Raw genomic sequence first — 115,343 nt, forward strand, 5'->3', positions numbered from 1 at the left:
TGAAAGGATATGGGAACACCTTGTTATACACGGTGGCCGGCACATTGCTCAACCTGGTGATGACCATTGCGGCAGCATATCCGTTATCCAGAGCCGATTTTAGCGGAAGAACTGTTTTTACGGTTTTGATTGTATTCACCATGTTTTTCAGTGGAGGCATGATTCCAACCTACTTGCTCATCAAGGACCTGGGTATGCTGGACACCTTTTGGGTCATGATTATTCCGTCGGCGTTATCCGTATGGAATATGCTGATCATGAAGACGTTTTTTCAGAACTCCATACCGAAGGAAATTCAGGAAGCGGCTTTTATGGATGGTTGTTCAAACATAAAGGTACTGATGCGGATTGTTCTGCCTCTTTCCGGGCCGGTATTGGCCGTCATGGTTCTATTTTACGCAGTGGGGCACTGGAACAGTTATTTTAACGCCCTAATCTATTTGTCAGACCGGGACAAGTATCCGCTGCAGTTGTTTTTACGTGAAATATTAGTTCAGGGTCAGATGCAGGAAATGGTCGATATCAGTGACGATTCCCTGGGTCGAAGCATGATGGATGCTGAAGCCATCAAATATGCTGCTGTAATTATTACTAACCTTCCTATGTTGATCCTGTATCCGTTTTTGCAGAAATACTTCATTAAAGGCGTCATGATTGGCGCAGTAAAAGGGTAAACCATAATCCATTTGATTATAAGGGAGTGCATGGAGATGTTGTTTAAAAAGTGGGGCAACTTGACCTTATCCATCGTGATTACAGCGGGTTTAATGGCTGGATGCAGTTCAGGGGAGGCGCCTGCAGGGCAGAGTCAGGATAGTCAATCTAATCTGAATGCTACAGGCATGCCAGTAGTGAAGGAACCGATTGAACTGGACTTTTTCACAGGGAAGTCTACCACCAACGGGAGTAAATTCGAAGAAACACTAATCTGGAAAGCGTACAGTGAGATGTCGAACGTAAAGGTGAACTTCAATCTCGTTCCTTTTGAGACATTGACCGAGAAGCGGAACCTGGCTCTGGCAGGCGATGACTACCCGGATGTGTTTTACTCTGCTCGTGTGACTTCGGATGAATTGACACGTTATGGTGCCCAGGGTGTGTTTCTTCCGCTCAATGATCTGATTGATGACTATGCCCCGAATTTTAAAAGATTGATGGAGCAGTACCCGGATATTCGTAAAGGGTTGACGATGCCGGATGGCAACATCTATTCGATGCCGTCCTTCTATGATCCCGCTCTGTTATCCATGCTGATTGGTGCACCGCTGTGGATTAATGAAGATTGGTTGAAACAGCTGAACATGGAAGAACCGGATTCAACCGAAAGCTTCTATGAATATCTGAAAGCGGTCAAAACGACAGATCTTAACGGCAACGGCAAAAACGATGAAATTCCTTTTAGCGCTACAGGCATTACGGGCATTATTGATCATGTAAAAGGGGCATGGGGGCTTGGTAACCGTGGACTCGGACACAAGTTGGTTGATGTGGACCCCGGCACAGATGAGCTTCGCTTCACCAAAACATTGCCTCAGTACAAGGAAGTGCTCCAGTATGTGAACAAGCTACATCAGGAAGGATTGCTGGACCCCGAAATATTTACACTGGATGGCGGAGCACTGAATGCGAAAGGTCAGGCGGGAACGCTTGGTGCGACAACGGTGCCCAACCCGGAAACGGTCATGGGACAGAAAAATTTCATCGGTCTTGGTGCCCTGAAAGGTCCTGATGGGGAACAGCTGTATTCTCATGTAAAGGTACCTATGGTCCATGTAGGAGCGTTCGCGATTACGGACAAGAATGAGAACCCTGAAGCAACGATCCGCTGGATGGATCATTTCTATAGTGATGAAGGAGCCCTCCTCTACTTCATGGGGAAAGAAGGGGAGACTTATGAAAAGGATGCAGACGGAAATCTGCAGTACACGCAGGATATTACAGCGAATCCGGATGGTCTCACTCAAGATCAGGCATTGGCGAAATATTTCACCTGGCTCGGTGGAAGTTATCCGGGCTTAGTGAAGGAAGATTATTTCAAAGGCTCAGAGACACTCCCAAGCTCCCTTCAGGCAGCAGACAAAGCGAAGGACCAAGCCGTAGAGGACATCTGGTACAACTTTAACTTCACGCAGGAAGAATCCGAATTTATGTCCTCAGTTGGAAAAGACATTCAGGATTACGTGACCGAGATGGAAGCAAAGTTTGTGAATGGCAGTGCAGGATTTGATCAGTGGGAAACGTATGTGAACACTCTGAATAAAATGGGGCTGGACGAGTATATGAAGGTATATCAGGCAGCCTATGACAGGTATAAGACAGAATAGCGTATGAATTGATGACTGGAACAAAGACTTGATGAAGGAGGGATAAGCTGTGAGAGCTGCTGTACTCGGATGCGGAACGATGGGAGCCGTACATGCCAAAAGTTATGCCAAGTTGAAAAATGTTGAACTGGTTGGGGTTTGTGATGTGGAGAAGGATGAGGCTGACAGGCTGGCTGATGGTTACGGAACGACAGCGTACAGCCGTTTTGAGGATTTGTTGAGCGGGGGGCGCCCGGATGTGGTGAGCATCTGCCTCCCTACATCTTTGCACTGCACGTATACAGTCATGGCCGCTGAAGCGGGCGTGCATGTAATCTGTGAGAAACCGGTCAGTTCGACGGCCAAAGAAGCCGAAATGATGGATGTCGTCTGTCGTTCGAACAAAGTTCATTTGTTTATTGCACATGTGGGTCGCTTCTTCCCTGCCTATATCGATGTCGCCCGTCAGATCGCTGCCGGAGTTATAGGGAAGCCTGGGGTTGCCCATGCCAGTCGTATCGGACCCCATCCGGGGCTGATGAAGAACTGGTACAACGATGAGAGGCATAGCGGTGGTGTCATTATGGATCTGATGATCCATGACATCGATTATATGCGCAGTGTGCTTGGAGAGGTACGTTCCGTGTATGCCCAGCGACGAACCCTTCCTCATTTGGACTATGCCTGGGTAACCTTGAGATTCGAACAAGGAACTATCGCCAATCTGGAAGGGATGTGGGGATACCCGGGGCCGTTCCAGACAGCGATGGAATTCGCGGGAGATCGGGGAATCCTGCATGCAAATTCCGAGAAGGCCAAATCAGTGGTTATCCGTCAGGATGGAGGAATAGGCCGTATATCAACGAAGGGAACGGACGACAGGACACATACACCTATCGTTTTAAGGAAAAGTCCTGAGTTTGAAACGGCCTATGAACGTGAACTGTCTCATTTTATTCAATGTATCCAATTCGGGGATCAGCCTAAGATCACGTTTCAGGATGCCTGTAATGCGTCCCGAATTGCCCGTGCTGCACTCCATTCTGCCTACAGCGGAGACTCTGTCAATATGAAAGGTTTTGAGGAGAAGGGGGGAGCATTCAGATGAAACGATTGCGTATTGGCATGATCAGCTTCGCTCATCCCCATGCGTTCAGTTATTTTCGGGAGCTCGCCGCGATAGAGAATGTAGAGGTCGTCGCCATCGCCGATGATAACATGGAGCGGGTTATGACTCTTCTTGATCAAGGCCATATCTCGTATTACGAAGATTACCGCATTATGCTGCAGCTTCCTGAGATTGATGCCGTAATTATATGTTCAGAGAATGTGAAGCATGCGAGCATGGTGATGGAAAGTGCCCGTGCGGGTAAGCATATTCTATGTGAAAAACCGCTTGGAGTTAGCATGGATGAAATGAAAATCATGATCGAAATCTGCTCCAAATACAGGGTACAATTGATGACCGCATTTCCCTGCCGATATTTGCCTGCTGTATTGGAGACGAAAAGGGCGCTTGAGCGAGGAGACATTGGTCAAGTGGTTGCGGTTAAGGGGTACAATCGTGGTACAGCACCAGAGGGCTGGTTTCTGGATCCTTCCCAATCCGGGGGAGGAGCGATTCTGGATCATACAGTCCATGTAGCTGATCTGCTTCGATGGTTGTTTAACCTTGATCCGACCGCTGTATATGCAGAGCAAGGACATTTGTTTCATGATCTGGCGGTGGAAGATTCGGGCATGGTGCATATTGAATTGGATCAGGAAGTGATTGCGTTCATTGATACAAGCTGGTCGAGAAATCGGACATATCCCTTCTGGGGAGACGTAAAGCTAGATATCATCGGTACGGAAGGCGTCATACATATGGATGCTTTCGCACAGACAAATGAGGTATACAGCGATCTCGAGGAAAGAGCAAGGTGGAGCTATTGGGGTGAACGTATGAATTATTATATGCTGCAAGATTTCGTGGACTCACTCCTGGCTGGAAGAAGTGTTTTAGTCTCCGGGGAAGATGGTTTACAGGCCACAGCAGTCGCTCTGGCAGCATATGAGTCGATTCAGAAAAAAGGCAGGGTGATACTCAGGAAAGTGGAGGAACATGAAACACGTTACGAACAATAATGTGTGTGGTAAACCCATAATTTAGACCCGAAGTGATGGGATTAGTCTGTAATAGATGATCTATCAGGGTCTTTTTTTGTTGTACTGAGGGGAATTCTATAATTTTTCAGAGAGGAATAGTTGACAAAACATGTTGTAACTACTATAGTTACAACATGAGTTTTTACTACAAAACAAATCAGAGGAGAGATCATGATGAACATTGCAATCATTGGTGCAACAGGCAAAGCAGGAAGCGTGATTTTGAAAGAAGCGGCAGACAGAGGGCATGAAGTGACGGCGATTGTTCGTAATGCATCCAAATTGGAAGATAAAACCCTGAATACGCTGGAGAAAGATGTATTCGATCTTACAGCTGAAGATCTTAAAGCGTTCGATGTAGTTGTAAATGCATTTGGTGCACCAGCGGGTAAAGAAAACCTGCATGTGGAAGTAGGACAAGCGTTGATCAACATCCTGAAGGATGCACCAAACACTCGTCTGATCGTCGTGGGTGGAGCAGGAAGCCTGTTCACGGACGAGTCCAAGACATTGCGTGTCTTTGAATCCCCAGGATTCCCTGATGCTTACAAAGCAACTGCAACGAACCAAGGCCAAAACTTGCAGGATCTGCAAGCATCTTCAGGTATTCAATGGACATTCCTGAGCCCGGCTGGATTCTTCAATCCGGAAGGCGTACGCACAGGTAAATATCAAGCAGGCAATGATGTTCTCCTGGTCAACAGTGAAGGCAAAAGCTACATCAGTTATGCTGACTATGCCATTGCTTTGGTTGACGAGATTGAAAATCCGCAACACAAAAACGAACGCTTTACTGTGGTTGGCGAAGCGAAGTAATTCATCTCGTATAACGTATAATGAACCTTACAAAACGGACGCTGATCACGACAGATCAGCGTCCGTTCTTTTTGTGTTAGGATAACGCAATGAACATAAGTTACCTGCGTCTAATAGCTTGTTGGGAAAATATGAGAGGGGTTGAATGATAAAGATGACAGTATCATTTTCACATAAGCCCGAAGAATACGAATGTCCATTTTGTTGTATTTGGGGTATCGAGCGACCTGATCAGGGAACAAAACAAAGGGATATCATTTATCAGAATGAAAAGGTGACGGCATTTATAGCGAGAAAATGGTGGCCTAACAATAAAGGACATGTTCTTGGTTTAGGGGGGCGAACAAGAAACGATAAATCTTGAGTGCATTGATCAATGGCTAACGGACAGAAAAGAGGTACCAATATGCTAGAAATGCAAACAAAGGATAACCGAAAGTTCACAAATCAACTCCCAAAATGGGCAATTGGTTTTCATACAGGTCTGATTTCAATTTTTTCTATCATTGGACTCGGGTTAATCGCCGTAGCGGTGTTAAGGATGATGAACAATGAGACTGGTGTTGCGATCACGATTTTTGGAATAGGCGTTTTGATTAGTTGGCTAGGTTGGTTTTGTTTTAAAAACCTTCAAAAATATCTTGATTATGTTTTCAAAATAGAATTAAGACAGACTGGATATTATACGTATTTTAAAGATAAAAATAAAAATGAAGAAAGAGAAATTTTTTTAACTTATGAACGAATGGAGTATGTATTAATTGGGATGGATTATCAACTCATCCCTAGACAAAAGGTTCGAGCAGGCACGATAACTACTAAACTCGTTCCTTATAGGGCGGCAAAATTTATGTTCTATGGTAAGAATGCGGACGGACAACTCGAAGTCCTTTCTTTTACCCACTCGGACCTTGCGATAATTGATGCTTGGATTGACGTACTTCAGTCTAATAATGTGACGATACTCCATACTGACATGGCTTTAAAAGCAACACCTAACAATCCTGAAGGAATAAAAGCAGTGCCCAAGAATTCGTATGAGGGTTCACTTTTATTCACACCAGGATCTGAAGCCGAGGATATCGACAATATTTTTTATACCGATGAGCAGAAAAAGACTTTGGCACAAAAAACAAAAGCAAGACGAAAAAAGGGATTCTATTTGACTATAACCTTAGCTTTGCTGCAAGTGATTATGATTTACTTCTATTTTCCTTCATGGGACATTGAAGAAGGTTTATTTAGTGAAGATTCGGATGAGATCTTTGCAGTACTGTTCACTGTTATGGCTGTATTCGCTATCTACATCTATAAGCACCAAGTTAGGTGGTATGATCCAATCAAAGATATGTTAATTCTCGGAATAGGAATCTGGGTAGGTACCATGATCTCACCTGCAACTCATCCTGACTTTCAATCAGCTGTAGGAGTGTACTCAACTATTATTTTCATGATCGTACTTGTTGTAGTTTATCTATTCAAATTATTTGGTTGGATCGGTAAGATAAAGAAAGAATGGAAGAATAATAGAGAGGAATCAGGCTATAAAAATATTGGAGATTAAATTAAATCCTTGTGACTAAAGATTATGGCAATGCTACGGACCTGATCATATGTCGGAGAGATTTAATGTCATTTATGTCCCGGGAGCCGCGTAAGCGGCTTTTTAGTTTATCAAAATCTCATTGATTGAAGATTACAGTTGAGAATAGCCAAGTTTATAACCTCTTATTAGAAGCAAACTAGAATTAATTGCTCTAATAGGAGGTTTTCCTATGATTTTAAGTGAACTTCGGCATCATTATGAGGCAGAAACGATGATAGATTGGGGGCAAAGCTACCTTTTTCATTGAGGGAAGTTCCATGGCAACCCAAATTACAGCAAGATCTGAAAAGTAGGAGCAGGCCAAATTTGTTAAGTTATACTCGATAAGCCAAACCATAATAAGGAAGGGGCTGTAACAAAAAGGTTTAGAACATATGGAGGTTTGGAGTCAAAAACGTGTGATGTTGAGAAAAGACTGGATCATTTTATATACCCTAGAAGTGGAGGAATCATTGTGAATATAGTGCACGATAAAAAGGTTAGTCAATCAATAATAACAGTACATGATCTCAACCGGTGGTCAGGATTTATGGCAATAATAGCAGGGATTCTATATATCGTTATTCAGTTTATCCACCCGACAGATCATATCTCTTCTGTAAATACAAACTCTTGGGTAGTGGTTGCATCCCTGACTATGGCTATGTCGTTCTTTAATCTGATCGGAATTACTGGATTCTATGTAAGCCAAGCGAAAGAAGCGGGGTGGCTTGGCTTGGTCGGTTTCCTTTTGTTCAATCTGTTCTGGTTAATCTCATTCATTTTTAGTTTCATCGAAGCATTCGTTTTGCCGTTGTTGACAAGTGATGCTGAAAAGTTTGTGGAAGGAATGGTTGGGCTCGTTGGAGGAACAGTTAGTGAGGTTAATCTCGGGATATTCCCAATATTAGCACCGCTCGCGGGAGTAATGTATATGCTAGGAGGTCTACTGCTAGGCATCGCTACAATACGTGCCAGAGTAATGCCTCGCCTAGCAGGAATTCTATTGGCCTTCGCTGCGGTAGTCACCATTACTGCTGCAATCATCCCCCATCCACTTGATCGGGGGTTGGCGATACCTATGGGAATTGCACTTATATGGATGGGGTATGTTATTTGGTCGAAACGTAAGTTAGCATCGAACTAGAGATGCCTTCGGTCTGACCTATATGGATGTAATGAATAGTCCTCTGACGGTTTGGTTCCTCGGTACCATCAGATTTCCAGATCGTCAGGGAGTTTCTTGATTGGTGCGTAGATATGGTAAGTGGAGTCCAGGTTGTGGACGTCATTAAAAACTTGGATAAGTTCAATATCCGATTGATCAGCCTCTTGCTTGGAAATCTTTAAGAATCTGGCATAGTCTGATTTAAGCACTTCTCCAATATCAAGCAGGTCACCAAAATAGTTGAACCTCGCGCAAAAAATAGACGGTACATCAACCGTGAAATAAAAGGGTTTATCAATTTGAATGTCATGTGGGATTCCGAACAGAACTTTGAATCGGGTTGAATTTGGTTGACAGTTTGAATAAATGACAAAACAAGAACCATGTATGCTTTCATCAATATGGTTCAACATCATTTTTGAATGGGAGTGAATCTTCTTCTTGTAATCATCAGTGGCTAGGTCTACTTCAAAGGCAATCCCGCTTATTCGGGTTTCTTTGAACTCTGTCAGTGTGAAATCCGTGACGATATCACCATTGATATTTTTAAATGGTCTTTTAATCACAGTAGGTATTTGAGTCGGAGAGATTTTTTTTAAGCCTGCTCTTAGTGAACTTGGAGCTACACCGTAATGTTGTTTGAATGCCCGGGTGAATGAGGCTTGCGTACCAAAGGCTAACTGATAAGCAATATTGGTTAGAGACAAGTTGTTGTCATAAATGAGTGATAGGGTGGCATTCAATCTTCTAGATAGGATGTACTGATTTAACGAACAGCCCATCATGGCTGAAAAGAGCCTATGAAAATAGTATTTAGACATATTGAAAGTAAGAGCAACGGATGACACAGTTAAAGGCTGTTCTAAATTCTCCTCGATATGAATTAATACTTGTTCTATTATCCTATGATGGTTCATACTAACTCCCTTCATCTCACTTTCTAATTTTAGTGCTGAAGCTCTTATTTGTCTAGAATTGGGTAAACTTTAGTCCAAAGAAAATGTCAGTTGAACGGGAGCATAGCAACTGGCCTGACCTATTAATCTCTTTACTTAAGCGTAGATAGAGGCGTATAATCCCTTGAGTATCAGAGCATTGAAGAGGGGAAATGGTTATGAACAATGGATTAATCAACGCGATCATTGCGTATATCATGTGGGGGGTTCTCCCGCTGTATTGGAAGTTGTTTGAAAATGTACCAGCAGGCGAGATTCTGTCCCATCGGGTTGTCTGGTCGTTCGTCTTCATGGGTATTCTCGTTGCCGTCCAGCGCCGTTGGGGTGACATGAAACGAATTGTGGCTGACCGTTCGCTCTTGTTATCGCTCACAGCTAGCGGACTTCTGATCGCTATTAATTGGCTGATCTTCATCTGGGCAGTTAACAACGGTCATGTCGTTGAGACAAGCTTGGGTTATTATTTGAACCCTTTGCTGAACGTGTTACTGGCAGTTGTCTTCCTTCATGAAAAGCCAAACCGTGGCCAATGGCTCGCGATTGCTATTGCTGGTGTCGCGGTGCTTATCATCGCTATCGACTACGGACGTTTCCCATGGGTAGCGATCTCGCTGGCCGTGTCATTTGGCTTGTACGGTCTAGCGAAGAAGAAGATTAAGCAAGACGCTTCTGTGGGCTTATTTTCGGAGACAGCTGTAGTTCTGCCCATCGCACTCGGCTACTGGATCTACTTGGCCATCGTGGGAAAAGCAACAGCATGGACGCTGCCTGCGCCTATGTTCTTCGAATTGCTTCTATCTGGCGTGGTGACGGCGCTGCCGCTGCTTTTCTTTGCACGGGCGGCTGCCCGGATGTCGTTGTCCACGCTTGGCTTCGTGCAATACATTGGGCCGACGATCATGCTGATCCTGAGCGTGTTCGTGTTCAAGGAAACAGTCTCGCCAGTTCTGCTCGTTGGTTTCGCGCTGATCTGGACAGCGCTTATCGTATACGCAACCGCATCGATGCGTGCCACGAGACTGGCTAAAGTAAGCTGAACAGAGGTATCTTGGTATCGTTATAAATGCCCTGTCCGCCGATGAGGTGGACAGGGCCATTTTTACGTTTATGGGGAAAAGATAACTCAGCAAAATGAAGAAGGCATAAGATCAATAGAGTGGTAAAATACAGGAGTAGTCATCAAAAATAGGAATAAGAAAACGAGGAGGCAACAGATATATGATCGTTAGTAACCGTTACCGTAAACGTAAACGTGATCCATTATTTGTAAAGAATGCTGTAGTTCAGGTACTATTTCAGTTTGCTGTTTCAGCGATAATTGGGATCATATATGGATGTATGATGGTCAACCAGACGATAGGTAGATATATTAATGAACGATTAGCGAGCACGGATGGTCCGGATCTTCATTTATATCTGCCCATTGTGGTGACAGTGTTCGTCTACTCGTGCTTTATTCAGAAGAAACAATGGATTTTACTTGAAAAAATCTCATTTAGTTGTCTCCATATTTTTGTTGCTCTGCTAAGCTGTTTTTCTTCGGTTATCGTGTTATTGATGATCTAATCCGGATTCTGCCGTTTCCGCACCTTCAGCCCCATCAACTGCATCAACCACACCGACAGCGAGTGTTGTTACGGCAGCAGCAGTCAGAAGGTGTTTGGCGCCAAGTTTGGCACGCTCCATATCATCTTCTTTCATACCCACGACAACATCTTTACCGCTGTTATACACATACTTGGCTGATATCGCTATACCTTTTGCAGTATTAGTCACGGCATCTCCAATATCGGCAAGGCCCGCGTCCAAGGCAGCATCATCTTTTCGGATCGCACCACTTGCCAGATCATATGTCCCGCTAGCCAGTTGTCCAACCGTTTTGCCAGTGTTAATCGTAGCTTTTTCTACGCCGTTCCCGATTTCTTTGATAAAGGGACTTCCCGCAATCTCACCGACAACCCTCACACTGCCGCCTAGTACTTTCCCGGTAACTTCTCCAGCCAATTGGCCCATCCCTTTTAAAAACCTCATCCATATTCCCCCGCTCTTGTAATAAGCTAACCCACGTTCTGCATGATTTTCTCTTTATTATATTCATATGTAAGTGAAAAAACCATTCTGCATTCAGCCTGCTCATAAGACGATCCGCCTTGGAACGGTCCCTTGCAGCGCCCCATGCTACCAAAATGGTACCCTTAGCAGTACTACTCGCTCCAACGTAAAAAAAAGACGCTACTCCCACCTGGAACAGCGCCATTAGCCCTTGTTGTTTTACCTTACTACTTAATCCATTTGACTACACACGGTTTTAGAAGTGTCTCATTGAGCAGCAACATAGTGGAGGGGGCGGAATCGATTCTGAAGAAGCGAAGCGGTCGCCTTTGTATCCTAATTTCAACTTATGAAAGTTGTTCAAAAAATTAGGATACAACAGCGATCATAAGAACGATCCGCCACCGGAACGCCCACCACGCTGCCCACCAATACACTTCTACCCACCGTACCTAGTCAATAAATCCTTCCATGACTACCGTCGGCATCATATTCGATTGCCATGCACCTTTGCCATAGCCGCTGTTGTATCCTGGTGTAGCCTGAGGCTCCCAGTAGAATACGCCTTTGCCTTTACCATTCGGCAGATTGCGGATTTGGTTTTTCATCGCCGCAACAAAACTTTTACCAGCCGCAGCCTGGTTATTGTCCATGCCGATTTCAGAAATGATGATCTCTTTGCCATAACGGTTGATCATATCCTTGGCATTGTTTACTGTATTCGTCACAGCTGTGTTCCAGCCGGAAGCCGAAGGGTAGAGGGACATGGCAATCATGTCAAAGTTGGCTCCGTTATTGATCAGGCCTCCAATATTCCATACATAGAGGGCGTTATCATCTCCACCTGCCAGATGCACAATGGTTTTGGTGCCGCTGCTCAGGGATTTCACTGCATTATGGCCTGTGTTTACCAGCCACGCATAGTTTTTCATGTTGGTAGATGCTTTGCCATCTTCCCATAACATGCCGTTGCTTGTTTCATTCCCGATCTGTACCCAGTCCGGGGTAACGCCTTTGCTTTGCATTGTAGTCATGACATCACGTGTGTGATTCCACACCGCATCCATGAGCTGCTGGAACGTGTAGTTTTTCCAGGCAGCTGGTTTGGTCTGTTGACCAGGGTCTGCCCAGGAATCGCTGTAGTGCAGGGTGAGCATTACGCTCATGCCGGCATTCTTGGCACGTTGTGCAAGTGCAGCCGCACGATCCTTGTTCATGTAACCGTTCCCATAATCGTTCGTAGGATTAACAAAGACCCGAATACGAACGGAATTGATTTGATAGTCATTTTTCAAAATATCAATGATGTCACGCTGTACCCCATTTTTATCTTTCCATTTGTAGCCTTGAGCTTCCATTCCGGGAACCCAACTGATGTCGGCTCCTTTGGCGAAACTTGGTGCTGCGCTGGCATGCTGACCTGCGGGCAGCATGATGGAGGTGAATAACAAAACAAAAGCCAACATGATGGATATCTTGAAATCCCTTACATTTTTGAACATTACAAGATGCCTCCTCGGATTTAGGTTGAGTTGCATCCTAATTATAGCCATCCTGGTTTACTCTACTAAAGGGTCCATTTCCAATATTTTGGGTGTTTTCTCAACCTCTCTACGAAAAAAGACAAAACAAAAAGCCGTCCGAAGACGGCCTTCTACCCGTGGCGCTTTTTGAAACATTGATCCGTATCCCGCGCCTCCACCAGACTCATTTTATTTTGAGCTAGTGGATCGGGTAAGGGACACGTTCAACATGTGATTAGAAATGTTGACGCACCTCCTTTCCTTGTGGCAAGAGTATACAACACCTGGTTTGAGAAATCTAGTCTTTTTTTACGTATTTACGCAAAATTATTTTTCGGTCTGGAACATCGTTATATCTCGTGCATAGTGACTCTTCGTTCCGTCATTGTTTCGAATGCGTACGCTGTCTTCACTGATCCGTTCAACGATGCCACTACCCACCTCACAGTAGACGCCAGCCGGGTCTTCCTGCCAAGCGCTTACGATACATTGAGAGAGTGCAGCCGTGAAAAACTCTATATTTTTTTGTAACGTTCTAGGTTTGTTCGATTTCATTATATACTCCTTTAGACACTGTTATTTGGAAATGATAACAAGCAACCGGACCAAATCACACTGTACATCACTTTACTCTGTCTATTGCTCTTTGTAAAGGGATGGAAAAAGTTGCGTCCATGAGGTATCATTTACATAAATTTTACATAGCGTTTACACTGCGCTGACGCTTGATGTTGATTACGAATAGTACAATTATATGAGAACTTCTAACCAAGAATAGATATGCAACACATTCGGAGGCCATACATGCATAGAGACGTCAAAACAGGTAACTACGTTAATCGCGATTTGAGTTGGGTTGAATTTAATCGGCGCGTACTTCAAGAGGCCCAGGATCCAACGACGCCCCTGCTGGAACGCATGAGATTTCTCGGTATTGTCGCCAGTAATCTGGACGAGTTCGTCAGTGTAAGAGTGGCCGAGACGAAAGAGAAGATCAAGGCCGGATTTACACAAAAGGATTTTACAGGGTATACGCCTTCGGGATTGTACCGCAGATTGATCAAACGAATCGGGACCATGGTCGCCGAACAGTATAAAACGTATCGTGAACTTATTCGTATACTCGCCAAGAAAGGCATAAACATTCAGGAATATACCGATCTTAATGTGACACAGCAGCGCGCAATGGATCAGTACTTTCATGAGATTATTTTCCCGGTACTCACACCGATGGCGATAGACCAGAGTCGTCCGTTCCCACTGGTACACAACAAGTCTGTCTATCTGTCCGTGATGCTGCAGAAGGAAGGGGAGCAAGAGGGCGAACCGTTTATGGCTATTGTTCAGGTACCTTCCAATCTGCCGCGTGTGGTTCAGGCTCCCATTCGGGCGAATAGCAAAAAGAAAACGTTCATACTGATTGAAGACTTGATCAAACATCATATTCACACGCTCTTCAGCGGATATATCTCGCTTGCTGCACAGGAATTCCGAGTGACCCGCAATGCGGATCTGTTCATTAATGAAGAAGAAGCGGAAGATCTGCTTGAGGCGATTGAGAAAGAATTGCGACGCAGACGCCGAGGGGCTCCTGTACGACTGGAAGTCTGCAAGGACTTTCGTCCGGATGCCTTGCTCGAATTGCAGGATGAATTCGATATTCAAGACCCGGTGTACGAGATAGATGGACCACTTGATCTGAGTTTTCTGGCTGGATTCGTGGATAGTCTGGAGGGCTTCTCGCATCTGAAATACAGTCCGGTGAAACCCGTCTATCCACTGGAGTTCCTGCCCAGAGAAAGTCATTTCGAGCTGCTGCGCAGACGGGATGTATTGGTGCATCATCCGTATGAATCGTTTGAACCGGTCACCGATTTCATATTGGAGGCTTCGGAAGATCCAAGAGTGCTGGCCATCAAGATGACATTATATCGCGTCAATGGCGATTCACGCCTTATTCCGGCACTTGCACTGGCTGCTGAAAGTGGTAAGCAGGTCACGGTTGTGGTGGAACTGAAAGCCCGGTTCGATGAAGAGCGCAATATTGCGTGGGCCCGGAAGTTGGAGAAGGCCGGTTGTCACGTGGTATATGGACTGGTTGGACTGAAGACCCATGCCAAAATCATTCTTGTCGTCCGCAGGGAACAGCAGGGATTGAGACGTTATGTTCATGTAGGAACAGGTAACTACAATGAGAGTACAGCCAAAGTGTATACGGACGTGGGACTGTTCACCTCCAATCCGATTATTGGAGAAGATGCATCCGAATTATTCAATGAGATTACCGGATATTCCGGTCCGAAGGCATTGCAGGCGTTCCACGTAGCTCCGGATGGTATGAAGGATGAACTGTTCGCATTGATTCGTCGTGAGACGGAGCATGCCCTTAAAGGCAAACCTTCCAGAATCATTGCCAAGATTAACTCTTTGTCCCATCAGGATATAATTGATGAATTGTACGAGGCTTCTCAGGCTGGAGTGCAGATCGATCTGATCGTGCGAGGCGTATGCTGTCTGCGTCCAGGGGTGGAAGGACTCAGTGAGAACATTCGGGTCATTAGCATTGTGGATCGCTTCCTGGAGCATTCCCGGTTGTTTTATTTTGAAAATAGCGGCAACCCCGATGTATTCATCTCCAGTGCAGATTGGATGACACGTAACCTGAATCGAAGAATTGAACTGATGTGTCCCGTGTTCGATCCAGAGCTGAAGAAGATGCTGGTGGATATTCTTAATCTGTCCCTTATGGACAATGTCAAAGCCAGAGAACTTATGCCTGGTGGCAATTATGTATTTGTAGAAAATGAAAAGCCCCCGCTGAGAAGTCAGACGGAGGCCATGGGTATTATCCCTTGGAAGCCTGTTGAATGGAGTGCGTTAACGTAACGCCCCAGGCTTCCTGTAAATCCTTGACGGCCTCTTCCAGGCCTTCAAGTTCCAGTAACGGCTCGGCTGTACAGGTGAATTGCACCTGCAGCGAGTCGTTTTCTTTTGTTGCTTCGATCGAAGCGATGCTCTCGGATCGATTGATGGCTTCGGCTACGCGCAGTAGAGAGCCTATACGATGAGCATGCCGCTCATCCGAGTTTTTCAGAATGTCCCGGTGCTTATTCAGCAGCTGGGGCGTTCTTTTTTTGGGATGATAATCGGCTGCACTGGCACTGAGAATGGTCTCCCGGTGAGAGAGCCCATAGATGCTGGCATTCATGATCCAGTAGGCCGAGTGTTGAGTATATCGGAAATAGTTAATCTGCTTACCAGCCATATGCAGCATGGAGGACGCATACAGGATTCTGGCATCTGCTTGATCAGGCGCAGACCCTTGTAGTGCAGTATACAGGGTAATCGTATCCTGATGAATCCGTTGCAGACGTTTCTCTGGAATAGGCGGACCAAAATGGATAAAGTTACGGATACTGTCCTTCAGCGCGTCTGGAACGACCGGCTGACCTCCAGCCCTGTAATCTCGCAACAACCCGTCCCGTAGACCCGTACCACTAACCACATAACGATCTCCCTGTATTAACCGGAAGACTGTTCGCAGGATCAATACGCCCGGCACAATGATATCTGCGCGGTCTTTGGCGAGCCCGGGTACCTTTTTGCGCTGTGCCGAGGTGAGATGTGGCAAGGAGCGCGCGATGTTCTCCATCGCTTCCTCACCGATCTCATAATGATGGGTGACAGGCAGAGAATACTGGATTCGCTTCTGTTCCACTTTGGCGAGTGTACGCATCGTACCGCCAAGTCCGATGAGTGGCAGGCCAGGATGCTCACGAATCCAATCCTGTCCACGGAGAGCTTGAATGACTTCGTTGCACAGTGCATTCGCATTCTCTTCGGTCCACTGATCTTCGCCCCCATAACGGGCATGTGAATTCACGGCACCAATGGGAAGGGATATGCTATGTAACCTTTTCCGATCCCGAAAGACCGTAATCTCCGTGCTACCGCCTCCAATATCGACGACGTAACCGTCTGCCAGATCAATGGATTGAGTAACTCCCAGGAAACCATAGTAGGCCTCACGATCTCCGGATACACATTCGATGATAAGCCCCGTCTCTGTCTCCAGCCACTCGATAATCTGCAGGACATTGCTTGCATTACGAATAGCTGCCGTAGCTGCTGCACGGATCAGTGTGGTCTGATACGCCTCACAGGTCGCTTTGAATTGACGCAAGATGGTGATGGCTTTATCCAGAGAATGGCGCAGGATGGTTCCATCCGGCTCAACAACGCTGCTCAGACGAGCGGCGAATTTGTCTTCATGAATGATGCGATAGGCTTCATCCTGATCCAGTTCATATATAACTAGACGAATGGAGTTCGAACCGATATCAATAATTCCTAAAGTTTCATTATGTGTCATAAGCATCTCCTTCTACAGAGGTTCAACTACCCGAAGTGAAGCAGGGAAGCAATGGCTTCCGGTGAACCCGGCGGTGTGGCAGAGAAGGGCGTAGTGAGCATAACAACAATGATAAAGACGATGAAACAGGCAAATATAAGACAACTCACGGCAAAGCCGCGATTTCGCTTTTGAATAAACAGTCGGATACCTGTAACAAAGAGAAGTACCGTGACGGCTACCAGAACGATAGACATTGCAAAATAGGCTACGCCATACAGTGATTTAAAAAATGCTTCCATTTCTTCTGAACGCTCCTTAGATCCTCATATTTAAGCCCTTCCAAGCCATTCCTTAGTAGCATACGACAGATTGACTTGTTTGAAAAGCAAACCGGGCGCTTGTTCCCGTTTCCGCCATGATCATGGGACAAGTTTCATGGAAAAGGGGCCCCTGCCGTGGACAGACATCCAAGAAAGCAAGGCTTCTGTTGAGTATGTATAAGGAAGGACTATTGTTTCAAGGAAGGAGATCAACCCATGTCGAGACAGCTTGCAAGCAAATGGCGGAAGACAGCGGCTCTGATGAAATACCCGGTAGCTGCTGTCCATATCCCACAGACCAAGGCATTTAACTCGGGGAATCTGCTGCATATGCTCAGTCGTTATGGAATGGTGTATATCAAACCGATTGTAGGTGGCGGAGGTTACGGTGTCATGCGGGTATCGGTGAGCGGTGGGGCTTATCGATACACGCATATGAAAACGACCCGTTCTTTCGCAAGTTTTAGCCAAATGTATCGCTCTCTGGTACGTGTGAAGGCAAGACGCAGGTACTTGATCCAGCAAGGCATTCATTTGGCAACGATTCAAGGGAGACCTGTCGATTACAGAGTCAAAGTCGTCAAGACCGAAAGAGGCTGGGTATTCCGTTCCCTGGTAGGACGACTCGCTCGCCCAGGACTTTGTGTGACGAATCTGAGCAAGGGAGGCACCATGCTATCGGGAAGGAGAGCACTTGGTTTGTCCCTGCCACATATATCCGGTCGGCACAAACGCCGGGAGATGCGCTCACTTACACTGACATGCACGTACATTATGGAGAGCCAGTTCCCGGGTGTAGGACAGCTTGGATTTGATTATGGACTGGATTATTCAGGCAAGATTTGGATTCTGGAAGTGAATACCAGACCTCAATAGAAAATCGATGAAAAACCTCAAGAAAATTCAAGAAAAACCGATAATATATAGAAGAAAACAGTTTGAAAAACGTTTGAAATTTTACATTGCCGGGTAATTTACTCGCAACAAGTCTTGAAACTATGAATTTATTCCAAAAAAAATACGCTGATAAACGTTCTGATGGTAGTACATCTTACCTGTGCATAAATATTGTCCACACTATACACGTTGATTACTCAACATTTTTACCATTTATCAACAAACTATGCACAGGATTTCCACATGTTGTTGTGGATAACAAGAACGCTTGTTCTCTATATGAATCTCTGATATGATAGTTTTGAGGAAAAAAAAGGAAAGGTTGTGGCGGGAAATGGCTATGTTATCCGATGAGATGTTGTTGGATTCCTACCATAAAGCGATTGAGTTGAATCTCGAACGAGATTTCATCGCACTGCTGTTGGCAGAGATCCATAAGCGCAAACTGGGTACCGACGTATCTGCCATTCTTCACTAGAGATCCTCATTGCAGGCAATGTTACAGGTTTCCGGACAAGTCCCATAGTGAGACAGGCCATGGCGTGCTCGTCTGACAATGGTGACAGTACATCACATGATTGCAAACGTTTTCGGCTTCGTCTGCCGTGTCAGAGGAAGTTTGGAATACGTAGGGGCTGTATGGTCCGGTGTAATCGTCCAATTTGCCGCATTCTAACAGTCCCTGAAGGCAGTGGGGGCAAGCCTGCTCCGGTACAACCAGACCGTTACACAGCGGGCATATATAAGACAAGGGTATCCCTCCTGATATGGATTCACTCAGGAGTAAGATACCCTTTTTTGTATCAATTATGTTATTTCATAAAAAAATTAGCGTTTCATGTTGCTGCTGTGTCCTGGGGACAACTTGGCATCCGGATCGAAGTATACTTTCGCATTGTTGACTGCTGTTGGAGCTTCACCGAATCCGACAGCGATCAGCTTCAGTTTACCTGGGTATGTTGTGATATCCCCGGCAGCGAAGATCCCTGGAATAGACGTTTCCATGCGGGAATCAACGACGATGGAGTTGCTGTCAATTTCGATTCCCCATTCGGCAATAGGTCCGAGAGAAGAGACGAATCCGAAGTTAACAATCACGTCATCTACTTCGATTTCCTGTGTTTCTTTGGTTTTCACATGGGAGAGGGTTACTTTGGTAATCGTGTCATCTCCGTGAAGTTCCGTGATTTCGGTCGGTGTAACGACATTAACCTTGGAATTCATCAGGTTTTCGACACTGTGCTCATGTGCACGGAACTTGTCCCGGCGATGGATCAGCGTTACTTGCTCAGCGATGGGCTCCAGCATGAGTGCCCAGTCTACAGCGGAGTCACCACCGCCACTGATCAGTACCTTTTTGCCAGCGAAGGCATTCAGATCACTGATGAAGTAGTGGAGGTTGCTCTTCTCGAACTTGGCAGCACCTTCAAGCTCCAGGCGACGTGGTTCGAATGCACCTACACCCGCTGTAATAATAACAGCTTTGGCATGATATTCATTCTCATCGGTCTTCACGACGAAGTGTTGTTCATCCTTTTTCTCAACCGATACAACCTTTTCTTCAAGGCGGATGTTCGGGTTAAAATGACTCATTTGCTCAACCAGGTTATTCACCAGTTCCTGAGCCGTTACTTTTGGGAATCCAGCTACATCATAGATGTATTTCTCCGGATACAGAGCGGCAAGCTGTCCGCCAAGCTGTGGCATACTTTCAACCAGGGTAACGGATGCCTGACGCATCCCACCGTAAAATGCGGCGAACAGACCCGCAGGGCCTCCACCGATAATAAGCAAATCAGTCATATCGTGACTGGAATTCTGTGCAGTCAAGAATCAACAACACCTTTCATATTTTAATAGGTAGTTAACAGGAAGAATGTGCAGGCTACATATCGTAACCGACGTTGGGGCTGAACTGTCTTTCCTATTATAAACGGTGTATTCAGGGTTGCAAAGTTAGCGGCGTCACTAAACTGAGAACAATTGATGAAGATCAGATGATAATAGGATGAAATTGGAAATGAAAGGTTATGAAAAATAACAAAAAAAACCTTGATATTTACCAGAAATACAGATATCCTTGACCTGTACTATGTGTTTTTTTGTCTAATTTAGAGTCAATATGTAATGTGAAGACAACTCCCGTATTTTGTGGAAACTTGTGGTTAATTTCACAACTTGAAACGATAACTTGCGTGCAAACGAATCAATTTCATAAACCCTTTAGCTACTTCAATCAAGTCTAGATATAGTTTCACAGAATCCATTTTTAGTGAGTTATGAAATTGATGCAAACGTTTAAATAAATTCGCGAAGTTAACATTTGTCGTCATAATGGGCAAGACCTCATCAATATTTGTAAGTATGTGCATTTTGCATCTCACCCAAGATCGGGATGATGCAAGTGAAACCGGAAGGGGTATAGACATGAGCAGTATTCCCAAAATCGTCATCCTCGGCGCGGGCTATGGCGGGATTCTGACAGCCCAGCGGCTGCAGAAGGAATTGAACTATAACGAGGCCGACGTCACATTGGTGAACCGGCATGATTATCATTATATTACTACACATCTACATATGCCGGCAGCTGGCACGGATACCATTGAGCATGCAAGAGTTCCCATTTCCAAGCTGATTGATGAGTTCAAGATTGACCTGGTTAAATCTTCCGTGAAGGAGATTCGTCTGCAGGATCGGAAGATTATTCTGGAGGACGGCACGTTATCGTATGATTATCTGATTATTGGACTAGGCGGGGAACCCGAGACTTTCGGTATTCCGGGTATGCTCGACCACGCCATGACAATCCGCAGCATTAACTCGGTTAGACTGATTCGGGAACACATCGAATATCAATTTGCGATGTACAAAAACGACAACAAACGAAATCGTATTCGGTTTGTCGTAGGTGGAGCCGGTTTTAGTGGTGTTGAATTCGTAGCTGAGCTTGCAGATCGCATTCCACAGCTGTGCAAGGAGTTCGACGTGAATCCGAAACATGTGCACATCTACAATGTAGAGGCAGCGCCTTCAGCTTTGCCTGGATTTGATCCGGAACTGGTAGAGCATGCGATGAACGTGCTGAAGAAGAAGGGCGTTACTTTCAAAATTGGTGTTCCAATCAAGCAATGTCTCCCGGACGGGGTTATTGTGGGTGAGGGAGAAAAACTCGATGCTGCTACAGTCGTATGGACCGGCGGTATTCGCGGCAACTCACTGCTTGAACAGGCAGGCCTTGAAGTGATGCGGGGGCGTGTGAAGGTTGATGAGTATCTACGTGCGCCTGGACATGAGCATGTTTATGTCATCGGTGACAATTCACTGGTCTTCAACCAGGAAGGGCGTCCATATCCGCCAACAGCACAGATTGCGATGCAGCAGGGCGTGAACTGTGCCAAGAACGTCGTGGCATCCATTCGCAAGAAACAGCCACAACCTTTTGTATTTACGAGCAAGGGTACGGTTGCTTCATTGGGTAAAGGTGAAGCCATTGCTGTTGTAGGTGGCAAGAAATACAAGGGCTGGAAAGCGGCTCAGTTGAAGAAGCTGGTTGATCTGCGTTATCTGTTCATCATTGGTGGTATTCCGTTAGTCTTGAAGAAAGGGCGGTTTTTTGGATGAGACATTGCAGTGTTCAGGTCCGGGGACTATTAACGCGTGAGGAACTGGATCGATACAATGCCCTGATGCAGGTCGGTGGTTATCTGGAGGAACAAGATCAGTATGATCTGGCCTACATCGTGCAGAAAGAAGTGGATATTCTCATTTTGCCCGCGATTGAGCGACTTAAAGAGAAGGGTCGTGACCGTGATCGGGCCACAGCAGAGTTTCTCGAATCGCTGAAAGCGGTTGATGAGGAGGACGAGGATTAAGAATTAACAGAGACTTATAAATAGAGTGAACAACTGCAAATGGATCACCATCCGAATTGGTTGTCCACGCGTACATGAATGAGAAAAAGCACCGCGGACAGTATCCTTTACAGGAGATGTCGCGGTGCTTTATTGTGCTTTGCGCTATTTTTACAGCTTAAGCATGTCTTCCAGTGTTCCTTCGTTCAACAAACTTCCGACATAGAACGAACCGAATTCGCCATAACGGGCGCTAACTTCATCGAAACGCATCTCATAGACGAGTTTCTTGAACTGAAGTGCATCGTCCGCAAACAGTGTAACGCCCCATTCCCAATCGTCGAAACCGACAGAGCCAGTAATGATCTGTTTCACTTTACCTGCATAGCTGCGGCCAATCATGCCGTGACTGCGCATCATGGTGCGACGCTCGTCCATGGACAGCATGTACCAGTTGTCATTCAGCTCACGCTTTTTGTTCATCGGATAGAAGCAGATGTATTGTCGTTGCGGCAGAACAGGCTTCAGACGGGCGATAATCTCCGGATTTTGCATCGGGTCTTCGCCTTCTTTGCTAAGGTAGTTGCTCAGTTCCACTACACTGACGTAGGAATACGATTTGGTTGTGTATTGAGCAAACATCGTTTTGTTAAACGCGTTCTCAACAGCCTTCAGATCTTCCAGCGTTTCACGCAGGTGCATCATGACGAGGTCTGCTTTTTGACCTACAACCGTATACACGACTGTACTTCCTTTGGAAGAATCCTCGACTTCTTTCCATTCTTTCCAGAATTCCTGAAGCTCGTCCAGTGCTACAGCACGTTCTTCATCATCTGCTGCTTTCCAGGCGGCCCAGTTAATCGAGCGAAAATCATGCAGGGCGTACCAGCCCTCCAGTGTTGATGCGGCTTCGTTCATTGGTTGTGTTCCTCCTGCAAGATATATTTCCAAATCCCTATAAGGGACGGGTGAGTACTTTATCGTTTACATTGTATCCCAACATGAAGCAGAAGGGCAAATGAACAGAGCGTGAATACAGACAAATTTGTCCAGAAAGTTCGTTGCTTCGCCACATTTTTTGCGGTACACTAACTACTATCCAGAAGTGAAACCCGAATGTGTGAAAGAAGAGGTGAATGTCGCCCGATGCAATTTATACCTGTGTTGGTATTAATGGTATTATTTTTCGTTATGATGTTTGGTATCGGTTTCATTCTGAACATGCTGATGAAGACCACCTGGTTTCCTTCCTATCTGTTCATCATTGTAATTTTGCCTATCGTCGTGTACTCTCTATGGGATCATTCGTCGTCTCTGATGTCACACCTGGGTTCTTTCCAGATTGTAGACTATATGACGGGGATCGCTGGGCTGGCTGGCGCGGTAATCAGTGGCTGGACGATCCAGAAGTTGCGTCTGGGTGGGTACAGAATGTTTTAGTTTGCTGGAAGAGGTAACACGTGCATGTCTGTAATCGCGTGAAAGTCTTGTCTTTGTCGTAAACGCTTACGAGTACAAAGGGAAGGCTTTTTTGCTGTTCACTGATATAAGATGAATGATTGTACAGTTGTACTTCATATACATCTGGAGAACATTCTCTTCAGATCTTCACTTGTATTCTGCTGCTACAGCTTTTATAGTAATCTAGCGACTCTAGACATGTTTTTTTCGGAAGTTGCTTAATTCGGCGAAAACGTGAATGATGTCGACCTAGGACGAAACGGAGCGAGGACAGGCCATCTTTTTACCTGTTTTTGAGCATTTGAGGATCAGACATTTATGATAGAATAGATAAACATACTTTTGGGGAGAAGGAGATCAGGCTATGCGCATGAAGAATCTGCACCATTATACTGAACATCATCGCTACTGCGTATACAGGGAGTTTGGACTTAGCGCCCTGGATGACCGTATGCTTACAGGAGCATATCAGCCCATGGTAGGTGCTTTTGCGGTTGGCTTGTATCGGCTGTTGTTTCAGCATCTTCCCGGTGAACAGGTCGGTTATTCGCCACTTGAACAGCAACGGAGGCTGTTCATGACACTTGGGCTTGAGCCAAGTGAGAAAGGGCGTAAATATCTGGTAGAGCAGGCGTCCAAGCTTGAAGCGGTGGGGCTACTTCAGACTTCACGGTTATATATTCCGGAAAATGATGATTATATCTACGAATATGAGCTGCAACCGCCGCTCTCTCCGGCAGAATTTTTCCGGACACAGCATTTGACACTGTTGCTTCGTGACAAGATAGGCAAATTCGCCGTCCTTTCCCTGCGTTCCGGTTTCTCGGCAGTGGAAAATGGGGACGCGCCTTATCCGGCAGCCAATAAAGAGAATATTTCCGTTCCCTTTTACGATATATTTGAATTGAATACCCATGTGATTGATTACGAATTGGAGCAAGCATTGTCGGAAGTATCGACTACGGCCCAGCGGACAGGCACGAATGATGCAGCAGAAGAAAACAGTTTGAACTACGCCGACATTATTTTGCGTTTTCCGCGGGAGTCCGTCAATCGCCGTCATGTGGAGCAACTACGGTTCGATCACGAACAACTGGGCATTGTAAATTATGTAGTGAACAAGTTTAATCTCAGTGTGCAGGATGTATGCCGACTGCTGGACGAAGATGATATTTTCAGTCCGCAGGGCCAGCTGATTCTGGATGATCTCCAGCATAAGGCGAGCATGCAGTTCAGGCAGACGAAGAAGCGTCATGAGCAACAGACTGTACAGGCAGCCAAGGTCGTGGCTCTAAGACAGCATATGGAGGAGCCTGAACGGAAAGAGGACTCTGGTGAACCACCTGTTGAGCATGGGGTACAGATGGAATACTACGTCGAAGTGCCTCCGCAATTTATGACCAAGTGTGATATTCATCAATACAACATGATGCTGCGTAATGAGCCTTATACGCGTCTGTTGCAGACGTTCTTCCCAGGTGCAGTGCCGGACAATCTGATCGATATATTTGAGAAAATTGATCTGAGTTACAAGTTGCCTGGTGAAGTCATCAATGTATTGATTCATTATTTGATGGCGTTGCTTGTATCCGGTGGAGAGCAGCGGATTAACCGAAACTTCGTTGAGGCGATCGCCTCTAACATGCTGCTCAAGCAGGTGAACTCCTACGAGAAAGCTGTTCAATATATTCGCGACCAGGCCAAGGTCAAAGGCAAGCAGGCTGCTGGTGCAGCTGGAACCCGTACCCGTACATACGGCAAAGGAACCAAAGCCAAGCCCGAAATTCCGATTGTACAAGACATAAGCACCGATGGGGATGCCGTATCCGAGGAAGAGTTCGAAGAGATGATGCGATTCGCCCAGCAGATGCAGGCGAGTAAGCAAAAAGGAACTTCTTAATTTTTTGAATAAAATCAAAAAGGCGAGTCCCCGTTTGAACGGAGACTCGTCCTTTTGCTATATAAGTTGAACTACAGAAACGTAAGTTACGTTCAATCAACTCTTTTCATTATTTTGCAGGATATTTATCTAATTTAAACCACTGCTAAAAATCTTTCTGAGTAATCTTTTTTACAGGCTTAACTTTTTTGTTTTCTGTATCGTATCTGAAAAGAATCCATTGATCTGAAGGATACTCACTAATGTAATCAATACTTTTTCCGTTCTTATGCCATAAAATTAAACCTGTGCTGATATAGTTGGTTGCCCGAGGGAGATCAACAAAACTATCTTTCTTAGTATCGTATATTGCCAAAGTGTCTTTCTCCGTATTTCCGTAAGAAAATGCAATGATATCTTCTTTTGGTGACCAATTATATGAGGCTATTGTTTCTACACCTTGCTTACCTGCTTTTTCAAGACGATCGTTTAAAATCGGGTGCTTTCCTGTTTTAAGGTTTACGAGAATGAGGTTGCTGCCGGCACTTTTTTCTGCTTGGATAGCAATCCATTCATTCGATGGAGATCCAACAACACTAGTGGAGGCGGTTACGTGATGTTATTCCCTCCAGATCGTTGTGATAATCCAGAAAAAACTACCTAACTTAAGAGCATTGCTTCTCTCTGCATGCGGAAAATCAGACGACACTGATACTCTTTCCCACCAATCAACAATACACCAACAAACATAGAAAGACTTATTGAACCAGCAAAGAAAGAAAAAATTATCTTCAAGAGTTCCCAAATAAAGCTATACTCTCCTGCAAACGTTCCACAACCTCTATCGGTATTTCCCTGACCTTAATATCTCGACCTAGGAAAAGCAGCCAATTTGTTATTTCGGCCAACTCATCCGGATGATGAACATTGATGAAAGTTTTTAAAATAGCCGTAGTCTGAAAAGGGTTTGTGTATGAAATTGAGATTTTTAAGGGATGGTATTTTTTGAACTGGGCAATCGATTTTGGGCCAAGTTCTAGGACAAGGTTGATGGCTTCTTCCTGCTTGCGTAGTTGTTCTACAATCTTCTTCTTATTTATTCTTTTTTTCTTAGGGTATGGTTTGACATCTGTGAGATTGTCGACAGGAAAAATCCGTCTCTTTTCCTCCTCGAGATCAAAGCCTTCAATTTGCCAAGAGCTTTTTTCGCGGTAAAGGTGCAACAAATAGATGGGATAAGACTTTATTTGCCTCGATTCCTCGACGGAAACCATTAAATAGCTGTCCATAAGAATGGTTTGGATCAATTGTTCTAACATAGGATGGGGCAGATCTGACAGATCAAGCAGGTCGGGATTGTGGGGGTTGGTTCCTTCAAACAAAAGGGTTTGATTTAACAGAACGAGATCATCTTGCTGGCTTTCCGAGATAAGACCGAGTAATTTTTCCGCTAAAGAATGGCGACTCTTGAGATATGGGAGCTGTTGATTTTTTGTGGCCATGAAGGCAATAAATAGAGCTTTAATCTCATTATCGGTAAAGCGGACAGTCGGCAGGACAGAGTTGTTCATAACAAAATAACCCCCATCCCTCCCGACCTCGGCGACAAGAGGCATCCCCATTGCTTCAATTTCTCTGATATCTCTAATGGCTGTTGAACGAGAGATGTTAAATTCTCGCATGATTTCAGAAATGGTAAATTGAGCGCGGTTATTGATGTACCGCATGATGATGTTAATCCGTTCAATTTTTTTCATTTGGCCCTCTAAACAGTATCATATTTTGACATGATTTATAGCTATTATAAACGTATCAAGTGAAATAACAAATCATTTGATCCATTTCAGAAAAAGGAGTGTTAATCATGGCAGTGTATACCCTTGAAAAAAAAGACAGCTTTATCGTTCTAGGTATTGGCACGGAGCTGAAGAGCGATTACACGGATTATGCAGGTATGAACAAGGAGAAGCAAGACTTTTGGCAATCCGTGGCGCAGGATGGAAGGCTTGACGCTTTAAAAGCCGTCGCTGCGAACGACTACATTTTTGCCGTGAACGAAGCGATAAATCACAAGATGATGTATTATGCCGGCGTCATGACCGAAGCATCGGTACCAGAAGAACACCGAGTGATCCAATTCCCTGAAGGACAATACCTCGTCGTCAAAGGGGAAGGGAAGACGGCTGATGAGTTGAGTAATAGGCTGACAGGTATTGCCTTTGGTCAAGTCTTGCCAGCAGCCGACGATTTTGCTTATGTTGGCGGGCCCAATGCAACGGTTGAGATGGGGCAACGAGACGGCCTAGTATATGGGGAAATGTGGATTCCGGTTGTGGAGAAGTAAATGAAATCAGAGGAGGAACGAGGATGTCCCCTATCGTTGATTTTAAAAATGTGTCCACAGTTGCTCTAGAATCTTCACCAGTAGCAGAAGCGCTTGCTGGTATGCGAGCGAATGAAGCCCGTTACTTTATGAACAAATACAAGCATGAATTTACGGTCGTACCAGCCGGCGAGAGCCAGGAGACGCTTGCGTATGTGAGCCGAATTTTGAAAGAAGAACGTGGTATTGAGTTTGCGGCCAGACCATTGGAAACCTCTCACTTTCAAGTGGATAATATTAGATGGGCCTACGTCTTTTATGAAGATGGTCTGGCGGTCAACGTCATGTATACATTGGATAACCCCAAAAAGCGGGCTGTTGGTTTTAAGCTTTCAGAGGGGATGGAAGTACCTCAAGAGCTGGAAGAAAAGAAGTTTAAATTTGCTAGACAGAAGTCCAAACTGGCTGGGACAATTCGAGGTACGTTCTTTGTGATAAAAGGAGAATATTGAAGCAAACAGCACCCATAAGTTCAATTCCATTCCGCTATATTTGAGCGATTTCTTGTACATTTTGCATTACGTATCGACGCCTTCTCTTCATTGTGTTGGCTCCGGCCCATCGCTGTTCGGTTAATCCCCATGCCCGGAACGTTGCCAGCCCCGTCGGGAGGACATGATGAACTAATCCACCAAGAGTACCTGCCTGCTATTAAGGTACCCTTTTCACTGATAGACCCGTTAGCACAATTACAAACAGGTTGCCAGCACCTGCGAGATCGCGAAATAAATCCATTACTCGATGATTAATGAAGAACCTAGATATAATGAAGAGACCATAGCTCGTCGCTATGGTCTCTTTATGCGTTCAGTAACATTGCTAATTACGAAATTCGCCTCACTGACTTCAACTGTCCGTCAACGCCTACCGCTGAACCGTTGGATTGCTTCCTCGGTCACCGGCGTGAAGAGGTTAACAAGGTTACCGTCGGGATCGCGAAACAGAACGGCACGGTTCCCCCACGGCATCGTAGTAGGTTCCTTTACCCACTCGTCGATAAACGGCTTCAAACGCTCGTATTCGGCATCGACATCATGGACGTGGAACTCGATAATGACAGTGTGATTGTCGGCCGCCACTGCGGAACCATCACCGAACAGTTGCGCCGTCTGGGAGTGGCCGATCGCCAAGGTGCACGATGGCATAACGAATTCGGCAAAGACGGGCGCGGGGCGTTCCGCCGAAACACCCGTGATTTTCTCATAGAACTCGATGAGACGATCTACGTCGTCGGTAATAATGCGTACAGAAGCAAAATTCATGAGATACCATCCTTCCCATAATAAGTGATACAACGTATCGTATCATTTTGAACCAAAATACTTCGCATTTATCTCCTACTCCTTTACGATTACGTACTCCGACTATACAAAAACACTACTGACAACTGTATGTCAGTAGTGTTTTATGAAGAAACCCGGCTTTTATTTATGAATGGGGGAGGATAGCAGAAGAGAATCCTGACTAGGAACGCTTCCAACCCCGAAGTGGATATTTTGTTATATTCGGAGGGTTACCTGAATCAGAATGTAGAAGAGGCATATCGGTTGGCATCAAAGTGTGAGACTATGATTATATCCGGGGCACCGGATATTGAGAGGACAAGAACATGTACTGAATGTCGAATAGACATATACTTTGATCGCTTTAAGCTAACGGGCAGGTTAGTTTAAGGACATTGCCGTATATGTTCTAATTATTAAAGGCAATATGTAACTGAAGGATATCCATTCGCCGTTTAATTTCTCCGACAAACAGATGGGGCCTTATCTGACCAAATTACTGCACAAACAAAAAGCAGGCCTTCCCGGGTGAACTGTACGCTATATAACGGACATTTCTAAAAAAAGACCTATATGGCTTCAAGAGGGTGATCTCTGTATTCTAAAGGGGTCACCCTTTTTAAATTCCCGAGTGCTTGATTGGTAAACAAGAGTTACAAACCGGCCATATGATTTGTATAGTTTTTGTAGAGATACGATTGTTAAAATAAGATTTATAGAAAATGTGGGATTTGCCGACAACCACATGCAGCGATACTTAGATTTCTAAGGAGGTTGCTTAAAAAAGGGCAAACATTTGCCCTTATGTAAAAGTGACAAGAAAAGAGTTTGTCTAAAAATTGATTGGGGGAAAAGAACGTGTTTAAACAAAGCAACAAGTTTCTTAAGAAAAAGCATGGAGCGTTATTCCTCGCAGCAGCTCTGACCGTAGGTGGTTTACCGGTGGTTCCGACGGCTGTCAGCGCAGCTGATGCAGATCAGGCATTAATTACCACGTCAGGTGGCACATCCAGTTACGATTTTGTGGATGGACAGCAATCGTCTGGAGCAGTTATTGATCCTGGAATTGTAATTCAAGATTCCGCTTATACAACCAATTTGGACGCTGCCACCGTGTTGCTTGAAAATTTTCAAGCAGGGGATCAACTTTCATTTACCGCAGCGCCAGGAATTACAGGAAAATATAATACTGCAAATGGTGTATTAACGTTCAAAGGAACTGCGTCAGCTGAAGATTATATGCAGACATTGTCAACTGTTGCATTTTCAACAACCTCCAGCAATACGTCAGCCAGAACCGTTAGATTTACCTTGGGTGATGCCCTTCCTTATGATGCCAACGGTCATTTTTATAAATATATCAATAAGGGGAGCAATATTTCCTGGACTGATGCAAAAAATGAGGCTGCAGCAGCCGACTATTTCGGGCGCGAAGGCTATCTGGTCACGATCACAGATGCTCAAGAGAATGCGTTTGTCAAAGAAAAGACAGAGGGTGTTGGCTGGATTGGTGCACAAGATATCGAGCGCAAAAACGGCGGTGCTAAAGTCAATGGTGACTGGCGCTGGGTAACCGGGCCGGAGGGTCTGGAGGACAACGGGAATGGTCTGAGATTCTACCAAGGCTATCTAGGCGGTACGAAAATTGGGTATGCCAACTGGGCTACCAGCGAGCCTAATGATTATAGTGGTCTGGAATACGTAGCGCATATTTTTGGGCCTGGCGCCAATGCAGGACAATGGAACGATTACCCTTTGAGCAACAATGTTGTAGGGTATGTCATTGAATACGGCGGCATGGAGGGTGACGAGGATTTTGGAATCATCGCCGAGAAAACCGTTTCTATTGTCAATATTACCGATCTTAAAGAAGCTGTTGAGGAAGGGAATCAACTGAACGAAGAAGATTATAAGGCTTCGGAATGGACAGCATATAAAAAAGCGCTGGAAGACGCCAAAGCAGTGCTTGATAACAAAAACAAAACACAAGAAGAAGTAAATAAAGCACTTGAGCAATTAAAAATAGCGCAAGAGCAGCTTAAACCCATGCTGGTCACCGAGCCAAGTGGTGGTCTGGTCAATGAATCCAAGCCTGAACTCAAAGGTGTCGCAGACCAAAATTCGAAAATCACCGTTGAATTGAAGGATGAGAACGGAAATGTGCTTGAAAGAAGAGAAGTAGAAGCAGATAAAGATGGAAATTGGAGCTTTACCTCGTCGGCAGAATTGCCGGATGGAACATATACTGTTGATGTAACGGCAGTTAGAAATGGTAAAGTGGCCAAAGAATCCAAGACGCTCGTAGTAGAGTCTGCTCAAAAATCGCATCTCACCGGTCTAGAGCTGAGCGCTCACGATGGAACTTCGATTCCATTGTCTCCTGCTTTTGCCGAAAATACGCATAATTACACTGCTACTACTGCAACGTACAGCGTATATTTCAAACCAACACTGGACTCCGTTGCAGGTCTGGATCCGAATGCCAAGATTGAGTTTTCGCTCAATAATGGTGCCTGGACAGACGCGACTAGCGGTACAGCAAGTGATCATTTGCCTTTGAATGAAGGCCCCAACACAATTGTTGTTAAGGTTACGGTTAACGGAAGAGAGACCCTGTATACGCTGAACATTTTCCGTACATTCAATAGTGGAAATAATGGCAGCAGCGGAGGCGGGGGTGGCGGAAGCACAACTCCAACAACAACGCCAAGTACTCCTGAAGCTCCAAAGGGCAATTTTGACATAACTGTCGATGGCAAAGACAATCCGTTTGCAACAGGCACAACCTCAACTTCAGACGGCCGTACGACAACTTCAGTTAAGGTAGATCCGGACAAGCTGGGTGAAGCTGTATCAGAAGGTTCAGGCCAGGATCTGACGGTTCACTCGCCAAATGAAGGAGATCTGACGGTTGACGGATTGACAGCGGACACCTTGAGGAAGTTGGGCGATAAGGGAGCAAGCCTGAAAATCAGCAACCCGCTGGCCATTTATCCGGTACCTGCCGGAAAAATGAACCTGAATTCTGTCGCTGGTCAATTGGGCAATGCAGCGCTTAGCGATATCGGGGTTCGCATCGACATCAAGCCTTCTGCGGAAGGATTGATCGCATCTGCGAAGAACAAAGCAGCTGCGGGAGGTTATGAACTGCTGGTTAATCCGGTTGATCTGAACCTGACGTTTAGCCATGGCGGGAAGACCGTAGAATCCGGTCAATTGAATGGCTATGCAGCCAAATACATCGCTCTGCCGGAAGGCATCGATCCAAACCGGATTACGACAGGCGTTGTAGTGAATCAAGACGGCAGCGTGTATCACCTGCCTACCGTTGTAACGAAGATCAATAATCGTTATTATGCACAAATTAATGACCTGCGTAGCAGTGGTACTTACTCAGTGATCTGGAATCCAGAGGATTTCACCGACGTGAGAACCCATTGGGGTCAAGCGGATGTGAATAACATCGCAGCACGACTGGATCTGAAGGGGAATGGGGATAACACGTTCTCGCCGGAACGCAGTGTAACACGTTCCGAGTTTGCGGAGATCGTGGTCCTCGGTCTGGGTCTGATGCGTCAGGAAGCATCGCTGGTTAACTTCCCGGATGTCTCGGCTTCCGTCTGGAATAAAAATGCTATCGCCATTGCAGATGAATTTGATATCGTTCGTGGTTATGACGATGGCTACTTCTACGGCGACAAACAAATTACGAGAGAGCAAGGCTTCGCTATGGTAGCCCGTGCGTATCGCCTGATTCAACCCGATGCGGCTGCTGGTAATACTTCTGCCTTGGCTCAATATCCAGATGGGGCAAAAGTAGCCAACTGGGCGAAAGCGGATGTAGCGCAACTAATCGAAGCAGGTATCATTCAGGGCGAGGGTACTCAACTCAACCCGAAAGCGCCGATGAAGCGTGCGGAAGTGACGGCATTAATTGCAAGAATGCTGAAGATGACCAATTTAATTGACAAGTAAGTAAGTTTATTTAAACAACCACTGACAGCCTAAAACTGTCAGTGGTTTGTTTTTTTAGAGGAGGATGTCAGGGGACCCGAACATGCACGCATAAGAAGTCGCCATATTAGTCATAACTCCGTCAAATAGACACAAAAAAGACGCCTTAAGCTGTGGCCGTTTCCAAGCGGTCGTTTAATTTCTTTTGAAAACTTTCGTGGTTATAGAACGAGACGTATTCTTGGTTAGCTTGCTCCAAATCTGCAAGGCTTACAGACGGAAGTGAGACAGTTACGGGCGAGGCTGGAGAAATCGTTGTTCGAGGTGAACAGACCATGCTGGGGTATTGGCGCCAATTGGAGGCTACTGCCGAGACCATGCCTGATGGTTGGATCCGAACTGGGGATGTCGGTTGCCTGGATGTCGAAGGCTACCTTTATGTGTTTGATCGCTTGAAGGATATGGTTATTGTGGGCGGTTCCAATGTGTTCTGTGCCGAAGTGGAGCATGTTATTGTGACCCATGAGGCGGTAATCGACGCGGCCGTAATCGGACATCCTCTTCCCGACGAAGGCGGGAACTCGTCGCCTTCGTCGTGTTACGGGACGGTGACAGTTTGGATCTGACACGAGTGCGGGCGTATTGTGAGCCACACCTTGCTCGGTACAAATGGCCGACTCAACTGTTCATTGTGGATACATTGCCGAGAACAGCCGTGGATAAAATAGACAAAAAGCGGTTGCGCAAGCATTTATCCTCAATTTTATCCGAAGGACTAGGCTAACGGAAATGGTGTTCAAAGAGCAGTTGAGATCAACAAAAACAGCCCTTCAACTTCCTTTGGGAAGTGAAGGGCTGTACGTTTCTTTTCTGTTATGCAGGCGTGCACAAAATATACTTTGCAGTGTTACCTCAAAATCGTAGTAGCCTGATTGCCCGCATAATCCTCAATGACGAGCTTCAATGAGCTATTACCGGACGATGGCGTGAAAGTCAGTTCACTGAGCTTCGTTCTGCCCCGAATGATATACGGGAATTTCTGCGAAACATAAGTGACTCCGAACTCGCGTGGCACCCCATTTTCATAAACATAGATTTTGTACCAGTCCTCCAGATCAGGCAGGGCAAGTGTGTACTTTCCATCTTTTACCGTGACCTTTTCCTTGGCGTATGGTGTAATCTGAAGATCTGCGAGCTGCCCGGTATGGGTCACCGGGTTCTGATCGGCAATGGCGATGTTCAGCACGTAATGCTCACCGTTGGTCGGAAGTCCGGTCAGGACGGCAGACTGTTTTCCTTTTTTGACCTGAAGCGACTTGGTGAAAGGTTCTTTTGTGTATTCGGTTTGTAGTATGAGTTGAATCGACTCATTGCCTTTATCTTTACCGGTATTCTTATCTTTGTCTTTGCCCGAATCTTTCGCTTTCTTCGGGTTTTTCCAGCTTACAATAGCATCGCCATTCTTTTTGAATTTCACATCAATATTCTGAACGGATGCATTCAGATCATAAGGCAAGACGGTTGCTTCACTTTCGGTACCGTCTGCACCAACAGCACGTATAGACAGTTCACCAGACGGCTGTTTTAGCGATTTGATATAAAAAGTGGAATCATACACGCCGCCTACATAGGCGCCATTTTCATATAAATTGTATTGCTTGACCTCTGAATAGTCCTTCATGTCCCATGCGACAACCAGTTCATCAGTGTTGGTCAGTGCTTTGGCAATATGGAATCCGGTAGGTGCATCCGGAACAGCCACTGAACCATCGAATATACGGATCTCGCCAATATTCATCTGATAACTCTCAATTGCCTCGCCATTAGGATCAAAGGATAATCCCATAGCGGCAATGGTTTTGCCTTGATATGCGCTCAAATCCATTGAAACGGTCTTCCAGCCTTCCGTATGCTGGCCTGAATCAGGCACATTTACGTTGACCACGTTGGATGGATCATCTTCGAAGATTAACCCAACATGCAGGGAGGAAGCATCACTAGTGGACGGTTTGTTATACGTCAGTTCCAGTTTCGATCGTCCGTTGACGGACAGGTCGGTCTTGTACAGGCGCAGGAAGTTATCTGCGTTCAATGTACCGTTCACCACGAGAGAGCTGCCGCCATTGAATGCGCCAATGGAGTCATAGTTGTACCTTGCGCCTTTCTCATAAGATGGACCGTAGTCAAAATCAACACTGAGCTTGTCACCTTTACTATCCATCCACCATTGCCAAGTGACAGGGATATCCTGAATGTTGATATTCGACCATTCTTTATCGTTCGAGACGGCGCCGTCTTCATAATATTTCAGACCGTGGCCCGTATTGAAGCTGGTCGCAAAATTGGAGCCGTTGATGACGGAGCGTTCGGTCAGATACGCAGCGATTCCATCCCAATTCGTACCGGAAGCATACACATCTGACAGATCGGCAGACGCATTACGACGTGCATCTGTCGGGTCCTGATTTGGACCAGACCACCAGGCGCGATCACGTACAAAGGTCATCCACTGGTACTCATCCTCCGCACGATGATTCGTGCTCCCATCGCCCATCTCTTCATCCAGAGCGTTGTGGGTGAAATCGGCACCCAGTGTCGCGATGCTGTTCATGGGCTGACCGTTCTCATCCAGATTATGGCGCAGGTCATAGGACTGCTTCCAGCGGCCGAACTTGTCATGTCCACCTTCAACACCAGCAAATACGGTTTCCAGTGGATCCAGTCCCAGGCTAAGGGCATGATCACGGGAATCGCGGAGCATCTTGTGGTTCCATACATAGTTCAGGAAAATGGAATCCGAGACTCTGCCGAGAACGGAATCTTGTACAAAGGGGCTGTTGAGCCCATTGAATTGGTTCTGGTATTGAATCTTGCCCGTTGTATTGATGGTGGAATCATACCACTGAACGTACAGGCCTTCATCTCTTAGATATTTCATGAATTTCTTGTAGGAAGCGATATCCTCAGGGGCTACACCCCGGGCAACCTCTTCCTGATTGAAAAAGTATCCATCGAAGTTGTAGTACTTCGCCATCTCGGCCAATTTCTCGGCCACAGGGAAATTACCGTTTTCATCCTGGATCAGCATTTGTTTGTACGTCTGTGGTCCACGGTCATTATCCGAGAAAAAGATATTGGCAATGGACTTAACGCCATTCTTGTGGGCTGCATTGGTGTAGGCTGGATTCGGAATGTTCAATATGCCGAATTCGAAGTATTTCTCCGTCCACTCTTTACTCGGGTCGTACAGCTCCTCCGGTACTCCTGCGGAGGCCATACCGTGCCAATAGCTGTAGTAGTCTGTATACTGCCAATAATTAAACAGATATTGACTGAATTCATTGGTATAAGGTGTGCTATCAAAGAATGCATTGCCGTAATCACCACTCATTGTGAACAGTTGGGTGTCTGGACTAAGCTCAGGATAAGCTTGGGTGGCAGCGAACGCTTCATTGCGGGGCTGCAAGGGAACATGGGCACGAAGCAGATCACCATGGATATCACTTTCCGGTGTCCAGTTCAGAATCTGGGCCGAAGTATATCCGTGCTGATAGGGCTGATTCACCCCTTTGGCACTTTCACCAGTGTAAGGGAGCGTGTCTCCTGCGTATACGGATGATGCAACAACTTGTCCAAGCAGAGCCGTGGTCAGGACCATGGCAGTGACCTTGGGAATGAGGCCTTTTGGTTTGAGTTTGCGTGTCATGCTGTTCCTCCTTCAAGTGGAATGAATGTAAGGTATTCTTTTACACAAAGCTAAACTTATGGTTAACGATAGTGGATGAAAGCGTTTTTAAATAGGGCGAAATTAAAGAAAGGCAGGTATAAACTAAAGAAAAGTTGCAGGTGACAAGTTAATGTCAGAAGCCTAATGATATAATTCTATATAAGTTAAACTAATCATTTACACGAAAACGGAGAGGACAGAAAAAACCTGAAGAAGCGAAGCGTTCGCCTGAAAGCTTTCTGAAAGAAAGCTGCATCGGAAGCATACGCTATCACCGGATATTCCCTTAAGAAAAGGGAATCGAAAAAATCTGGGGATAACAGCGATTGGAAGGTTATTCTGTCATCGTAGTGTCAGTGTAAATAATCTTTAGTTCAACTTATATAGTCAGGAAAACAGCATCGGAGGGAACATGCATCTTGAAAATTGTTAGCGTTTACAATAATTTCTTCAAAAATAATATGTTTATGAAAATGCTCCTGATCTTCTCGATGATATCAATTATCACGATCATTACGTTGTCTTATATCATCTTCCTGTCGGTGTCCGACTCCACGATTCGCCGGGAACTGGCGATCCAAAAAGCAGCGATGGAACATGTGGATCGATATATTCATCAGCAGTATGAATCGGTGCAAAACATGGTGAGGGACATGCATCAGAATGAGGCGCTCTCGGCCAACATTACGTATCTGATGAATCACTCGTACGCTGAATATGTTCAGCACATGACGAATGGATATTACGCTAATCAGGACGATTACTCGGCCGATGTATTGAAACATTTTCAGAACATTATGGATCGCAATTCGCAGATTAAGCAACTCATGTTATATAGCGCTGAGCAGCAGGATCTGTCTACCTTCAATCAACACAAGCAGTTCCGCAAGCTGGACACCAATGTGGCTCATTCCTATATTCCGGACGTGATGGCGATGGAAACACCCAATATCAGTGCACCCAACTACTGGATACGCAAAGAGATTAATCATTGGGACCCTGCGGTCTATTCCATCCGCGTACCGATTAACAATACACAGACTCTTCGGAATCTGGGCCAATTTCTTGTCTTCTTTGACTCGGAGGGAATCGGTAATGCGCTGGATAACTACGAGAGTAATCTCAAGGGAGAAATCGTGGTGTTATCGTCGAAAGGGACAGTGTTATTTGACTCCAACAATCATTATTACGGGAAGAAGTATCCCTACGTGAATGTGGCCGATTCCCTGTTTGATCAGACCGATATGGATTCGATGAAAAAGGAGCAGAACATGTACGTGAACAAGTTCGTCTCCGCAGATCAGGGTTATGTGGTCATTGGGACCGTTCCGGTAGAAGAGATGGCCGAAACCTATGCGGGTATTCGCAATACCATCATCTCCTTTAGTATTGTATGTATTTTGTTTGCCGTGCTGGTTCCGGCGTTTTTCATTATTAACTTTGCCAAACGAACCCGTCGAATTATTCGCTTCACCCAAAAAGTAAAGTACGGCAACTTAACGGCTCGCATCGACGATCCGCGTGATGATGAACTGGGGCAGATCTCCCATAGCTTCAACGATATGCTGGACGAGCTGAATCTGTATATTGAACGGGTCTACAAAGCCGAGATCAAACAGAAGGAGACCGAACTGGTCGCATTACAGGCGCGCATCAACCCGCACTTTCTCTATAATACGCTTGAAGTTATTCGGATGAGGGCGATATCTCAGGGGGCCAGGGATGTCGGCGAGATGATCTATAGCCTATCTGTTTTGTTCAAGAGCCTGGTACAGCAGAAGAAAAACTATACACTGAAGGATGAGATGGAAGCATGCCGTTTGTATCTGGAGTTATTCCGAATACGCTACAAGGACATTTTCATCTATACGATCCAGATCGACGCTGCCTATTACCAACACCCTGTGGTGAAACTTTCGCTGCAACCCATCATTGAGAATTATGTCGTACACGGCATTCAGACCGAACGTTCGGATAACCGATTATCCATTGTTGTGGAAGAGACAGATGATGTGGTACAGGTGGAGGTCAGAGATAATGGTAAAGGCATTGAACCGGCACGCCTGACGGAAATTCTTGAAGAACTGGAACGTCCCGAAGAGTCCGGTCAGATGTTCGGGCTGCGTAGTGTTCATAGTCGATTACGTTTCCTGTACGGACCAGAGTTCGGCATTACCATAGAGAGCACCCTCGGAGAAGGAACACGGATCAGGGTGCGTTATCCACATACAGAAGGGACAGGTGTTTAACATGTATAAGGTGTTTATTGTGGACGATGAACCATTCATCATTGAAGGCTTATACGATATTGTGGACTGGTCTTCGTTTGGAATGGAAATTGTGAGTCATGCGGGCAATGGGCAGGCGGCTTTACATGCGCTCTCTTCTCAGCCTGTGGACATTCTGATTACGGATATATCCATGCCACTCATGAATGGTCTCGATCTGATTCGGGAAGCAAGGCGAGTGCAACCTGAGATTAAGGTCATTATCCTGAGTGGTTTCAATGAGTTCGAATATCTGAAGGAAGGCATGCAACTGGGGATCGAAAATTATCTTCTCAAACCGATTAATGTGGAGGAACTGGAATCCACGCTGAGCAACACGGCGTCCAAGCTGGATCATACGGTATCACCTCAAACCGATGATGCTTATGGCATCCAGATTCTGAAAGATAACATTCTTCACCGATGGCTTACGGGACAGATTGCGGCTACTGAATTTGAAGAACGTGCCGAGTTTATGAACCTTTCGCTGGATGCACCCGACGTTGCTGTGGCCGTCTTGCGGGACAAAGGGCAGACAGCGGGCATGTTTGAACGCGTCGAGGGGATGCTGAGAGACAGACCCCATCTGAACGTATTTCATGATATCGATGGAGACATTGTCATTATTGCCAACATTCATGGTACTCGCGACGAAGAACAGAAGTTAATGGATGGCCTTCAGGCATTATCTGATGCGATAACAGTAACCCATCCTGCGGTACGCATTGGAGCAGGCAGGTTGATGAAGGGGCTGTACCAGGCGCCAACCAGTTATGCTGAGGCCAAAAAAGCACTCCAGTATGTGATGATTTATCCCGAACTTAAAGTAATCGACCATGCCATACTGGAAAGGCGCGGAAGTTCAACGGCGACCTTCTTTATTGATTGGAGGGAGTACGCCAAACTCATTCTGTCCCGTAATACAGAACAACTTGCCGACCAGATTCGCATGGATTTTGAACAGCATCGGGATGGGCTTACGCCTGGGGAGCTGCAGAATACCGCATTGGAAGTTGTGATACGCTTCAAAATGGAACTGGAGGGCATCAAACATTCGGATGAGTCTGCCATATACCAACAAGGACTTCAACTAGTCCTGGACAGTGGAACTTTTGATGAACTCGTGCTGGCGCTTCAACAGGTTGGGGCGCAGACCATTCAATCCCTATTGCAGGATTTGAAGAATCCGATTGTGAACCAAGTGCTTCAACATATCGATAAACATTACGCAGAAGAGCTCTCCCTGAAGCTGCTGGGAGCCCACTATCATCTGCATCCGGTGTATTTGGGACAATTGTTCCATAAGGAGACCGGGGAGACGTTTGCCGAATACATCAACAAATACCGGATTGAACGTGCGAAGGAGCAATTGCGTAATTCCAATCTGAAGGTACATGAGATCGCCCGAAATGTGGGGTATTGGGAGACGGGGTATTTCTATAAGCAGTTCCGTAAGTATGTGGGGATTTCACCGACTGATTTCAAGGTGTTTGGTTGATGTTGTGGCTGGAGAGTTAGTCCGTGGACTAAAATACAAGAGACATACTGGGAACAAGAATGGCATGTAATGAGATTCGTGCCATAGGTTACCCGGCATGTCTCTTTCATGTAAGCGATTTATCGAAACAGGGATAAAATTAATCCTCAAGGACGATTTCTCTTTAATTTGTACCTCGAAAACTTAAGTTTATCTTCTTTTTGTAAATGCTTTCATTCGATAAGGTTAAAGCAGTTAGTTTGTAGAGACTAAGGGAACACGAAAAGGGAGGATCAAAGAAATGAGTAAACAAAGAAAACGCTTCTCGCTCGTTCTTGCATTGTTAATGGCCGTTACACTTGTTCTTAGTGCCTGTGGAGGAAGCAAAAATGCTTCAGAGTCCGGGGGAGCGGGAGATGACGCGGTCGAGTTGATCTGGTATACCATCGGTACCCCTCAGAAAGACGTCAATAAAGTGATGGAAGAAGTCAGCAAGTATACCAAAGAGAAAATTAATGCCACGGTGACGATGAAAATGGTTGACTGGGGTGACTACCCACAGAAGATGCAGGTTAACGTAGCTTCCGGTGAGCCAATGGATATTCTATTCACTTCATCTGGTGGATTCGACTATGTACAAAATGCCAGAAAAGGCGCATTCCTCGAACTGGATGACTTGCTTGCTGAATACGGTCAGGATCTCACCAAGACCATTGATCCTGCGTTCCTCAGCGGTTCGAAGGTAGACGGACACAATTACGGAATTCCAGCCAACAAAGAGTTACCTCAACAAGAGGTATGGCGGTTTAACCAAATGCTGGTTGATAAATACAAGTTGGACATCTCTGGCGTCCGTACGTTAGACAGTCTGGAGCCTTTGCTCAAAACGATCAAGGAAAACGAGGCGAGTGTAACGCCATTTGCCATGGATAAGAACTATGTTCCTTACGTGCCTTATGACTATGTCATCCAGAACCTGCCGATGGCAATCAAACTGGATACGACAGACTATAAACTCGTGAACATACTGGAAACGCCTGAGATGAAAGAAGCACTCACCACGATGCACAAATATTACAAAGCCGGTTATGTATCGGCAGAAGCGGCAACAACAGGTTCCACGAACGACCTGACAACATCGGGCAACTGGTTCCTGGATCGTGCACAGACCCAGCCGCTCGCGGATAATCAATGGTCTGCAAGTTACGGTTATGAGGTCGTTTCGACCCCAGCCAGTGATGCGATCATCACAAATACTTCTGTACAAGGCTCCATCATGGCGATCTCGGCCAACTCGGAATATCCGGAGAAAGCGATGGAATTCCTGAACCTGCTGAATACAGATCCTGTGCTGCGTAATATGGTGGATTCCGGTATCGAGGGTACACACTACAAAAAAGTGGATGACACGCATATGGAAAATCTGCCGGAATCGAAAAACTACGATATGCCTTCATACTCCCTGGGGAACAACATGCTGCTCTTCCTGAACAGCAATGACCCGGACAACAAATGGGATGAGTTCAAGAAGTTTAACGCTGAAGGTGTCAATTCTCCAATCCTCAGCTTCAACTTCGATGCAAGCAATGTATCTTCCGAACTGACGGCGGTACAGAACGTGAAAGAGCAATATTGGGCAGCACTGATGACAGGTACACTGGACCCGGCGACCAATCTGGATCAAGTGATTGAGAAGTTCAATCAAGCCGGACTGGAGAAAGTAATGGCTGAAGCCCAAAGCCAACTGGATGCCTGGAGAGCGGAAAACAAGTAACGATACATCGTAAGGATCGGGCGGCTGCTTATCGCGTCCGGTCCTTTTTCATTCAAGCCTGAAGGAGGATCTCCACAATGACTACATTTTTGAAAAACCTGATTAGAAACCGAGTCATGCTGCTCATGGTGCTGCCAGGCGCCATCTGGTTCTTCTTCTTCTCCTACTTGCCGCTCGTGGGCACCGTGGCTGCCTTTAAGGAATATCGATTCAGCCGCGAAGGGTTCTGGGCAAGTCTGATGAAGAGTGAATGGGTAGGCTGGGACAATTTCAAATTCCTGTTCAGTACAAGTGATGCATGGCTAATTACGAGAAATACCCTTTTCTATAACATCGCCATTATCTTCCTGGGACTGGTATTCGCTGTAGCATTGGCGATTCTGCTCTCGGAACTGATCAATAAACGACTCGCCAAAATATATCAAACGGGTATGTTCCTGCCGTATTTCCTATCCTGGGTTATCGTCGGATACTTCGCTTTCAGCTTCCTGAGCATGGACCGCGGTATGTTGAATCAGATCATTGGCTGGTTCGGGATGGAACCGATTCAGTGGTACTCCGAGGCGAAATATTGGCCCTATATTCTGATTTTTGTTGCACTATGGAAAACAATTGGTTACAACAGCATCGTCTATCTGGCTTCCATTCTGGGGATTGATAAATCGCTGTATGAAGCAGCCATGATCGATGGAGCAAGCAAATGGCAGCAGATTCGCAACATTACGATTCCGTTATTGTCGCCCATCATTACAATCATGACTTTGCTGGCTGTAGGCCGTATTTTCTATGCCGACTTTGGACTGTTCTATCAGGTGCCAAGGGATTCGGGTACGCTCTATTCCGTTACGAATGTTATTGATACGTATGTATATCGTGGTTTGAAAACAAGCGGTGAGATTGGCATGAGTACAGCTGCGGGATTGTATCAATCCGTGGTGGGCTTTGTACTCGTCATTATCTCCAATTATGTTGTGCGCAAAGTCGATAAAGACAGCAGCCTATTCTAGGACAAGGGAAAGGAGTGAACCACTATGGCTCAAGCAGGGCTCGTTAAAAAACGCGACTTCCACCACGTATCCAGCGGCTGGAACGTGATTATGAACATCATCGCCGGTCTATTCGCTCTGATCTGTGTATTTCCTTTTATATTTGTAGTCATCATCTCGTTTACGGACGAGAAAGCACTAGCCCGTGATGGATATCGTCTGATTCCAGCAGAATGGAGTCTCGCGGCATATCAGTTTGTCTGGCAGAGTGGGGACACGCTGCTGCGGGCGTATGGGGTTACCATTCTGGTGACGGTACTCGGTACTATTATCAGTCTGATTCTCATGTCGCTGTACGCGTACGCGATTTCCCGTAAGAGCTTCAGATATCGGAGATTTTTCTCCATCTTTGCCATTCTGACCATGTTATTCAACGGCGGGATGATTCCGACCTATATGGTCGTATCCCAGCTGCTTGGATTGAAAGATACCGTATGGGCACTGATTTTGCCGCTGGCAATGAATGCCTTCTACATTATGATTCTGCGTACGTTCTACTCGACCAGTGTACCGGATGCGGTCATTGAATCGGCAAGAATTGATGGCGCGGGAGAATTCTATACCTTTATGAAAATAGTGATTCCACTCTCCTTGCCGGGACTTGCAACCATCGGGTTGTTCAGTACACTCGGTTACTGGAATGACTGGTTCAACGCACTCTTATATATTGATAATCCCAATCTGGTGCCCCTGCAATCTATGCTGATGCGGATTGAGTCGAGCATCCAGTTTATTCAACAGAACTCTGCTAACAGTTCGATGAGTCTGGCAGCCATGCAGTCCATTCCGCAGGATACGTCCCGAATGGCGATGGTTGTGCTTGCCACGTTGCCGATTATATTCGCTTATCCGTTCTTCCAGCGCTATTTCGTACAGGGTCTGACGGTGGGAGCGGTCAAAGAATAACCGGATCACGCTATAGGATTGGAGAGATGCAGATTGATGACTTACAAGGACAAGAGCAAATCCGTAGAGGAACGGGTACAGCATCTGCTGGGCCTGATGACTACGGAGGAAAAGGTAGGCCAACTTACTCAGCCCTTTGGCTGGCAGACATATACGAATGATCAAGGAAACATTACGCTTAATGATTCTTTCAAAGAGCAAGTCGAGAACGGGGGGATCGGCTCCCTCTACGGTGCGCTTCGGGCAGACCCTTGGACTGGCGTTACGCTGGAAAATGGATTATCCGCCAGAGAAGGCGCAGAGGCAGTGAATCTGATTCAACGCTATGCGGTGGAGCATTCCAGACTTGGGATTCCCATCTTAATCGGAGAAGAGTGCTCGCATGGTCATATGGCCATTGACGGAACGGTCTATCCTGTCCCCCTTTTACTGGGGAGCACCTGGAATGTGGATCTGTACCGGGAGATGTGCCAGGCAGTGGCACGGGAGACACGTGCCCAAGGTGGTGCGGTCACCTATTCTCCGGTACTGGATGTTGTGCGTGATCCGCGCTGGGGACGTACGGAGGAATGTTTTGGTGAAGATCCGTATCTCATTGGGGAACTGGCAGTTGCCTCCGTGGAAGGACTTCAGGGTGAAAGTCTTGACCGTGGAGATGCAGTAGCGGCAACGTTGAAACATTTTGTTGGTTACGGCAGCTCGGAAGGTGGACGCAATGCAGGACCTGTGCATATGGGCTGGCGTGAACTGCTGGAGGTGGATCTGTATCCATTCCGCAAAGCGGTGGAAGCTGGCGCGGCATCGATCATGCCGGCATATAACGAAATTGATGGCACGCCCTGCACCGTGAATACGGAATTGCTGGAAGATGTTTTGCGTAAGGATTGGGGCTTTGACGGTTTGGTCATTACGGATTGCGGTGCGATCAACATGCTAGCCAGTGGGCATGATGTCGCGGCAGATGGAATGGAAGCTTCTGTACAGGCGATTCAGGCAGGTATTGATATGGAAATGTCCGGTGAGATGTTCGGGCAATATCTGGTACAGGCAGTGGCAGAAAGCCAGCTTGATGTGCAGGTTCTGGATCAGGCGGTCTCTCGCGTACTGGTCTTGAAGTTCAGATTGGGCTTATTCGAACAGCCTTATGTGGATGCGGATCGTGCAGCAGAAGTGATTGGCAGTGAAGCACATGTTCAGTTGGCGCGCCAGTTGGCGGCGGAAGGGGTTGTTCTTCTCAAAAATGAGGCTGAAACGCTACCTCTATCCACAGCAACAGCTGGGCGAATTGCCGTAATCGGCCCAAATGCGGATCAAGCGTACAATCAGCTCGGCGATTACACATCACCACAACCTAAATCCAAAGTGGCAACCGTGCTGGATGGCATTCGCAGTAAACTGGCTGACCAAGTGGAGCAGGTGCTCTATGCACCAGGTTGCCGGATTAAAGGGGATTCAAAAGAAGGATTCGAGCGTGCAATCGAAGTTGCCAGCCAGGCAGATACAGTCATTATGGTGGTTGGCGGCTCCAGTGCACGTGACTTTGGAGAAGGAACGATCGATCTGAAGACGGGTGCTTCCAATGTGTCGGATAACTCCTGGAATGATATGGAGTGCGGCGAAGGGATCGACCGTATGACATTGGGGCTTGCCGGAGTACAGTTGGAACTCATTCAGGAGATTCACAAGCTTGGCAAGAAGCTTGTCGTTGTCTACATCAATGGTCGTCCCATCACTGAACCTTGGGTAGATGAACATGCCGATGCGATTTTGGAGGCGTGGTACCCGGGCCAAGAGGGCGGGCATGCCATTGCAGATATTCTGTTCGGTGACGTCAACCCATCGGGCAAATTGACGATCTCCATTCCGAAGCATGTCGGTCAATTACCGATCTACTACAACGGCAAACGTTCCCGGGGCAAGCGATACCTCGAAGAGGATCTGGAGCCTCGTTATCCGTTCGGATATGGACAGAGTTATACCACATATGAGTACAGTGAACCCAAGCTAAGTGCTGCGTCCATGACAACTGTTGATTCAGTTACCGTATCAGTGAATGTCACCAACACTGGCCGTTATGCAGGTGCAGAAGTTGTACAAATGTATATCTCTGACGTGGTCAGCTCGCTGACTCGTCCCGCCAAGGAGCTGAAGGGGTTTGCGAAAGTGAGCCTGGAGCCTGGAGAAGCACGGACCGTGGAGTTCCACATCGGGGCAGAGCAGCTGCAGTATATCGGACGCAACTTGAAGCCTGTCGTTGAACCAGGACAATTCCATATTCATATCGGCAGCAGCGTAAACGATACGCAAATGGCCGAACTGACCGTAAGGGAGGCGTAAGACGTTGGAACGTATCAGACGATTTATTCGCGAGTTGTCCGAACATCAGTGGCTGGAGCAATTGCAGCTGCGCAGCTGGGACATTACCCGCGCTTATTATAACGTGCCAGGACAGTATGAGGATCAGGGAGAATACCCGGAAGGTCAGAATTTTGAGCGTTTTCCGAGCAAACAGGGAACGACCTACTTCTTTCGAACGCGTTTGGAGATCCCTGCTACATGGCAGCAAGCGCCTTATGGGCTTGTATTTGAAACAGGGGGAGAAGGCTTGCTGCGGGTGAATGGACACTCTTATCAGGGTCTGGACCGCAATCACACCTACGTCACGCTTGATCCGTCCAAAGTTGGAACCCATCCGGAACTGGAGATTGAGATGTTCGATCCGGTACCTGAACCTGTAGACCCGTTGAATCAACAGGCCGTTATTCAGCCGCCGATCACATCGATTACCAGCCTGCTGGTAAGACCAAATGAAGCGGTTCGCAGTCTCATGTATACGGTCATCATTGTGCGTGATTCGGCTGTGTTGCTGCCGGAAAGTGACTTCAGGCGGGTTCGCCTCTTAGAACTGGTGTATCGTGCGATGGATCAATTTGTAGGCATGTCTGCAGAAGAGATCAAGCAGGGAGAAGGAATTCGCCAGATTGAAAATAATCTGAAGCATCATGTGCGTGAGATTGGCGGCAACGCAGAAGGTCTGGAGCATATGGTGGGACAGTCCCATATCGATATTGCCTGGCTGTGGCCTGTGCGCGAGACCGTACGTAAGACGAGCCGTACCTTCTCCACCGTAGATGCACTCATGAATGAATATCCCGACTATGTCTATTCCCAGAGTCAGCCCTTATTATATGCATTTTTGAAGGAACATGATCCCGAACTGTATGCACGAGTGAAGCAGCGGATTGCAGAAGGCCGCTGGGAACTGGTGGGCGGCATGTGGGTTGAGCCGGATCTGAACATCCCGAGCGGGGAGTCCCTGATACGCCAGATGTTGTATGGTCAGCGTTTCTATATGGAGGAGTTCGGCAAGACATCACAGATTGAATGGTTGCCGGATACATTCGGGTACTGTGCTTCCCTGCCGCAGATTTTGAAGCATGGCAATGTGGAATATTTCATGACGACGAAGCTCGGGTGGAATGACACGAATGTGTTTCCATATGATCTGTTCCACTGGGTGGGCATTGATGGAACACCGATCCTGTCCTACCTCAATCATGGTGTTAACGAGCATACCTTGCCGAAGGACATTCATGATCACTGGCAGTCCTATCGTGAAAAGGCGGCTCATCCGGAGCACATGCTTCTGTACGGACACGGAGATGGCGGCGGTGGAGTAACACGCGAGATGCTGGAGTATGTGGATCGCGCAGACCTGATGGTAGGACAGCCTGCGAGTCGTTATAGTACGGCGGGAGCTTTCTTTGCCGGAATTGAAAAGGAGCAACCTGTGCTTCCGAAGTGGCATGGTGATCTGTACCTGGAGTTACATCGGGGAACCTACACGACACATGCACGAAACAAGCGTAACAATCGGAAAGCGGAAGTTCTATATCGTGAAGCTGAGTTGTGGAATACACTCGCTCTGCCTGAGATGGGGGCGGATGCAGAAGCTGGCGTGCGTTCGAATCTGCATGACGGCTGGAAACTAATTTTGCTGAATCAATTCCATGATATTATTCCGGGCTCGGCAATTACGGAGTCGTACGTGACGTCGGATGCGGAATATGTACAAGTATTTGAGTTGGGTAGAACCGGACTGGAGCAAGGTGTAGCAACACTGACAACGGGCATCAATACGCAAGGCCCAGAAGGTTCAGTGGCCTATGTTGTGTTCAACAGCCTGGGCTGGAAACGCAGTGCAGTCGTTCAGTTGCCTGTGCAGGATGGCTTTGATCGCTACGGCATTGATGAAGAAGGCCAGCGCCTGCGGATGGATCGGGAGGATGGCAGCATGTCTATTCTCGTGACAGACATTCCGGCGTTTGGATATAAGACGATTTGGCTGGTACCGGAAAATACAAGGGAAACGAATGTACGGGAAATGGCCAACCTTGCCGCGAAACCAACCTTTAATAATACATGGGACACCGCCTTTTATCATGTGCAGTTTAACGAACGGGGAGAGATCACTCGTCTGTGGGATAAGAGCGCGGAGCGTGAGATGCTGAAGCCGGGTGAACGGGGCAATCAACTTCACTTCTTCCACGATCGTCCGACGCTCTGGGATGCATGGGATATCGACAGTCGTTATGAAGAACAGATTGCTGGTGAAGTGGAACTATTGGAGAAAAAGCTGGTGCTGGCGGGCACAACGAAGGATGTCCTGCGCTTCCGCTGGAAGCTTAATCAATCGGTGATCACGCAAGATATCATCTTTTACCATGATTCACGACGTATCGACTTCCAGACAAAGGTGAACTGGAATGAAGATCACAAGCTTCTGAAAGTCGGTTTCCCCATCGATGTGGTGACCTCCAAGGCCACATTCGAGATTCCATTCGGTGCACTGGAACGCCCAACGCATCGCAACACAAGCTGGGAACAAGCCCAGTATGAAGTCTGTGGACATCGCTTCGCGGATGTATCCGAATATGGATACGGCGTGAGCCTGCTCAATGATTGCAAATACGGGTACGACGTACAGGGAAGCACCATTCGTTTGTCCTTATTGCGTGCACCCAAATGGCCTGATCGCACCGCTGATCTGGGAGAACATGAATTCACCTACTCCCTGTATCCACACGACGGTGACTGGCGAACTGCACACACCGTACGTCAGGCCGCCGAACTGAATCATGAAGTGACAGTACAACAAGCGGAGCAGATGGAGCAGGTACAGCGGAACGCAGGGGCTGAAGCAGCTCTAACGGCAACTGCCACACATTCTCGTCCAGCAACAGGCTCCTGGATTAACTTCAACAGCAACCATGTCATTCTAGATACAGTCAAAATGGAAGAGGATGGGCATGGTACCGTACTTCGGTTCTATGAATCGTCAGGCAAACGCGAAAACATTACGTTGCAATGGCCGCATGCCTTTGAGCAGGCATATCAGTCCAACGCACTGGAAGAACCGATCAAACCACTGGCCCACACGAATGGCCAGATCACATTATCTTTTAAACCTTACGAAATACAAACCGTGCTACTGCGGTAAACCTTTTTGAAATATTTTGAGCTATGTAAGATGAACTTAAAAATGTACACATAACGAGAGGACAGAAAGAATTCGAAGAAGCGAAGCGTTCGCCTAAAAGCTTTCTGAAAGAAAGCTACATCGGAAGCATACGCTATCCCCGGATTTTACCCTTTAGAAAAGGGAATCAAAAAATCTGGGGATAACAGCGATCGGAAGGTTATTCTGTCATCGTAGTGGCTAGTGTGAATGTTCTCAGCTTGATCTTTTATAGCGACACCCATTCAATTTGTTTAAGGAGTTGCACTCATCCATGGAACAATTCAGATTACCCAAAATACCCATGCCGCCTGTTGCCTTGCCGCAATCCATTCAGGCCGTACTCGAAGAAGCGGAACAGAAGCTGGCTCACCGGCCGAAACTGCTTCAATTATTCAAAAACTGCTTCCCCAATACCATTGAAACAACAACGAAGTTGATGGAGGATGGCACTACTTTTGTCATCACAGGAGATATTCCAGCTTCCTGGCTGCGTGATTCCGTGGAGCAGGTAGTACACTACATTCCGTTTGCTAAGGAAGATGAGGACCTGCAGCGCATTATTGGCGGGCTGATCAAACGTCATATCCAGTATGTTCATATCGATCCATATGCCAATGCCTTTAATGAGACAGCGAATGACTGGCACTGGAATACCACGGACGAGACTGAGATGTCGCCTTGGGTATGGGAACGCAAGTTTGAGATCGACTCATTATGTTTCGTTGTACGGTTGGCCTATTTATATTGGAAGGAAACCGAGCTAACCGATATTTTCGATTCAAGCTTCAAGGCAGCGATGCGTAAAATCGTGGACCTGTTCAAAGTCGAACAGCATCACATGGAACAATCTCCATATCGCTTCACTCGCAATAACGGTATCCCAACAGATTCCCTCCGCAATCACGGAAAAGGTATGCCAGTCAACTACACGGGTATGATCTGGTCCGGTTTCCGTTCCAGTGATGATGCGTGTGATTTCCACTACAACATTCCAGGCAACATGTTCGCAGTTGTAGCTCTGCGCCAAATGCAGGAGTTTGCCGAGTGGGTGTTCCGGGATATGGAACTTTTGCAGGAATTAAAGGATCTGGAGCAGGACGTGGATCACGGTATTCAGTTGTACGGGATTTATCGTCATCCGGAATTTGGACCGATCTATGCGTACGAGACGGACGGTTATGGCAATCACTGTCTCATGGACGATGCGGGTACACCAGGACTGATGTCCATTCCATATCTGGGTTACGTCACAGCGGATGATCCGATCTACCAGAATACCCGCCGCTTCGCTCTGAGCAAAGAGAACCCATTCTATTATGAGGGCAAGGTTGCCAAAGGAATCGGTAGCCCGCACACACCACCAGATTATATCTGGCATATGGGCTTATCCATGCAGGGACTGACTGCGCAGTCTGCCGAGGAGAAACTGGAGATTATTCGCATGCTCGAAGCGACAGATGCGGATACAGGTTATATGCATGAAGGTTTCCACGCCGATGATCCGACGATTTTTACACGAAAATGGTTTGCATGGTCCAACAGCTTGTTCTCCCAGTTGGTCTACAGATCGATGAAGGATGGCCTGTTATGAGTACTCAACCTCGTGTAAAAAAGCTGATTATCTTCGCTGATCCTGCGTTTCCGATGGAAGGCTCTTTGCCAACTCCAATGGCTCTGAATGCATGGAAAGCAGTCGAAGAGATCACCGTTGTAAACGCCGAAGAACTCGCAGAGACTTTGAATGCCACGGCAGGTGAAGGATGTCTTGTAAATCTGCACGCACCTTATTTCCCCAAATCCGCTTGGACGGAGATTGCAGCTTATCTGCATCAGGGAGGGAGCCTGATCAGTGTTGGTGGTGCGCCTTTCAAACGTCCGGTTCGATATGAAAATGGGGCATGGCTTGTTGAGTCGGAGCAGACCGCTTACCATCAGGAACTATATATTCATGAGGCGTTGAACGTATCTTCTGCTGGCGTGCAATCCTACACTTCATCTGAATATATCCCGCTCCTTGCTGGTAAAGAGGGACTTTTCGAGATTTCAGATACATGGAATCTGGTCCCACATACGACCAAAACAAGTGATCTGCCTCACCAGATGGGTTCATCGGGCCCGATGAGTACGCAGATTTACCCATTACTTCATGGCATGAGTAAGGACGGACGCAGTGTCGCCGCTCCGGTTGTTCTGTGGGAAAACTCCCGCGGGACTTTCGTAGGTTCACGCTGGATGTTCGTGCATCTGCCGTTGACCACCACATTCTGGGAGCAGGATGGCGCTGCCGAGATTGTGAAGTGGGCGCAATTCTGTGCGCAAGGTGTAACCGAGTTATCCCTGAAAACGAATTATGCTTCGTATGAGCCAGATGAACGGGCTGTACTCACACTTCAAGGCCAGATTTTACAGCGAGCAGGCAACAGACTTACAGAGTCCGAACTGTGGACGTTTGATCTGAGCGTTGAGCGAGAGAACCGTACTAGCGGCATGACGGAGAAGGTATGGAACCATCGGCTGGAGATGGAACTTTCCGGTGAGCAGCAGTTCAAACGTATACTTCTCCCAATCTCCATTGAAAGTGGGCTATATCGGATCGTATGCCGTGCGCAGGCACCTGACGGGGAAGTTCGAATCTTGCGTCAAGGCTTCTGGGGACAGGATGCCGCATTGCTGGCAGAAGGGAAAGTGATTAGCCGCAGCAGGGACTATTTTGTAAAAGAAGGACGTCCTCTCCCTGTTGTGGGCATGACCTACATGACCTCCGATGTGGCACGGAAATTTCTGTTTTTGCCGAACGCGGATGTCTGGGATCGGGACATGGCTCAGATGGCGAAAGCAGGAATCAACTGGATTCGGACGGGAATCTGGACCGCCTATCGCAATATGATGCAGGTGGATGGTCATATGGCGGAGGATGTGCTCCGTGCCATTGATGCATTTATATTAACGGCGAAACGGCACGGCTTACAGGTCACGTTCACCTTCTTCTCCTTTACACCGGAGACATGGGAAGGAACGAATCCGTATTTGGACCCGCAGAGTGTCGAAGCTCAGAAGCGTTTCATCCGCAGCATCGTCAGTCGTCACACGCAGACAACCCATGTGGACTGGGATCTAATTAATGAGCCATCGATGTTCGATCCGGTACGTATCTTCTCAGCTGGCCCGCGCTCGGCGAGGGATTCGCATGAACAGCAGGCCTTTATCGATTGGCTTCAGCAGCGTCATGAGACGATTGAAGCGTTGCAGGAGGCATGGAACATGTCACCGAAGCAGCTCCCCAACTTTGCAGCCGCGGTCATCCCGGAGCCCGAAGAGATTAATTTTGATGTACAGGACATGCACAAGGCCAAAAAAGGAACGTGCTGGCTCGATTACTGTCTCTTCTCCATGGAGATGCACAATGTATGGGCTAGAGAGCTTGTAGGTACGATCAAGGATCTGGTTCCCGATCATCTGGTTACCGTGGGACAGGACGAAGCCCTTGGTGCACAGCGTCCTTCGCCGTTCTTCTATGAACGTGAAGTGGATTATACAACCGTGCATTCCTGGTGGTTGAACGATGATCTGATCTGGGACGGCATTTTCGCCAAAACCCCACACAAACCGAATCTCATTCAGGAGACGGGCATCATGTATGTGGAAACCCCGGATGGACGAGCCAAACGTACGGAAGAAGAGCTTCGTGGCATTCTCGAACGCAAGTACGCCTATGCTTTCTCGACAGGCGGCGCAGGAGCGGTGCAATGGATCTGGAACACCAACTTCTATATGGATAATGCCAATGAGTCTCATATCGGAGCCCTTCGTGCAGATGGTACGGAGAAACCGGAGGCGGATGTATCTTATGATTTTGGCCGATTCATGCATGGCATTCGTGATCTCTTTGAAGACCGTGAGCTGGAGGATATTGCAGTGGTGTTCCCGTATTCCAATGACTTCTCCAACCGTTCCCTGGCCTATGATGCCACAACGAAGCTTACTCGTGTGATGTCCTATGATCTAAAACTGCCATTCCGTGCGTTATCCGAATATCATCTGGAAGCACTGGAGCAGCAGCCACCGAAGCTGATTATCGTGCCGAGTCCACATAATATGGACAGCGATGCACTGCAACAATTGCTCAAGTTCGCGGAGAACGAAGGCACGAGCCTGCTCATTACCGGGCCACTGGGGCTAGATGCTTATTGGAAGACAACTGACCGGGCAGATCATATCGTAGGCAAACGCAGTCTGGGTAACGTGCAGCGGGAAGAATTGCTGAATATTAATGGCGTGAATCACCGGGTGACCTATGGACGGCGTCGTATCGCAGAGGTCGCGAAGGAGACGTTGCTTCATGGGGATAATGGTTCACCAGATGAAGTAACCGTTTCGCCTTTGGGCAAAGGGAAATTAATCTGGACTCCGCTGCCGCTCGAGTTAAATGGACGGGACGAGCCACTTGCTGAATTATATCGTTATGCAACCAAAATTTCGGGTATCGAACAGGAGTTCGAATGGATTTCTGGAGGGGATATCGCAGGGATCTACGGGCGGAAGCTGAGTTTTCCAAAAGGGAATCTGTATGTATTTGTATCGGAGTTTGCCTTGAACCATGAGGTTCACGTAAGAGATCAACGTACAGGTGTATCGTATGCGTTCCAACTGGAGAAAAATCGTTCGGTGTTATTTGCCACAGATGCTTCCGGAAAGCTGAATGGCGTGTATCGCCCGGATGAGGTTGAGATTATACAACAAGATGAAAGAGGTGGGATAACACGATGACCAAGACGAAGAGAGCACACATCATTTCACATACCCACTGGGATCGGGAATGGTATTTGCCTTATGAGAAACATCATATGCGGCTCATTCAGCTCGTCGATTCACTGTTGGATCAGCTTGATGAGGGATCGGACTACAAAAGCTTTTATTTGGATGGACAAACGATTATCATCGATGATTATCTTCAGGTTCGCCCGGAGCAGAAGGAACGGCTGGAGAAACATATCCGCAATGGGCGGATTGTGATTGGGCCATGGTACATTTTGCAGGATGCTTTTCTGACGAGCGGAGAAGCCAATGTGCGCAACATGCAGGTTGGACATAAGGATGCCAAACGTTACGGCACACCTTCGAAAATTGGTTACTTTCCAGATACATTCGGATTGGTCGGACAGACCCCGCAGCTGATGCAGCAATCGGGCATTGATAATGTGTTCTTTGGTCGTGGTGTGAAGCCGACAGGCTTCAATAATACGGTCTCGGATGCCGGATATGAATCAAGCTTCTCGGAACTGATGTGGGAAGGACCAGACGGTTCGAAAGTGCTCGGCGTATTGTTCGCCAACTGGTACTCCAACGGGAATGAAGTTCCGGTAGACGAGTCTTCGGCTCGCAAGTTCTGGGAGACCAAGCTTGCAGACGCGGAGAAATATGCATCAACGAATGAGCTGCTCTACATGAACGGATGTGACCACCAACCCATTCAGCGGGATCTGCCAGAAGCCATCCGTATGGCTGAGCAATTACATCCCGATATCGAGTTCATTCATTCTAACTTTCCCGATTATCTGGAAGCTTTGAGAGCATCGGCTGAACATGAGCTGTCCACGGTCAAAGGCGAACTGCGCAGCCAGCGTACCGATGGCTGGGGAACTCTGGTGAACACGGCCTCGGCTCGTGTGTATCTGAAACAGATGAACCAGCTGGGCCAGACCATGCTGGAAAAAGTGGCTGAACCACTGGCATCCTATGCCTATCTGCTTGGTCATGCTTATCCACATGATCAACTGACATATGCCTGGAAAACGTTGATGCAGAATCACCCGCATGACAGCATCTGTGGATGCAGTGTGGATGAGGTGCACCGCGAGATGGTGACACGGTTTGATAAGAGCCGTCATGTGGCAGAGGCACTGATTGAAGAGAGCACCAGCCAGATTGCTACAGCCGTCGATACCTCCATATTTGAGCGTTACGGCGAAGGTGCCCGGCCTGTTGTGGTCTTTAATACAACGGGTTGGGAACGAAGCGGTGTGGTTCAGATGGAACTGGACGCGGCTCGGTTGTATTTCCGGGATGGATATACATTGGAAGAGATGGCGGCGCAGATGAAAGCCGTTGACCTGTCAGATCGCATACTTGTAGATGAAGAGGGTAACCACATTCCATGTACGGTGGAAGATCTGGGTCTGCAATTTGGCTATGATCTGCCGGATGATCGTTTTCGCCAGCCGTATAGTTGTCGGCGAGTACGTATTCGTTTTGAGACAGAGCACGTAGCTGCATTGGGCCTGAAGACGTATGCTTTGGTGAACTCAGTGGATCATGCCAAGAGTGGCTCTCAACCGAAAACGACTACGCTGTTGCGTGATGAGCGCGGCATGGAGAATCAACATTTGATCGTCACGATTGCAGACAACGGTTCATTCACACTCACAGACAAACGAACAGGCAGGACTTACAAAAACCTAGGCGTGTACGAAAATGTGGGCGATATCGGCAATGAATACATGTTCAAACAGCCAGAGAATGAAGTAGCATTGACAACACAGGCGCTTCAGGCTGAAATTCGGGTCCTTGAGGATACACCATACTTGGCCTCGTTCGAGGTGATTCATCATTGGGAAATACCGGAGTCAGCGGATGAGATGCTGGATCAGGAACAGCGAGAACTGATATATTATCCACACCGTAAAGCCCAACGTTCAACTAAAATGATTCCGCTCCAGATCCGCACGATTGTATCCCTTAGTCGTAGTGGAAAAGGAGTGCAAATGAAAACAACCTTCAACAATCAGGCGAAGGATCATCGGGTGCGCGCCCTTTTCCCAACCGATCTTGTATCTGCTGTTCATCATGTGGATTCCATGTTTGAAATTGCAACGCGTGATAACAAGCCTGCACCGGAGTGGCAAAATCCAAGCAATACACAGCATCAACAGAGTTTTGTAGATGTGAGTGAAAGGGATGCAGGATTGGTCGTTGCCAATCTGGGCCTGAATGAATATGAAGTCCTTCAAGATGGGCGTAACACCATCGCCGTAACGCTGCTTCGTGCTGTGGGCGAACTCGGAGATTGGGGCTTGTTCCCGACACCGGAAGCACAATGTCTTGGTGAACATTCGTTTCAGATCGAGATCATTCCGCATGATGGAAATGCTGCATCGTCAGGTGCATATATCGAGGCCTATCAGTTCCAGGTTCCGTGGACGTTGGTACAAACTGAAGTACACACGGGTTATCTGACACCTAGTAACACACCGTTTGCATGGCAAGGGGACGGATTGGCGTTTTCTTCACTCAAGGTGAATGAAGATTCCGGTGATGTGATGCTTCGCTGGTACAATATGAACACCGAATCCGCCACGTTGAAGCTTGCTGCATCGCAAGCGAATCCACATCCATTTGAAACGGCATATAAGAGCAACATCCTGGAGGAAAAGGGAGAAATACTTCATTCCCACAGCATAGAAGAGGCGTCGACATTATCATTTGCCAGCAAGGAATGGAACATACAGACTGGTTCATGCGAAATCGTAACGGTTGGATTACGGCGCTAATAGAGGTTGTTCCAAAAGTCCGCTTTTGATTACGAATCATGCCTAGTGGCATCACTAGCATCGAAGTTGAAATTCAGCCGAAATAAGTAGACGCTTTCGAAGAATGTTTCCATCGGGAACATTTTAGTTGCTCATGTAGTACGCCCCGTGGTAGAAGAGTTACGCTATTTACCAGATGTATCGGTTGAGTTATTAGTTGTTTTTCTATAGAATGAACAGTAGAATTGCAAGTGATCGAAAGTTACCATCCCATCCTTGATGGTCACAGGTCGACTTCAATTGTTCATTCTATATTGAAACATTAAGGGGGCTTGAAGCCATGGAATCCTTGGGAGGACTGCTTCAGCAGCTGAACCCTGCCTTTCGTGAGCAATCGCGGCGGATTGCGGCGGATTTGATGGAAGATCCGTACGTACGCGAATTCCGCGCAGGTCATCCTGAACTGAAAGATGCACAGCTTATGACCGATCTGAGCAAGCTGTTTCAGTACGCCAAAGACTCAAAGAACTGTGCGAATTGTCCGGGACTCGACAACTGCCCTAACGATTTTCAGGGCCACTTTTGTAAACTGGAAGTAGAACATTTTAACGGTAAACCCGAAATCATAGATATAAAAGCACCTTGTTCCAAACATACTGCCCGGCAAAATGAACATGTGATCAAGCAACGAATTCGCAGTTTCTACGTGGACGAGCGTGCACTCAGTGCCGGATATAATGATGTGGAGATTATGGGCAAGGATCGCATGCGTGCTCCGGCAGTGAATCAGGTGCTTCGGTATATTAGGGAGACCAAGGAAAACGGATTGTCTCCACAAGGGCTGTTCCTCGAAGGAACTTTCGGGACAGGCAAGACGTTCCTGATGTGTTATCTGCTGCATGAACTGGCGGTTGCAGGCCATACGGGTGTCATTATCTATATGCCTGACTTTGTGGAGGATCTGAAATCCATGATTAGTGAAGGGCAGAAGCTGAAGGAAATGACGGATATTCTGAAAAGTTGTGATCTGCTCATCTTTGACGATATCGGTGCAGAGAACTTGAACCCATGGGTTCGGGACCATGTAATGGGGTCCATTCTGAACTATCGGATGAATCGCAAACCCACATTCTATACCTCCAATTACAATCTGGATGGGCTGGAAAAACACCTTAGCTTTACCAACCGGGACGGCGAGGAAATGAATAAAGGCCAGCGTCTAATGGACCGTATTCGTCCATTCGTGGATGTTATCTCCGTTCGAGGTGAGAATCAGCGCGGCAAACGTTAATGTTCATTTTATATGAATTTTGACTAAAGTAGTCCCAAAAAAAGCCTGGTTTTCGCATGGTTGCGAAAACCGGGCTTTTCTGGCCCTGCGTGAGCCTGAGCAATCCTATTCGGTGATGAATTTGAAAATCACCATACCGAAAAAGATCACTGTCATCAGGCCAGCCATGCCGGCAACACCCACGATCAGATCAAAAAGATCGTTGCGGGGTTCCTCGTTCACATGTTCACGCGGGTCGCTGATTCGCACATTTGCGTCCATGTTTATTGCCTCCTTATAGGGAATGACAGCTTGCCCGTGTGGGGGCTGAAACCCGGAGTAATTTTAGTATACTTGGAAAAGAAAGCGTTTGTAAAGATTTTGCAGTTGGCATGCCACATCCTTTAATTGTGAAGATTTGATGTTGGGAAGATGAACATTGTAGCGTTGAATTCACAAGTTTGACGTACCTGTGTTATACTGGAAGTGTCGTTCACGACGTTACAGGTTAAAATAAACCGTAAGTATATATAAGGAGGACAATTTCATGGCTATTGTTAACGTATCCGATCAATCCTTCAACGCTGAAGTAGAAGGCGAAGGAACGGTTCTTGTTGATTTCTGGGCGCCTTGGTGTGGTCCTTGTAAAATGCTCGCTCCAATCCTGGAAGAGCTGTCCACAGAAGTTGGCGATGCAGTGAAAATTGCTAAAGTTAATGTGGATGAAAATCCGGAATCTGCTTCCCGCTTTGGCGTAATGAGCATTCCAACATTGATCTTCTTCAAAGACGGTCAACCGGTAGATAAAGTGGTTGGTCTGAACTCGAAAGATGCGCTCAAAGGCATCATTGCAAAACACCAATAATTTACCAGGCTTACACATACGCCTCCGGTTTACATGCCGGGGGCGTTTTGCGTCGAATACCTTTCTATAGGACAATATAAAGTATACAATTTATATAAAATGAAACTGGAAATTTACATGTTTAACGAAGAAGACAGAAATGAGCTGTAGAAGCGAAGTGTTCGCCTAAAAGCTTTCTGAAAGAAAGCTTCATCGGAAGCATACGCTTATCCCCACATCTTCCCCTTCAAAAGGGAATCGAAAAAATCTGGGGATAACAGCGATCGAAAGATCATTCTGTCGTCGGAGTATCTCATGTAAGGTGAGGATTTCAGCTTTTTCGGGAAGGAGGATTCACCGAATTATGGATCAATTCATTAATGATTTGCAGGATCAGGAGAAGGCATTGGAGCAGATTCGCCACAAGCTCGCTTTGCTGCCAGACATGTCTGGTTGTTACCTGATGAAGAACAGTGAAGGCACCATTATCTATGTAGGTAAGGCTAAAGTTCTGAAGAACCGCGTACGCTCTTATTTTATTGGCAGTCATAACGGAAAGACCCAGCGTCTGGTGTCCGAAATCCGTGATTTCGAATATATCGTGACGGGCAGTAACATGGAAGCACTCATTCTGGAGTGTAACCTGATCAAAAAACATATGCCGCGATATAACGTATTGCTTAAGGATGACAAGACATTCCCGTATCTTAAAATTACGAATGAAAAGCACCCCCGGCTGGAAGTAACCCGGCGTGTGCTGAAAGATAAAGCCAAATACTTCGGACCTTATCCGAACTCGTATGCGGCACACCAAACAAAAAAATTGCTCGACCGCATGTATCCACTGCGCAAATGTGGTGTAATGCCCAAAGAAGTGTGCCTGTATTATCACATGGGACAATGTCTTGCCCCTTGTGTGAAGGAAGTGGAGAAGGAACAGTACGACCAGATTTCACAAGAGATTGGTTCATTTCTGAGCGGTGGTCACGAAGAGATTAAGAAGGATTTGCAGCGAAAGATGCAAGAGGCTGCGGAGGACCTTTATTTTGAACGTGCCAAGGAATTGCGCGATCAGGTGATCGCCATCGATGCGATGATGGAAAAACAGAAAATTACGATGGCTGATGCCAGAGACCGCGATGTGTTTGGTTTTGCCATTGATAAAGGCTGGATGTGTGTCCAGATTCTATATATGCGTCAGGGAAAAATGATCGAACGCCACGTCTCTACTTTCCCGTTTTACGGTGAAGCGTACAGTGACTTCATGTCCTACGTGACGCAGTATTACAGCGATAATCCGGCATTGCCTCAAGAGATTTTGTTGCCGGAAATGCCTAAAGACCTCGCAACAGATCGTGACAGTGAGGATTTGGGATCTGTTGCTGACGGAACAGTACCTGCCGCTGTTACAGCGGAGCTCGAACAGACGGGACAAGTGGAGCAAAGTACTGCTTCCCAGCCACTGGTTGCTGAGACTCGTGCAGCTTACGGAAGTTCCGTTGAGACAGAAGCTGAACAAAATGAGGGTGCGCTAGAGGACGCTTCCATAACGGATCCATCTGTATCAGCTGAGAAACTCTCTGCAGGGCTGGAAGACCCAACTCAGGTTGCTGCTGCATTACAGGAGTGGTTGGAGATCAAAGTGCTTATTCCGCAACGTGGATTGAAACGTCAGATGATCACCATGGCCGTGGATAACGCACGTGTGGCACTGGAAGAGAAGTTCCGCCTGATTGAGCGAAATGAAGAACGGACATCCAAAGCTGCGGAAGGACTGGGACGCTTTATTGGACTGGATCAGCTTCGCCGTATTGAAGCGTTTGATAACTCAAATATCCAGGGAACCAACCCGGTATCTGCCATGATCGTATTTACGGATGGTAAACCGGATAAGAAGGAATATCGGAAGTACAAGGTCCGTTCGGTCGAAGGACCGGATGATTATGAAACGATGAGAGAGGTCATCCGTCGCCGTTACGAGCGGGTATTGAAAGAAAACCTGACCCAGCCTGACCTGATTGTGGTCGACGGCGGTAAAGGACAGATTTCGGCTGCGGTTGATATTCTTGAAAATGAGTTGGGGCTGTTTATTCCGGTATGTGGTCTGGTGAAGGATGCGAAGCATAAGACTTCACAGTTGATGATCGGTAATCCACCGGAAGTCATCTCCCTGCCTCGGGATAGTCAGGAATTCTACCTGTTGCAGCGGATACAGGAAGAGGTCCACCGTTTTGCCATCTCGTTCCACCGTGAACAGCGTGGCAAATCGATGGTCACGTCACGTTTGGATGCCATTCCGGGTATCGGAGAGAAGCGGCGTAAGCTGCTGTTGAAGCATTTTGGCTCTTTGCGCAAAATAAAAGAGGCCAGCGTCGAAGACTTCCGGCCTCTATCTATTGGTGACAAACTGGCAAATCAGATTATTGCAGCACTTCGGGATGAGGAGTCGTAACATACGGCTTCTCTTTTTGTTTTGGATTGAATCTGTAGACTACATATCCAACGATGGCCGGGAGTACAATCCAGAAGAGTCCGGCAGCCATATTCAGGGCATCGCCCATAAAGATCAGGCTAAGTCCCATCAGCAAGCTATCGAAGATCACATGCGCGAATACAACGGCAATGAAGCCGTGACGCAGCATGATCAGGCTGAACAGTAATCCAATCACCACCAGCTCAATGGGACGGGTGATTACCGGGTAGATCGGATACAATGTGTGCCCAAGTGCCCAAATGATGGTTGGGATCAGACAGGCAATAAACGTGTTACGAACCATCTTCTGCATCATGCGAATGCCGAACAGCCGATAGACGGTTTCTTCACCAATACCGGCCATCCAGGCCATAATCGGGAAAAGCCAGGCATAGGTCATATTAAATGTAGATTGATCTGCTGACGTTGTTGACCATGTGCCGATGCTCCGCTCCAGTATGAAGAACAGGATGGATTGCACACCCAGCAGAATGAAGGCCCACAGGTAACCAGCAACCATGCTGTGAAGTACATATTTCCCGTATCCCGGTTCTTTGGCACGAGGCCATGGGTTCAGACCAATCTTCCGCCACATGCCGTCTCCGGCAACCAGGGATAGATAGATGGTTGCACTCATGACCAGTGTAATTCCCATCTGCATTAACATCAGGAACGCTAGCATGAAGCTCGAGAGTCCCTGTGCCTGAAAGAGTGGAATCATGTTCAACGTACCAATTACCGAAGCTGCGAAATACACCAGCGAGAGAATAATCCCGCGTTTGAAAGACGTATGTGCTCGAGTCAGAATGCTATAGATGATAGCGAGTACACCCAGAACAAAGGTCAGGAATGCATAGCCGCCATAAGTCATCCAGTTGGCTTGGCGCGTTTGAGCCTTCACATAATCGGTATGGGATTCAGGGACCGAGAAGCCAGGATCGAATGATCGTACCGCACCCTCTTCAAAAGTAAAGTTCAGTTCAAGCTTGGAGTCTCCAATGGCTTTTGCAGAATCCGTATACTTCAGTCCAGCTTCACCATCGCGAGTTTCCAGTTGAAGGGCCGGTACTTCATAACCGAATTCGGTCAGAACGCCAGCCGCGAGCTGTTGTTTCTCGTCCAGAGATATATTACCTTCAGCAAGTACTTGCGATGTGGTCACTCGTCCACTGACCTGCTCCGCTTCAATGGCGGTATAGAGCGAAGAAGGCAGTTCTCGTTTGAAACCGACGACTTTTCCTGTTTTCATATGTACGTCAACATTAAGATAACCGCCTTTGTGCTGATCGGGCAAACGAACGCGGTATACATCGTAAGGATAAGTTGTTTCCCACTTCTGATTATACGTATCGAGTTGTTTGGTCTTGGCCATATACCCGTAGATATCGGAATGTGTCTGGTAGGTCACCAGGGTGTTTCCGGCATCATTTGGCAGTGTATAGTCATCCACAGAAGCTGCGAAAGATCGTGCGGATTGCGTCGCCTGCTCCTTGGTTATGAAAGATGTGGACGAAATTTCAGTTGTTTGCGAAGAGGTAGCAGGAAAGATCTGAAATACAAAAAATAGAATCAGGCCGATCGCCGCAAGCAACCCCAGACGCTTGAAGTTAGCCTTGAGTAGCAAAGGCTGCCCTAAGGGATTCATGTAATGGTGTTCCTCCTTTATTAATATGGATATTAAAGTAAACATAGCACAGGCCAAGCACCGAATGCCAATCATGTAACGAAAACAGGTGTAAATCCTTGAAAATGAATGAAAAGGACCGAAAGAATCTGATCCATCCGTCGCCATATCTGAGTTTTTCCCTTTTTGGCTGAATTCGATCCGATTTACACAAAAAACGTTTTGTCTGTAATCGCCGCAGCGCTTATAATTTTGAAGCAAATGTGCAACGATTCGCATGTCTTTCACCCAACAAGGGAACGAATAGAATATTCCAACTTCATTATATATGTCGTTTTAACCTGAATCATACATGTTTAACGTTTGGAAACAGCATTTCAAGTAAGGAAGGCTCCATGGGGTGTGGAGTTATTTTCATTTATGCAGAGGTGGATGATACTCAAGTGAGACTGAATGTTCAATGGATGCGACTATCGCCACCCCGTATTCTTGTGTTAGGGTTTGCCGGCATTATATTCGTAGGCACAATGCTGTTAATGCTTCCGACATCCAGTCGAAACGGTGACAGCCTTGCATTTATTGATGCGCTTTTTACCGCAACTTCGGCGGTCTGTGTCACGGGTTTGGTTGTGGTGGATACAGGGACTCACTTTTCGATGCTGGGTCAGGTAGTGATCGCAATTCTGATTCAGATTGGCGGACTGGGCTTCATGACGATGTCCACATTGGTTGCGATTGCGTTCAAACGGCGGATCTCGCTTAGGGAACGGTTGATTCTACAGGAAGCGATGAACCAGAGTACGATGGAGGGCATTGTCCGGCTGATCCGCAAAGTTGTGATCTACTCACTGATTCTCGAAGGGATATGTGGCACACTGTTTGCCATTCGCTGGTCGTTCGACATGCCAGTCGGACAGGCGATTTATTATGGATACTGGCATGCGATCTCCATGTTCAACAATGCAGGTTTTGATATGTTTGGTGATTTCCGCAGTCTGACCGGATATGTATATGACCCGCTGGTGAATTTTACAGCCATGTTCCTGATTGTCTCTGGGGGAATCGGGTTTGTAGTGTTGTCAGATCTTGTGGATTATCGCAAAACGCGAAAGTTGTCCCTGCACTCCAAAGTGGTGTTGCTGACAACCGGACTACTAATTATATTTGGTGCACTTGTTATTTTCGTATTCGAATTCAGCAATCCCCGGACGCTCGGTGGTCTGAACTGGGGCGGTAAAGTACTTGGATCATTCTTCCAGTCAGTTACACCGCGAACAGCAGGGGCCAATACGGTAGACATAGCCGGGCTCAGGCAGGCAACGCAGTTCTTCATCATCATTCTAATGTTCATCGGTGCTTCACCAGGTTCAACCGGAGGCGGGATCAAAACGACGACATTTATGATTATGGCTGGGGCAGTCATCGCCATGATGCGTGGACGGGAGGACATCGTATTTTTCCGCTACAGGCTCGTACAGGAACGGATATTCAAGGCGCTTACGATTACATTACTGGCGCTCTTGTTCATCATAGTCGTAACGATGGCACTAAGTACCACAGAAGACGCCAGTTTTATGATGATCTTATTTGAAACGACATCGGCCTTTGGCACCGTGGGGTTATCACTCGGACTAACGCTGAAGCTGACCACATTGGGTAAGCTCCTGATCTGTTTTACGATGTTTGCAGGAAGGCTTGGGCCGATCACATTAGCGTATGCACTTGGGCAGAAGAAGGGTAAAGAGTTATACAGGTATCCGGAAGGCAAAATGATTATTGGATAAGGGGTTCGTGAAGAACAATGAAAACACAGCAGTTTGCGGTGATTGGGCTTGGACGGTTTGGCTCTAGTCTGGCACAGGAATTAATGGAACTCGGCTACGAGGTGCTCGGGATCGATAAAAATGAAGAAGTCGTCGAAGACATGAGTGAGCTGGTTACCCATGCCGTTGTAGCCGATGCCACAGATGAGGAAGTGCTGCGCTCCCTGGGTATTCGAAATTTCGATTGTGGTATCGTAGCCATCGGGGATGATATACAGACAAGTATTCTCACTGCGATCCTGTTAAAAGAGTTGGGCGTCAAGACCGTTGTGGCCAAGGCCATATCCGTCCTTCACGGTCGAGCGCTGGATAAGCTGGGCATCGATCGTGTCGTCTATCCCGAGCGGGATATGGGTATTCGGGTTGCACATCAGCTGGTTACCCCGAATTTGCTGGACTACATTGAACTTTCCAATGATTACAGTATTGTCGAGATGAAGGTTCCTGGCTGTTTGCACAACAAAACGCTTTCGAGCCTGAATGCACGCGTCCGTTTTGGTTGCAGCATTGTAGCGTTACAGAAGGAAGCCGGGGTTATTATCGCTCCGACGGCACTGGATTCGCTTCAAATGGGGGATATTATGGTCATTATCGGTAATAATGCAGACATCGACCGGTTTGAGGAAGAGGTTATCAGCCAGGAAAGCTGATAAATAAAATGGAAGCCAGGCGAAGTAACCTGGCGGATTAAGATATAGACTAAGGCGTCGTGGTCCTCCGTGAGGGCAACGGCGCCTTTGCTGTAAAGAGCGCAGCCGTCTCCTTGACCCACTGTCTGGAGGTCTCGCTGAGGTCTTCTTTGTCCCCATAGATCATGCAGGTTGTTCTTCGGGTCTCCTGTAGTTGCGGCAAATAGACCGAAACCAGATCATTGTCCGCGAGCAATTGTGGACGGAGATACGACTTGGGCAATAGAGCAGCGGCTTTGGCAGAAGGCAAGAGTCGGATAATTGCTTCAAACGAATCAATCTCCATGCGAATGTCAGGCATCACGGCACAGCGTTGAAAGAGGTCGTCCGTTAATTTACGGTACCAGGTGCCTTTGGAGAACGTGATCATCGGCAGATCCTGCATATGCTCCATCCCGGCTTCCTTGCCGGATAAGGGGTGCGTAAGCGGTACAACTAGCTCCAGATGATCGTCAAATAGCGGTACGCAGTTCAGACCCACTTCGCTGATGGAGGAGGCGACAATGCCCACATCGGCTTTTTTATCACGCACAAAAGAGACAATCTCATGCGTTTTCCCCGTCAATAGTTTCAGTTCGGCATTTGGATGTTTCTCCATAAAGGCATTAACCAGAGGTGGTAAGGTGGTTTGAAGTGTCGTCAGGCTGGCGCCAAGTGTAATGGTGCTCTGTTCTTCGTCTTTATACTGGGCCAGCATGGTCAGGAATTTCTGTTGCTGCTGCTTCTGTTCCACAGCGAACGTATAGGCGAGCTGGCCCACACTGGTTAACTCGAGCCGTTTGCCCCGGCGGTGGAACAAGGCAACCCCGAGTTCATCCTCCAACTTGGCAATTTTGCGTGAGAGTGCGGGCTGGGACAAGTTCAGTAACTTGGATGCGCGGTTCAGGCTGGACTGCTCCACGACCGCCGCAAATGCGTTTAACTCCTCGAACATGAACAACAACCTCTTTTCTACGAGTGTGATTCTTGCCCTTGATTAATCGTTTTCCATGTTGTATGGCCTGTAAACCCAATGTTTCACTGCTTATACCTATAGGTTATAACATTTAATAATTATATTGCAATTCCCTTATAAGAAAAAAAGGAGTAACATGAATCGTGACACAAGTTGTTCACACCTGGCGAAAACGGAACAATTTGTCGAACCTTTTCATGGAAAAGGATTCGTGTCATGATAAGTGAAATCATTTATGAAAACGTTGTATTTAGCGAAAGGGGATCGACATTTTATGAAAGGGTTTTACTCCAGAAAGCTGCACTCCTTGCTTGGCGTCATTCCGCTCAGTCTGTTTTTTATCGAGCACTTGGTGACGAACTTCACGGCAGTTGAAGGCGGCAAAGAAGCTTTTTACGGTGCCGTTGCATTTCTGAACGGTTTGCCTCTTGTTATTGTGATCGAGGCGACACTCATTTGGCTGCCGTTGTTCTATCATGGCGTTTACGGTCTTTACATTGCCTATCAGGCCAAGCCTAACGTGGGCCGTTACGGCAATGAGCGCAACTGGCGCTACACGTTACAGAGGGTAAGCGGTATCATTACATTTGTATTCGTCATCTGGCACGTATGGGAGACGCGTGTGCAGATTGCGCTGGGTAATGTATCACATGAAGAGATTGGCGGCGTCATACATGATGCGGTGACGAATCCGATAACCTTTGCGATATATATGATCAGTGTGGTTGCGGCGTCATATCACTTTGCCAATGGTCTGTGGTCGTTCCTCGTTAGTTGGGGGATTACAGTTGGTCCGCGTGCGCAGCGTGTATCCTCTTACGTATGTATGAGCTTGTTCGCAATTGTTTCCATCATGTTTATTGCTTCACTATTTGCTTTCCGGAGCATTGATTTCCAGACAGCTACTTCGATGATTGACGCAGTAAAAACAGTTCTAATTTAAGCATTTAGCGTATAAATGCTGACTTATAAGGGAGTGAACAGCAATGGCATCAACGAATGTAATTATTGTGGGCGGCGGTCTCGCAGGCTTGATGGCGGCGATCAAATCGGCTGAAGCCGGAGTCCATGTTCATTTATTTTCACTGGTTCCTGTTAAACGATCCCACTCTGTATGCGCACAAGGCGGAATTAACGGAGCGGTAAACACCAAGGGTGAGGGTGACTCACCATGGGTACACTTTGACGATACGGTATACGGCGGTGACTTCCTCGCGAACCAACCTCCGGTTAAAGCGATGTGCGAAGCAGCACCTGGCATTATTCACCTGATGGACCGGATGGGCGTCATGTTCAACCGGACACCGGAAGGATTGCTTGATTTCCGTCGTTTCGGGGGCACAAAGCATCACCGTACGGCGTTTGCCGGAGCGACAACAGGGCAACAATTGCTCTATGCATTAGACGAACAGGTACGTCGCTGGGAAGCAGCGGGTCTGGTTACGAAATATGAGAACTGGGAATTCCTGCAGGCAGTTTTGGATGATGAAGGCGTATGTCGCGGGATCGTAGCTCAGGATCTGAAAACGATGAAAGTACAGACCTTCCCGGCAGAAGCGGTTATTCTGGCGAGTGGTGGTCCGGGTATCATCTTTGGTAAAACGACCAACTCGGTTATCAACACAGGTACAGCGGCAAGTGCCGTGTATCAGCAAGGTGTAAATTACGCCAACGGGGAGTTCATTCAGATTCACCCGACAGCCATTCCAGGGGATGACAAGCTGCGTCTCATGTCCGAATCCGCGCGTGGTGAAGGTGGACGGATCTGGACTTACAAAGACGGCAAGCCTTGGTACTTCCTTGAAGAAAAATATCCGTCTTACGGTAACCTGGTTCCGCGTGATATCGCGACACGTGAAATCTTCAGCGTCTGCGTGGACATGGGTCTGGGTGTGAACGGTGAGAACATGGTTTATCTCGACCTGTCGCACAAAGATCCGAAGGAACTGGATGTTAAACTCGGCGGAATCATTGAGATCTATGAGAAGTTCATGGGTGATGACCCGCGTAAAATCCCGATGAAAATCTTCCCGGCAGTCCATTATTCCATGGGCGGCATGTGGGTAGATTACAATCAAATGACCAACATTCCGGGGCTGTTTGCAGCTGGTGAATGTGAATATCAATACCATGGTGCGAACCGTCTGGGTGCAAACTCACTGGTATCCGCGATCTATGGTGGTATGGTGGCTGGACCGAAAGCGGCTGAATATATCAAAGGACTCAAAAAATCGTCCGCTGATATCCCATCTTCCGTATTCGAGAAACACACCAAACAACAAAGCGACAAATACGAAGGTATCTTGAAAATGCAGGGCACGGAAAATGCCTATGTTATTCATAAAGAGCTTGGCGAGTGGATGACAGCCAACATGACGGTTGTACGCTACAACGACAAGCTTGAAGCCACGATTGGTAAGATCAAGGAATTGAAAGAGCGTTATGGCAAAATCAACATGTATGACAGCTCAGGTTGGAACAACCCGGGCGCAGCGTTCACTCGCCAACTGTGGAACATGATTGAATTGGCAGAAGCGATGACTCTTGGAGCACTGCTGCGTAACGAAAGCCGCGGCGCGCATTACAAACCGGAATTCACAGAACGTAATGACGAAGAGTTCCTGAAAACGACCATCGCAAGCTGGTCGAAGGAAGGCCCGAAAATCTCGTACGAGCCAGTAGACGTATCCTTGATCCCACCACGTATCCGGGACTACTCCAAGGATTAAGTAAATCTCACAATATTCATGCTATGAATAGTTAAAAACCTGAACGAAGAAGGCAGGATAACTTTGGAGAAGCAGAGCTTCTTCAAAGTTACTGCCATCAAGTGATGGAAATGTCCAAAAGAAGCAAAGCGCTTCGCAATGCTTCAGCACTTCAATACTGCTATCCAGCAAGAATGGAGTGCAGTTTCCAGCAAAGTGACCTGCGTGCACGACGTAGCGAAGGAAGTGGAAATGACCTGAAGAAGCGAAGCTGAAAGCTTTCTGAAAGAAAGCTACTTCGAAAGCATACTCTTCGCCTTTATCACCGGATTTTAACCCTGTAAAGGGTTGATCAAAAAAATCCGGGGATAACAGCGGTCAGAAGGTCATTCCACTGACGAAGCGTTACCCGTGCACCCAAACAGTAACTTTGCGCATCAGCAACACCAATCATCGTCACCAAAGGAGGGGACAACGATATGGCGGAACAAGCTACAGCCAACAAAACCGTCAAGTTTATCATTACCCGTCAGGACAGCCCGGAGTCACCTTCGTATAACGAAGAATTTGAGCTTCCGTACCGTCCCAACATGAATGTAATCAGCGCCCTGATGGAGATACAGCGGAACCCGGTCAATACAGATGGCAAATCCATTGCTCCTGTGTGCTGGGATTCCAACTGTCTCGAAGAAGTCTGTGGAGCTTGCTCCATGGTCATCAATGGCAAGCCGCGTCAAGCGTGTGCAGCCCTGATCGACAAGCTCGAACAGCCCGTTCGCATCGAACCGATGAAGACATTCCCGGTGGTACGTGACCTGGTCATCGACCGTACCCGTATGTTCAGCGCCCTGAAACGCGTAAAAGCATGGATTCCGATCGATGGTACCTATGACCTCGGTCCAGGTCCACGGATGCCTGAGAAGAAGCGTCAGTGGGCATATGAGCTGTCCAAGTGCATGACATGTGGTGTATGTCTGGAGGCATGCCCGAATGTCAATGAGAAAACAGACTTTATCGGTCCAGCAGCACTGTCCCAAGTGCGTCTGTTCAACGCTCACCCAACAGGGGAGATGAACGCCGACGATCGTCTGGAAGCATTGATGGAAGATGGAGGCATTGAGGGCTGTGGTAACTCGCAGAACTGTGTGCAATCTTGTCCAAAAGGTATTCCACTGACAACCTCCATTGCCGAAATGAACAAACAAACGACCAAGCATATGTTTAAACGCTGGTTGGGCGTATAATCTCGTCATAGCATGTGCAGAAGTGTAATCTGCAACTTAGAAGAAGTCGTGATCCCGTGCAGCAACATGCCGGAGATCCCGGCTTCTTTTTACGAAGAAGCAGAGGAACCGGGCTGCCCATGCAGAATATGGTATACTAAGGGGATGGAAATAGAGCGTAGAAGGAGGGGGAGATATGGCAGAGACACCGCGTCAGGGCAGAAACAACTCGCCGTCCCAGCGCTCTCACAAGGCACCAGGTGCAGAAGAGTCTGTGTTTCCTGGAGAAGAAAAGGATCATGATCCCTCTCGCCGAAGTTTCTTATTGCGCATGGTTTTGATGACCGCGGGTGCCAGTTTGCTTACAGGAGGTTATGCCTGGCTTTGGGAGCCGCATCGTCTGGAAATCAAGCGAATGGAGCTGGAACTTCCGAAGTTTCCAAAGGCATTTGACGGATTGCGAGTAGTTCAGTTCAGTGATGCCCATCTTGGTTTTCATACCGGGGTGAAAGAGATGAAGAAGCTGGCAGCAACGATTGAGGAGCAGCAACCGGACTTGATTTGTTTTACCGGAGACATAGTCGAGAGGGAATCAGAGCCGATGCGTGAATGTATTCCGGTATTGGCCTCGATGCAAGCCAAGTATGGCAAATTTGCTGTTTTGGGGAATCATGATTATCGGGGCGGGCAGCAGAATGAAGTGGCAACCATGTTTCATGAAGCAGGATTCACCTTGTTAAGGAACGAACATGTGGTGATTGAACAAGGGGGTGAACGTCTGGCCATCGTTGGTCTGGATGACGCACTGACAGGCAGACCTGATCCCGCCCAAGCCATCAAGGAACTGGATCATGATGTGTGGAAATTACTGCTCATGCATGAACCGGATTATGCCGACATTGCCACTCCCTATGGTTTCGGATTGCAGCTTTCCGGTCATAGCCATGGCGGACAGGTGCGTTTCCCCTGGATCGGGGCAGTGACGACTCCGCGAGGTTCACACAAGTATGTACAGGGGTTGTATTACACGGATGTACAGGGGGTATATTACTCCACCCAGACACAGATGCCGGTGTATGTGAATCGTGGTTTTGGCATGACTCAACTGCCCATTCGTTTTCTGTGCAGACCAGAATTAACGGTGTTTGAGCTTAAAGGGTTAACCACATAAAAGGAATAGAAAATGAGTGAGAAACATAAAGGATTCAACATGAATGGAGGTTATCCAGATGGAACGAATTGCGGTTGTATCCGACATTCATGGCAACATGACTGCCTGGGAAGCAGTGCTAAAAGATATCCGAAGTCGTGGCGTGGAGCGAATCTTTTGTCTTGGTGACCTCGTGGGCAAGGGACCAGAACCGGTGCAGGTTGTCGATCGGGTGCAAGAGACGTGCGAACTTGTCATCCGCGGCAATTGGGATGAACTGGTCGCAGTTAACCATGACAATGAGAACTTCACCTGGCAAGCAGAACGGTTGGGTGAGAAACGATTGGCGTACTTGGGGAGTCTACCCTTCAGTCATCAGTTTCAGCTGAGTGGTCGCACCATCCGCCTTGTCCATGCTTCGCCTCAAAGTGTATACCATCGTGTACAGCCTTGGGACGCTATGGAAAAGAGGTTAGCGATGTTCGATCCCCCGGCTGATGAGCCAGAGCAAGGTATTGCGGATGTCGTGGGATATGGGGATGTGCATAACGCATACTTGCAGTACATGAATGGCAAGTTGCTGTTTAATGCAGGCAGTGTCGGTAATCCGCTCGATCTTCCGCAGGCTTCTTACTGTATCTTGGAAGGCGAAGACAGCAACGATAATAATACCCCGTTCAATGTTCAATTTGTGCGGGTGCCTTATGATATTGAGCGAGAAGTTCAGGTCGCACAGTCGGCGAATGTTCCTGCACTGGATTACTATATTCGTGAGATAAGTACCGGGATTTATCGCGGGTTGCAAGAATAGCCAGCACCTTTCCGCTCTAGCGATAGGAATCGAATGATGCAAATTGCGAATACTAAAGTTCGTGGATCAGTTCAAATGATATTATGCCGGATCATCTTCAGAGCATGCTTGTCTTACCGGACTAGAGCCCGTTTAGGCAAAAGGAGCGATTGTCATGCTTACCCGAAAAATGCTGGTTCAAGGCCTGCCGGCTTTGTGGACAGAGCGTCTTGTCCTGCGATCATTGCGTCAAAGTGATTACAGCACATTATCGGAACTCTTTTCCGATCCTCAGGTCATTCGATATGTGAATAGGGGAAGCCAGCCCACACCGATCAGGGCGAGACGGTTATTGAACCAGATACGGAGCAGCAGCGCCAAGCTGGATTCGTTACATTATGGGATCTGCTGGAGAGGTAAAGAACAGGTCATCGGGATTACGTCATTCCAGCACTGGAACGATCAGAATGGTACCGCACAGATTGGTTATATCCTGAACAGATCCTGTTGGGGCATGGGTGTGGCTACCGAGGCAGTAGAGCGGCTGCTGCAGTTTGGATTTGCCGAACTTCATCTATGGAGGGTGGAGGCACGTTGTTATGAGGCGAATGTATCTTCAGAACGGGTGTTAAGCAAAATAGGGATGTCCTACGAGCGGAGTCTTCCCTCATTCGGACTGCATGATGAGGATGATGAGGCATCTGAATCCTTAATGGATGTCAAAGTGTACAGTATGTACCGGGAACAATACGTCAGTCCGCTTCAGGAAAAAGACCTGGAAACCCTGGTATCTGACAAGCCGCAATAACATAGAGTAAGAGTAGTAAAACATAAATGAATCGAACTTCAATCATTTGTTACACAAATGAAATATAGCTGCAATTGAACTCTAACAGACAGGGGGTAAACTTATCTCATGACCCCCTTTTTGATAATAGATAATGCTGTTGGGACCCGCGCGAGCGGGTTCATTTTTTTTGTCCATATAAGTTAACTATGGAATTTTTACATATACACTCCGATGACAGAAGAACCTTCCGACCGCTGTTATCCCCAGATGTTTGATTCCCATTTTGAAATGGGAAAATCTGATAATAACGTATGCTTTCGATGCAGCTTTCTTTCAGAAAGCTTTTAGGCGACCGCTTCGCTTCTTCAAGTTATTTCTGTCCTCTTCGTTTTATAGTGTAGATGTTCAGTTGAACTTATATCATATTTTTAATTTAGAATTAAACCTAAAACCCCCACAGCGCGCTTGTCCACGCTGTGGGGGTTTCTCTATGGTCCATATATTTTATAGTGATACAACCTGCATCTGTTTTTGCTTGAAGTACACCCAGTCGGTGAATCCGATCTCCAGCAAACGTGTACGAACGTCATCCAGCTCGTCTGCAACCCGCTGGGGTTTATGAGCGTCCGATCCGAATGTCACCTTCACTCCGTAATGATGGGCCCGTTCAAGAATGGCATCTGAGGGATACCAGCCGCCGCTGATTTTGGTTTTGCCTGAAGTGTTAATTTCGATGGCTACGTTGGATGCTGCAATAACCTGCAACGTTTCATCAATGGCCTGATCAGCGATAATTTCCGAGAAGGGTGGATAGTTTCCTTTCATCGCATCAATATGCCCTAGGATCTGGAACATACCGCTGCGAGCCGATTGCCGGATCAATGAATAATAGCTCTCTTTCACTTCAACTTTGCGAGCATCGCTCAGTCCTTTCCACCGGGTTTTGTTGAAGATGCTCACATCCTCGGTATGATGAACTGAACCAATAATATAGTCAAACGGATACTGTCCCAGCGTGGTACGGTACAATTCTGCATGAGGAGGGAAGTAGTCGGATTCAATGCCGAGCAGCACATCAATTTTACCGGCGTACTCTTCTTTTAGAGCAAGGACTTCTTCCACATAATGTTGCAATTCCGACTTACCCATTGCGATCCGGGGAAACGCCTGCTCAAGCTCACTGCCAAAGTATGGCGTATGATCCGAGATGCCGATGGCTTGAAGTCCTGCCTCAATACCTGCCTCTATATAGTCGCGGATGTTGCCGTCAGCGTGACCACAACGAAAATGATGTGTATGAAGATCGAATTTCATATGGAATCCTTCCTTTCTCATGGCTCATTGTCATTCTGAACTGATGAATTGGGTTTCCGGCATGCCTTTGAGGTCACTTATGAATTGCTGCATTGCCGAGTTAAGGTATCTGCTGGACTTATAGATAACACCAACAGGATGGCTGACCTCCAACTCACTTAAAGGTATCATACGCAGAGTACCTTGTCGCAACTCATGCGCAACAGATTGTTTGGATATAACAGCTGCTCCAAGATCAATTTCGACCATTCGTTTAACTTCCTCGCTGCTTGATAACTCCATCACAATATTGGGTTCAATATTGTGTTTTTTGAAGATGGTTTCCGTAAAACGTCGTCCTACAGTATCAGGAGACAGCAGAATCAATGGGGTACTCCGAAGCACATCCACAGCAGCATGTTTTTTCTTCGCCAGCGGATGGGAAGGAGATACCACGAGTTCGAATGTGTCATAGTACAGCACAGATGTATTGAGGTTGGGATTGCGCTCCGTGAGATAACCGATACCGATATCAACCAGACCATTTTCGACCTGGGTATAGATCTGTGATGAAGGAAGGGATTGGATACTGGTTTTGATGAGCGGGAATTGATCCTGGAAATAGGATAACACCCTGGGCAGTATCTGAATAGCAATGGAAGTCGTTGTACCCAGCACAATATGTCCTTGAGGCGTTTCGTCAAGATCGGACAATTTCTGTTTCAATTCATCAACGATGTCGAGCATCCGTTCAGCATGCTCCAGAAATACCTGCCCACGGTCTGTCAGGGTAACGGGTTGATTGCGATCCACAAGAACGGTGCTGAATTCATCCTCCAGACTTTTGATCTGGGCCGAGACGGCAGGCTGGGTCAAGTTCAGAAGTTCCCCCGCTTTACGGAAGCTCATCGTTTTGGAAATGGTAATTAGTGTCTCCAGTTGGCTTATGTTCATAGGTGACCTCCTTGCAGGCAAAGTATCTTCGGTATGTAGTGTTTGATGCGATGAAATCCCGTAACTGGTTATTGTTCCGTTATCTTAAATTATAGGTGATTCAGGACAGCAGAGCAATGAAGGTAATTGTCGGCTATAAAAGTAGTTCAAGAGACTGTGAAAAAAACGCGAATGCAAGAATTTGATTTTTTTACAGTTGTGAGAAAACAGTAATAAAGTCCTAAATCCCTTTTGCCACGCACAATGATCAAAAAGCTTTCTTCAAAAGAAGAGAAAAGCTCTGTTTATTCGCTAGAATCAGCTATAAACATTTGCCCCACGGATGACGATAAATTATAGTACACATGGTTTAACGAATTCTTAATGAATTCTTGTACGTGATAAAGTATAATAAATTTATTGAATATGGGACTTTTGGTGTGTGACCAATAACCCAGTGTGAGGGGGACATAGACAGTGAAAGCGGAAGTGATTAATCCTTTCCTGGAATCGGCACGGAACGTATTCGAACAGCTCATCCAGGTTTCGCCTTCCACCGGGAGTCTTGGCGTGAAGAATGTAGAGTACATTGCAGACCATGTCTGGATCGTGATCGGAATGACCGGACAACTTAGCGGAAATATTGTATTTGGAATCAATGAACAAGTTGCACTGAAAATTGTATCTGCGATGATGGGCGGATTCGTCATTACTGAAATGGATGAAATGAGCAAAAGTGCTATTTCGGAACTCGGTAATATGATCAGTGGTAATGCCAGCACCATCCTGTCGAACCAGGGTGTTGTGGTCGATATTACACCTCCACAAGTGATGAAGTCCGAACATCTGACTACATTTAGTGCAACGAAAGCACTGAGCATTCCTTTGCTGATGGAAGGCATTGGTGAGATGGATATTCAGGTCATGATCTCGTAGAATAGAACCATACGCCTCAATAGGCAATATGTGTTTAATACGGGAGGACGTCGGGTATGCTGAAAGATCAGGTAGTGTTTATCACAGGTGCATCGAGTGGTATCGGTGCGCTTTGTGCCCAGATACTGATAGAAGAAGGAGCCATCCCGATTCTGGCTGCCCGTTCACGGGACAAGCTGGAAGAGATTGGTGCCTCGCTGAAAGGGCGGCATGAATTGCTTACGCTGGATGTTACGAATAGTGAGCAAGTTCAGGCAGCTGTGGATGCAATATTGCATAAATACGGACGAATCGACATTTTGCTGAACAACGCAGGTTACGGGAAGTTCGCAGCGATGACGGATATGTCTGTGCAGGAATTCGATGAGATGATGGACGTCAATTACATGGGCATTGTCCGCTGTACCAAAGCCGTACTGCCGCAGATGCTGGAACGGGGCAGAGGACAGATCGTGAACGTGGCCTCCATGGCTGGCAAAATTGGTACGGCCAAATCCGCTTCCTATACGGCTACCAAACATGCCGTACTCGGATTCAGTAATGCCCTCCGTCAGGAGCTGCGTAAGACCGGAGTTACGGTGACAACGATTAATCCAGGTCCGATTGATACGCCATTTTTCCATAGGGCTGATCCATCCGGCAATTATGTGAACAATGTACGCTGGATGATGTTGAAACCTGAAGACGTTGCCGGTCATATGATTCGGGCGATGAAGAAACGCAAGGAAGAAGTGAACCTGCCAAGACTTGCTTCTGCTGGCGTGTGGCTGTACCAACTGTTTCCACGTCTTGCAGATCGATTGTCGCACGGTGTAATGAATCAGAAGTAAAAATGCAATAATGGGCATCATATACGGAAAGAAAGGCTCCGCCGAGGGGCTTTTCTTTTTTTTGACGTGTATACATATGATTCTGGAATAAGATTTGGTACACGGGCTTTTTTCGCATATAATGAAAGGTAATGTGATGACAGGCTTCGGTTATACCGTACAAGCAGGGCTAGCATCAAAATGAATAAATTAAAAGGATGGACATACATGACGAATCAAACATTTGCTTCAATTGGCGTGGAACAGGATCTGGAGGCACTTTTGGCTAAACATGGCATTAACGAACCTTCACCTGTACAGGCTCAGACGATACCGGTGATTCTGGAAGGCCGGGATGTCGTATCCAAATCCCAGACGGGAACAGGGAAAACGCTGGCGTATCTGCTGCCACTGTTACAATCCATCAAAATGGATATCAAAGGTACGCAGAAGCTAATCATTGCACCTACGCAAGAGTTGGCGATGCAAATTGTACGTGAAGCGCAGCGTTATGCGGAAGAACGTAAAATTGGCGTATTGGGGCTGATTGGTGGTGCGGCGGCTAAACGTCAGATCGAGAAGTTGCGTGAGCATCCGCAATTGGTTGTGGGTACACCAGGACGACTGAAAGAATTGATTACACTCAAAAAACTGAAAATGCACAACGTTTCCACCATTGTCATTGATGAAGCGGATCAGGTATTCCAGCTTGGCGGCGTAAGTGATGTGAACTTTGTACTCAAGAGCGCATTGCGGGACCGTCAGCTGATTTTCCTCTCAGCAACCATTGATGAGCATACGGCTGAACTCGCGAAGCGTGAGATGAAGGAGCCTGTTCAGATCGGGATTGAACCGGACCGCGCTACGGCTGCGGGACTGGAGCATTTTTATTTTGTAGAAGAGAACCGCAACAAAATTGACATGCTGCGTCGTCTGGTTAGACAGTACAACCCGGATCGGGCAATCGTATTTGTGAATGCAACTGAGGATATTGGTGAAGTGGAAGCAAAAATGAATCATCTGGGCTTATCCGCTGCTGCATTGTACGGGGATGCTGACAAAGTGACCCGTAGCAACGTGTTGTCTGCCTTCCGTAATGGTAAACTTCAGTTGCTGATCGCCAGCGAAGTTGCTGCCAGAGGATTGGATATCGAAGGCTTGCCAATGGTTATTAACTATGACCCTGCTTTTGACTCGGAGCACTATGTTCACCGTGCAGGCCGTACAGGCCGGATGGGACGCTCGGGTATCGTTTTGTCCATTGTGGATGAAACACAGATCTTTATTATGCGTAAATTCGCACGCGAACTCGGAATTGAACTGCCAGAACGTGTACTCTTTGGCGGTAAAGTACTGGAGGCTGACCCGCGTCCGGATACGCGGCCTGAGGGACATTCGTTCTCCAGAAAACCAGGACAGTCCAGAGATCGCAAACCAGGTCAGGGCAATCGTAATGGGGGAACCAGAGCTACAATCTCCAATTCGCGTCCAGCAGGTAGCAAACCAACTGGCAATACAGGCCGTACGGAGCGCGACCAGGATCGTAAAAACAAAGGAGCACCCAAGTGGAGTAAAGACAAAACGCCACGCTCCGAAGAATAGAATCTGACGAAAGGGGTGCAGGGATAGATGGAAAACGTTCAATCGCCTGTTCTGCAAATCAGCGGGTTAAGCGGAGGCTATAGTGCCAAACGGCCGGTCCTTCACGGTATCGATCTGGAAGTCGGACGTGGTGAGATGGTCGGACTGATCGGATTAAACGGTGCTGGCAAAAGTACTACCATGAAACACATCCTCGGCTTGATGACTCCTCAACAGGGTGAAGTGCGAGTGATGGGCAAGAAGCGGGACGAGGATGCGCAGATCTACCAATCGGCGATGGCATTTGTACCGGAATCACCCGAACTGTATGACGAGATGACGGTGATGGAGCATCTGGAGTTTACGGCAAGAGCGTATAATGTGTCGGAGGCTGATTTCAAACAACGGACGGAGAAATTGCTGGCATTGTTCCGCATGAATGAGAAAAGTACAAGTCTGTCGACGCACCTGTCCAAGGGGATGAGACAGAAGGTCATGATCATGTGTGCTTTTGTGGCCGGACCGCCACTGTACATCATCGATGAGCCTTTTTTGGGGCTGGATCCATTGGGTATTCGCTCCTTGCTTGATTTTATGCTGGAGATGAAAGCTTCGGGATCATCCATCCTGCTGAGTTCACATATTCTGTCCACGATTGAAAACTACTGTGACCGTTTTATCGTTCTGCACCGTGGGCAGGTTATTGCTCAAGGGACGCTGAATGAATTGCGCTCTCAATTCGGGGAATCGGATGCCACGCTGGAGCACATGTTCTATTCCCTCGTACAAGGCAGGGATTGAGCATGGATCTCAAGCTGCTATGGAAGCAAAGACGCACAGGATTCTGGAACGGAATTCTTCCTTATCTGGGTTATGTGATCCAGAGCGGTGTAGCTATGGTCTTTTTATTTCTCGTCATTGCGTTCTCCGCCTGGTATACATCGTTTGTCCAGAACATTCCGGCGGGATTCCCGATTCGCTGGATTGCATTGTTGCTGCTGGCACCACTGGTGCTGTTTAGCAGTTATCGTACATATCTGCTTTCGGCAGATATCGTGTTCCTGCGACCACAGGAATACCGGATGCAGGAATATTTGAAGAACAGCTTTGCTCGGGGTGTCATCTATAAAAGTCTGGGCTTGCTGCTGGTGTTTGTTACACTGTGGCCCCTCTATGTCAGAGCAGATCTGGATGCACGGCCATTTGGCTTGTTCATCGTATTCCTGCTGTTGTGGAAAGGGTTGTCCAGTTATGGAGCATGGCAAGAGCTAAGAATGGTTCAGGTCGGGGCTTCAAGAGGGTATCGTCTCTTGCGATGGGCTCTGGCAGTGCTAGCTGTTGGCGCATGGCTATGGCAGCCACCGCAGCGCAGCGTATGGTTCCTGCTGTTGCTGGCTGTCGTCTATATCGTCGCCTTGCGTATACCGGTGAAACATCGGGTAGCGTGGGAACGGCTGATTCAGGTGGAGCAGGGTCAGGCTGGCAGGGTCATGCGGACGTTAGGCTGGTTCGTGGATGTACCATCATCCGGACAGAAGGTAAGTTCGCGTCGCTGGCTTAGCAAGTTGGGGAGCGGTCTTCCCTGGAATGCGGGGAAAGCTTACCGTTATCTCATTACCAAAACGTTTATTCGAACCGAAGTGTTCTCAATCGTGTTACGCCTAGTTGTACTGGGCATGTTACTATCCTGGTGGACGGCAGGCAGCTACTTCGGTGTAGGTGTGTATCTGTTCTTCCTGTTGCTTGCAGGGGTACAGCTGGGTGCGCTGCGTCGCAGTCATAGTGAATCGTTCTGGATTATGATTTATCCGATCTCGGGAGAAAGCCGTCGTTCACAGGTGCTGGGATTCATATTCCATCTGCATGCACTGGCTGCATTGCTCATGTGGCTGCCTATGCTGGCTGCAGGAGTGAGTGGACTAAGCATCACCGGAGTGGCACTTATTCTGGGGATACTGGTGATTGTAATCATGCGGCGTTCGCAAGGGAACAAGTGGTTGAAGGAAGAAGAGGACGAGTAAATCATCGTACCCTCGTACGTCTCGTCAGCCAAGATGGTGGTTCGAGGTGGACGGTGACTTCCAATCAAACTAACAAAGAAGGGTATTCCGGGCTGTGTCCCGGAATACCCTTCTTAATTTTGCAATCAGATCACGTGTTTCTCGCAGATGTTTCTGTATTGGGTACTAACAGAGGAACGATTTAGTGATAATCACGAGCAAGATGAACAGAACGAGAATGGCACCTGTGTTTGTAAATCCTCCGTAACCGCCGCATCCATAACCGCCTCTTGTATCTTCAACTCCAGACATGGTCATTCCCCTTTCAAGTGGTTGTTTGGCACGCCCTTGCGTACATCGTATATTATGTGCGCGGGGGTTAGGCTGATTGGGCCGATGCCTGGTAAAGCCAGAAATTGAAGCTTTTGGGCAGCTAAAACACGAAAGAACCCTCGGTATACCCGAAGACATGTCATGTCCCCGGTATACAAAGGGTTCTTATATGATTCAGGTTTCAGACATGATCCTGTTCCCCTGATCTATTTAGAATTGTACCTTCGCTACTGCTGGTTATCTAGGTCGCTTGCAGATCCTGAACTCCACGATAAATGGTTTCATACAGATCTTCAAGCCCGGACTCTTCAATACAGGAGAAGGCGATTCGCAGATCCGATTCACCCAGCGCGATCGTACCCACACCGTATTTGTGCAGCAAATGGCTTCGAAGTTCTTCAGCGCCAACTTCTTTTAGCTTCAGACACATGAAGTAACCGGAATTGAACGGATAATAATCCCATGCATCTCCATACTTGCCGCTATTGAGAATGGCCTTCACCTTGTTGGCACGACCTTTCATAATCTCGAATTTCTCCTGTTTTTGCCCTTCAAACTCCGGTGCTTTCAGCGCATCCAATACAAATGTCTGGGAAGGATGCGGGCCACTGGAGATGGTCGCCCGGATAATGCCGAGTGTCTTCTGTTCCAATGCGTGCAGAACGGCTGCATCTTCATGGGCATACGTAATGAATCCAACACGGAAGCCCCACACGAATTCTTCCTTGGTAGCACCATCCACTTTTACAGTCAATACACGTGGATGAATGTTGGCAAGTTTGCCAAACAGGGATTCATGAATCGAATCTTCGAAGAACAGTCCGAAGTAAGCATCATCTGTTACGGCAACCACGTTCACGCCGGCTTCAGCTGCCTGAAGAATGGTGTTCACAATCGCGTCTGCTTCTTCGAGTCCTGGCGTATAACCTGTAGGGTTATTCGGGAAGTTGAGCAGCACGATCGCTTTACCTTTGTCCTTCTGATTAAGGAGGGCCTGAAGCAAGCCTTCACTATTGAAGTTCAATTGATCATCGAACAAGGGATAATGAACCAACTGGCCATGACGACGAATTCCGAAGGTCAGCTCATAATTTTCCCAGTTTTTATCCGGATATATGACAGCGTCCCCTTCATCAGCGAACAGGTCGGCTACGATACTTAGTCCATGGGTTAATGCATTGGTTACAATCGGGTTACCGAACGTTTTATCTTCAAGCGAAGGCGTTTCCTTCAGCATCTTGTCTCTCCATACGGTCCGCAGTTCAGGCTTGCCTGCAGGCGGAGCGTAAGGGTACAGGTCTTTCGGCTGGAATGCAGAGAGCTTCTCCTGAATAACCGGAAGATGCATCGGCACACCGCCCTCCAGAGCGATACCAATCGTTGCATTATAGGTTTTGGCCAAGCTTGCTGCTTCAGCAGATTGACTCAAGATACCTTCTTTAGGAAAATAAATTTCTTTGCCGAGCTGTGACAGCATGGAGTAGACGTGACTGCTGCCTGCCTGAATACTTTCGTTCAACTGTTCAGCCAGTGGATTCATTCTTTTCATCCTTCCAAGTCTTTGGGATTCAACTGCCTAACATTATAACACCTTGACATCCCCCCGTCACGGAAATTACGTAACATGACAGTTATATCGCTTTACCGCGTTGTTGCAGAGGGATTTGAGGTGGGAATTAGCTGAATTTATCCCTGGATGAATCCTCTGAAGATGAGAACTATTGCTGATGAAATGGACAATATTTCTGCATCATTGCTGCGGTTTCGACATCTCGCCCCTCATTGCGCTGTTCCAGTTCACCACGGACATGATCCAAGCGATCGATAGACCAATTTTGTCCAAATTTAAACTTGGCGCTGATTCGTTCTGGCACGATTCTCACAACGGCTACAGCTTTAAGGTTCCCTGTGTAGCGTGAGTCAGTAGCATCAATGGGCACATATCCGCCTTGCGGCTGGAGTTTCTCCATAAATCGTTGCAGCACCTTGCCTTTGATATCCAGTTCCTTAACCGGTTCTGCCTGACCGAAAGCCATGACACTTTTGAAGAACGAAGTCGCGGGACAAGCAAGCTCGGGATCATTGAAGTAGGATGGAATCAGGGAGAACTCTTCCGCCACCGTGAAACTGACCGACGAATCCTGTTTGATCTGTCTCATCTTCTCGCCAGCCAGACTGCCGTGGAAATAAAAGCAACCGTCCATATAAACGAAATTCAGTGGTGTAACACGTGGTTGTCCATCCGGACTGACCGTTCCCAGAAACCCGAAGGAGCACTGATCCAGAAACTCGGTAATCTCCTGTTCTTCATCTACTGTGAATTCTTTCCTTCTCATGTGTATTCCCCCATCATTGAAATGTATAATAGAACGCCATATCTTATGGATAACAATAGTTCATACATTGACAATGAAATAGATCCAATTTACATTCACTTTAGTAGGCCAATTGCTTAGGAATCACGAATGAAGAAGGATGGAGAGAGGTGCACGATGGAATTGTGGCTGCCGATGGATACCTATGAACTTCAGCATCGATACAAGTATGAGGCATTGTACCATGCGTTACGTGATGCCATTCATGCAGGCACATTGGTGGGAGGTACGAGACTTCCTTCCACCCGTGAACTGGCAAGGCAATATGAGATGTCACGTGGTTCGGTAGCTCAGGTATATGACATGCTGCTTGCGGATGGTTATGTCCATGCACATCGGGGAAGAGGTACATTTGTAACGGAAACATTATCCACACAGGAAAATGAACAACAAGAAGCCGTTCTCAGGCTGTCTCCTTGGGGCGAACGAGTACAAATGTTGAATACGCAACATGAAGTCCTGCGGACTCAGATGTCTTCACCGAAGCCGTCCGTCATTAATTTTCAAATGCAGCGCATGCCTGCAGAACATTTCCCGCAAGGGGAGTGGAAGAGTGCACTCGCTGCGGTTCATCGCAGTGGTTGGCGAGAACCTAGTGGTGTAGCCGGTGATCCGGAACTGCGTGAGGCTATCGCCTCCCATCTCAGATGGACACGTGGCATCCAGGCTGAATCATCTCAGATTGTATTGTTCAGCGGTTCAATGCAAGGCATCACCCTGTTATCTCAACTGCTGATTACGGAGAATACAGCAGTTGTATTGGAGAACCCGGGGTATCCGGGCATTGCCCAAGCCGTCAAATCCTGTGGTGGGCATATCATCCCGGCAGATGTGGATGCCGCAGGCATTATTCCTCAGCCTTGGGAGGCACAGACGTTATTTGTCACCCCTACCCGTCAGTTTCCAACAGGGGCCGTACTGGGGTTGGACAGAAGACGTACCTTGCTTGCCTGGGCCTCGAAGCGGAATGCGGTCATTATTGAAGATGATTATGACAGTGAATTCCGATGGGGTGGAAGACCCATTGAACCCCTCAAAGTGCTTGATCGTGAACAGCGTGTCATCTACGTCGGTTCATTCTCACAAACGATGGTTGCTTCGTTCCGACTGGGCTACGCTGTTCTGCCGCCTGGTCTGGTGGAACCTCTGCTAACGGCCAAGGCTCTGTATGAACCGGTGCCTCCGGCACTGCTGGAGCAACGCGCATTGGCAAAGTTTATGACCAGAGGAGGTTACCTGCGGCACTTACGGAGGTTAACCCGTTTATACGGGGAACGGCATGATTTTTTTGTCCGAGAGATGCAGCTACAGTTGCCGGAGGCATTCACGATGCAGCTTGGTGATGCTGGATTGCATATCTATGCTACCTGGAATGGCGACATGGACAGTTATCAGCGGTTCAAAATACTGGCTCAGGAGGATGGCATATTGTTCCGGGATGCAGAGCGATACCGGTTGACTCGAGGTCATCCTGCGGTCTGTTTTGCTTTTGCACATCTGGAGAAAGAAGAGATGGCGGAGGGAATTCGGCGAATGCGGTTAGCCTGGGAGAAGTGCACATTTTCGTTTCGGTGAATTCCGCTGTATAATGGGATAAGTCGTTTCGCTCCTGTAGGGGCAGATACCATATATAAGCAAGTTGGTTTGAATGATTCAACATACTGAAATACATATGGCTGGATATTGAAGAAGTGAGATTCAGATCAGCAAGTTGCCATATGCAGAGAGATTAACTATCAAGGGGGAGTGGCGACATGCTGCAGGCATCGCCGTCATCATTTGTTATTTTGCCCGCTGTCGCCAAAATTGTCTGTGAACCGGGCTGGAAGTGGCAGAAACGGGAAAAACCGATGCAAAACTATGATCTATTTTATGTATGGAGTGGTGAAGGGACGCTTGTACTGAATGACCAGTCGTATGAAGTCGGCAAGGGGAGTTGTTTTCTGTTCAGGCCAGGCGATCATCCTACTGCAACACATAATAAGCAGAAACCATTGGTTCTGACGTATATTCATTTTGATGTGGACGTGCCTGTTACTGATGTTCCTCAGTCTTATCGTGAAGTACAGGAGACCGTGGAATTTGAACACTTGCTGGCGCGTTATGTAAGACTGTTCTTATCGGATGTGTATGGACGTGATGAAGAGAGTCGATTGATTCTGAAACAGCTGATGATTCATTTGCTTCGCGCCGATACGGAAGAACCTGTGGAGAAAAAGGTAAGCAACCAGCTGTCCGATGTGATCCAGGAGGTCGCCAATTATGTGCGTCAGCATCCGGGGATTACGCATCGGGTGGAAGATCTGGCTGCCCGGGCAGGCTTATCGCCCCGATACTTCTCGATCAAGTTCAAGGAACTGGTTGGATCATCGGTGCAATCTTATATTATCCGCATGCGTATTGAACGGGCAGAACATCTGCTGGTGCATACCGGCATGAATGTGACCGAAGTGGCTGATGCTCTGGGATACCGGGATATTTTCTTCTTCAGTCGTCAGTTCAAACAGTATACAGGCAAAAGCCCGTCCGAGATTCGTTAGCATTCTGGTTGAAAGAACATGATAACGATTCAAGTCTGGGAAGCAAGGGTAATGATCTAGCATTCCAGATGACCAAAAGGGGGAACTCGTGATGAACGGAAAACGTCGGGTCCGCAACCGGGGATGCTCAACGAAGGGATGCAATATTTTCCGGAACCGTCTGCGACGATTCAAACCGGCAGAGGACTTGCAAGATGTATGGTTTTGAGGAGAACTCAGCAGACCAATAACGACGGAGCGAAGCTTCGTACTGCATGTATACATGGATGAAAATGAATGCATAAAGAGGATGGCGCAATACCTGGTTACAGGTGCTGCGCCATCCTCTTTATTGGTGTATGACCCATTATTGCTTCGGTTTCAAACGACCAAGCAATGCGCCCATTTTAACGGAATCACCTGGCTGTAAGCCCGGTTTCGGTTCAAATGTGCCACTCTGCGTCAGCAGAACGACAGTGGAACCGAATTCAAAATAGGCCAGATCATCCCCTTGTGCCCAGGTACTTGTGTCCGTGTTCGCATATTGTATGCTACTTACGTTCATTGCGCCCACTTTGACAACCGCCACTTCACCGTAATCGTGTGCGATATACGTAATGAGCCGTTCGTTTCGACTAAGCACGGATCTCATATGGGTCAGGCCAAAATCGTTCACGGGATAAACTTTGCCCTTGATGTGTTCGCTCTCTATTTTGCGGCCGCTGACAGGTGCATGAATGCGGTGATAGTCGCGAGGGCTGAGATATAGAACGAACCCGTACCCGTGCTTGTACTTCTCCAGATGGGGAGAATGGTTTAATAATTCAGCAAGTGTATAATTTTGTCCCTTAACATTCAGGAGTGTCCCTGCAGATATCGGACCGGCTGCCGTAATCTTGGCATCTACCGGGCTGATCAGTGCATGCTCTGAAAGTTCCAACGGGCGCATGCCCGGTTTTAATTTGCGGGTAAAGAAATCGTTCAGTGAACGGTATTCCTTCCAGTCCTTCTCGGCCTCCTGAACAGGGATGTCGTAGGTCCGGACAAAATAAGGGATAAATGCCTTGCTTCCCCGGCTTTTGGAGAAGGCTCCCACAGTCCGGGAGATCCATTTGCGCGAAGAAAGCTCGGTCATTAATCGCAACAGCGTTTTTGCCATGAATATCCCCCTTAGGGTTAATGCGAACTTCAAGGCCGGCAAGACCGGCCGTTCTGCATAATATTGACACAGAATGCACACGAAATCAATATAATCCCCTATCGTATGTCTGCGGTTGTCTCGGAATCCTCGAATTCTGTTCCAGCAGAAGACGGCCATAGGCCATCGGTTTGCTGTAGGTTCTCTTCCAGTGTTCCGACATTCCTGCCTTACGAAAACCGTAGCGCTGATCTCGTCCATTGCATTCAATGAAATAAATCTGACCGCTGCGCGTTATACCGAGATCAAGACCCAGGTCAGCCAGATGTGGCAAACTGGAAGCCAGCGTCTGGGCAATTCGGAGTGCAACGAATCCGATTCTGTGTTCCAGTCGAGCCAGATCGAATGTGGATTCTGTTGCTCCAAGCGCCTCCGCGAGCGTCATGACTCTACCGCCCTGGGCGATGTTGGTAACAAACGTGTGGGCAGGAGCTGCTTTGGCAAACATGCCTGTAATTCCCCAAAGACCATCGCTACCCCGCTGCACGGATACCCTCAGATCAACCGGCCTGCCCTCATAACGAACCAACTTAATACGCTCTTCGATGAGGTAGGCATGGCGAAAGATCCGCCGCAGGGTGGAGGAAGGGAGCTGTCCTTTGCTCAATCGGAAGGTCGCCCATCCTTTTCGTGCAGCCTTCGTCTCACAGGTTAGCTTCCACTGTCCATCTCGCTGAAAGACCCGCATAATGCCATGACCGATACTACCGCTGCACGGTTTGATGACAAGGTCATCATAATGTTCCATCATATAGGCCAGAGACTCTGGCGTAGCTTTAACTGCATGGGGCAGGTGTTCTCTCAATGCGAGGTCTTGATGAAGCATGTCATGAATGTGATCTTTGCGGTATCGGTTGCGAACGTTGAATACCTGAATACCCTGCAACATCAGCTTAGTGATCTGGTGCTGTTCCGACCGACGAAGCTGGAGTGATCGGTTATGAATGACAGAGGGCAATGGCATACGCTCACGAACATATCTGCCTTCCTTTTTTACATAAGCAAGACATGTTTTCCGATTCGAATCAATATCTTCCAGTCGCAAAAAGCAGGGAGTTAATCCGTAACTGGCTGCTGCCTGTTCATAATTCGCGAGTGATTCCTGACCGGTCCTTCCGGCCGGTATCCCCCGGTACATGCGTGAATTGAACATAATGCCGATCGTTTCTTGGAGCATGACCGTTCCTCCTTCGATGTTATCGCGACATGGATCGTCCATTCATGGAATGCCGGCCTGTCACCGCATGGTTGGACATCACGATAACGTAGACCGGTGTGTAGATGCATTGCCATGCACCAGCGTGAGCTCAGACACAATATCTTATGACATGAGTGGGACGGGGGCGTGGACAGCCGCCTTTCCTCTGCTGCCCTGACACGCCTATTTCCACGAAGATCATCGAACCTTCCTGTCTTGACGCCTGTACATTCGTGCTCTGGAATCCGCAAAAGTCATAAATGAAGTGGCAGATGCCCATATGGAAGCATATGATGCCGGAGACGAACGTTAGAGGAAGGAGCAAGCTGCATGAGTAAAAATGGCAAAAAGAAGGTTCCGACGCCGAAACTGCGGCATGTGAGCCCGAAATTCAAGGAATTGGAACTGACTGATCGCCGGGCAGACAAGATGAACTCAGGTTTCACTGTGAATAGGGAAGAACGTTTGAATACTGATAAAAGGGATTCGAGAGCTGTTCAGGAGTCGGAAGAATTCCTATTTGAATCAACGGAGCTACCTGCTTCAACAAACGAGCTGGAAGAGCTAGAGAACGAAGCCAAAATCAAGCCGGAACCCGTAGAGTCTGATAGCAAGGCAGTCGAGACGCAAGATAGACTGGAAAAGCAGATTCAGGTCAGCAGCGTGGCCCCGCTTGCTCTGGAAGAAGAGCAGAGCACCAATAAGCAGGAGACAACAGGCAAGGACCGGTTAGAGGTCCTGAATCAGAACCAGATGCCGGGTCATACCGGACACTACATCTATACAGATGATCTGAGTGATTTTGCGGTAACGGAGAGCAAACTGGCTCCGTTCTCTGTGGATGACTCCAAGCTGAAGCCAGGTGCAGTCGGCAGTGAAGCATTGCAGGATTATGCAGTGACCAGCATTCACATTGCAGATGGGGCGATTGTTTCCGCCAAACTGGCAGAAGCGTCTGTATCCGATGAGCACCTCATTGACGGCTCGGTGTCCGGCCATAAATTACGCAATGCATCAATTGCTGGCGAGAAAATCAGAGATGGCAGCATTACCTCGCAGAAGCTGGGCAACCAGGTAATCGATTCAACAAAAATTGCCGACGGTTCCATCGGCACAAGGCATCTCAGCCGCATGCTGGTCACGGAAGATTTAATTCAGAATCATGCCGTAACCGGAGACAAGATCGCGATTAGCGGTGTGGATACGCGGCATCTCACGGGAGGGGCTGTGCACACGTCCAAATTGGCCGACGATGCGGTGACTACATCCAAAATTCGTGAAGCTGCTGTCACAGGCAGCAAAATCCATGAACATTCCATTGAGTCTCATCATATTCAGGCAGGTGCAGTTCAACAGGAGCATCTGGCAGAAGGGGCTGTCGGTCGTTCACAACTGTCTTTGGGCAGTATTGGTAGTGATCAGATTGAGGATGGATCCATACAAACCAGACATTTGGCTGAGGGTTCACTCAGTGGAAAACACTTGTTGGACGGTTCCATCGGTTCGAATCAGATTCGCGCTCAGGCCGTGGGGAAAGAGCAGCTAGGCAAAGGTGAAGTGGGCAGTGAGCATTTGGCCGAGGGAGCGGTAACCAGCAGTAAACTCGCAGACCAGTCGGTTGGAACAGCAAAATTGCTGGAACAGTCGATTACGGCTTCCAAGATTTCAGACCAAAGTGTCATTGCTTCCAAAATTGCAGATGAAGCTGTGCAGGGTAAACATCTTGCCAAAGGATCCATTCGTGCGGAACATATTGTCAATCGGGGAATTACGCCGGTACATGTAGACAATGCTGCAATTCACTCCATTCACATTGCAAGTGGAAGCATCGAGGCTACACATCTGTCAACCGGTAGTGTATCCGGAGAAACGCTTGCAGATGGCGTAGTATCTGAGCGGCATCTGGCTGAGGCGGCGGTGGGTACGTTTGAGTTACAGGATGCTGCAGTGACAGACGTCAAGCTCGCAGACGGAAGTGTGACAGAAGAAAAACTTGGAACGGCTTCGGTTAGCAGCAGAGCACTCGCTCCGGGAAGTGTCGTATCCTCGCATCTTGCGGGTGGTGGTGTCACGGGTACACATCTGGCTCCAGGCAGCGTGGGGTCCGAGGCCCTGAGACCTTATGCCGTGAAATCGGAGCATCTGACAGAACATGCCGTGGGTGTCCCTCACCTTCAACCGGGCAGTGTTGAAACAGATGCCATTGCAAGGGCAGCGGTCACAACGGACAAATTAGCTCCCGGTAGTATAACTTCGGCTCAGCTGGCCGGAGGGTCCATTTTTCCGCCTCATCTGACAGATCATTCGGTTACCTCTCCTAAGCTCTCACCAGAAAGTGTTGCTACGGATAAACTGGCGGATTTTGCTGTCACGTCAGCCAAACTGGCCGACGGCAGCGTGACTTCTTCCAAGATCATGGCTGAAAGCATTAATGCCAAACATATTCCAGCAGGAACCATACGCGGCTACCACCTGAAACAGCATGCCGTATCCCTGGAACATTTGTCGGAGGAGATACGTTCACCGGAATTATTCGCCGATGGCAGTATTACAGGCAACAAACTGCGGCATGGGTCGGTCACTGCGGACCATTTGACAGCAGACTCCGTATCAGGGACAGAGTTGCAAAAGGCAGCCATAAGCAGTGAGCACCTTCAGCCATCCGTTGTGCAATCCGAGCATCTGGCCGACGGAAGTGTGAAGTCTAACCATCTGGGTGATCACGTTGTGAACTCACAGCATCTGAAGCCAGACATTATTCATGAGGAGCATATTGCCGAACAGGTCATTACATCCCATCACCTGGCTCCTGGATCTGTCGAAACAGACCATCTGGCACCTTTATCCATCACTGCAGCCCATCTTCAGCCTGGTTTGATCAGTGGTTTGCATCTTCAGGCAGAGTCGACGAGTGCTGTTCACCTGCAGCAAGGAGCTGTACATTCCCGTCATATTCAAGATGGTGAGATTCTTCCTCATCATATCCATGAACGCAGCATCGGAACGTTACATCTGGAAGAAGAAGCGGTAAGTACGATTATATTGCAGGATGAATCTGTAACACGCTCCAAACTGGCCGATGGTAGTGTTGATGGCAGCAAATTAGCTACAGGAACGGTGGATGCGATCCACATTGCAGACGAAAGTGTGCAGTCCCGTCATATCCAGGAGGGAGCCATCCATGCTGATCATATTCAAGAGAGCAGTATTGGCACAACTCATCTTGAAGAGGAGTCGGTATGTGAGTTCCATTTGCAAAATGGATCTGTAACAAATGCCAAACTGGCGGACGGTAGTATAAACGGCAGCAAATTGCTCGAAGGTACGGTATCAGGGAGCCATATTGCATCCGCAAGTGTGCAATCCGGGCATATTCAGGAAGGTGCCGTCCATGCTGATCATATTCAGGAGCGCAGCATCGGCACATTCCATTTGGAAGAGGACGCGGTAAGTGCAATTCATCTGCAAAATGGGTCCGTAACAAGTGCCAAATTGGCTGATGGCAGCGTAAATGGAAGTAAGCTGCTCGAAGATGCGGTATCGGGAATTCATATTGCATCCGAAAGTGTGCAGTCCCGCCATATTCAAGAAGGAGCGATCCTTGCTGACCATATTCAGGAGCGGAGCATCGGCACACCTCATCTGGAAGAGGAAGCAGTAAGTGCAATTCATCTGCAAAATGGGTCCGTAACAAGTGCCAAATTGGCTGACGACAGCGTGAATGGAAGCAAGTTGCTTGAAGGTGCGGTATCGGATATCCACATTGCAGAGGTTAGTGTGCAATCCCGTCATATTCAGGAGGGAGCCATCCTTGCTAATCATATTCAAGAGCGCAGCATTGGCACTGCACATCTGGAAGAAGAGTCGGTAAGTGCAATCCATTTGCAAAATGGGGCTGTAACGAGTGCCAAACTGGCCGACGGCAGCATAAATAGCAGCAAGTTGCTCGAAGGTACGATATCCGGGATTCATATCGCAGCGGAAAGTGTGCAATCCGGGCATATTCAGACAAATGCCATCCATGCTGATCATATTCAGGAGCGCAGCATTGGCACAATCCATCTGGAAGAAGAGTCGGTGAGTGCAATCCATTTGCAAAATGGGGCTATAACGAGTGCCAAACTGGCCGATGGAAGCATAAACGGCAGCAAGTTGCTTGAAGATACCGTATCGGGAATTCATATCGCAACAGAAAGTGTGCAAAGCCGGCACATCCAGGAAGGCGCGATCCTTGCCGACCATATTCAGGAGAACAGTATCGGCACGTCACATCTGGAAGAGGAAGCAATAAGTGCGGTTCATCTCCAAAATGGATCTGTAACGAGTGCCAAATTGGCAGATGGCAGCGTAAACGGCAGCAAATTGCTTGAAAATGCGGTGTCAGAACTTCATATCGCAAATGGAAGTGTGCAATCCCGCCATATCCAAGAGAAAGCCATTCATGCGGACCATATTCAAGAGCGTAGCATCGGGATCTCTCACCTGAAAGCGGAATCGGTAAGTGCGATTCACCTGCACAATGGTTCGATAACGAGCGCGAAACTGGCTGATGGCAGTGTAAACGGCAATAAATTGCTTGAAGGTACGGTATCGGCAATCCACTTGGCAGACAAAAGTGTACATTCCGGGCACATTCAGGATGGAACGATCCTTGCTGATCATATTCAGGAACGCAGTATTCGCACCGTCCATCTGGAAGAGGAATTGGTAAGCGGAATTCATCTGCAGAATGGATCCGTAACGAGCGCCAAACTAGCTGACGGCAGTGTAACTGGCAGCAAACTGGGTGACCAAAGCATTACCTCCAATCACTTGAATGCGGGAATTGTTGGTCCTGCCCATTTAAGTGTAGAGATATGGAATGCGATTCGTCAGTTCAGTGGAGAAACGCTGGAACAGCTGGCAGCGATCAAAAGGAAAGAAGCATTTCTTCAAGCAAAAAGTGAGGCTGTACAGCCATCACAGCAGGCAATTGTCGAGGCGTTGCCGAGTGCCAGTCTGGAGAAACAACAAGAGTTGCTATCCCCAACAGACCAGCATGGAGTACCATTGGCAGCTTCATACACGACAGAGGAGGTTGTTCAGGCTCAGCAACCCCAGCTTGAACTGTCACAGGAGATCGGTGAAACTACGGAATTAATGGTTAGTGAACAATCCATTACACAGGAGCATCTGTGTGATAATGCCGTGGGCAGCAGCCAGCTGCAATCAGGTGCAGTTCAGGCCAAACATCTGGCTTTCCAGCCTGTTCGCAGTGTAAGCAAGCAACCCGTTGTACAACAATTCGGGATGGAGGCTTTTGTACTGCCAGAGAGTGAAGAATGCACAGAGGTAACCGTTGTTTTTGAAGAACCATTTGCTTCAGAACATTATGTGATTGTGGCCATGAGCAATGATCGGGGATTTCAGGTATCCCTTCTCTCGCAGAGTGAGGATGAAGCAGTACTTGAAGTGTCGCGTAATCCAGACTGCAAGCATACGTACGGCTTGTTATCATGGATTGCGGCAGGACCTTCGGAAGGATAATGAAGAATTGCATTTTCAATAATAGACAGAAAGACAAGAGCGGTGCCCAGAGTTGTCCGGGACACCGCTTTTGGTTGAACTAAGCTTGATCCGTTCGGACGGTGAGGGGTGTCTGAACGTTTCGTTACAATTTAAAATGAGTTCATTAGAAGTTCAACCACATTAAAGTAAGATTTACAGGCCTACTGCTTGATAAGCTTTGGTAATGGCAGTAGCTTCAGCGGAATTTGCGCCATGCAGATCTTTGGCTGCTTGAATGGTTGCTGTCTTGGCAGCGGCAAATTTGGACGTTGGCGTCAGGTAATTCACCAGTGTGCTGTAGAAAATCTGTACAGCTTTATCACGTCCAATACCAGTTACAGTCACACCGTTGTGCGTCCCGCCTTGAGCTGCAAGGTAGTAAGCTTTGTTGATAATACCGCTGTTGATATGAACGCCACCGTTGTCCTGTGTACCTGTGTAACGATCGCTGTATTTGTCAGGTTGACCATACAGTGTAGGATTGGACAGGGAGCGCAGTGCATCACCTGGAATGTTAGGTGTGTAGATATCATCACCAAGCAACCAGTTTTTGCTTTGGATGGTATTGCCCATAATATCGGCAAAGGCTTCGTTGAGTGCACCAGGTTCATTGCGATATTCCAGATTGGCTGTGTACTCAATAACACCATGCGTCAATTCGTGACCCACAACATCGAGGTCACCAGACAGGGATCGGAACGTTGTTCCGTCTCCATCACCAAATACAATCTGTGCCCCGTTCCAGAAGGCGTTATTGTAATTGGAGCCGTAGTGCACGGTGGATCTGATCAGCAATCCGTTACCATTAATCCCGTTACGGTTGAATTTGTTTTTGTAGAAATCATACGTGGCAGCAGCATAAGCGTGAGCATCTACAGCTGCGCGATCGGTCCATACATTATCCGAATCTGTAAGCAGGGTACCTGGCAGTGTGGAGCGATTGTTCGCTGTGTACGTTTGGATGCCATTGCCGCGAGTGGTATCTTTCAGTTGGAAGGTGCTGCCGGATTGAGTGGTTGTCAGGGTTTTGGTATCACCAAGCACACCTGTACCCGTTCCGGTGGCGAAGTTAATGAGGTCAAACTGGGATACGATACTGCCATCCACTGCGTTCACGAAATACTTGGTTCGCAGGGGGGCAGGTTCAAGCACGTTAACTTCTGTAATATAAACCAGATAAGTCTGGCCGTCTTCTTCATGATGATAGATGTTCAATTCAGCTTGAGGTGTTATTTCCGCTGCACCAAGCTCTCCAATGCGGGAGGTTGCTTCTTCGGTTGCAATCCGGATTGCGTCTTCTCCGCTGATCTCGGCTACACCATCATTCGGAATGGCCTGTTCTTCAATCGGTGGAAGATCACCAAGTGCGGAACTCACGGCCCCGGTTTTGTCCAAGTGGATCGTCTGTTCTGCACCATAGACCGGGATACCTTTAATATATTGTTTCAGGCGAAAGTGTCTTACGCCAGAAGTATCTGTGTTTCTTTTGACAATTTTGAGCTGGGATCTAACATCGGAATTCAGGAATTGTTCCTGTTGTCCAAGGTAATTGAAGATGGTGTCATCCGTTCCACTGGTCAATGGGATACCCTCCTCAGAGGCATAAGGGGCCTGAAGTGGAATGGATTGATCAGATAATGGAGCTGCAGTAGCAGAAGTTACGGAAGCGAGCAAAAGAGCTCCTCCAAGAATTGTTGGCATAACTTTGGCAAATTTCATCGTAAACTCTCCCATTCTTAAACTTATTTTTTTGGAAAAATATCATGCCAATCTCGGTGGGATTCCGTCTGCAACTTGGGCAGCGCGGAGCGTGGGGCTGAACCTGAAGATGGAATTAGACAAGAAACGATGGGAACAAAATCGGCTTCGCCCGGACAGGGAAGTGTTAAACACACCCCAAAGGATTACCGTTTATTCAGTTCAGCCCGAAGGCTTAATCGTCCATTGTGTTCCTCTTTCAGAAGCCGGGGGTTGTCCAATTGCGCAGGTAGAAGGTGTGTTTTACGAAAAACTGGGTTGTTCACTCCGGGTTTGCGTAAGTGGTGACAATGACGGTGTGTTCTGAACAGCATCACTCCTCTCAAGATCAGAATGCAACCATCAAAATTAACCTAAGGTCAATAAATAGTAATAAGAAGGTCGTTAGGAACTTGTGTTCCTCATAAGGTTATTTTTGTAAATAAATGGCTTGGAACGTATATTATCACAGTGTAAAACTTTGGAAAAGATGCAAATTTGGTTTTTTTCTAAAATTGTGTCTGAAGTAGGGGACAGGTAGCGTTTTTCATATATTTTGACGTATTTTGTCTGAAAGGAAGGCTTGTACCCGCGTATTCACAGAGAGAACCTGCCTGGTGCAAGGACATACGCCGTTTCCACTGCTCCACGAATACATAGAATAACGTGTACTCCCTTGGCATGCCGATGATTGAATGCGGGAGGTGAAAGTGTTGCGCAAAACCCGTACCACAGCACGTTATGCAACCCAATCGAAAATGACACGCAGAAAAGCAGTGCTGAAGAAAAGAAGATGGAAGTCTGGACACAAAAAGGGTACAAAGGCCTATACGTTCATTATTCCATCCACACAGCAGATGCCAGAGGAAAAGGATGGGGCCAAGAATGGAACCGAAAATGGGGCTGAACATGGCGTGAGATATCCTTCTCCACATGGGGAAGATGCTCAGCGGCCGATGCTCTCAGTGATTATCCCTGCCATGAATGAGGAGAAAACGATTGGTGCCGTTGTTCGAGAAGCGCTACGTATAAGTCGTGATGCTGAAGTACTTGTTATTGTAAATGGTTCAACAGATGGCACGGCTAACGCAGCCCAAAGGGCAGGAGCACGCGTGCTCACTTTTGCTGAAGCACTGGGGCATGATGGAGGGCGAAAAGTAGGCGCAGCCGCTGCCCGTGGTCAGGTATTGCTGTTCACCGATGCAGATATCGCCATTCCTGCCGAGCACCTTGCCCCTTATGTGCAGGCTGTGCTGAAGGGGACAGATGTAGCGCTTAACGATTACCATGGTCCGATCACTCGCAGTCCCGTTCATCCAGTGGTGGAGGCCAAACATATGCTGAACAGCATACTTGCAAGATCCGATCTCCGGGGGGCGTCGATGACAGCTATTCCGCATGCATTAAGCCGCCATGGACTTGATGTCATTGGGATATCCTCACTGGAAGTTCCGCCACTCGCACAAGCGAAGGCAGTGATTGGCGGACTCCAGGTGCGCGCTGTTCATCACGTACCTGTGGGCAGAATGAATGCAATTCGCATCAAGAAACGAACCGGACCTGATCCGCTAAGTCAAGTGGTGCTGAATGATCATCTGGCAGCGATCAGATGGATTACGGATACGCTCGGTCCCCGCGGAGGCTATTCCGATCTGCATCGTGTTCGCAGCCTGGCGAGGTAAGCATGTTGCATCGGATGATGCAGCATGCTGGAGGTGAGGAAATGAAGGGACGTTCAGGGGTTGTCCACCGCAGGCGGGCAACAAATAGACGAACGACAACAGGAAGCACACGTATCAACAAGCGTCATGGGAACAAGAAGCAATCAGTCACCCCAAAAAAGAGAAGAAGTCGATCGAAAGCTGACCTGCTGGATCTGCGCTTGATGTGGAAAGCTGGGCAACGTGCAGGAAGCCAGGCGAAGGTTAACAATACAGCGTCAGAAGAACACGCACGTCTCGCGTGGAATACACACGCGGCGAACGTTGCGGAGCTAGGCAACTTTGAGGTAGCCATGAACGCAGGCAAGGCATTTATGCAGGGATATGCCCATACCTCAGGACATTCATTTCAGATCGTACCTCTGCCCCTTCGTCATTCGGCTGCTGCCGTTGTCTGTGCCTGCAATGAGGAACGTACGTTGGGGCAGGTGTTGTCGCAACTAAAGCGTTTGCCTCTGACAGATATCATTGTCGTACTGAATGGAACGACGGATGACAGTTTGAAGCAGGTGCTAAGGCAATCGGGAATTACGCTTATATATGAACCGGATCGGGCAGGACATGATGTGGGCCGGTCAATTGGAGCCAAGATGACGGATGCGGAGACGGTTCTCTTTGTGGACGGAGATATGGTCGTATCGGCGGAACAGCTTGCACCATTTCTGTTCGCGGTGGATCGGGGACAGGATGTGGCGTTGAATAATCTGACGTCCTTGCTTCCTCCGTTTGCGGGGCAGGATGAGGTGAGCCGGATCAAGGCATATCTGAACCGGACATTAGGCAGGGCAGATCTCGGTTCCAATTCCATGACAGCCGTGCCCCACGCATTGTCTCGTCGTATGATCCAGACCGTGAAGCCGGCATCACTGGCCGTTCCGCCCAAGGCGCAAAGTCTCGCCATTCAGCATGGGATGAGCGTATCGGCACCAAGCCAGGTGGATGTTATTCGTTCCAATCGGTTGCGTCCCGGTAACACGGGGAGTGGGAATGATGTCGCCAGATTGATCATCGGAGATCATCTGGAGGCACTGGCTACCTGGCTGGATACGGGGTGGAATACGGCTCAGGCACGTACGCCATCCCGGGTAGAAGTGGCTTACAGGAGGAACGCCAGATGACACTGACGAGCATAATTATTCCAACATACAACGGACTGGATCTGATCAGGCCCTGCATTGATGCCATAAGACAATACTCGGGTGAGCCTGCGTCATACGAAATTATCGTTGTGGATAATGGTTCGACGGATGGAACGGCTGAATATTGCGCACTGGAGCGAATTCGTTTCGTCAGGTTCCCGGATAATCGGGGATTTCCGGCAGCGTGTAACGCTGGAATTCGTGCAGCCTGCGGGGATGAGCTGTTACTTCTAAACAATGATGTTACGGTCACGCCCCGTTGGCTGGAGAACCTGCGAACCGCTCTGTACAGTGATGCGAGTATTGGGATTACGGGTCCTGTCACCAATTATGCCAGCGGCATCCAGCAGATTGAACTGGCGTTTCGAAACATGGAACATTTTCAGGAGCTGGCCGCTTCCAACAATGTTGCGGATTCTTCAAGGTGGAGGGAAGTGCGCCGGATTGTCGGTCTGTGTATGCTGATAAAACGAAGTGTAGTGGAGTCGGTCGGACTGCTTGACGAGGCGTACTCTCCGGGACACTATGAGGACGACGATTATTGTTATAGAGCAAGATTACAGGGATATCGCTTGTTGGTATGCAGGGATGTCCTCGTGCATCATCAGGGAAGTGCAAGCTTCCAGAAGACAGATAAGTTGGCGTGGAAACAGCTGCTTGAGCGTAATCGTTCGATTTTTATGAGCAAATGGCATGTCGATCCGCTTGAATATATGGACACATCCGATGAAGGAGGGAACGTGGAATGAAAGGTGTAATTCTTGCCGGCGGAACAGGAACTAGACTGTATCCTCTGACCCGGCTCATTAACAAACATCTGCTTCCAGTCGGTAAACATCCGATGATTATGTATGGTATCGACAGGCTCCGCCAGGCAGGCATTGATGAACTATTGATTGTTATCAACAAACATTCCGCCGGGCTGTACACAGAGTATCTTGGTGGCGGAGCGGATCATGGGGTCAAGCTGACGTATCGCATTCAGGAAAAGGCGGGCGGGATTGCGGAAGCATTGGATCTGGCGACCACTTTTATCCTTCCTGGAGAAAAATTCGTTGTGCTTCTGGGGGATAATCTCTTCAGTGACGATCTGAAGCCTTATGTGGACCGTTACATGCAGCAACCTGCTGGTACAGCAAGGGTTCTGCTCAAAGAGGTGGATGATGCGCGTCGTTATGGGGTGCCTGTTTTTGATCCACAGCATCCGGAACGAATCTCGTACATTGAGGAAAAGCCAAGCCAGCCGAAAACCTCTTATTGTGTTACGGGCATATATATGTATGACGATCATGTATTTAACCTCATTCGAAACATTGCGCCGTCTGCGCGCGGAGAGCTTGAAATTACCGATGTGAACAATCACTACGCATCTGCTGGTGGATTGGAATACGATATTTTGCAGGAATACTGGAGTGATGCGGGTACGTTTGATTCGCTCGAGGAAGCAGCTGTCCGCATGAAAGGACAATTGCCCTAACATTAATGCGCCTGATGCTGCCGCTGTGCGGTGCCCCATGGGAGCAGAATGCCCTGCGCCGGAGCTGAAAGGATGCTCCGGCGCTTTGCGCAGCGACAATCCACGTGCATGCCAAAGGAGGGAATGGCGTGAGAGTAGCGACACGCACCGGGTCCACTGGGGCTATGGTGACAGGTAAACCCCGGGGCACGCACCCGTCCGTGTTCACGGGCAGTGGTATAGCAGCGGGAGCAGGGGTAGGGTCCGTTGGAGTCAGAGGTGTTAAGTCGGGGAAACGCAGTACCCAGGCAAAAGCGGGTACGTCTGCAGGCGCAGCGCACAAGGTCCGTGCAGCCAAAGCAGGCATCACGGGCAGTGCTGTGGGCAGAGCGAGCTATGTGCGTAGGGCAGGTAATACGGGCAAATCTGGCAGTGTAAGCACGGGAAATACGGGCAAACCCAGCCGTACCAGCAGGGCGAGCACCGCCGGCAAAGGCAAAGCCGGTCTGCGCCAGGCCACTGCTGGGCGCAGGCATGCACCAGCGCGGGGCGGGCGTGCCGCTGCCCGCGCCAAGCAGCGCACGGTGATGCGCCGTGCGCCCATGCCAGCACCGCAAGCCAGCACGCCACAGGCGATGCCTGCCAGCGGTGCTGGCCCCGCCCCGCGCCAGGCGACACTCCCGAAGGGTGTCGCCCCCGCGGGGCGGGAAGGCGCTGCCGCCGCGCATGCGGGCAGCGCAAAGGGCCTGCCTGCTGCGCCTGCGGAGCGCGCAGCGCAGGCGCAGGCCGTGCCCGGCGGCTACGCCGAGGGCTACCGCGACGGCGTATTCGCCGGCGGGGAGGCGCTGGTGGCGCAGCACATCCCGCCGGATCACATTCTGCCTGCCGTGGCGGCGGCAGATCTGATCGCGGCGGGTTTCCGCCAATACGCGCCCAGCCTGACCCGGCTGGCCAGCCCTCACGAGATGGCTGGCCACATCATGGCGGCGCTGGATGCGCAGCGCCCCTTGTCTGTCGTTCGCCTCGGAGATGGCGAACTGCTTACCCTGGCAGCCGATACGGTGCTGCCCGGCCATGAAGTGCAGGAGCTGGCACCGTTTTTGCCCTATGCAGGGGTGCCATGCTCAACGCCAGACATCCGCGCGGTGCTCGCGGAAGCGATTCAGGCCGCCGACTGGGTTGGCGTGCCGATCTCGCGGGCGCCTACGTTTCAGGGACTGCTCTTCCCCGTATTGCGCCACTTCGGAATCGACTGGTCTGGGCTGAAATTGACCAGCTCCACGATCAATTACAGTCTGCATCAGTCTGGTCTAGTGCTGCCCGTGCTGCAGGGGCGCCGGGTTCTGCTCATCGGTAGCCAGGCTGCAGAGCTTGGAGCACTGCTGCACAGCCGGGGGGTTCATGTCACAGGCAGCATTGGTTCTGTAGCAGGGGTCATGGATGTTCCGAGGGTGATGCAACAAACGGCTGAACATGCTTTTGATATCGCGCTGGTGGCGGCAGGGATTCCGGCGGTCATCCTATGTAGGCGAATCGCAGGTGAACTCGGTAAGGTCGCTCTGGATTTTGGACATTTGGCAGACAAACTGGTAACCGGAGAGCTTCAACTCTAGTGGACCGTCCGGGGGCAAGTACAGTGCGACACTGGCCTCACGGACGAGTGGAAATGGAGGAAGCAACATGAGTACATCCGATCAACAACGTGGGGAAGGACGTCACAGGCATAGTAACAAAGATAACGCTCGAAACGTCAACCGTCGTAAGGGGAACAGTCCCCATAACAACACTTCAAACATCAGCAAGCGCAGTGAGAACAAACGAAATGGCAGCATGAGCAACGACAAAAAAGTGGGCCGCCATGCCACACAGCAAGATATCTCGCGACCTGCCATGGCAGTCCTGCATGCAGCGGGTAGTCGCTCAACACGCAAATCCAGACGCAAAGGTAAAAGCAACCGCACAGCCAAAGGCGCCAGACTCTACAAACAGGGTTATCGCAGAGGCTACGACGAAGGTGTCCGCCAAGGACAGAGTTCATTTGGTCTTGTCTTTGAAGGGGTCAGCATCATTATTCCCACGTACAATCAGCGGGAGTATGTGCTGCAATGTGTGTCCAGTATCGAAAAGCATACGCCTGCTCCCTACGAAATCATTGTCGTGGATAATGCCTCCAAGGATGGTACTGCCGAGGCCATGCTCCGCAAAGGCGGCATGGTGAGGGTGGCTGCCCTGGATCAGAATCGGGGGTTTGCCGGAGGTATCAATCATGGACTGATGATGGCGAGAGGACGACATATCGTCGTACTGAACAATGATACGCTGGTTACCCCGGGCTGGCTGGATAATATGATGACTTGTCTTGCCAGTGATCCGAAGATTGGTGTGGTGGGTCCGGTGACCAACTATATTGGCGGGGATCAGCAGATTCAGGTTCCGTACCGTGAGGTAGAAGAAATGTGGTCTTTTGCCAGCACACATAATCGTCCGGATGCCGGAAAACATCGATTGACCGATCGCCTGGTCGGATTCTGCTGGCTGTTCTCACGGGAGTTGCTGGAGCGGGTAGGTTATCTGGACGAAGGTTACGCGGTGGGCAATTTTGAAGATGACGACTGGATTATCCGGGTGAAGCTGGCAGGATACCAGCTTGCGGTTGCCGGGGATGCCTTCATTCATCACTTCGGAAGTGTCAGCATGAAAGCACTGGGGGAACAGGACTTTGCTGTAGTGAACAAGGATAACGAGCAGTTTTATAGCCAAAAGTGGGGAGATCCCCATACGCTGGTTGCCGAAACCTCCCGCTTGGCAAGACAACAAACCTCTCTTAACCGATCTGGTCAACAAGAGGATAGGGATACGAACCCGACCGATCCGCGTCAGCGAATCTCAACGCAAGGTAGCCAGGATCCAGCACTACAGTTCAGACGCAGCAGTGAATTCTACCCCGAAGGCTCGTTCCTGTCTGATGCCAAAGGCGATGTCTATACATTGACTAGTGGGCGGCGGCGTAAGCTGAACATCCCTGTACCGCGTGGAATATCTCCTGTTCAGGTAGCGAAACTGGATCTGCTTGGCATTCCTGCCGGAGAAGCACTGATATCAGCGGGGGACATGCAAGGATGGCCGATGGAGTCACATCAGGTGCATACGACAGAGATTCAGGGTTCTCCGAATGCCTTGGCAGAAGGAAGTATTGTTGCTGCAGTGGATGCACCCGAGATTCGATATCAGATCAGCGGAGGCAAGCGCAGACGATTTGTATCCGTTTATGCCGCAGAACGTTGGGGTGTGCATTCCGAGCATATTGTCAGCGTGTCTGCGGACCAACTGAATTCGATGGAAGAAGGATGGCCGATTATCGCCCCACCTCAGCTCTTGAACCCAGATCTGTAATGTCAGGCGATCTGTTTATGCGAATCAGCAGCATGATGCGGAATGAAAGAAGCAGCGGTATCCTGTGGAATCGCTCTGCCTCATTCCGCATCCAAACATTACATACGAGTTGGAACTTATATCACTAGAGCGTAGAGATTGAAAGATCATCGATTTCCTTTTACACTATGACCAACACAATGATCACCAAGCGTAACGTTGGATCATGAGTAGGGTTAGGGAGGATGCGCGATGAATAATTCTGTAGTTAAACAAGCTGAGCAGATCGCCAGTGATTTTTTGCTGGAAAAAGTAAAGTTCTCACATCATATCGTGGGTAGAGGATTTGTCAATCAGGTGTGCCTGGTCGAGACGGCAAGTTATAAAGTTATTGTTCGCTTGAACAATAGAGATGAATATCCCACCTTTTTGAAAGAAAAATGGTGCATCGAACAAGCGGCGAGTGTTGGTATTCCAGGGCCACAGACATTGTCCGTGGGGCTTACCGCTGAACATGCCTATATGATTCAAACGTATATCGAAGGGGATAACGGATTAGACGCGACAGGGCCCACTTCCGTAATTTGGAGGAAACTCGGTGAGTTCACAAAACAGTTTCAATCCATCCCGGTGAATGGTTTTGGAAGGGAGATGCACGATGAGTTACAAAACCAATTTTATTCTCCTCCTCATGCAGGATCAGATGGCAGTTGGCAAGGATATGTGCAATACAATATCAATAGTCTCACGGAGCAAGATCCATTGATTGAGCTCGGTGTCATTACGATGAAGGAATCACAGGTCGTAAGGCAATGGTTCGAACAATTGAAAATGCAAAAGTTCCGTTTTGGCTTATGCCATGGCGATCTCTCCTTGAAGAATACAATCGTAAGTTCTACAGGTGAGATTACCCTTCTGGACTGGGGCAATGCGGAGGCCACTGTCGTGCCGTACGGTGATATTATTCAACTTATGCAATGCCAGCTGCGAGGTGAGGGTCCTGACAAGGAGGAATTGAAAGCGTTCTTAGAAGGCTATGGGACAAGTACACAAGAGCAGGAGCGTGAACTGAACCAAGCGAGGCATGTGTTGCTATTGAAAGCTTTTGACACCCTGAGGTGGGCCATAGATCGAAGTCCGGATCAGATCGAGTCCTTCACTGTATTAGCGAAACAAGCTTTTGACCAGGTTTGGAGGCATCGATAGGGATATATTATGGTGAAATAAGTCATCTTTCAAATTTAAAATTTAATCTTTCTATTTGGTTATAGGTTTATTCTATTAGCAGATCCATTGACGCAGGAAGGGCACAGGAGTACATTTAGAGCCATAATTCTTATTTAACAGATGGGAATTGAAGGTAACCAATCAGGAGGTATGTCGATGTCTTCATCTACCAAAAAAGTCGTGCTGTGGAGCAAAACAGGCTGTCATTTCTGCGGGGAAGTGAAAGCATTTCTGACAGAGCGAAACCAGCCTTTCGAGAACATTGAAGTGCAGGGTCATGACGTGCTGCGAGATGTGCTTGAAGCAAAATATGGCATTCGGCATGTACCCGTCATTGAAGTGGGAGGGAACGGCAAGTTTGAAGCCTTGCTGGAACCTGATCTGGAGAAGCTGGCTGAACTTCTGGCACGAGCGGACGAAGCGGCAGCGGTCTAACGGGAGTCGATATATACCTTTGGAGCCAGCCGTTCCGGCTGCTGCATGATGCAAGATCGCATTTGTGCAGCAGCCGGAACGTTCATAAGCTATAGCTCTCTTGGGATGTAGATTGTCATATTTACATCTTCAATACTCATATAGAAAAAATCTATTAGTCGCGATGTTGACCCTTTTACGGGGCAGTGATAAGATTTGTGAAATTAAAACAAACCAAACTCATAGGAATAGTTAACTTTTAAGTTGTTTCGCATACGTAATCAGTTCAGTTGGCCCTTGATATTTCTTTTGAAGATTCTAATCCAAGGAAGGCGGAGTGCATATGACAGCGAAACGCAGTTTGAAATTTGGAGCCATTATTCATGGGGTTGGCGGAAGCAACACCACATGGAGACACCCGGAGGTTCTATCAGATGCCAGCGTTAACTTTGGATTCTACAAACGTCAGGCACTGAAAGCGGAGGAAGGCAAGTTCGATCTGGTCTTTATCGCAGACGGTCTGTATATTACCGAGAAATCCATTCCCCATTTCCTGAATCGCTTCGAACCAATCAGTATCCTCTCCGCTTTGGCTGCCGTTACTTCACGCATTGGACTGGTGGGTACCCTCTCGACATCCTATAGCGACCCTTTCACCGTAGCCAGACAGTTCGGTTCCCTCGATCAGATCAGTGATGGCCGTGCAGGCTGGAACGTCGTGACTTCTCCGCTCGAAGGTACAGCCAAGAACTATAGCAAGAGCAGCCACCCTACGCATCCGGAACGTTATCGCATTGCCGCGGAATATTTACAGGTAACCAAAGGGTTGTGGGACTCCTGGGAAGATGATGCCTTTGTAAGAGACAAAGAGAGCGGTGTATTCTTCGACCCATCCAAACTGCACACGCTTAATCATGAAGGAGAGTTTTTCTCCGTACAGGGGCCCCTCAACATTGCGCGTTCACGGCAAGGACAGCCGGTGATTTTCCAGGCAGGTTCATCGGAAGATGGCAAAAACCTGGCGGCGCAAGAAGCGGATGCTGTTTTTACCGGCCACGATACAATTGAAGATGCACAGGCATTTTATAAAGATGTGAAAACACGGGCGGCTTCCTATGGACGTTCTGCACAGGATATTGTTATTCTGCCAGGCATCAATCCCATTGTTGGACAGACCGAAGAGGAAGCGGAACAGAAATATCAGGAGATTGCGAGCCTGGTGACCATTGATAAAGCGCTGGATTACCTGGGACGTTTCTTCGAACATCATGATTTCTCCCAATATCCGCTGGATGAACCTTTCCCGGAGCTGAATGGCATTGGAAGCAACAGTTTCCGCAGTGGAACCGACAAGATCAAGAAGGATGCCAAGGAGCAGGGATTGTCCTTGCGTGAAGTGGCTCTGCGGGCAGCAACACCGCGCAGCAAATTCCTGGGCACACCGGAGCAGGTTGCTGACAAGATTCAGGAATGGTTCGAGACGGAAGCAGCGGATGGTTTCATTATTGCTTCTGAGCTGCCAAGTGGATTGTCTGATTTTGTGGAACTCGTTGTTCCGATTCTGCAAGAACGCGGCCTGTATCGTACAGACTATGAACACGATACATTGCGAGGTAACCTTGGGGTGCAAATTCCAGTTAACCGTTATACGGCTGCCAAGGAACAAGTCGTATCTGATTTGGCATAACTGGTAGGGAGCGAGCGAGCGAACGAACATCTGATTTTGTCGGGCTGTTTTCTCCAACCGGTAATGAAATCAATTACTACGTTTCGTACTACTTTAAACCCGACTTAACTCATAGGATATATATAGTATTGGGTGTGAACATCAATTTAATGACACCTGTATACACAGAGGGGGAAGCGATATGAACAGGTCTATCTCATGGATGAAATATATGGCATTGGCAGCAGTATTGGTGATGGTATTGTCCGGTTGCGGAGCAGCGGGAGGCAGCACGAACAGTTCGGCACAGGCGTCAGGCGGGGATCAGGCCGGGCAAGCCGAAGGAGGCAACCTGACTTTTGCACTTGCAACTTCACCCGATACGCTGGACCCTCATCGCAGTGGGCTTGCCGTAACGGTGCGTGCCATCCGGACGATCTACGACAATCTGGTCGTGCAGCTGCCTGATGGTTCCATCAAACCTTGGCTTGCCACGGAATGGAGCGTATCTGAGGACGGAAAGAGTTATACGTTCAAGCTGCGTGAAGGTGTGAAGTTCCATGATGGTACACCGTTTAATGCGGAAGCCGTGAGATACAATCTGGACCGGGTGATCGACCCAGCCACCAAAGCTGCCAATTCTCTGGCCCTGATTAGACCCTATAGCTCCTCCGAAGTCATTGATGAATATACCATCAAGGTAAATCTGGAATCACCATCGCAAGCCTTCCTCGGCAACTTGAGCCAGGCGCTGCTGGGGATCGTATCCCCTACAGCTGCCCAAAAATATGGCGACCAGCTGGGCAAAAATCCCGTGGGTACAGGTCCGTATACCTTTGTGAAATGGGATGAAAATGCGGATATCGTCGTTGCCAAAAACAAGGATTACAACTGGGGACCTGAGACAGTTGAAAATAAAGCCGAGCCCCATGTGGATACGATCACCTTCAAGATTGTACCGGAAGAAGCGACGCGCATCGGAAGTGTTCAGAGTAGTCAGGTACTCGCTGCCGAGACGGTTCCACCGCAAAATATCGCTGCATTGAAAAACGATCCGAATCAGCAACTGTTGCAGGCCAACACAGTTGGGTTGCCATACACACTCTTTTTCAATCTGCGTAAAGCGCCTTGGGATGATGTGAAAGTAAGGCAGGCGGTACAATCCGCCGTAGATGTGGAATCGATTGTCAAAACATTGTATCTGGGCAACTACGACCGAGCATGGTCTGCACTGTCTCCTGGAATTCTGGGTTATCATGCATCGCTGGAAGGAAGCATCAACCCGGACATCAACAAAGCCAATCAGCTGCTGGACGAACAAGGCTGGGTGAAAGGTGCTGACGGTATTCGCGCTAAAGACGGGCAGAAGCTGACCCTGCGGTATGTTGATGGTTCGCCCAATCGGGAGAAACGCAATGACATTGCTGCCATTATCCAGCAACAGTTGAAAGAGGTGGGCATTGCCGTTGAAGTCGAGATTACAAAAGATATCGCAACAGTCATTTATCAGAACTGGGATTATGATCTCTATGGCAACAGTCAGGTCAATTCCGATCCGAATGCCTTGTATGCTTTCTACCATACGAGTGCAGAGGGCGAGCGTCCGACATTGTCCGGTTTGTCTGATTCGAAGATCGATAAACTGTTAGAGCAGGGAGCCGTCGAGACGGACCCCGATAAACGTGTGGAGATCTATAATCAGATTCAACAATATCTGATTGAGCAAGCGGTAATCTTGCCAATCTATGTATTCCCGTATACCGTCGCAGCATCCAAAAAGGTCGAAGGCATCAAGTTCGATGCGCTGGGGTATCCACTCTTTAACGATGTTCGCATTCAGCCTTAACATGAATGGCCAATCCCGATTCAGGAAGGAGATATCCCGGTATGGTTCACACGATACTGTCACGACTTGCAACATCGCTTCTGGTTATATTCGGAGCTTCGGTGCTGGTGTACTGCATCATGTATCTTCTGCCGGGTGATCCGGTTCTGCTCATGCTGGACCCGTCCTCGGCTACCCCGGAGATGATCGAGAATCTGCGGGTCCAGCTTGGATTGGATCAGCCGTTTTACATCCAGTTTGCGAACTATTTCGGTGATATGCTGCGTGGCGATTTTGGCAAATCGATGATTAATTCCGATCCGGTTCTGCCCAAAATCCTGGAACATTTTCCGGCTACGCTGGCTTTGACCGCACTCAGCTCGATCATTGCCATTACGATTGGAATTACACTCGGTGTATTGTCTGCGATTCATCGCAATGGCGTGATTGATTTCGTCGCCCGGCTCGTTGGACTGTTCGGCATTTCCATGCCAACCTTCTGGACGGGGATACTGCTCATCCTGTTATTCTCGGTACAGCTTGGCTGGTTCCCGGCGATGGGTTCGGACGGGTTCAGCTCACTGGTTCTTCCGGCAGCTACGCTGGGTCTCGTGGGTGCGGGGTTTATCGTACGAATGGTGCGGAACAGCATGCTGGAAGTCATCAATGAACCGTTTATTGTGGCATTACGGGCCAAAGGACTTTCGGAACGTGCCATCATGTATGGTCATGCACTGCGTAATGCACTTATTCCTGCCGTAACGGTAATCGGCATGCTGATCGGTGATCTGCTTGCGGGAACCGTTGTGGTAGAGACCGTCTTCTCCAGACAGGGCATCGGCCGAATTATTGCGGACGCGCTAATGGCCAAGGATCTGCCAGTGGTGCAAGGGGTTGTCTTCTTTACATCTATCATCTACGTTGTCTTGAACCTGCTGGTGGATATCTCGTATTCGTACATTGATCCCCGGGTTCGGCGTGCAGTCCGCACATGATCATGGATGGAACAGTCAGAAGTGTCCTGACCCGGAGTATGGAAGGAGGAGTTGTTGCTCATGAGCATGAAACCTTTGGCTGGTGACAAAAAAGCATGGGCGGGCAGTGCAGGACGTATTCGTCTGTGGAATCGCCGTCCTTGGCGCTATCGCGTCTCATTCGCGGTATCCCGATTATTCTTTTATGCAGCATTGCTGGTGGTGGTGTTTACCGTGGCATGTGCGATTGTACCGGGCTGGATTGCGCCCTATGATCCAACTCAGATGATGACGGATGCCATTCTGCAAGCTCCCTCTGCCGCGCACCTGTTCGGAACGGACTATTTTGGCAGGGATATCTTCAGTGTGGTTGTGCATGGAAGCAGGGATTCGCTGCTCATTGGATTTGCTTCGGTTCTGGTGGGCGGTATTGTCGGTAGTGCTCTTGGTATTATCTCCGGTTATGCCGGAGGAGTTGTCGATACCATGACCATGCGGGCTGTCGATATTCTGATGGCTGTACCCGGTGTGCTCCTGGCATTGTCTGTTGCAGCTGCTCTCGGGCCAGGACTGATGAATATTGCACTGGCTGTTGCCGTTTCCTCCATTCCGGGGTACGCACGGGTCATGCGCGGGCAGGTCATATCGGTTAAAGGTCTGCCTTTCATTACAGCGACACGTTCACTGGGCGGTTCCAATACACGTATTTTCTGGAAACATGTACTGCCGCATTCGTTGTCACCATTGCTGGTCATGGCTACGCTGGGCGTAGGGACATCGATCCTTACAGGCTCCGGACTCAGCTTTCTGGGACTTGGGGTGTTGAAGGAAATTCCGGATTGGGGCACATTGCTCTCACAAGGTAGAGGTTATCTGACGGTTGCCTGGTGGATCTGTACGTTCCCGGGGCTGGCGATCACTTTGTTTGTACTGGCGGTTAATCTGATTGGAGACGATATTCGCGACCTTTTGGACCCGAAAGTAAAAGGAGCGGCTTGACCGCTATTCCAAGGAGGAGATATTCATGTCACATGTTGTCATTATTGCCGGATCACCTTCCAAGCGTTCGCGTTTGACAGGTCTGACGGATTACAGCAGCCAAAAATTAACGGAGGCAGGCATTACCGTTGAAGTCATTCATGTTGTGGATCTGCCTGCTGAGGATCTGGTGCAAGCCCGGTTCGACAGCTCCTTCATTCGTGATGCACTTGCTGTCGTTGAAGCCGCGGATGCAGTCATTGTAGCTACGCCGGTATATAAGGCATCGTACTCGGGAGTACTCAAGCTGTTCCTGGATCTGATTCCGCAAGAAGGGTTACGGGGTAAGTTGATACTCCCACTCGTCATCGGTGGCTCCATTGCTCATCTGCTCGCCATTGATTATGCATTGAAGCCTGTTCTGGCAGCCCTTGGTGGAAGACATATTCTGGGTGGCGTGTATGCTGTGGATCAGGGAATCGAACGACTGGATGATGGGAAATTTGTGCTCACTGCGGATATTACTACACGTCTGGACCGCTCACTGGATGAATTGATATTGACACTGGAAAAGGATGGGATTACGATATCGTAAAACCAAGTAAGTATATTGGATAAATCAATATAAGATCAAACGTCTGCGGACGTGGATACGGAGGCGCTCATGAATATCGAGAATATTGAAGCATTTGTATATATCAATCATTATGGAAGCTTCAATAAGGCTGCCGAAGTACTCTTCTTGTCCCAACCTTCGGTCACAGCTCGCATTCAGTCACTGGAAAGGGAGCTGGGCTGCAAGTTGTTTGATCGGCTTGGCAAGCAAATCGTGCTGACAGAAGAAGGTCGGAAATTCCTGCCGTATGCGCAGCAAGTGCTGCAAGTGATTCAGAAGGGCAAGCAGAAGATTCAGCAGCGCCGGACAACACTGGATGCTCTCCGGCTCGGCAGCACAGTGTCGGTATCCAATTATGTCATTCCCGATTTTCTACCCAAGATCAAGGATGCTTACCCCGAAATTAATATCAAATTGACGACAGCAACGACGGATCAGCTGATTGCCAAACTGCTTGGTCAGGAGATCGATCTTGCTTTTGTGCGCAAGGTCATGCACCCTGCGATCCGTACGGTTGCTTTTTATGAAGATCCAATCCAGCTCTATGTGTACAAAGGGCATCCATTCATTGAGAGCGGGCATGTCAGCATGGAAGCCATCCGGAATGAGCAACTGGTCTTTTTCGAATGTGGTTCACTGGACTGGCTTCGCATTCACCGGGCTTTCGACTCGCTGGAACATCCGCCGAATATTACATACCATGTCGATAATTCGGAGACGGCGAAGAAACTGGTTATGCAAGGGGCAGGCATTGCCTTTCTCCCGGGACTCACGGTGAAGAAGGAAGTGCAGAATCAGGAGTTGTTCCCCATTCAGGTACATGAGGTGGCTGGTGTATCGTTGCAGATCAGCGTCGTCACGTTAAAGGAAGAATATTCGCCATTGGCAGAGCCCTTCGGGGAACTGCTGCGGAAGTTATAGAGCGTCTAACGTTGAATCTGACTTTTACACCAAAACGGAGAGTGCAGAACCAATCTGAAGAAGCATCTCCAGTTCAACTTAATAGTGATTCAAGAACAGTGGTTCAGCACAATCAAGGAGGAGAAGGATATGAGTATTCGTGTTGGCATTTTGGATCAGACCCCGATCTATGAAGGGGAAACGGCAGTGGATGCTTTTCGACATACGATTGATCTGGCACAGCGGGCAGAGCAGCTGGGATTCCATCGGTTCTGGGTATCGGAGCACCATGATTCAGGGCATGTTGCAGGTTCCTCCCCAGAGGTACTCATCTCCCACTTGCTTGCGCATACGAAGCGGATTCGTCTGGGGTCCGGCGGAGTAATGCTTCAGCATTACAGTCCATACAAAGTCGCCGAGAATTTCAATATACTCGCAGCGCTCGGACCAGGAAGAGTTGACCTGGGAATCGGTCGTGCACCAGGCGGGTTACCACGTTCGACACAGGCGTTGCAGGAAGGTATTCAGGAAGCCGCATCTCTTCAAGAGAAAATTGTTCAGGTGAAACGATACATCCACAATGAACCGCTTGAAGATCAATCGCATCCACTTGCAGGTCTCAGCGCTTCGCCTGTGTCCGACATTCCAGCGGAACTGTACGTACTTGGAGCAAGTGTCGATAGTGCGGGCATGGCTGCGGAACTGGGACTTCCATATGTCTTTTCACTGTTCATTAACAGTAATATAGAGGTAGCGCTGCAAGCCATCCGTGTATATCGTGAACAATTCGATCGTTCCCAGGGACGAGAGCCTTACGCCGCACTAGCCATATCGTTGATTGTGGCCGAGAGTGAGGAAGAAGCGGAAGGACTTGCGAGCGAGCATATGCTGGTGAAGATCCATCTGGAGAGTGGGAAGGTGCTGACTGTCGGTTCTGTGGAACAGGCGGAAGAATTCGGACGTCAATCGAACGAAACCTATCGGATCGAGATTCTGGAGCCAAGTGTGACCCGGGGTACGAAGGAAAGCGTAGGTCAGGCGCTGCTGAAGTTCCAGCAGGATTTTGCTGTGGAAGAGTTCATTGTGACGACAGCTACACGGGACTTTACCAAGCGAATTCGTTCATTCGAATTGTTGCGTGAGATTCTGGCAGAGCAGGGACTAAGTGAATTTGTACTGGAATCCAAGGAAGAAGCAGCAATCGGATAGAAGTAGACAGTAAATATATACGAATGGGAGGCCATGTGATGAAAAGTGATCTGGAACAGCCCAAGCAGCAGGCTGAGCAACAAGTACAGGGCCCCGAGCATGAACTTCACGGTGAACGGGCGGAAGAATTCGCGGAACGTTTAATCACTATTCGGCGACACCTGCATCGTAACCCTGAATTGTCTGGCGAGGAAAGGGAGACGACGGCAGCCATCCGCAGTTGGCTGGAAGAGGAAGGCGTTCGTATTGCAGACGAATATGCGCTGCGGACAGGGGTTGTCGCTGAAGTGGGTCAAGGGGACGGCCCTGTTGTTGCCCTAAGAGCCGATATTGATGCGCTGCCCATTCAGGAAGAGACGAAGCTGGAATTTGCCTCCCAGGTGGCTGGGAAAATGCATGCCTGTGGACATGACGCACACACCGCTATTCTGATTGGTGCTGCACGATTGTTGAAACAGCGTGAGTCCAGTCTGCCGGGAAAAGTACGGTTGATATTCCAGCCGTCGGAGGAAAAAGCAACGGGTGCACGCCAAGTGATCGAGAGTGGTGTATTGTCCGATGTTCGGGCGGTATTCGGGTTGCATAACAAGCCTGATCTCCAAGTAGGTACAGTGGGCATTCGGGAAGGCGCATTGATGGCAGCAGCAGACGGTTTTGTTGTCAAAGTGGAAGGTGTAGGCACCCATGCAGCCGTGCCTGAAGCCGGCATTGATCCGATTGTGGTTGCCGCACATATCGTTACGGCTCTACAGGCGATTGTGAGCCGTAATGTAGGAGCACAGGAGAGTGCCGTAATCAGCGTCACCAAGCTCCACAGCGGTACAGCCTGGAACGTCATTCCCGATGAAGCGATACTCGATGGTACGGTGCGTACCTTTGATGAGAAAGTGCGTGCACGGATTCGAGAGCGTTTCAATCAGGTAGTCGCTGGTGTGGCGGCAGCTTATGGCACACGGGCTACAGTTCGCTGGATTCAGGGACCACCTGCCGTGGTCAACGATGAGTCTCTCGCATCTGCGGCGGAGCAAGTTGCAAGTGAGATTGGATTGAACAGTGTTAGACCGCTGCCTTCTCCGGCAGGTGAGGACTTTTCTTTTTATCAAAAAGAAGTTCCCGGCCTGTTCCTCTTCCTGGGCACCTCTGGCCCACATGAGTGGCATCACCCTGGCTTTGATGTGGATGAACGGGCTCTGCCGCTGGGAGCACATCTTCTGGCTGCACTGGCTGAGCAGGCACTGCACAATGTGCAAGCACATCAAGAGTGAGGGATGCTTTGAATCCCTGGATCATATCCAGATCGAAACGGTTCCGTTCTGCGGCAACCGTTTTTCGTATTTATTGAATCAGATCAAACGTGTGATATTGGCTAGGGCTGGCGCATAAGCGTCAGCTCTGTTTGGGTTTTCTTACAGGAGGAGAAGTGAAGGGCCCAATGAGGTGCAGTCTGATTTAAATGGAAATATTTGTTGACGATCCCCAAAAGGATGTGCTATATTTTTCTCGGTTGATAATCGTAATCATTACTATTAGTATTTGTAAGGGAAAGTATACCATCGTAATCTTAATAATAAGGACAGGAGCAGCCGCTGCGATGAAACAGGAGATTGATTTTATCAAGTTCAGTCCCACCCAAAACATGACGATTCTGGTTAAAACGGATCATGCAGCCGAGCAATACAGTCATATTGCTACACGCTTAATGTCGTATGATAACGTTTACGCTGAGCAAGTGGGATTCATTGAACGAACGAGGAGACCAGAAGCCGCTGCCCATCTGGAAATGGCCGGAGGCGAGTTCTGTGGCAATGCTTGCATGGCACTTGCAGCACAACTCGCATCTGAAGCAGGGCTGAATCAACAGGAGTCTATGG

At 48.1% G+C, this 115,343-nt stretch carries 90 protein-coding genes (2 of these 90 running past the window's edge); 66 read left to right on the forward strand and 24 right to left on the reverse strand.

All coding sequences use genetic code 11. The annotated features are described in order from the left end of the window. From AC4G47_RS04575 to AC4G47_RS04605, 7 genes are all read left to right on the forward strand, one after another. Positions 1-674: the 3' portion of a carbohydrate ABC transporter permease gene (locus tag AC4G47_RS04575; protein WP_491104951.1), read on the forward strand. Its footprint begins 208 nt before the window's first position; the window shows 674 of its 882 coding nt (coding positions 209-882); its start codon lies beyond the left edge, outside the window; it ends in the stop codon at positions 672-674. Positions 675-710: 36 nt separating this feature from the next. Continuing rightward, positions 711-2,324 (forward strand): type 2 periplasmic-binding domain-containing protein, encoded by a 1,614-nt coding sequence (locus AC4G47_RS04580; protein ID WP_491104952.1) that lies wholly within the window; start codon positions 711-713, stop codon positions 2,322-2,324. A gap of 49 nt (positions 2,325-2,373) precedes the next feature. After that, positions 2,374-3,411 (forward strand): Gfo/Idh/MocA family protein, encoded by a 1,038-nt coding sequence (locus AC4G47_RS04585; protein ID WP_491104954.1) that lies wholly within the window; start codon positions 2,374-2,376, stop codon positions 3,409-3,411. Then, positions 3,408-4,430, forward strand: a complete 1,023-nt coding sequence (locus tag AC4G47_RS04590; RefSeq protein ID WP_491104955.1) for a Gfo/Idh/MocA family protein — start codon at positions 3,408-3,410, stop codon at positions 4,428-4,430. Before AC4G47_RS04585 ends, AC4G47_RS04590 begins: the two co-directional genes overlap by 4 nt. A 195-nt stretch (positions 4,431-4,625) precedes the next feature. Next, positions 4,626-5,267 (forward strand): NAD(P)-dependent oxidoreductase, encoded by a 642-nt coding sequence (locus AC4G47_RS04595; RefSeq protein WP_491106644.1) that lies wholly within the window; start codon positions 4,626-4,628, stop codon positions 5,265-5,267. 406 nt (positions 5,268-5,673) lie between these two features. Beyond that, positions 5,674-6,831 (forward strand): hypothetical protein, encoded by a 1,158-nt coding sequence (locus AC4G47_RS04600; RefSeq protein WP_491104957.1) that lies wholly within the window; start codon positions 5,674-5,676, stop codon positions 6,829-6,831. 496 nt (positions 6,832-7,327) lie between these two features. After that, positions 7,328-7,999: a hypothetical protein gene (locus tag AC4G47_RS04605; RefSeq protein ID WP_491104958.1), complete on the forward strand. Its 672-nt coding sequence runs from the start codon at positions 7,328-7,330 to the stop codon at positions 7,997-7,999. A 68-nt stretch (positions 8,000-8,067) separates the two neighbouring features. On the opposite strand, the gene AC4G47_RS04610 is transcribed toward AC4G47_RS04605, so the two are convergent. After that, a complete protein-coding gene (locus AC4G47_RS04610) occupies positions 8,068-8,937 on the reverse strand; it encodes a helix-turn-helix transcriptional regulator (protein ID WP_491104959.1) in 870 nt (289 codons plus the stop codon). A 197-nt stretch (positions 8,938-9,134) separates the two neighbouring features. Here AC4G47_RS04610 and rarD point away from each other — a divergent pair, with 197 nt between their 5' ends. After that, positions 9,135-10,013, forward strand: a complete 879-nt coding sequence (rarD, locus tag AC4G47_RS04615; protein WP_491104960.1) for an EamA family transporter RarD — start codon at positions 9,135-9,137, stop codon at positions 10,011-10,013. 514 nt (positions 10,014-10,527) lie between these two features. Here rarD and AC4G47_RS04620 read toward each other — a convergent pair. From AC4G47_RS04620 to AC4G47_RS04630, 3 genes are all read right to left on the reverse strand, one after another. Then, positions 10,528-11,007 (reverse strand): hypothetical protein, encoded by a 480-nt coding sequence (locus AC4G47_RS04620; RefSeq protein WP_491104961.1) that lies wholly within the window; start codon positions 11,005-11,007, stop codon positions 10,528-10,530. A gap of 473 nt (positions 11,008-11,480) precedes the next feature. Beyond that, positions 11,481-12,530: a glycoside hydrolase family 53 protein gene (locus AC4G47_RS04625; protein WP_491104963.1), complete on the reverse strand. Its 1,050-nt coding sequence runs from the start codon at positions 12,528-12,530 to the stop codon at positions 11,481-11,483. A gap of 348 nt (positions 12,531-12,878) precedes the next feature. Next, entirely contained in the window at positions 12,879-13,106 is a 228-nt protein-coding gene (locus tag AC4G47_RS04630; protein ID WP_145325104.1) for a hypothetical protein, read from the reverse strand. A 249-nt stretch (positions 13,107-13,355) separates the two neighbouring features. Between AC4G47_RS04630 and ppk1 the strand changes: the two genes are divergently transcribed. Then, positions 13,356-15,437: a polyphosphate kinase 1 gene (gene ppk1 / locus AC4G47_RS04635; RefSeq protein ID WP_458124005.1), complete on the forward strand. Its 2,082-nt coding sequence runs from the start codon at positions 13,356-13,358 to the stop codon at positions 15,435-15,437. Here ppk1 and AC4G47_RS04640 read toward each other — a convergent pair. Beyond that, entirely contained in the window at positions 15,397-16,923 is a 1,527-nt protein-coding gene (locus AC4G47_RS04640; RefSeq protein WP_491104966.1) for a Ppx/GppA phosphatase family protein, read from the reverse strand. The genes ppk1 and AC4G47_RS04640 overlap by 41 nt on opposite strands. A 26-nt stretch (positions 16,924-16,949) precedes the next feature. Beyond that, on the reverse strand, positions 16,950-17,204 hold the full coding sequence (locus tag AC4G47_RS04645; RefSeq protein WP_458124003.1) for a hypothetical protein: 255 nt from the start codon (positions 17,202-17,204) through the stop codon (positions 16,950-16,952). Positions 17,205-17,441: 237 nt separating this feature from the next. On the opposite strand from AC4G47_RS04645, the gene AC4G47_RS04650 reads away from it, so the two are divergent. Both AC4G47_RS04650 and AC4G47_RS04655 read left to right on the forward strand, forming a co-directional pair. Then, a complete protein-coding gene (locus AC4G47_RS04650; protein ID WP_458124002.1) occupies positions 17,442-18,101 on the forward strand; it encodes a YheC/YheD family protein in 660 nt (219 codons plus the stop codon). A gap of 355 nt (positions 18,102-18,456) precedes the next feature. Further along, a complete protein-coding gene (locus AC4G47_RS04655; RefSeq protein ID WP_017692430.1) occupies positions 18,457-18,600 on the forward strand; it encodes a sporulation histidine kinase inhibitor Sda in 144 nt (47 codons plus the stop codon). 21 nt (positions 18,601-18,621) lie between these two features. Here the strand turns inward: AC4G47_RS04655 and AC4G47_RS04660 are convergent, their stop codons facing one another. Next, positions 18,622-18,873: a hypothetical protein gene (locus AC4G47_RS04660; protein WP_458124001.1), complete on the reverse strand. Its 252-nt coding sequence runs from the start codon at positions 18,871-18,873 to the stop codon at positions 18,622-18,624. A gap of 77 nt (positions 18,874-18,950) precedes the next feature. Then, positions 18,951-19,925, reverse strand: a complete 975-nt coding sequence (locus AC4G47_RS04665) for an NAD(P)/FAD-dependent oxidoreductase (protein WP_210437008.1) — start codon at positions 19,923-19,925, stop codon at positions 18,951-18,953. A gap of 624 nt (positions 19,926-20,549) precedes the next feature. On the opposite strand from AC4G47_RS04665, the gene AC4G47_RS04670 reads away from it, so the two are divergent. Next, positions 20,550-21,743, forward strand: coding sequence for an NAD(P)/FAD-dependent oxidoreductase (locus tag AC4G47_RS04670; protein WP_145325110.1), 1,194 nt, complete (start codon positions 20,550-20,552; stop codon positions 21,741-21,743). After that, complete coding sequence (locus AC4G47_RS04675) at positions 21,740-21,994, forward strand: hypothetical protein (protein WP_036673350.1); 255 nt, start codon at positions 21,740-21,742, stop codon at positions 21,992-21,994. The genes AC4G47_RS04670 and AC4G47_RS04675 overlap by 4 nt, the downstream gene beginning before the upstream one ends. A gap of 150 nt (positions 21,995-22,144) precedes the next feature. Here AC4G47_RS04675 and hemQ read toward each other — a convergent pair whose 3' ends face one another. Further along, entirely contained in the window at positions 22,145-22,891 is a 747-nt protein-coding gene (gene hemQ, locus AC4G47_RS04680) for a hydrogen peroxide-dependent heme synthase (protein WP_347386165.1), read from the reverse strand. Between the two features lie 228 nt (positions 22,892-23,119). Between hemQ and AC4G47_RS04685 the strand changes: the two genes are divergently transcribed. Together AC4G47_RS04685 and AC4G47_RS04690 are read left to right on the forward strand one after the other, a co-directional pair. Beyond that, the gene (locus AC4G47_RS04685; protein ID WP_076211070.1) at positions 23,120-23,413 is read left to right on the forward strand and encodes a YuiB family protein; all 294 of its coding nucleotides are present in this window, start codon (positions 23,120-23,122) and stop codon (positions 23,411-23,413) included. Between the two features lie 385 nt (positions 23,414-23,798). Next, positions 23,799-25,334, forward strand: a complete 1,536-nt coding sequence (locus AC4G47_RS04690; RefSeq protein ID WP_091037865.1) for a replication initiation and membrane attachment family protein — start codon at positions 23,799-23,801, stop codon at positions 25,332-25,334. A gap of 145 nt (positions 25,335-25,479) precedes the next feature. On the opposite strand, the gene AC4G47_RS04695 is transcribed toward AC4G47_RS04690, so the two are convergent. Next, positions 25,480-25,689, reverse strand: coding sequence for a hypothetical protein (locus AC4G47_RS04695; protein ID WP_491104971.1), 210 nt, complete (start codon positions 25,687-25,689; stop codon positions 25,480-25,482). Between the two features lie 415 nt (positions 25,690-26,104). Beyond that, the gene (locus AC4G47_RS04700) at positions 26,105-27,070 is read right to left on the reverse strand and encodes a helix-turn-helix transcriptional regulator (protein ID WP_491104973.1); all 966 of its coding nucleotides are present in this window, start codon (positions 27,068-27,070) and stop codon (positions 26,105-26,107) included. A gap of 107 nt (positions 27,071-27,177) precedes the next feature. On the opposite strand from AC4G47_RS04700, the gene AC4G47_RS04705 reads away from it, so the two are divergent. Next, positions 27,178-27,657: a GyrI-like domain-containing protein gene (locus tag AC4G47_RS04705; RefSeq protein ID WP_145325117.1), complete on the forward strand. Its 480-nt coding sequence runs from the start codon at positions 27,178-27,180 to the stop codon at positions 27,655-27,657. Positions 27,658-27,680: 23 nt separating this feature from the next. Beyond that, complete coding sequence (locus AC4G47_RS04710) at positions 27,681-28,148, forward strand: DUF8821 family protein (protein WP_491104975.1); 468 nt, start codon at positions 27,681-27,683, stop codon at positions 28,146-28,148. Positions 28,149-28,553: 405 nt separating this feature from the next. Here the strand turns inward: AC4G47_RS04710 and AC4G47_RS04715 are convergent, their stop codons facing one another. Beyond that, entirely contained in the window at positions 28,554-28,958 is a 405-nt protein-coding gene (locus AC4G47_RS04715) for a VOC family protein (RefSeq protein ID WP_491104977.1), read from the reverse strand. An 879-nt stretch (positions 28,959-29,837) separates the two neighbouring features. On the opposite strand from AC4G47_RS04715, the gene AC4G47_RS04720 reads away from it, so the two are divergent. From AC4G47_RS04720 to AC4G47_RS04730, 3 genes are all read left to right on the forward strand, one after another. Then, positions 29,838-32,954, forward strand: a complete 3,117-nt coding sequence (locus AC4G47_RS04720) for an S-layer homology domain-containing protein (RefSeq protein WP_491104979.1) — start codon at positions 29,838-29,840, stop codon at positions 32,952-32,954. A gap of 356 nt (positions 32,955-33,310) precedes the next feature. Continuing rightward, entirely contained in the window at positions 33,311-33,559 is a 249-nt protein-coding gene (locus AC4G47_RS04725; protein WP_491104981.1) for a hypothetical protein, read from the forward strand. Between the two features lie 5 nt (positions 33,560-33,564). Next, positions 33,565-33,717 (forward strand): hypothetical protein, encoded by a 153-nt coding sequence (locus AC4G47_RS04730; RefSeq protein WP_491106645.1) that lies wholly within the window; start codon positions 33,565-33,567, stop codon positions 33,715-33,717. Between the two features lie 123 nt (positions 33,718-33,840). Here the strand turns inward: AC4G47_RS04730 and AC4G47_RS04735 are convergent, their stop codons facing one another. Then, the gene (locus AC4G47_RS04735; RefSeq protein ID WP_491104983.1) at positions 33,841-36,639 is read right to left on the reverse strand and encodes an endo-beta-N-acetylglucosaminidase; all 2,799 of its coding nucleotides are present in this window, start codon (positions 36,637-36,639) and stop codon (positions 33,841-33,843) included. A gap of 440 nt (positions 36,640-37,079) precedes the next feature. Between AC4G47_RS04735 and AC4G47_RS04740 the strand changes: the two genes are divergently transcribed. The 11 genes from AC4G47_RS04740 to dnaI all read left to right on the forward strand — a co-directional run bounded on the left by AC4G47_RS04740 (position 37,080) and on the right by dnaI (position 58,468). Then, a complete protein-coding gene (locus tag AC4G47_RS04740; RefSeq protein WP_491104985.1) occupies positions 37,080-38,909 on the forward strand; it encodes a sensor histidine kinase in 1,830 nt (609 codons plus the stop codon). A gap of 1 nt (position 38,910) precedes the next feature. Continuing rightward, positions 38,911-40,425, forward strand: a complete 1,515-nt coding sequence (locus tag AC4G47_RS04745; protein ID WP_491104987.1) for a response regulator — start codon at positions 38,911-38,913, stop codon at positions 40,423-40,425. A gap of 280 nt (positions 40,426-40,705) precedes the next feature. Then, positions 40,706-42,178, forward strand: coding sequence for an ABC transporter substrate-binding protein (locus tag AC4G47_RS04750; protein ID WP_458123971.1), 1,473 nt, complete (start codon positions 40,706-40,708; stop codon positions 42,176-42,178). Between the two features lie 77 nt (positions 42,179-42,255). Continuing rightward, positions 42,256-43,185: an ABC transporter permease gene (locus tag AC4G47_RS04755; protein WP_145325134.1), complete on the forward strand. Its 930-nt coding sequence runs from the start codon at positions 42,256-42,258 to the stop codon at positions 43,183-43,185. A 24-nt stretch (positions 43,186-43,209) separates the two neighbouring features. Next, positions 43,210-44,130, forward strand: a complete 921-nt coding sequence (locus AC4G47_RS04760) for a carbohydrate ABC transporter permease (protein WP_458123970.1) — start codon at positions 43,210-43,212, stop codon at positions 44,128-44,130. 36 nt (positions 44,131-44,166) lie between these two features. After that, on the forward strand, positions 44,167-46,467 hold the full coding sequence (locus AC4G47_RS04765; protein WP_491106646.1) for a glycoside hydrolase family 3 N-terminal domain-containing protein: 2,301 nt from the start codon (positions 44,167-44,169) through the stop codon (positions 46,465-46,467). A 4-nt stretch (positions 46,468-46,471) separates the two neighbouring features. Further along, positions 46,472-49,630, forward strand: a complete 3,159-nt coding sequence (locus AC4G47_RS04770; RefSeq protein ID WP_491104989.1) for an alpha-mannosidase — start codon at positions 46,472-46,474, stop codon at positions 49,628-49,630. A 292-nt stretch (positions 49,631-49,922) separates the two neighbouring features. Beyond that, positions 49,923-51,242 carry a glycoside hydrolase family 125 protein gene (locus AC4G47_RS04775; RefSeq protein ID WP_076329001.1) on the forward strand — a complete coding sequence of 440 codons (1,320 nt, stop codon included), beginning with the start codon at positions 49,923-49,925 and terminating at the stop codon, positions 51,240-51,242. After that, a complete protein-coding gene (locus AC4G47_RS04780) occupies positions 51,239-54,418 on the forward strand; it encodes a beta-galactosidase (protein WP_491104991.1) in 3,180 nt (1,059 codons plus the stop codon). The genes AC4G47_RS04775 and AC4G47_RS04780 overlap by 4 nt, the downstream gene beginning before the upstream one ends. Further along, on the forward strand, positions 54,415-57,198 hold the full coding sequence (locus tag AC4G47_RS04785) for an alpha-mannosidase (RefSeq protein WP_491104993.1): 2,784 nt from the start codon (positions 54,415-54,417) through the stop codon (positions 57,196-57,198). The genes AC4G47_RS04780 and AC4G47_RS04785 overlap by 4 nt, the downstream gene beginning before the upstream one ends. 319 nt (positions 57,199-57,517) lie before the next feature. Then, positions 57,518-58,468, forward strand: a complete 951-nt coding sequence (gene dnaI / locus AC4G47_RS04790; protein ID WP_336764650.1) for a primosomal protein DnaI — start codon at positions 57,518-57,520, stop codon at positions 58,466-58,468. 105 nt (positions 58,469-58,573) lie between these two features. Here the strand turns inward: dnaI and AC4G47_RS04795 are convergent, their stop codons facing one another. Continuing rightward, positions 58,574-58,729 (reverse strand): YqzM family protein, encoded by a 156-nt coding sequence (locus AC4G47_RS04795; RefSeq protein WP_091037832.1) that lies wholly within the window; start codon positions 58,727-58,729, stop codon positions 58,574-58,576. Positions 58,730-58,994: 265 nt separating this feature from the next. Between AC4G47_RS04795 and trxA the strand changes: the two genes are divergently transcribed. Continuing rightward, a complete protein-coding gene (gene trxA, locus AC4G47_RS04800) occupies positions 58,995-59,312 on the forward strand; it encodes a thioredoxin (RefSeq protein WP_017692451.1) in 318 nt (105 codons plus the stop codon). A gap of 343 nt (positions 59,313-59,655) precedes the next feature. Beyond that, the gene (uvrC, locus tag AC4G47_RS04805; RefSeq protein ID WP_491104997.1) at positions 59,656-61,743 is read left to right on the forward strand and encodes an excinuclease ABC subunit UvrC; all 2,088 of its coding nucleotides are present in this window, start codon (positions 59,656-59,658) and stop codon (positions 61,741-61,743) included. Here uvrC and AC4G47_RS04810 read toward each other — a convergent pair. Then, complete coding sequence (locus AC4G47_RS04810) at positions 61,712-63,409, reverse strand: CPBP family intramembrane glutamic endopeptidase (RefSeq protein ID WP_458123965.1); 1,698 nt, start codon at positions 63,407-63,409, stop codon at positions 61,712-61,714. The genes uvrC and AC4G47_RS04810 overlap by 32 nt on opposite strands. A gap of 443 nt (positions 63,410-63,852) precedes the next feature. On the opposite strand from AC4G47_RS04810, the gene AC4G47_RS04815 reads away from it, so the two are divergent. Further along, entirely contained in the window at positions 63,853-65,172 is a 1,320-nt protein-coding gene (locus AC4G47_RS04815; protein WP_491106647.1) for a TrkH family potassium uptake protein, read from the forward strand. Positions 65,173-65,189: 17 nt separating this feature from the next. Next, the gene (locus tag AC4G47_RS04820; protein ID WP_458123964.1) at positions 65,190-65,861 is read left to right on the forward strand and encodes a potassium channel family protein; all 672 of its coding nucleotides are present in this window, start codon (positions 65,190-65,192) and stop codon (positions 65,859-65,861) included. Between the two features lie 49 nt (positions 65,862-65,910). Here the strand turns inward: AC4G47_RS04820 and AC4G47_RS04825 are convergent, their stop codons facing one another. Further along, entirely contained in the window at positions 65,911-66,834 is a 924-nt protein-coding gene (locus tag AC4G47_RS04825; protein ID WP_491105000.1) for a LysR family transcriptional regulator, read from the reverse strand. Between the two features lie 295 nt (positions 66,835-67,129). On the opposite strand from AC4G47_RS04825, the gene AC4G47_RS04830 reads away from it, so the two are divergent. The 6 genes from AC4G47_RS04830 to AC4G47_RS04855 all read left to right on the forward strand — a co-directional run bounded on the left by AC4G47_RS04830 (position 67,130) and on the right by AC4G47_RS04855 (position 73,534). Further along, positions 67,130-67,798: a succinate dehydrogenase cytochrome b558 subunit gene (locus tag AC4G47_RS04830; RefSeq protein ID WP_062837920.1), complete on the forward strand. Its 669-nt coding sequence runs from the start codon at positions 67,130-67,132 to the stop codon at positions 67,796-67,798. A gap of 43 nt (positions 67,799-67,841) precedes the next feature. Next, on the forward strand, positions 67,842-69,584 hold the full coding sequence (gene sdhA, locus AC4G47_RS04835) for a succinate dehydrogenase flavoprotein subunit (protein WP_215075709.1): 1,743 nt from the start codon (positions 67,842-67,844) through the stop codon (positions 69,582-69,584). Between the two features lie 458 nt (positions 69,585-70,042). Then, the gene (sdhB, locus tag AC4G47_RS04840; protein ID WP_491105003.1) at positions 70,043-70,807 is read left to right on the forward strand and encodes a succinate dehydrogenase iron-sulfur subunit; all 765 of its coding nucleotides are present in this window, start codon (positions 70,043-70,045) and stop codon (positions 70,805-70,807) included. A 175-nt stretch (positions 70,808-70,982) separates the two neighbouring features. After that, positions 70,983-71,957, forward strand: a complete 975-nt coding sequence (locus AC4G47_RS04845) for a metallophosphoesterase (RefSeq protein ID WP_491105005.1) — start codon at positions 70,983-70,985, stop codon at positions 71,955-71,957. A gap of 58 nt (positions 71,958-72,015) precedes the next feature. Next, positions 72,016-72,747 carry a metallophosphoesterase family protein gene (locus tag AC4G47_RS04850; RefSeq protein WP_491105007.1) on the forward strand — a complete coding sequence of 244 codons (732 nt, stop codon included), beginning with the start codon at positions 72,016-72,018 and terminating at the stop codon, positions 72,745-72,747. 154 nt (positions 72,748-72,901) lie between these two features. Beyond that, positions 72,902-73,534 (forward strand): GNAT family N-acetyltransferase, encoded by a 633-nt coding sequence (locus AC4G47_RS04855; protein WP_491105009.1) that lies wholly within the window; start codon positions 72,902-72,904, stop codon positions 73,532-73,534. Between the two features lie 486 nt (positions 73,535-74,020). Here AC4G47_RS04855 and AC4G47_RS04860 read toward each other — a convergent pair whose 3' ends face one another. Together AC4G47_RS04860 and AC4G47_RS04865 are read right to left on the reverse strand one after the other, a co-directional pair. Continuing rightward, positions 74,021-74,830, reverse strand: coding sequence for a histidinol-phosphatase (locus tag AC4G47_RS04860; protein ID WP_458123959.1), 810 nt, complete (start codon positions 74,828-74,830; stop codon positions 74,021-74,023). 30 nt (positions 74,831-74,860) lie between these two features. After that, complete coding sequence (locus AC4G47_RS04865; RefSeq protein ID WP_145325149.1) at positions 74,861-75,763, reverse strand: LysR family transcriptional regulator; 903 nt, start codon at positions 75,761-75,763, stop codon at positions 74,861-74,863. A 456-nt stretch (positions 75,764-76,219) separates the two neighbouring features. On the opposite strand from AC4G47_RS04865, the gene AC4G47_RS04870 reads away from it, so the two are divergent. The 5 genes from AC4G47_RS04870 (at position 76,220) to AC4G47_RS04890 (ending at position 81,089) form a co-directional block, all read left to right on the forward strand. Next, positions 76,220-76,678, forward strand: a complete 459-nt coding sequence (locus tag AC4G47_RS04870) for a chemotaxis protein CheX (protein WP_458123958.1) — start codon at positions 76,220-76,222, stop codon at positions 76,676-76,678. 56 nt (positions 76,679-76,734) lie between these two features. Further along, positions 76,735-77,508 (forward strand): SDR family NAD(P)-dependent oxidoreductase, encoded by a 774-nt coding sequence (locus tag AC4G47_RS04875; RefSeq protein ID WP_458123957.1) that lies wholly within the window; start codon positions 76,735-76,737, stop codon positions 77,506-77,508. A gap of 207 nt (positions 77,509-77,715) precedes the next feature. Next, positions 77,716-79,089, forward strand: a complete 1,374-nt coding sequence (locus AC4G47_RS04880; protein ID WP_491105013.1) for a DEAD/DEAH box helicase — start codon at positions 77,716-77,718, stop codon at positions 79,087-79,089. A 27-nt stretch (positions 79,090-79,116) separates the two neighbouring features. Further along, positions 79,117-79,869, forward strand: coding sequence for an ABC transporter ATP-binding protein (locus AC4G47_RS04885; protein WP_062837910.1), 753 nt, complete (start codon positions 79,117-79,119; stop codon positions 79,867-79,869). Between the two features lie 2 nt (positions 79,870-79,871). Further along, complete coding sequence (locus AC4G47_RS04890) at positions 79,872-81,089, forward strand: ABC transporter permease (protein ID WP_491105015.1); 1,218 nt, start codon at positions 79,872-79,874, stop codon at positions 81,087-81,089. A gap of 165 nt (positions 81,090-81,254) precedes the next feature. Here AC4G47_RS04890 and AC4G47_RS04895 read toward each other — a convergent pair whose 3' ends face one another. The 3 genes from AC4G47_RS04895 to AC4G47_RS04905 all read right to left on the reverse strand — a co-directional run bounded on the left by AC4G47_RS04895 (position 81,255) and on the right by AC4G47_RS04905 (position 83,737). After that, the gene (locus AC4G47_RS04895; protein WP_206759599.1) at positions 81,255-81,380 is read right to left on the reverse strand and encodes a YjcZ family sporulation protein; all 126 of its coding nucleotides are present in this window, start codon (positions 81,378-81,380) and stop codon (positions 81,255-81,257) included. 262 nt (positions 81,381-81,642) lie between these two features. Further along, complete coding sequence (locus AC4G47_RS04900; protein ID WP_491105018.1) at positions 81,643-82,941, reverse strand: aminotransferase class I/II-fold pyridoxal phosphate-dependent enzyme; 1,299 nt, start codon at positions 82,939-82,941, stop codon at positions 81,643-81,645. Between the two features lie 178 nt (positions 82,942-83,119). Continuing rightward, entirely contained in the window at positions 83,120-83,737 is a 618-nt protein-coding gene (locus AC4G47_RS04905; RefSeq protein WP_491105020.1) for a pyridoxamine 5'-phosphate oxidase family protein, read from the reverse strand. Between the two features lie 156 nt (positions 83,738-83,893). Here AC4G47_RS04905 and pdxR point away from each other — a divergent pair, with 156 nt between their 5' ends. Beyond that, entirely contained in the window at positions 83,894-85,351 is a 1,458-nt protein-coding gene (gene pdxR, locus AC4G47_RS04910) for a MocR-like pyridoxine biosynthesis transcription factor PdxR (RefSeq protein WP_491105022.1), read from the forward strand. A gap of 179 nt (positions 85,352-85,530) precedes the next feature. After that, complete coding sequence (locus AC4G47_RS04915) at positions 85,531-86,316, forward strand: AraC family transcriptional regulator (protein WP_278298407.1); 786 nt, start codon at positions 85,531-85,533, stop codon at positions 86,314-86,316. Positions 86,317-86,662: 346 nt separating this feature from the next. Here the strand turns inward: AC4G47_RS04915 and asd are convergent, their stop codons facing one another. Then, positions 86,663-87,454 carry an archaetidylserine decarboxylase gene (asd, locus tag AC4G47_RS04920; protein WP_336764666.1) on the reverse strand — a complete coding sequence of 264 codons (792 nt, stop codon included), beginning with the start codon at positions 87,452-87,454 and terminating at the stop codon, positions 86,663-86,665. A gap of 85 nt (positions 87,455-87,539) precedes the next feature. After that, positions 87,540-88,670, reverse strand: a complete 1,131-nt coding sequence (locus AC4G47_RS04925; RefSeq protein ID WP_458123950.1) for a YheC/YheD family endospore coat-associated protein — start codon at positions 88,668-88,670, stop codon at positions 87,540-87,542. Positions 88,671-89,021: 351 nt separating this feature from the next. Here AC4G47_RS04925 and AC4G47_RS04930 point away from each other — a divergent pair, with 351 nt between their 5' ends. After that, positions 89,022-94,217 carry a WIAG-tail domain gene (locus AC4G47_RS04930; protein WP_491105025.1) on the forward strand — a complete coding sequence of 1,732 codons (5,196 nt, stop codon included), beginning with the start codon at positions 89,022-89,024 and terminating at the stop codon, positions 94,215-94,217. A 174-nt stretch (positions 94,218-94,391) separates the two neighbouring features. On the opposite strand, the gene AC4G47_RS04935 is transcribed toward AC4G47_RS04930, so the two are convergent. Next, positions 94,392-95,957, reverse strand: a complete 1,566-nt coding sequence (locus tag AC4G47_RS04935; RefSeq protein ID WP_491105027.1) for a M4 family metallopeptidase — start codon at positions 95,955-95,957, stop codon at positions 94,392-94,394. Positions 95,958-96,685: 728 nt separating this feature from the next. On the opposite strand from AC4G47_RS04935, the gene AC4G47_RS04940 reads away from it, so the two are divergent. The 17 genes from AC4G47_RS04940 to AC4G47_RS05020 form a co-directional block, all read left to right on the forward strand. Next, positions 96,686-97,657 carry a glycosyltransferase family 2 protein gene (locus tag AC4G47_RS04940; RefSeq protein WP_458123947.1) on the forward strand — a complete coding sequence of 324 codons (972 nt, stop codon included), beginning with the start codon at positions 96,686-96,688 and terminating at the stop codon, positions 97,655-97,657. Between the two features lie 41 nt (positions 97,658-97,698). Next, positions 97,699-98,814 (forward strand): glycosyltransferase family A protein, encoded by a 1,116-nt coding sequence (locus AC4G47_RS04945; RefSeq protein ID WP_491105030.1) that lies wholly within the window; start codon positions 97,699-97,701, stop codon positions 98,812-98,814. Further along, a complete protein-coding gene (locus tag AC4G47_RS04950) occupies positions 98,811-99,584 on the forward strand; it encodes a glycosyltransferase family 2 protein (protein WP_458123945.1) in 774 nt (257 codons plus the stop codon). Before AC4G47_RS04945 ends, AC4G47_RS04950 begins: the two co-directional genes overlap by 4 nt. Next, positions 99,581-100,312, forward strand: coding sequence for a sugar phosphate nucleotidyltransferase (locus AC4G47_RS04955; RefSeq protein WP_491105032.1), 732 nt, complete (start codon positions 99,581-99,583; stop codon positions 100,310-100,312). The genes AC4G47_RS04950 and AC4G47_RS04955 overlap by 4 nt, the downstream gene beginning before the upstream one ends. Before the next feature lie 944 nt (positions 100,313-101,256). Then, positions 101,257-101,904 (forward strand): GT-D fold domain-containing protein, encoded by a 648-nt coding sequence (locus AC4G47_RS04960; protein ID WP_491106648.1) that lies wholly within the window; start codon positions 101,257-101,259, stop codon positions 101,902-101,904. Positions 101,905-101,971: 67 nt separating this feature from the next. Further along, on the forward strand, positions 101,972-103,684 hold the full coding sequence (locus tag AC4G47_RS04965) for a glycosyltransferase family 2 protein (protein ID WP_491105034.1): 1,713 nt from the start codon (positions 101,972-101,974) through the stop codon (positions 103,682-103,684). Between the two features lie 231 nt (positions 103,685-103,915). Continuing rightward, on the forward strand, positions 103,916-104,869 hold the full coding sequence (locus tag AC4G47_RS04970; RefSeq protein ID WP_491105036.1) for an aminoglycoside phosphotransferase family protein: 954 nt from the start codon (positions 103,916-103,918) through the stop codon (positions 104,867-104,869). Positions 104,870-105,046: 177 nt separating this feature from the next. Beyond that, the gene (locus tag AC4G47_RS04975) at positions 105,047-105,325 is read left to right on the forward strand and encodes a glutaredoxin family protein (RefSeq protein ID WP_491105038.1); all 279 of its coding nucleotides are present in this window, start codon (positions 105,047-105,049) and stop codon (positions 105,323-105,325) included. Positions 105,326-105,647: 322 nt separating this feature from the next. Then, entirely contained in the window at positions 105,648-106,991 is a 1,344-nt protein-coding gene (locus AC4G47_RS04980; RefSeq protein WP_458123939.1) for an LLM class flavin-dependent oxidoreductase, read from the forward strand. A gap of 181 nt (positions 106,992-107,172) precedes the next feature. Next, a complete protein-coding gene (locus AC4G47_RS04985; RefSeq protein WP_491105040.1) occupies positions 107,173-108,816 on the forward strand; it encodes an ABC transporter substrate-binding protein in 1,644 nt (547 codons plus the stop codon). Positions 108,817-108,857: 41 nt separating this feature from the next. Beyond that, entirely contained in the window at positions 108,858-109,790 is a 933-nt protein-coding gene (locus AC4G47_RS04990; protein WP_169480572.1) for an ABC transporter permease, read from the forward strand. Between the two features lie 60 nt (positions 109,791-109,850). Continuing rightward, the gene (locus AC4G47_RS04995) at positions 109,851-110,768 is read left to right on the forward strand and encodes an ABC transporter permease (RefSeq protein ID WP_491105042.1); all 918 of its coding nucleotides are present in this window, start codon (positions 109,851-109,853) and stop codon (positions 110,766-110,768) included. Positions 110,769-110,793: 25 nt separating this feature from the next. Continuing rightward, on the forward strand, positions 110,794-111,342 hold the full coding sequence (gene ssuE / locus AC4G47_RS05000; protein ID WP_491105044.1) for an NADPH-dependent FMN reductase: 549 nt from the start codon (positions 110,794-110,796) through the stop codon (positions 111,340-111,342). Between the two features lie 69 nt (positions 111,343-111,411). Beyond that, on the forward strand, positions 111,412-112,284 hold the full coding sequence (locus AC4G47_RS05005; RefSeq protein WP_491105046.1) for a LysR family transcriptional regulator: 873 nt from the start codon (positions 111,412-111,414) through the stop codon (positions 112,282-112,284). 129 nt (positions 112,285-112,413) lie between these two features. After that, positions 112,414-113,472, forward strand: coding sequence for an LLM class flavin-dependent oxidoreductase (locus AC4G47_RS05010; protein WP_491105048.1), 1,059 nt, complete (start codon positions 112,414-112,416; stop codon positions 113,470-113,472). A gap of 38 nt (positions 113,473-113,510) precedes the next feature. Continuing rightward, positions 113,511-114,737 carry an amidohydrolase gene (locus AC4G47_RS05015; RefSeq protein ID WP_491105050.1) on the forward strand — a complete coding sequence of 409 codons (1,227 nt, stop codon included), beginning with the start codon at positions 113,511-113,513 and terminating at the stop codon, positions 114,735-114,737. A gap of 326 nt (positions 114,738-115,063) precedes the next feature. After that, positions 115,064-115,343, forward strand: the start of a protein-coding gene (locus AC4G47_RS05020) for a histidine racemase CntK family protein (protein ID WP_458123932.1). 581 nt of this gene lie beyond the right edge of the window; 280 of the gene's 861 nt are visible here — the first part of the coding sequence; it begins with the start codon at positions 115,064-115,066; its stop codon lies off the right edge, out of view.

The organism is Paenibacillus sp. Negev47, from assembly GCF_058313655.1.

Excerpts from the sequence above, each read along its gene's own strand:
- AC4G47_RS04580 (WP_491104952.1), top strand. The coding sequence starts at position 711 with ATGTTGTTTAAAAAGTGGGGCAACTTGACCTTATCCATCGTGATTACA.
- AC4G47_RS04590 (WP_491104955.1), top strand. The coding sequence starts at position 3,408 with ATGAAACGATTGCGTATTGGCATGATCAGCTTCGCTCATCCCCATGCG.
- AC4G47_RS04595 (WP_491106644.1), top strand. The coding sequence starts at position 4,626 with ATGAACATTGCAATCATTGGTGCAACAGGCAAAGCAGGAAGCGTGATT.
- AC4G47_RS04600 (WP_491104957.1), top strand. The coding sequence starts at position 5,674 with ATGCTAGAAATGCAAACAAAGGATAACCGAAAGTTCACAAATCAACTC.
- AC4G47_RS04610 (WP_491104959.1), bottom strand. The coding sequence starts at position 8,937 with ATGAACCATCATAGGATAATAGAACAAGTATTAATTCATATCGAGGAG.
- rarD (WP_491104960.1), top strand. The coding sequence starts at position 9,135 with ATGAACAATGGATTAATCAACGCGATCATTGCGTATATCATGTGGGGG.
- AC4G47_RS04620 (WP_491104961.1), bottom strand. The coding sequence starts at position 11,007 with ATGAGGTTTTTAAAAGGGATGGGCCAATTGGCTGGAGAAGTTACCGGG.
- AC4G47_RS04625 (WP_491104963.1), bottom strand. The coding sequence starts at position 12,530 with ATGTTCAAAAATGTAAGGGATTTCAAGATATCCATCATGTTGGCTTTT.
- AC4G47_RS04630 (WP_145325104.1), bottom strand. The coding sequence starts at position 13,106 with ATGAAATCGAACAAACCTAGAACGTTACAAAAAAATATAGAGTTTTTC.
- ppk1 (WP_458124005.1), top strand. The coding sequence starts at position 13,356 with ATGCATAGAGACGTCAAAACAGGTAACTACGTTAATCGCGATTTGAGT.
- AC4G47_RS04640 (WP_491104966.1), bottom strand. The coding sequence starts at position 16,923 with ATGACACATAATGAAACTTTAGGAATTATTGATATCGGTTCGAACTCC.
- AC4G47_RS04645 (WP_458124003.1), bottom strand. The coding sequence starts at position 17,204 with ATGGAAGCATTTTTTAAATCACTGTATGGCGTAGCCTATTTTGCAATG.
- AC4G47_RS04650 (WP_458124002.1), top strand. The coding sequence starts at position 17,442 with ATGTCGAGACAGCTTGCAAGCAAATGGCGGAAGACAGCGGCTCTGATG.
- AC4G47_RS04655 (WP_017692430.1), top strand. The coding sequence starts at position 18,457 with ATGGCTATGTTATCCGATGAGATGTTGTTGGATTCCTACCATAAAGCG.
- AC4G47_RS04665 (WP_210437008.1), bottom strand. The coding sequence starts at position 19,925 with ATGACTGATTTGCTTATTATCGGTGGAGGCCCTGCGGGTCTGTTCGCC.
- AC4G47_RS04670 (WP_145325110.1), top strand. The coding sequence starts at position 20,550 with ATGAGCAGTATTCCCAAAATCGTCATCCTCGGCGCGGGCTATGGCGGG.
- AC4G47_RS04675 (WP_036673350.1), top strand. The coding sequence starts at position 21,740 with ATGAGACATTGCAGTGTTCAGGTCCGGGGACTATTAACGCGTGAGGAA.
- hemQ (WP_347386165.1), bottom strand. The coding sequence starts at position 22,891 with ATGAACGAAGCCGCATCAACACTGGAGGGCTGGTACGCCCTGCATGAT.
- AC4G47_RS04685 (WP_076211070.1), top strand. The coding sequence starts at position 23,120 with ATGCAATTTATACCTGTGTTGGTATTAATGGTATTATTTTTCGTTATG.
- AC4G47_RS04690 (WP_091037865.1), top strand. The coding sequence starts at position 23,799 with ATGCGCATGAAGAATCTGCACCATTATACTGAACATCATCGCTACTGC.
- AC4G47_RS04700 (WP_491104973.1), bottom strand. The coding sequence starts at position 27,070 with ATGAAAAAAATTGAACGGATTAACATCATCATGCGGTACATCAATAAC.
- AC4G47_RS04705 (WP_145325117.1), top strand. The coding sequence starts at position 27,178 with ATGGCAGTGTATACCCTTGAAAAAAAAGACAGCTTTATCGTTCTAGGT.
- AC4G47_RS04710 (WP_491104975.1), top strand. The coding sequence starts at position 27,681 with ATGTCCCCTATCGTTGATTTTAAAAATGTGTCCACAGTTGCTCTAGAA.
- AC4G47_RS04715 (WP_491104977.1), bottom strand. The coding sequence starts at position 28,958 with ATGAATTTTGCTTCTGTACGCATTATTACCGACGACGTAGATCGTCTC.
- AC4G47_RS04725 (WP_491104981.1), top strand. The coding sequence starts at position 33,311 with ATGCCTGATGGTTGGATCCGAACTGGGGATGTCGGTTGCCTGGATGTC.
- AC4G47_RS04735 (WP_491104983.1), bottom strand. The coding sequence starts at position 36,639 with ATGACACGCAAACTCAAACCAAAAGGCCTCATTCCCAAGGTCACTGCC.
- AC4G47_RS04745 (WP_491104987.1), top strand. The coding sequence starts at position 38,911 with ATGTATAAGGTGTTTATTGTGGACGATGAACCATTCATCATTGAAGGC.
- AC4G47_RS04750 (WP_458123971.1), top strand. The coding sequence starts at position 40,706 with ATGAGTAAACAAAGAAAACGCTTCTCGCTCGTTCTTGCATTGTTAATG.
- AC4G47_RS04755 (WP_145325134.1), top strand. The coding sequence starts at position 42,256 with ATGACTACATTTTTGAAAAACCTGATTAGAAACCGAGTCATGCTGCTC.
- AC4G47_RS04760 (WP_458123970.1), top strand. The coding sequence starts at position 43,210 with ATGGCTCAAGCAGGGCTCGTTAAAAAACGCGACTTCCACCACGTATCC.
- AC4G47_RS04765 (WP_491106646.1), top strand. The coding sequence starts at position 44,167 with ATGACTTACAAGGACAAGAGCAAATCCGTAGAGGAACGGGTACAGCAT.
- AC4G47_RS04775 (WP_076329001.1), top strand. The coding sequence starts at position 49,923 with ATGGAACAATTCAGATTACCCAAAATACCCATGCCGCCTGTTGCCTTG.
- AC4G47_RS04780 (WP_491104991.1), top strand. The coding sequence starts at position 51,239 with ATGAGTACTCAACCTCGTGTAAAAAAGCTGATTATCTTCGCTGATCCT.
- AC4G47_RS04785 (WP_491104993.1), top strand. The coding sequence starts at position 54,415 with ATGACCAAGACGAAGAGAGCACACATCATTTCACATACCCACTGGGAT.
- dnaI (WP_336764650.1), top strand. The coding sequence starts at position 57,518 with ATGGAATCCTTGGGAGGACTGCTTCAGCAGCTGAACCCTGCCTTTCGT.
- AC4G47_RS04795 (WP_091037832.1), bottom strand. The coding sequence starts at position 58,729 with ATGGACGCAAATGTGCGAATCAGCGACCCGCGTGAACATGTGAACGAG.
- trxA (WP_017692451.1), top strand. The coding sequence starts at position 58,995 with ATGGCTATTGTTAACGTATCCGATCAATCCTTCAACGCTGAAGTAGAA.
- uvrC (WP_491104997.1), top strand. The coding sequence starts at position 59,656 with ATGGATCAATTCATTAATGATTTGCAGGATCAGGAGAAGGCATTGGAG.
- AC4G47_RS04810 (WP_458123965.1), bottom strand. The coding sequence starts at position 63,409 with ATGAATCCCTTAGGGCAGCCTTTGCTACTCAAGGCTAACTTCAAGCGT.
- AC4G47_RS04815 (WP_491106647.1), top strand. The coding sequence starts at position 63,853 with ATGCGACTATCGCCACCCCGTATTCTTGTGTTAGGGTTTGCCGGCATT.
- AC4G47_RS04820 (WP_458123964.1), top strand. The coding sequence starts at position 65,190 with ATGAAAACACAGCAGTTTGCGGTGATTGGGCTTGGACGGTTTGGCTCT.
- AC4G47_RS04825 (WP_491105000.1), bottom strand. The coding sequence starts at position 66,834 with ATGTTCGAGGAGTTAAACGCATTTGCGGCGGTCGTGGAGCAGTCCAGC.
- AC4G47_RS04830 (WP_062837920.1), top strand. The coding sequence starts at position 67,130 with ATGAAAGGGTTTTACTCCAGAAAGCTGCACTCCTTGCTTGGCGTCATT.
- sdhA (WP_215075709.1), top strand. The coding sequence starts at position 67,842 with ATGGCATCAACGAATGTAATTATTGTGGGCGGCGGTCTCGCAGGCTTG.
- sdhB (WP_491105003.1), top strand. The coding sequence starts at position 70,043 with ATGGCGGAACAAGCTACAGCCAACAAAACCGTCAAGTTTATCATTACC.
- AC4G47_RS04845 (WP_491105005.1), top strand. The coding sequence starts at position 70,983 with ATGGCAGAGACACCGCGTCAGGGCAGAAACAACTCGCCGTCCCAGCGC.
- AC4G47_RS04850 (WP_491105007.1), top strand. The coding sequence starts at position 72,016 with ATGGAACGAATTGCGGTTGTATCCGACATTCATGGCAACATGACTGCC.
- AC4G47_RS04855 (WP_491105009.1), top strand. The coding sequence starts at position 72,902 with ATGCTTACCCGAAAAATGCTGGTTCAAGGCCTGCCGGCTTTGTGGACA.
- AC4G47_RS04860 (WP_458123959.1), bottom strand. The coding sequence starts at position 74,830 with ATGAAATTCGATCTTCATACACATCATTTTCGTTGTGGTCACGCTGAC.
- AC4G47_RS04865 (WP_145325149.1), bottom strand. The coding sequence starts at position 75,763 with ATGAACATAAGCCAACTGGAGACACTAATTACCATTTCCAAAACGATG.
- AC4G47_RS04875 (WP_458123957.1), top strand. The coding sequence starts at position 76,735 with ATGCTGAAAGATCAGGTAGTGTTTATCACAGGTGCATCGAGTGGTATC.
- AC4G47_RS04880 (WP_491105013.1), top strand. The coding sequence starts at position 77,716 with ATGACGAATCAAACATTTGCTTCAATTGGCGTGGAACAGGATCTGGAG.
- AC4G47_RS04885 (WP_062837910.1), top strand. The coding sequence starts at position 79,117 with ATGGAAAACGTTCAATCGCCTGTTCTGCAAATCAGCGGGTTAAGCGGA.
- AC4G47_RS04890 (WP_491105015.1), top strand. The coding sequence starts at position 79,872 with ATGGATCTCAAGCTGCTATGGAAGCAAAGACGCACAGGATTCTGGAAC.
- AC4G47_RS04895 (WP_206759599.1), bottom strand. The coding sequence starts at position 81,380 with ATGTCTGGAGTTGAAGATACAAGAGGCGGTTATGGATGCGGCGGTTAC.
- AC4G47_RS04900 (WP_491105018.1), bottom strand. The coding sequence starts at position 82,941 with ATGAATCCACTGGCTGAACAGTTGAACGAAAGTATTCAGGCAGGCAGC.
- AC4G47_RS04905 (WP_491105020.1), bottom strand. The coding sequence starts at position 83,737 with ATGAGAAGGAAAGAATTCACAGTAGATGAAGAACAGGAGATTACCGAG.
- pdxR (WP_491105022.1), top strand. The coding sequence starts at position 83,894 with ATGGAATTGTGGCTGCCGATGGATACCTATGAACTTCAGCATCGATAC.
- AC4G47_RS04915 (WP_278298407.1), top strand. The coding sequence starts at position 85,531 with ATGCTGCAGGCATCGCCGTCATCATTTGTTATTTTGCCCGCTGTCGCC.
- asd (WP_336764666.1), bottom strand. The coding sequence starts at position 87,454 with ATGGCAAAAACGCTGTTGCGATTAATGACCGAGCTTTCTTCGCGCAAA.
- AC4G47_RS04925 (WP_458123950.1), bottom strand. The coding sequence starts at position 88,670 with ATGCTCCAAGAAACGATCGGCATTATGTTCAATTCACGCATGTACCGG.
- AC4G47_RS04930 (WP_491105025.1), top strand. The coding sequence starts at position 89,022 with ATGAGTAAAAATGGCAAAAAGAAGGTTCCGACGCCGAAACTGCGGCAT.
- AC4G47_RS04935 (WP_491105027.1), bottom strand. The coding sequence starts at position 95,957 with ATGAAATTTGCCAAAGTTATGCCAACAATTCTTGGAGGAGCTCTTTTG.
- AC4G47_RS04945 (WP_491105030.1), top strand. The coding sequence starts at position 97,699 with ATGAAGGGACGTTCAGGGGTTGTCCACCGCAGGCGGGCAACAAATAGA.
- AC4G47_RS04950 (WP_458123945.1), top strand. The coding sequence starts at position 98,811 with ATGACACTGACGAGCATAATTATTCCAACATACAACGGACTGGATCTG.
- AC4G47_RS04955 (WP_491105032.1), top strand. The coding sequence starts at position 99,581 with ATGAAAGGTGTAATTCTTGCCGGCGGAACAGGAACTAGACTGTATCCT.
- AC4G47_RS04960 (WP_491106648.1), top strand. The coding sequence starts at position 101,257 with ATGGCTGGCCACATCATGGCGGCGCTGGATGCGCAGCGCCCCTTGTCT.
- AC4G47_RS04965 (WP_491105034.1), top strand. The coding sequence starts at position 101,972 with ATGAGTACATCCGATCAACAACGTGGGGAAGGACGTCACAGGCATAGT.
- AC4G47_RS04970 (WP_491105036.1), top strand. The coding sequence starts at position 103,916 with ATGAATAATTCTGTAGTTAAACAAGCTGAGCAGATCGCCAGTGATTTT.
- AC4G47_RS04975 (WP_491105038.1), top strand. The coding sequence starts at position 105,047 with ATGTCTTCATCTACCAAAAAAGTCGTGCTGTGGAGCAAAACAGGCTGT.
- AC4G47_RS04980 (WP_458123939.1), top strand. The coding sequence starts at position 105,648 with ATGACAGCGAAACGCAGTTTGAAATTTGGAGCCATTATTCATGGGGTT.
- AC4G47_RS04985 (WP_491105040.1), top strand. The coding sequence starts at position 107,173 with ATGAACAGGTCTATCTCATGGATGAAATATATGGCATTGGCAGCAGTA.
- AC4G47_RS04990 (WP_169480572.1), top strand. The coding sequence starts at position 108,858 with ATGGTTCACACGATACTGTCACGACTTGCAACATCGCTTCTGGTTATA.
- AC4G47_RS04995 (WP_491105042.1), top strand. The coding sequence starts at position 109,851 with ATGAGCATGAAACCTTTGGCTGGTGACAAAAAAGCATGGGCGGGCAGT.
- ssuE (WP_491105044.1), top strand. The coding sequence starts at position 110,794 with ATGTCACATGTTGTCATTATTGCCGGATCACCTTCCAAGCGTTCGCGT.
- AC4G47_RS05005 (WP_491105046.1), top strand. The coding sequence starts at position 111,412 with ATGAATATCGAGAATATTGAAGCATTTGTATATATCAATCATTATGGA.
- AC4G47_RS05010 (WP_491105048.1), top strand. The coding sequence starts at position 112,414 with ATGAGTATTCGTGTTGGCATTTTGGATCAGACCCCGATCTATGAAGGG.
- AC4G47_RS05015 (WP_491105050.1), top strand. The coding sequence starts at position 113,511 with ATGAAAAGTGATCTGGAACAGCCCAAGCAGCAGGCTGAGCAACAAGTA.